Annotated in this window: 78 protein-coding genes and 1 pseudogene (1 of these 79 cut by a window edge); 43 read left to right on the top strand and 36 right to left on the bottom strand. The window is 69.8% G+C overall.

Translation table 11 applies throughout. From position 1 onward, the window contains the following. Positions 1-298: 298 nt before the first annotated feature. The 13 genes from PUT80_RS20655 to PUT80_RS20595 all read left to right on the top strand — a co-directional run bounded on the left by PUT80_RS20655 (position 299) and on the right by PUT80_RS20595 (position 11,923). Positions 299-1,159 carry a TetR/AcrR family transcriptional regulator gene (locus PUT80_RS20655; protein WP_134732304.1) on the top strand — a complete coding sequence of 287 codons (861 nt, stop codon included), beginning with the start codon at positions 299-301 and terminating at the stop codon, positions 1,157-1,159. Continuing rightward, on the top strand, positions 1,159-2,052 hold the full coding sequence (locus tag PUT80_RS20650) for a 3-keto-5-aminohexanoate cleavage protein (RefSeq protein WP_043833189.1): 894 nt from the start codon (positions 1,159-1,161) through the stop codon (positions 2,050-2,052). Before PUT80_RS20655 ends, PUT80_RS20650 begins: the two co-directional genes overlap by 1 nt. After that, positions 2,045-2,995, top strand: coding sequence for a 3-hydroxyacyl-CoA dehydrogenase NAD-binding domain-containing protein (locus tag PUT80_RS20645; protein WP_043833188.1), 951 nt, complete (start codon positions 2,045-2,047; stop codon positions 2,993-2,995). Before PUT80_RS20650 ends, PUT80_RS20645 begins: the two co-directional genes overlap by 8 nt. Continuing rightward, positions 2,988-3,413 (top strand): thioesterase family protein, encoded by a 426-nt coding sequence (locus PUT80_RS20640; protein WP_037805900.1) that lies wholly within the window; start codon positions 2,988-2,990, stop codon positions 3,411-3,413. The genes PUT80_RS20645 and PUT80_RS20640 overlap by 8 nt, the downstream gene beginning before the upstream one ends. An 81-nt stretch (positions 3,414-3,494) precedes the next feature. After that, positions 3,495-5,087 (top strand): ABC transporter substrate-binding protein, encoded by a 1,593-nt coding sequence (locus PUT80_RS20635; protein ID WP_275293159.1) that lies wholly within the window; start codon positions 3,495-3,497, stop codon positions 5,085-5,087. After that, positions 5,084-6,040, top strand: coding sequence for an ABC transporter permease (locus tag PUT80_RS20630; RefSeq protein ID WP_037805897.1), 957 nt, complete (start codon positions 5,084-5,086; stop codon positions 6,038-6,040). Before PUT80_RS20635 ends, PUT80_RS20630 begins: the two co-directional genes overlap by 4 nt. Beyond that, positions 6,037-6,933: an ABC transporter permease gene (locus PUT80_RS20625; RefSeq protein WP_078870144.1), complete on the top strand. Its 897-nt coding sequence runs from the start codon at positions 6,037-6,039 to the stop codon at positions 6,931-6,933. The genes PUT80_RS20630 and PUT80_RS20625 overlap by 4 nt, the downstream gene beginning before the upstream one ends. After that, positions 6,930-8,495 carry an ABC transporter ATP-binding protein gene (locus PUT80_RS20620; RefSeq protein WP_134661524.1) on the top strand — a complete coding sequence of 522 codons (1,566 nt, stop codon included), beginning with the start codon at positions 6,930-6,932 and terminating at the stop codon, positions 8,493-8,495. Before PUT80_RS20625 ends, PUT80_RS20620 begins: the two co-directional genes overlap by 4 nt. Before the next feature lie 8 nt (positions 8,496-8,503). Beyond that, positions 8,504-9,604, top strand: coding sequence for a serine hydrolase domain-containing protein (locus PUT80_RS20615; protein ID WP_037805893.1), 1,101 nt, complete (start codon positions 8,504-8,506; stop codon positions 9,602-9,604). A gap of 14 nt (positions 9,605-9,618) precedes the next feature. Then, entirely contained in the window at positions 9,619-10,524 is a 906-nt protein-coding gene (locus PUT80_RS20610; RefSeq protein ID WP_037805892.1) for a cobalamin-binding protein, read from the top strand. A gap of 94 nt (positions 10,525-10,618) precedes the next feature. Then, the gene (locus tag PUT80_RS20605; protein WP_037806596.1) at positions 10,619-11,209 is read left to right on the top strand and encodes a hypothetical protein; all 591 of its coding nucleotides are present in this window, start codon (positions 10,619-10,621) and stop codon (positions 11,207-11,209) included. Continuing rightward, positions 11,206-11,409, top strand: coding sequence for a DUF6186 family protein (locus PUT80_RS20600; protein WP_037805891.1), 204 nt, complete (start codon positions 11,206-11,208; stop codon positions 11,407-11,409). Before PUT80_RS20605 ends, PUT80_RS20600 begins: the two co-directional genes overlap by 4 nt. A gap of 43 nt (positions 11,410-11,452) precedes the next feature. Beyond that, positions 11,453-11,923: an SRPBCC family protein gene (locus tag PUT80_RS20595; RefSeq protein ID WP_037805889.1), complete on the top strand. Its 471-nt coding sequence runs from the start codon at positions 11,453-11,455 to the stop codon at positions 11,921-11,923. Here PUT80_RS20595 and PUT80_RS20590 read toward each other — a convergent pair. From PUT80_RS20590 to PUT80_RS20570, 5 genes are all read right to left on the bottom strand, one after another. Continuing rightward, positions 11,920-12,696, bottom strand: coding sequence for an NAD(P)H-binding protein (locus tag PUT80_RS20590; RefSeq protein WP_037805888.1), 777 nt, complete (start codon positions 12,694-12,696; stop codon positions 11,920-11,922). The two genes, PUT80_RS20595 and PUT80_RS20590, sit on opposite strands and share 4 nt — an antisense overlap. A gap of 78 nt (positions 12,697-12,774) precedes the next feature. Beyond that, positions 12,775-13,125, bottom strand: a complete 351-nt coding sequence (locus tag PUT80_RS20585) for a hypothetical protein (protein WP_238606003.1) — start codon at positions 13,123-13,125, stop codon at positions 12,775-12,777. Between the two features lie 77 nt (positions 13,126-13,202). Further along, positions 13,203-14,144 carry a non-homologous end-joining DNA ligase gene (gene ligD, locus PUT80_RS20580; RefSeq protein WP_134661532.1) on the bottom strand — a complete coding sequence of 314 codons (942 nt, stop codon included), beginning with the start codon at positions 14,142-14,144 and terminating at the stop codon, positions 13,203-13,205. 102 nt (positions 14,145-14,246) lie between these two features. Then, a complete protein-coding gene (locus PUT80_RS20575) occupies positions 14,247-16,349 on the bottom strand; it encodes a DUF6541 family protein (protein WP_275293158.1) in 2,103 nt (700 codons plus the stop codon). Positions 16,350-16,635: 286 nt separating this feature from the next. Then, positions 16,636-19,617: an arabinosyltransferase domain-containing protein gene (locus tag PUT80_RS20570; RefSeq protein WP_275293157.1), complete on the bottom strand. Its 2,982-nt coding sequence runs from the start codon at positions 19,615-19,617 to the stop codon at positions 16,636-16,638. A 391-nt stretch (positions 19,618-20,008) separates the two neighbouring features. Here PUT80_RS20570 and PUT80_RS20565 point away from each other — a divergent pair, with 391 nt between their 5' ends. Beyond that, positions 20,009-21,400, top strand: a complete 1,392-nt coding sequence (locus PUT80_RS20565; RefSeq protein ID WP_037805885.1) for an amino acid permease — start codon at positions 20,009-20,011, stop codon at positions 21,398-21,400. Positions 21,401-21,491: 91 nt separating this feature from the next. Here PUT80_RS20565 and PUT80_RS20560 read toward each other — a convergent pair whose 3' ends face one another. Together PUT80_RS20560 and PUT80_RS20555 are read right to left on the bottom strand one after the other, a co-directional pair. Then, positions 21,492-21,953 carry a nuclear transport factor 2 family protein gene (locus tag PUT80_RS20560; RefSeq protein WP_134732326.1) on the bottom strand — a complete coding sequence of 154 codons (462 nt, stop codon included), beginning with the start codon at positions 21,951-21,953 and terminating at the stop codon, positions 21,492-21,494. Between the two features lie 13 nt (positions 21,954-21,966). Beyond that, complete coding sequence (locus PUT80_RS20555) at positions 21,967-22,875, bottom strand: pyridoxamine 5'-phosphate oxidase family protein (RefSeq protein ID WP_275293156.1); 909 nt, start codon at positions 22,873-22,875, stop codon at positions 21,967-21,969. Positions 22,876-22,979: 104 nt separating this feature from the next. On the opposite strand from PUT80_RS20555, the gene PUT80_RS20550 reads away from it, so the two are divergent. Then, the gene (locus PUT80_RS20550) at positions 22,980-23,543 is read left to right on the top strand and encodes an ABATE domain-containing protein (protein WP_275293155.1); all 564 of its coding nucleotides are present in this window, start codon (positions 22,980-22,982) and stop codon (positions 23,541-23,543) included. Between the two features lie 4 nt (positions 23,544-23,547). Here PUT80_RS20550 and PUT80_RS20545 read toward each other — a convergent pair whose 3' ends face one another. Next, the gene (locus PUT80_RS20545; protein ID WP_275293154.1) at positions 23,548-24,108 is read right to left on the bottom strand and encodes a helix-turn-helix domain-containing protein; all 561 of its coding nucleotides are present in this window, start codon (positions 24,106-24,108) and stop codon (positions 23,548-23,550) included. Positions 24,109-24,144: 36 nt separating this feature from the next. Between PUT80_RS20545 and PUT80_RS20540 the strand changes: the two are divergent. Further along, positions 24,145-24,966: pseudogene (locus PUT80_RS20540) on the top strand (DMT family transporter); the annotation flags it as partial. A gap of 22 nt (positions 24,967-24,988) precedes the next feature. Here PUT80_RS20540 and PUT80_RS20535 read toward each other — a convergent pair. Next, positions 24,989-27,247 (bottom strand): glycoside hydrolase family 15 protein, encoded by a 2,259-nt coding sequence (locus PUT80_RS20535; protein ID WP_275293153.1) that lies wholly within the window; start codon positions 27,245-27,247, stop codon positions 24,989-24,991. A 397-nt stretch (positions 27,248-27,644) separates the two neighbouring features. On the opposite strand from PUT80_RS20535, the gene PUT80_RS20530 reads away from it, so the two are divergent. Together PUT80_RS20530 and PUT80_RS20525 are read left to right on the top strand one after the other, a co-directional pair. Continuing rightward, positions 27,645-28,103, top strand: a complete 459-nt coding sequence (locus PUT80_RS20530) for a single-stranded DNA-binding protein (protein WP_037805878.1) — start codon at positions 27,645-27,647, stop codon at positions 28,101-28,103. A 797-nt stretch (positions 28,104-28,900) separates the two neighbouring features. Continuing rightward, on the top strand, positions 28,901-29,572 hold the full coding sequence (locus PUT80_RS20525; RefSeq protein WP_275293152.1) for a hypothetical protein: 672 nt from the start codon (positions 28,901-28,903) through the stop codon (positions 29,570-29,572). A 4-nt stretch (positions 29,573-29,576) separates the two neighbouring features. Here the strand turns inward: PUT80_RS20525 and PUT80_RS20520 are convergent, their stop codons facing one another. The 3 genes from PUT80_RS20520 to PUT80_RS20510 form a co-directional block, all read right to left on the bottom strand. Continuing rightward, positions 29,577-30,317 (bottom strand): SDR family oxidoreductase, encoded by a 741-nt coding sequence (locus tag PUT80_RS20520; protein ID WP_037805876.1) that lies wholly within the window; start codon positions 30,315-30,317, stop codon positions 29,577-29,579. Positions 30,318-30,601: 284 nt separating this feature from the next. Beyond that, positions 30,602-31,273, bottom strand: coding sequence for a cation transporter (locus PUT80_RS20515; protein ID WP_078870142.1), 672 nt, complete (start codon positions 31,271-31,273; stop codon positions 30,602-30,604). Further along, the gene (locus PUT80_RS20510) at positions 31,270-31,602 is read right to left on the bottom strand and encodes a metalloregulator ArsR/SmtB family transcription factor (RefSeq protein ID WP_037805875.1); all 333 of its coding nucleotides are present in this window, start codon (positions 31,600-31,602) and stop codon (positions 31,270-31,272) included. The genes PUT80_RS20515 and PUT80_RS20510 overlap by 4 nt, the downstream gene beginning before the upstream one ends. Before the next feature lie 44 nt (positions 31,603-31,646). Here PUT80_RS20510 and PUT80_RS20505 point away from each other — a divergent pair, with 44 nt between their 5' ends. Then, on the top strand, positions 31,647-32,453 hold the full coding sequence (locus PUT80_RS20505; protein ID WP_037805874.1) for a helix-turn-helix transcriptional regulator: 807 nt from the start codon (positions 31,647-31,649) through the stop codon (positions 32,451-32,453). Positions 32,454-32,499: 46 nt separating this feature from the next. On the opposite strand, the gene gcl is transcribed toward PUT80_RS20505, so the two are convergent. The 7 genes from gcl to PUT80_RS20470 all read right to left on the bottom strand — a co-directional run bounded on the left by gcl (position 32,500) and on the right by PUT80_RS20470 (position 41,550). Then, positions 32,500-34,194 (bottom strand): glyoxylate carboligase, encoded by a 1,695-nt coding sequence (gene gcl, locus PUT80_RS20500; RefSeq protein WP_134727537.1) that lies wholly within the window; start codon positions 34,192-34,194, stop codon positions 32,500-32,502. Between the two features lie 2 nt (positions 34,195-34,196). After that, the gene (locus PUT80_RS20495; protein ID WP_275293151.1) at positions 34,197-35,087 is read right to left on the bottom strand and encodes a 2-hydroxy-3-oxopropionate reductase; all 891 of its coding nucleotides are present in this window, start codon (positions 35,085-35,087) and stop codon (positions 34,197-34,199) included. Further along, positions 35,087-35,911, bottom strand: coding sequence for a TIM barrel protein (locus PUT80_RS20490; protein ID WP_275293150.1), 825 nt, complete (start codon positions 35,909-35,911; stop codon positions 35,087-35,089). Before PUT80_RS20490 ends, PUT80_RS20495 begins: the two co-directional genes overlap by 1 nt. 255 nt (positions 35,912-36,166) lie before the next feature. Then, positions 36,167-37,147, bottom strand: coding sequence for a 2-dehydropantoate 2-reductase (locus PUT80_RS20485; protein ID WP_037805871.1), 981 nt, complete (start codon positions 37,145-37,147; stop codon positions 36,167-36,169). Between the two features lie 572 nt (positions 37,148-37,719). Next, positions 37,720-38,667 (bottom strand): sucrase ferredoxin, encoded by a 948-nt coding sequence (locus tag PUT80_RS20480; protein WP_051728490.1) that lies wholly within the window; start codon positions 38,665-38,667, stop codon positions 37,720-37,722. A gap of 420 nt (positions 38,668-39,087) precedes the next feature. Then, positions 39,088-40,275 carry a cupin domain-containing protein gene (locus tag PUT80_RS20475; RefSeq protein WP_037805869.1) on the bottom strand — a complete coding sequence of 396 codons (1,188 nt, stop codon included), beginning with the start codon at positions 40,273-40,275 and terminating at the stop codon, positions 39,088-39,090. A gap of 270 nt (positions 40,276-40,545) precedes the next feature. Beyond that, positions 40,546-41,550: a pyridoxamine 5'-phosphate oxidase family protein gene (locus tag PUT80_RS20470; protein ID WP_037805867.1), complete on the bottom strand. Its 1,005-nt coding sequence runs from the start codon at positions 41,548-41,550 to the stop codon at positions 40,546-40,548. A gap of 329 nt (positions 41,551-41,879) precedes the next feature. Between PUT80_RS20470 and PUT80_RS20465 the strand changes: the two genes are divergently transcribed. Further along, entirely contained in the window at positions 41,880-42,614 is a 735-nt protein-coding gene (locus tag PUT80_RS20465; RefSeq protein ID WP_037805865.1) for a GntR family transcriptional regulator, read from the top strand. Between the two features lie 115 nt (positions 42,615-42,729). On the opposite strand, the gene PUT80_RS20460 is transcribed toward PUT80_RS20465, so the two are convergent. The 4 genes from PUT80_RS20460 to PUT80_RS20445 form a co-directional block, all read right to left on the bottom strand. Then, entirely contained in the window at positions 42,730-44,124 is a 1,395-nt protein-coding gene (locus PUT80_RS20460; RefSeq protein ID WP_275293149.1) for an OFA family MFS transporter, read from the bottom strand. Positions 44,125-44,283: 159 nt separating this feature from the next. Then, the gene (locus PUT80_RS20455; RefSeq protein ID WP_037805861.1) at positions 44,284-46,422 is read right to left on the bottom strand and encodes an acetate--CoA ligase family protein; all 2,139 of its coding nucleotides are present in this window, start codon (positions 46,420-46,422) and stop codon (positions 44,284-44,286) included. Between the two features lie 2 nt (positions 46,423-46,424). Then, positions 46,425-47,654, bottom strand: a complete 1,230-nt coding sequence (gene frc / locus PUT80_RS20450) for a formyl-CoA transferase (RefSeq protein WP_037805860.1) — start codon at positions 47,652-47,654, stop codon at positions 46,425-46,427. Between the two features lie 16 nt (positions 47,655-47,670). Then, positions 47,671-49,701 carry a thiamine pyrophosphate-binding protein gene (locus tag PUT80_RS20445; RefSeq protein ID WP_275293148.1) on the bottom strand — a complete coding sequence of 677 codons (2,031 nt, stop codon included), beginning with the start codon at positions 49,699-49,701 and terminating at the stop codon, positions 47,671-47,673. A 737-nt stretch (positions 49,702-50,438) separates the two neighbouring features. On the opposite strand from PUT80_RS20445, the gene sucC reads away from it, so the two are divergent. From sucC to PUT80_RS20430, 3 genes are read left to right on the top strand one after another with little or no spacing between them, the layout of a single operon-like run. Next, entirely contained in the window at positions 50,439-51,599 is a 1,161-nt protein-coding gene (sucC, locus tag PUT80_RS20440; protein WP_134661551.1) for an ADP-forming succinate--CoA ligase subunit beta, read from the top strand. 3 nt (positions 51,600-51,602) lie between these two features. Next, on the top strand, positions 51,603-52,490 hold the full coding sequence (gene sucD, locus PUT80_RS20435) for a succinate--CoA ligase subunit alpha (protein WP_134661552.1): 888 nt from the start codon (positions 51,603-51,605) through the stop codon (positions 52,488-52,490). A 51-nt stretch (positions 52,491-52,541) separates the two neighbouring features. Further along, positions 52,542-53,396, top strand: a complete 855-nt coding sequence (locus PUT80_RS20430; RefSeq protein WP_275293147.1) for a LysR family transcriptional regulator — start codon at positions 52,542-52,544, stop codon at positions 53,394-53,396. Positions 53,397-53,412: 16 nt separating this feature from the next. Here PUT80_RS20430 and PUT80_RS20425 read toward each other — a convergent pair whose 3' ends face one another. Beyond that, entirely contained in the window at positions 53,413-54,054 is a 642-nt protein-coding gene (locus PUT80_RS20425; protein WP_275293146.1) for a GntR family transcriptional regulator, read from the bottom strand. Positions 54,055-54,147: 93 nt separating this feature from the next. Between PUT80_RS20425 and PUT80_RS20420 the strand changes: the two genes are divergently transcribed. The 6 genes from PUT80_RS20420 to PUT80_RS20395 all read left to right on the top strand — a co-directional run bounded on the left by PUT80_RS20420 (position 54,148) and on the right by PUT80_RS20395 (position 61,970). After that, positions 54,148-57,483, top strand: coding sequence for a molybdopterin-dependent oxidoreductase (locus tag PUT80_RS20420; protein ID WP_275293145.1), 3,336 nt, complete (start codon positions 54,148-54,150; stop codon positions 57,481-57,483). A gap of 72 nt (positions 57,484-57,555) precedes the next feature. Then, entirely contained in the window at positions 57,556-58,899 is a 1,344-nt protein-coding gene (gene gdhA, locus PUT80_RS20415; RefSeq protein WP_275293144.1) for an NADP-specific glutamate dehydrogenase, read from the top strand. Between the two features lie 562 nt (positions 58,900-59,461). After that, positions 59,462-60,295, top strand: coding sequence for an AraC family transcriptional regulator (locus tag PUT80_RS20410; protein ID WP_275293143.1), 834 nt, complete (start codon positions 59,462-59,464; stop codon positions 60,293-60,295). 511 nt (positions 60,296-60,806) lie between these two features. Then, the gene (locus PUT80_RS20405) at positions 60,807-61,316 is read left to right on the top strand and encodes a GAF domain-containing protein (protein WP_275293142.1); all 510 of its coding nucleotides are present in this window, start codon (positions 60,807-60,809) and stop codon (positions 61,314-61,316) included. 361 nt (positions 61,317-61,677) lie between these two features. Next, complete coding sequence (locus PUT80_RS20400) at positions 61,678-61,806, top strand: hypothetical protein (RefSeq protein WP_275293141.1); 129 nt, start codon at positions 61,678-61,680, stop codon at positions 61,804-61,806. After that, entirely contained in the window at positions 61,803-61,970 is a 168-nt protein-coding gene (locus PUT80_RS20395) for an oxidoreductase C-terminal domain-containing protein (RefSeq protein ID WP_343076892.1), read from the top strand. Before PUT80_RS20400 ends, PUT80_RS20395 begins: the two co-directional genes overlap by 4 nt. Here the strand turns inward: PUT80_RS20395 and PUT80_RS20390 are convergent. The 7 genes from PUT80_RS20390 to PUT80_RS20360 all read right to left on the bottom strand — a co-directional run bounded on the left by PUT80_RS20390 (position 61,967) and on the right by PUT80_RS20360 (position 67,815). Next, positions 61,967-62,305 carry a P-II family nitrogen regulator gene (locus PUT80_RS20390; RefSeq protein WP_037805822.1) on the bottom strand — a complete coding sequence of 113 codons (339 nt, stop codon included), beginning with the start codon at positions 62,303-62,305 and terminating at the stop codon, positions 61,967-61,969. The genes PUT80_RS20395 and PUT80_RS20390 overlap by 4 nt on opposite strands. Beyond that, positions 62,302-63,612 (bottom strand): ammonium transporter, encoded by a 1,311-nt coding sequence (locus PUT80_RS20385; RefSeq protein ID WP_134661567.1) that lies wholly within the window; start codon positions 63,610-63,612, stop codon positions 62,302-62,304. Before PUT80_RS20385 ends, PUT80_RS20390 begins: the two co-directional genes overlap by 4 nt. A gap of 216 nt (positions 63,613-63,828) precedes the next feature. Next, positions 63,829-64,632: an alpha/beta hydrolase gene (locus PUT80_RS20380; protein WP_275293140.1), complete on the bottom strand. Its 804-nt coding sequence runs from the start codon at positions 64,630-64,632 to the stop codon at positions 63,829-63,831. Next, entirely contained in the window at positions 64,629-65,900 is a 1,272-nt protein-coding gene (locus PUT80_RS20375) for an LLM class flavin-dependent oxidoreductase (RefSeq protein ID WP_275293139.1), read from the bottom strand. Before PUT80_RS20375 ends, PUT80_RS20380 begins: the two co-directional genes overlap by 4 nt. A 24-nt stretch (positions 65,901-65,924) precedes the next feature. Next, positions 65,925-66,530 carry a flavin reductase family protein gene (locus PUT80_RS20370; protein ID WP_238605964.1) on the bottom strand — a complete coding sequence of 202 codons (606 nt, stop codon included), beginning with the start codon at positions 66,528-66,530 and terminating at the stop codon, positions 65,925-65,927. Between the two features lie 13 nt (positions 66,531-66,543). Further along, positions 66,544-67,458 (bottom strand): catechol 2,3-dioxygenase, encoded by a 915-nt coding sequence (locus PUT80_RS20365; RefSeq protein WP_037805816.1) that lies wholly within the window; start codon positions 67,456-67,458, stop codon positions 66,544-66,546. Positions 67,459-67,473: 15 nt separating this feature from the next. Then, positions 67,474-67,815, bottom strand: coding sequence for a 2Fe-2S iron-sulfur cluster-binding protein (locus PUT80_RS20360; RefSeq protein WP_275293138.1), 342 nt, complete (start codon positions 67,813-67,815; stop codon positions 67,474-67,476). 213 nt (positions 67,816-68,028) lie between these two features. Here PUT80_RS20360 and PUT80_RS20355 point away from each other — a divergent pair, with 213 nt between their 5' ends. From PUT80_RS20355 to PUT80_RS20335, 5 genes are read left to right on the top strand one after another with little or no spacing between them, the layout of a single operon-like run. After that, a complete protein-coding gene (locus PUT80_RS20355) occupies positions 68,029-68,859 on the top strand; it encodes an alpha/beta hydrolase (RefSeq protein WP_275293137.1) in 831 nt (276 codons plus the stop codon). Between the two features lie 50 nt (positions 68,860-68,909). Next, positions 68,910-69,905: an AraC family transcriptional regulator gene (locus tag PUT80_RS20350; RefSeq protein ID WP_275293136.1), complete on the top strand. Its 996-nt coding sequence runs from the start codon at positions 68,910-68,912 to the stop codon at positions 69,903-69,905. Between the two features lie 58 nt (positions 69,906-69,963). After that, positions 69,964-71,145: an FAD-dependent oxidoreductase gene (locus tag PUT80_RS20345; protein ID WP_275293135.1), complete on the top strand. Its 1,182-nt coding sequence runs from the start codon at positions 69,964-69,966 to the stop codon at positions 71,143-71,145. A gap of 19 nt (positions 71,146-71,164) precedes the next feature. Then, on the top strand, positions 71,165-71,767 hold the full coding sequence (locus tag PUT80_RS20340) for a dihydrofolate reductase family protein (RefSeq protein WP_275293134.1): 603 nt from the start codon (positions 71,165-71,167) through the stop codon (positions 71,765-71,767). 11 nt (positions 71,768-71,778) lie between these two features. Further along, a complete protein-coding gene (locus PUT80_RS20335) occupies positions 71,779-72,159 on the top strand; it encodes a PPOX class F420-dependent oxidoreductase (protein WP_037805805.1) in 381 nt (126 codons plus the stop codon). Here PUT80_RS20335 and PUT80_RS20330 read toward each other — a convergent pair whose 3' ends face one another. Further along, a complete protein-coding gene (locus PUT80_RS20330) occupies positions 72,160-72,972 on the bottom strand; it encodes an SDR family NAD(P)-dependent oxidoreductase (protein ID WP_275293133.1) in 813 nt (270 codons plus the stop codon). It abuts the gene before it with no gap. A 90-nt stretch (positions 72,973-73,062) separates the two neighbouring features. Here PUT80_RS20330 and PUT80_RS20325 point away from each other — a divergent pair, with 90 nt between their 5' ends. Then, complete coding sequence (locus tag PUT80_RS20325) at positions 73,063-73,623, top strand: TetR/AcrR family transcriptional regulator (protein ID WP_275293132.1); 561 nt, start codon at positions 73,063-73,065, stop codon at positions 73,621-73,623. Here the strand turns inward: PUT80_RS20325 and PUT80_RS20320 are convergent, their stop codons facing one another. Then, complete coding sequence (locus PUT80_RS20320; protein ID WP_037806565.1) at positions 73,624-74,547, bottom strand: LysR substrate-binding domain-containing protein; 924 nt, start codon at positions 74,545-74,547, stop codon at positions 73,624-73,626. An 83-nt stretch (positions 74,548-74,630) separates the two neighbouring features. Between PUT80_RS20320 and PUT80_RS20315 the strand changes: the two genes are divergently transcribed. From PUT80_RS20315 to PUT80_RS20305, 3 genes are read left to right on the top strand one after another with little or no spacing between them, the layout of a single operon-like run. After that, positions 74,631-75,338 (top strand): succinate dehydrogenase cytochrome b subunit, encoded by a 708-nt coding sequence (locus tag PUT80_RS20315; protein ID WP_107050837.1) that lies wholly within the window; start codon positions 74,631-74,633, stop codon positions 75,336-75,338. Position 75,339: 1 nt separating this feature from the next. Next, complete coding sequence (locus PUT80_RS20310) at positions 75,340-77,268, top strand: fumarate reductase/succinate dehydrogenase flavoprotein subunit (protein WP_275293131.1); 1,929 nt, start codon at positions 75,340-75,342, stop codon at positions 77,266-77,268. After that, on the top strand, positions 77,265-78,008 hold the full coding sequence (locus tag PUT80_RS20305) for a succinate dehydrogenase/fumarate reductase iron-sulfur subunit (protein ID WP_037805796.1): 744 nt from the start codon (positions 77,265-77,267) through the stop codon (positions 78,006-78,008). The genes PUT80_RS20310 and PUT80_RS20305 overlap by 4 nt, the downstream gene beginning before the upstream one ends. 66 nt (positions 78,009-78,074) lie before the next feature. Here the strand turns inward: PUT80_RS20305 and PUT80_RS20300 are convergent, their stop codons facing one another. Beyond that, complete coding sequence (locus tag PUT80_RS20300; RefSeq protein ID WP_037805795.1) at positions 78,075-78,944, bottom strand: PRC and DUF2382 domain-containing protein; 870 nt, start codon at positions 78,942-78,944, stop codon at positions 78,075-78,077. Between the two features lie 462 nt (positions 78,945-79,406). Between PUT80_RS20300 and erm the strand changes: the two genes are divergently transcribed. The 3 genes from erm (at position 79,407) to PUT80_RS20285 (ending at position 81,731) form a co-directional block, all read left to right on the top strand. Next, the gene (gene erm / locus PUT80_RS20295; RefSeq protein WP_275293130.1) at positions 79,407-80,168 is read left to right on the top strand and encodes a 23S ribosomal RNA methyltransferase Erm; all 762 of its coding nucleotides are present in this window, start codon (positions 79,407-79,409) and stop codon (positions 80,166-80,168) included. A 103-nt stretch (positions 80,169-80,271) separates the two neighbouring features. After that, on the top strand, positions 80,272-80,526 hold the full coding sequence (locus PUT80_RS20290) for an aldehyde dehydrogenase family protein (RefSeq protein WP_275293129.1): 255 nt from the start codon (positions 80,272-80,274) through the stop codon (positions 80,524-80,526). A gap of 20 nt (positions 80,527-80,546) precedes the next feature. Continuing rightward, a complete protein-coding gene (locus tag PUT80_RS20285) occupies positions 80,547-81,731 on the top strand; it encodes an aldehyde dehydrogenase family protein (RefSeq protein ID WP_275293128.1) in 1,185 nt (394 codons plus the stop codon). On the opposite strand, the gene PUT80_RS20280 is transcribed toward PUT80_RS20285, so the two are convergent. Next, the gene (locus PUT80_RS20280) at positions 81,722-82,330 is read right to left on the bottom strand and encodes a TetR/AcrR family transcriptional regulator (protein ID WP_037805792.1); all 609 of its coding nucleotides are present in this window, start codon (positions 82,328-82,330) and stop codon (positions 81,722-81,724) included. The two genes, PUT80_RS20285 and PUT80_RS20280, sit on opposite strands and share 10 nt — an antisense overlap. 99 nt (positions 82,331-82,429) lie before the next feature. Here PUT80_RS20280 and PUT80_RS20275 point away from each other — a divergent pair, with 99 nt between their 5' ends. Continuing rightward, the gene (locus PUT80_RS20275; RefSeq protein WP_275293127.1) at positions 82,430-84,364 is read left to right on the top strand and encodes a primary-amine oxidase; all 1,935 of its coding nucleotides are present in this window, start codon (positions 82,430-82,432) and stop codon (positions 84,362-84,364) included. Positions 84,365-84,378: 14 nt separating this feature from the next. Then, a complete protein-coding gene (locus PUT80_RS20270; protein WP_275293126.1) occupies positions 84,379-85,290 on the top strand; it encodes a LysR substrate-binding domain-containing protein in 912 nt (303 codons plus the stop codon). A 13-nt stretch (positions 85,291-85,303) separates the two neighbouring features. Here PUT80_RS20270 and PUT80_RS20265 read toward each other — a convergent pair whose 3' ends face one another. Continuing rightward, on the bottom strand, positions 85,304-85,483 hold the end of the coding sequence (locus PUT80_RS20265; RefSeq protein ID WP_037805789.1) for a TetR/AcrR family transcriptional regulator. The gene runs 414 nt beyond the window's last position; only the last 180 of its 594 coding nucleotides appear in the window; the start codon falls outside the window, past its right edge — the gene reads right to left on this strand; it ends in the stop codon at positions 85,304-85,306.

The following is an 85,483-nucleotide window of genomic DNA, read 5'->3' as shown; positions in this document are numbered from 1 at the left end:
GGCACCCAGCCCCTCCCCCGCACCCCGATACGAAGCCTCCCTGCGGTTCGGGGGTGCTTGTCAAGGCATCTTTCCCGCCTTGACAAGCACCCCCGAACCGTCAGCACAATCAAGCTTCGGGGTGCCCCACGCACGCCAGGGCTAAAGTCGCCGCCAGGCGACGAGCCCAGGACACCAACTGATCCGCCAGTCAACTCAAGATCGCAACTCCTTGGCACACAAGCAATAATTCAAACTGTTACGGCAACAACCCCCCAAGAGTTGCGATTTTCGCAACCCCCCATTACCGTCACGGCCCATGGACGAAACAGACCAGCTGAGAGAACGGGTCCGCCAGCTGATCCAGTCCACACCCGTCCCCCAGCGCGAATTCGCCGCCGCCATCGGCCTGGACCAGACCAAACTCTCCAAAGCCCTCAACGGCACCCGCCGCTTCTCCCCGCACGAGCTGGTCCGCGTCGCCGAATACTCCGGCGTCACGGTGAACTGGCTGCTCAACGGCAGCGACGACGCCAAAACCGTCACCGCCGTCCCGGCCCCGGCGGCGGGAACAGCGAGCGAGCCCGACGACCCAGCACACTCCGAACCAAGACGGCGAATCCTGGAAACCGCCTGGCAGCTCATCGCCGAACGCGGCTACCACCGCGTCCGCATCGCCGACATCGCGCAGGCATGCGGCACCAGCACCGCCGCCATCCACTACCACTTCCCCACCAAAACCGAAGTCCTCGACGAAGCTTTGCGGCGCAACGTAAAGCTCGCCTTCGACCGCCAGGTCGCCGAGCTGCACGCCGTGCCCGGCGCGCACGACCGGCTGCTCAAGCTCGTCGAACTGCAGCTGCCGACCGAAGGCCTGCTGCGCGCCGAATGGTCGGTGTGGCTGCAGGTCTGGAACGAGGTCGCGCTCGACCCGCGGCTGCGTTCGCTCTACACCGATTCCTACGACCGCTGGTACCAGACCATTCTCATGACCATCCGCACCGGCCAGGAGCAGGGCGTGTTCCGCCTGGCCGACCCCGAGGCCGCCACCGCCCAGCTCACCGCGCTGATCGACGGCCTCGGCATCCAGGTGCTGACCGGGCGTCCCGGCAGCACGGTGGGCGCGATGCGCGCGCACCTGAACGACTTCATCGACCGCTCGATCGTCCAAGGAGCCTGATGAACCACGAGGTCATCGTCACCTGCGCGCTCACCGGCGCGGGGGACACCACCCGCCGGAGCCCGCACGTCCCGGTCAGCCCGGCGCAGATCGCCGAGAGCGCCATCGAGGCCGCCAACGCCGGCGCAGCCGTGGTGCACATCCACGTGCGCGAGCCCGAAACCGGGGCGCCGTCGCGGGATGTCGCGCTGTATCGCGAGGCGGTCCGGCTGGTCAAAGAGTCCGGAGTGGACGTCGTCGTCAACCTCACCGCGGGCATGGGCGGCGACCTGGTCATCGACGCCGAGGACCCGCTCAAGCCGGTCGACGGCACCGACCTGGTCAACGCGCACGACCGCCTCCCGCACGTCGAAGAGCTGCTGCCGGACATCTGCACGCTCGACTGCGGTTCGCTGAACTTCGGCGAGGGCAACCAGCTCTACGTGTCCACTCCGGACATGCTGCGCACCGGCGCGAAGCGCATCCAGGAGCTCGGTGTGAAGCCCGAACTGGAGATCTTCGACACCGGAAACCTGTGGTTCGCCACGAAAATGGTCGAAGAAGGCCTCATCGACCCGCCGCCGCTGTTCCAGCTCTGCATGGGCATCCCGTACGGCGCCCCGCCGGACCCCGGGCTGCTGCAGGCGATGGTGCACCTGCTGCCGGAAGGCGCGCAGTGGGCGTCGTTCGCCATCGGCCGCGACCAGATGCCGTGGGTCGCGCAGTCGGTGCTGCTGGGCGGGCACGTCCGCGTCGGGCTGGAGGACAACCTCTACCTGGCGCGCGGCGTCAAGGCCACCAACGGCCAGCTCGTCGAACGCGCGGTGGACATCGTGCAGAAGCTCGGCGCGGACATCGCCACCCCGGACCGGGCGCGCGAAATCCTGGGGCTGAAGGAGCGCGTGCATGCCTGAGACCACCGAGACCACTGTGGACACTGTCGCGTGCATCGGAGCCGGAGTCATCGGCGGCGGCTGGGTCGCGCATTTCCTCGCCCAGGGATTCGACGTCCGAGCCTGGGACCCCGCGCCGGACGCCGCGGAGAAGCTCGAACGGCTCGTCAACGCGGCGTGGCCCGCGCTCACCGAACTGGGCCTCAAGCCCGGCGCGAGCCGAGACCGGCTCACCGTCACCGCGACGCTCGCGGAGGCCGTCGACGGCGTGGGCTTCGTGCAGGAAAGCGCGCCGGAAGACCTTGCGCTGAAACAGAAACTGCTCGCCGACATCGACGCCGTCACCGCGCCGGACGTCGTGATCGCCTCCTCCACTTCCGGCTACGGCATGACCGAAATGCAGGTCGCCGCGAAGACGCCGGAACGGCTGGTGGTCGGGCATCCGTTCAACCCGCCGTACCTGATCCCGCTGGTCGAGGTGGCGGGCGGGAAGCTCAGCGCGCCGTGGGCGGTCGAGCAGGCCGCCGCGTTCTACCGGCGCGTCGGCAAGTCCGTGATCACGATGGACCGCGAGGTGCCCGGCTTCATCGCGAACCGGCTCCAGGAAGCGCTGTGGCGCGAGGCCCTGCACATGGTCGCGAACGGCGAGGCGACGGTCGAGCAGATCGACCTCGCGATCACCGACGGACCAGGCCTGCGCTGGCCGATCCAGGGCCCGATGCTGACGTTCCACCTGGCGGGCGGCGAGGGCGGTATGGCGCACATGCTGGACCACTTCGGACCGTCGCTGAAGTCGCCGTGGACCCGGCTCGAAGCGCCCGAACTCACCAAGGACCTGCGCGACGCCGTGGTCGCCGGTTGCGACGACGAAGCGGACGGGCGGACCATCGCCGACCTGATCGCCGAACGCGACCGGGCGGTCATCGCGATCCAGCGCGCGGTCGGGCAGGCCCGTCGTGGCTGAGTACCGCGACCGGGTCCGTCCAGAGTGGATCGACTACAACGGCCACCTGTCCGAGCCCTACTACGTGCTCGTCTTCGGCGACGCGACCACCGCGCTGATGGACATCGTCGGCCTCGGCCCCGGCTACCGCGAGAGAACCGGGGCGTCGCTGTACACCGTGGAGGCGCACGTCCGGTACCTGCGCGAAGTCGGCGCGGACGCCGAACTCGAGGTGAGCACCTCCGTGCTGTCAGTCGGCGCGAAAAAGGTGCGGCTGTGCCACGAGATGCGGGTCGGCGGCGAACTCGTCGCGACCGAAGAGCTGTTGTGCCTGCACGTTTCCGGGGGCCGCGCGACGCCGTTCCCCGCCGAAATCGCCACCGCGCTCGACACGCATCTCGCCCCGGTCCCGGACTACGCGGGACGCGCCATCGCCTGATCCCCTCCCCCGCCGTGTCGTGCGCGGCGACGCCGATGAGAACCGGCGTCGCCGTGCACGGCACCCGCTCGAAAGTCACCCATGGAAGCCCGATGTAAACCGACCAACGTTTCCCGCCGCCGATTCCTCACGACCGCGCTCGCCGGCGCCGCGCTCGCCGGCACCGCACCCCTGCTGGCCGCCTGCGGCTCCACCGTCGCCGCGGCCGTGCCTTCCGGACCGCCGAAACGAGGCGGCACCCTCCGCGTCGGAGTCACCGGCGGAGGCGCGTCGGACACCCTCGACCCGCACATCCCCGCCACGAACCCGGACATCGCCCGGGTGCTCAACCTCTACGAACCGCTCCTGCTGCGCGATCACGACTACCGGCTCCAGATGCTGGTCGCCGAATCGCTGAAGCCCTCGCCGGACGCGCGCACCTGGACCGCCGTGCTGCGGTCGGGCATCCGCTTCCACGACGGCCGCCCGGTGACCCCGGCCGACGTCGTCGCGACCTTCCGCCGGATCACCGACCCGAAGGACCCGAAGAGCGGCGCGGCCGGGCTGACCATGCTCGGCGAGGTCGCCGCCGTCGGCGACCGGACCGTCGAATTCCGCCTCACGTCCCCGAATTCCGGCTTCGACGACCTGCTCGGGCAGTACAGCCTCGGCATCGTCCCGGCCGATTTCGACGTCAAACGCCCGATCGGCACCGGCCCGTTCAAGGCCGACACGTTCACCGCCGGGCTGCAGAGCACCTTCGTGCGCAACGAGCACTACTGGCGGCCGGGCCAGCCGTACCTGGACCGGTTGTCGCTCATCAACTTCGCCGACGACGACGCCCGGATCAACGCGCTCCTCTCGTCCCAGGTGGACGCGATCGACCAGGTCCCGGTCGCGCTCGTGGACGTGCTCCGCAGCGATCCGCGGATCCAGGTGCTGCGCTCGGAAACCGGGACCTGGCTGCCGTTCACCATGCGCGTCGACCGGCCGCCGTTCGACGACGTCCGGGTGCGCCAGGCACTGCGCCTGGTGGTCGACCGCGAGCAGATGATCAACCAGGTGCTCAGCGGGCAGGGCCGGGTCGGCAACGACCTGTACGCGCCCTTCGACCCGGCGTACAACCGGCAGCTGCCGCAGCGGAAGCAGAACATCGCCGAGGCGAAACGGCTGCTCGCCGAGGCGGGCAAGCCGAATCTCGACATCGAACTGGTCACCGCGCCGATCCAGGCCGGCGCGGTCGAGGCCGCGCAGGTGTTCCAGCAGCAGGCCAAGGCGGCCGGCGTGAACGTGCGGATCCGGAAGATCGACACCACCACGTTCTACGGCGAGAACTACCTGTCCTGGGATTTCGCGCAGGACTTCTGGTACACGCGCAACTACCTGCCGCAGGTCGCGTCCGGCGCACTGCCGAAAGCGCCGTACAACGAAACCCATTGGAACGACCCGGAATTCACCGATCTCGTCACGCGGGCGAGCGCCACGGTGGACCCGAAGGCGCGCACGGAGCTGCTGCACCGGGCGCAGCGGATCGAGTACGAACGCGGCGGGCTGATCGTGTGGGGGTTCGTCGACCAGGTCGACGCCTACCAGTCCTATGTGGCCGGATTCGTGCCGGACCGGACCGGGATCTCGCTGTCGGGCTACCAGTTCCGCCAGGTCTGGCTCGGCACGGCGGAAGGAGGCGCGGCATGACCCGGCTGATCCTCAAACGGCTGCTCGTGAGCCTCGTGGTGCTGTGGCTGGTCACCCTGCTCGTGTTCGTCGCGACGCTGCTGCTGCCGGGCGACCCGGCGCGGGCCATCCTCGGCCAGCAGGCGACCCCGGAGCGGATCGCCGCGCTGCAGCACCAGCTGCACCTCGACGAACCGGTCTGGCAGCGCTATCTCTCGTGGCTGGGCGGCCTGTTCACCGGCGACCTCGGCACGTCGACCTCGACCCAGGGCCCGGTCACGACGCTGCTGGCGGACCGGGTGTCGGCCTCGCTCGTGCTGCTCGTGCTCGCCGCGGTGATCGCCACCCCGCTCGGGCTCGCGTTCGGCACCTGGACCGCGATGCGCCGCGGCCGCGCCAGCGACCAGGTCGTGTCCGGCATCAGCCTGGTGATCGCCGCGCTGCCGGAGTTCGTGATCGGCGTGGCGCTCATCGTCCTGTTCGCGACGACGGTGTTCCGCGTCCTGCCTTCCGTCACCCTCACGCCACCAGGCGAAGCGGTATGGGCGCAACCGAGTCAGCTCGTGTTGCCGGTGCTCACGCTCGTGCTCGTCGTGACGCCGTACATCACGCGGATGATGCGCGCGACGATGAGCGAAGTGCTCGATTCCGGTTACGTGGAAATGGCGCGGCTCAAGGGAATGCGCGAGCGGACGGTGTTGCTGCGGCACGCCCTGCCGCACGCGGTCGGGCCGGTCGCGCAGGTCGTCGCGATCCAGCTCGCGTGGCTGGCCGGCGGCGTCGTGGTGGTCGAATTCCTCTTCCGCTACCCCGGCATCGGCCAGGCGCTGATCGACGCGGTCGGCAAGCGCGACGTCGCCGTCGTCCAGGCGGTGACGCTGCTGATCGCGGCCGTCTACATCGTGGTGAACCTGCTGGCCGACGTGATCGGCATCCTCGCCGATCCCAAGCTCCGGACGGAGGCAGTGCGATGACCGCGGTCGAAGAAGAACAGGTGGTGCCCGCCGTTCCGGAGACGCCGCCGCGCGCGGCCGGGCTGATCCGCACCGCTTGGGCGTTCCCGCAAGCCAAGGTCGGCACCGTACTGGCCGGAGTCGTCATTCTCGTGGCGCTGCTCGGCCCGTGGCTCGGGCCGGTCATCACCGGGCACAGCACCACGGACTTCGCCGGAAAACCGTTCAAACCAGACGGGCTGATGGGCACCGACGGTCTCGGCCGCGACGTCCTCACCCGCTTCCTGGCGGGCGGCACCACCCTGCTGCTGTACGCGGTGCTCGCCACGGCGCTCGGCATCGTCCTCGGCGCGCTGCTCGGCATGATCGCCGGGTACGGCGGCGGCTGGCTGGACAGCCTGCTAATGCGCGGCAACGACGTGCTGCTGTCGTTCCCGCAGCTGGTCATCGCGCTGCTGGCGATCGCGGTGATCGGCCCGAAGGGCTGGCTGCTGGTGCTGGTCATCGGGTTGACGCACGCGCCGCGGACCGCGCGGGTCGCCCGGCAGGCCACGGTTTCGGTGCGCAACCACGACTACATCCGCGCGGCCGAGATGTACGCCGTGCCGCGCAGCCGGATCCTGCTGCGCGAAATCCTGCCGAACATCACCGGCCCGCTCATGGTGGAGCTGGGGCTGCGGCTGACGTATTCGATCGGGTACATCGCCTCGCTGTCGTTCCTCGGGCTCGGCATCCAGCCGCCCGCCGCGGACTGGGGCCTGATGATCAACGAGAACCGGATCGCGCTCGTCGTGCAGCCGTGGGGCGTGCTGCTCCCGGTCGCCGCGATCGCGGTGCTGGCCGTCGGCACGAACCTCGTCGCCGACTCGCTCGCCTCGGCCGCGGCCGGGCGGACCCGGGAGGCACGAGCATGACGACCGCTCTGGAAGTGACCGGACTGGCCGTGCGCACGACGGCGGGCCGCCCGGTGCTGCATTCGGTGTCCTACGAGATCGCGCCCGGCGAGGTCCTCGCGCTCGTCGGGGAATCCGGCTCCGGCAAGACGACCGCCGGATTGGCCGCGCTCGGCCATTTCCGCCGCGGGCTGATGGCCGGCGGCGGCCAGGTGCTGCTGCACCCGCGCGACGGCGAACCGGTCGACGTCCTGACGCTCGACGACGCCGCGCGCCGCCAGTTGCGGGGCAGCGCGGTCGCGTACATCCCGCAGGACCCGGCGCTGTCGCTCAACCCGGCGCTGCGCGTCGGCCGGCAGATCGCTGAGGTGCTGGAAACGCACGGCTACGCCGGGTCCGTCGACGAGCGCGTGGCCGAGGTGCTCGCCGAGGTCGGGTTGCCGTCCGACGAGGCCTACCAGCGGCGATACCCGCATCAGCTGTCCGGCGGCCAGCAGCAGCGGGTCGGCATCGCGATGGCGTTCGCGTGCCGCCCGAGCGTCGTGGTGCTGGACGAGCCCACCACCGGCCTGGATGTGAAGACGCAGGCGCTGGTGCTGGAAACGGTCCGGCAGCTGACGTCCGAGCACGGCGTCGCGGCGCTCTACATCACGCACGACCTCGCCGTCGTGGCGCAGCTCGCGGACCGGGTCGCCGTGATGTACCAAGGAGATCTCGTCGAATGCGGCGTCGCTGACGACGTGTTGCGACGGCCGAAGCACGCGTACACGAAGCGGCTTCTCGCTGCGGTGCCCGACCTTGACGCGGAGCCCGCCACCGCTCCCCCGCCGGACGACGCGGTGCTGGCCGCGCGCGACATCCAGGTGTCCTATGGGCAGCAGAAGGTGTTGCGCGGCATCGATCTCGCCGTGACGCGCGGAGAAAGCGTGATGCTGCTCGGCGAGTCCGGTTCCGGGAAAACCACGTTGTCGCAGTGCATCGCCGGGCTCAATCGCGGCTTCACCGGCACCGTCGCGCTCGAAGGCACTCCGCTGGCTCCGGCGGCCCGGCAGCGCAGCACCGACGAACTGCGGCGCATTCAGTACGTCTTCCAGAGCCCGTTCTCGTCGCTGAACCCGCGCAAGACGATCGCGCAGTCGATCGAGGTTCCGTTGGTGCGCTTGACGTCTCTCTCGCGCACCGAGCGCCGGAAACGCGTCGCCGAGACGCTGGACCGGGTCCGCCTGCGGCAAGACCTCGCGAACCGGTTGCCGGACCAGCTCAGCGGCGGCGAACGGCAACGCGCCGCGATCGCCCGCGCGCTGGTGACCACGCCGGACGTCCTGGTGTGCGACGAGGTCACCTCCGCGCTGGACGTCTCCGTGCAGGCCACCATCGTCGAACTGCTCGGCGAACTGCGCCGGGAACTCGGCATGGCGATGCTGTTCGTGACGCACAACATCGCCCTCGCCCCGGAGGTGGCGGACCGGATCGCGGTCCTGCGCGGGGGCGAGATCGTCGAGGAAGGCACCGTCGAGACGGTGCTGAACTCCCCGTCGCACGAGTACACCAGCGAACTTCTCGCTACGACGCCGAGGCTGTGAGGAGCCGAATGACTGTCAACGGTGCGGTAAAACCCGGGTACGAGGGCGTGCGGGAAGCGTTCGGCGACCTCATCGAGGCCACCACTGGCGGAGCCGCGTTCAGCGTCTTCCGCGACGGCGCCCCGGTGGTGGAACTGTGGGGCGGCTCGGCCGCGGACGGCGTGCCGTGGACCGAGGACACCCGCGCCGTGTTGTTCAGCGGCACCAAGGGCGTGGTCGCGACCGTCCTGGCGATCCTGACCGCGCAGGGGAAACTCGACCCGGACGAACGCGTCGCCCGCTACTGGCCGGAGTTCGCCGCGGCAGGCAAGGAGGACGTGCCGGTCTCGCAGGTCCTCTCGCACACGGTCGGCCTGCCTTACGTCGAGCCCGACCTGCCGATGCTGGACAACGCGGCAAACGCCGAGGCCCTCTCCAGCCAGCGTCCATTGTGGACTCCCGGGACGAAGGTCGCGTACCACGCGCTCACCTACGGCTACCTCGCCACCGAACTGGCCCGGCGCGTCACCGGAGCGGACCTGGGTGTCCTCGTCCGCGACCTCCTCGCCGAGCCGCACGGCCTCGACCTGCGGCTCGGCACCCCGCCGACCGTCCCGGTCGCCACGCTGCGGCGCGCGCCCGGGTACCGGATCAGCACCTTCCTCCAGGACGAGGAACGCCGCCGGATCGTCGAACGGATGTACCGCGGCCTGCTCGATTCGGGCGACTCGATGAACTCGCCGGAGTACCGCGGCGCGACGCTGGCGGCGGGCGGCGCGGTCGGCACCGCGACCGCGATGGCCCGCCTCTACGACCTGCTGCGCTCGGGCGGACTCGTCCCCGCCGACGTACTCGGCCGAGCCACCCGCACCTGGTCCGAGGGCATCGACGCGATCAACGACCGCCCGCTGCGCTTCGGCCTCGGCTTCGAACTGGCCGACCCGATCGGCACCTACGGCCCCGCCGACGCCGACCCCGCCGCTTTCGGCCACTCCGGGGCCGGTGGCGGCCGCCACGGCGCGTGGCCGGCCCGGGGTCTGTCGTTCTCGTTCGTGACGAACGAACTCCAGGCCGAGGACGTCGACCACCGGGCGTCGTCGCTTCTGGCGGCGCTGCACGAGGCCGCCTGACCTACCGTGGGGAGATGCGGATCGTCTCCCTGCTGCCCGCCGCCACCGACCTCGTCGCCACGCTCGGCAAGGCGAGCGACCTCGTCGGCCGCACCCACGAATGCGACTGGCCCGCCGAGGTCGCGTCGGTGCCGGTGGTGACCGCCGCGGACCTCGACTCCGACACTCTGACCAGCCGCGAAATCTCCACCGCCGTCGGAGCGTCCCACCAGGGTTCGTCGCTCTACTCGGTCGACGTCCGCCAGTTGGCCGCCCTCGCGCCCGACCTCGTGCTCACGCAAGACCTGTGCGAGGTCTGCGCGGTGTCCTACACCCGCGTCGCCGCGGCAGTGCGGATGCTCGACGCCGGACCGCGCGTGCTCAGCCTGGAACCGCGCACCCTGGACGAGGTCCTTGGCTGCCTGACCACCCTCGGCGACGCACTGGACGTCCCGGAGGTGGCCGCCGCCCGAGTCGCCGAACTCCGCTCACGACTCGCCACTGTCCGCCGCCGCGTCGCGGGACTTCCCCGGCCGCGCGTGGTCGCTCTGGAATGGCTCGACCCGCTCTGGCCAGCCGGACATTGGGTGCCCGAACAAATCTCCGCCGCGGGCGGCACCCCGCTGCTCGCGGAACCGGGCGAGCACACGAAACCGATGCCGTGGGACGCCGTGGTCGCAGCCCGTCCGGACGTCCTGCTCGTCCTCCCCTGCGGGTTCTCCCCGGACCGGACCGAGTCGGAGCTGGACGTCCTCGCCTCGCTGCCCGGCTGGACCGACCTGCCCGCAGTCCGGAACGACCGGGTCTGGCTCCTCGACGGCCCGTCCTATTTCAACCGCCCCGGCCCGCGGGTGGTGCGCGGAGCGGAGATCCTCGCGACTGTCCTGCACGACATTCCCGCCGATCCCCCGGTCAGCCGTGCGGAGGCCCGGCGGATCTGACTCAGCCGCTCGAAAAAATCCCCCGACCGGGAAGCCGCGGACCCACTTTCGCGTTGTCTCTCAAGCAGAACCGGCACGGAATGGGGTGGGTCGCTTGAGCTCTCCCGAACGGCACGCGGCGGATTACCCGGCACCCCGCCTGGCCGTCGATCTCCCGATCGCAGCCCTCCTCATCGCCTCCCTCGCCCACTGGATCCGCGGCGCCCCCGCCGACGGCGTGATCTTCTTCGCTGCCGCGATCCTGCTGCTCTTCACCGAACGCCACAGCACCCCCGCCGACGCCCTGCTCCCCGCCACCCGCCTGCCCGGCGCCTCGCTGATCGTCGCCGCCGCCCTCGTCGCGCTGGCCTTCGGCCGCCACACCGTGCCGATGTTCCTGGCCGTCACCGCGATCGGCATCGGCGCTCTCGTCGTGGAGTGGCGGGACCCCTCGCTCCCCGCGCAACCGGTCCCGCGCCGCGGCTGGCTGTGGGTCGCGCTGGCGATCTCCTGGTGCCTGTGGGAACTCGTTTCCTTCATCTACGAGCAAGCGGCGGGCGGGCTCTCCCTCACGCATCCCACGATGAGCGACCTCGTCGACCCGATGCTTGACAACCGCGTCGTCCAGGCGCTCGCGATCGGCGTCTGGGTCGCCGCCGGGCTGGCGATGCTGCGCGCCGCCGCCACCGCGAGGAGGGCGGCATGAGCAGCAGGCTGATCACCGAAATCGGCTTCGGCGCGATCGTGGCCGCCGCCCTTCTGCTGTGGCTGGGCAGCCACCTGCTCCCGAAGAAAATCCCGCCGCTGACCCGCGTCCTCGCCGCCCTGATGCGCAAGCGGTCCACCCGGATCGCGCTCGTGCTGGCGTGGTGGTGGGTCGGCTGGCACTTCTTCGTCCAGAGCTGACCCCTCGACGTAATCATCGATTATTTCTGCTATGGTCGATGATATGAACGAACGTCTCGAGGTCTCCCGGCTCATTCCCGCCCCCGCCAGCGCCGTCTTCGCGGTCCTCACGGATCCGCAGGGCCACGTCGACATCGACGCGTCCGGGATGCTCATGGACGCCGAAGGCGAACCGGTGACCCAGGCCGGCGACCGGTTCGTCGTCCACATGGACCGGGAAGCGCTCGGCGACCGGCCGCTGGGCAAGTACGACGTCGAGGTCGTCATCACGAAACTGGTCCTGGACCAGGAGATCGCGTGGACCGTCGAAGGCAGCCTGCGCCCGCACGTCCGGCACATCTACGGCTACCGGCTGGAGCCCGCCGAGGACGGCACCCGCGTCACGTCCTACTACGACTGGTCCGAACTCAGCGAGGAGTGGAAGGAGCGCCTGACCTTCCCGGTCGTCCCCGAATCCGCTCTGAAGGCGACCCTCGGCATCCTGGAGCGCACCGTCCGCCGCCGAGCCGCCTAGCGGTACCGGAACGCGGTCGGCTTGCCCTGCTCCGCCAGATACTGCTCGAAGGTGACCACGCCGTCCGCGTGCTCCGGCGCCAGGTTCGCGCCGTCCGCGTAACCCCGGGCGACCCGGCCCGGCGCCGGCACCGAAACGAGCCGTTTGTCCTTCCCGGACGCGGCGAGCAGGGCACGCGCCAGATCGGCCGTCGTCCGCACCTCCGGTCCGCCGAAGTCCGCGACCCGCCCCCGCGGTTCGCCCTGCGCCAGTTCCAGCAGCCGGGCCGCGACGTCGCGCACGTCGACGGGCTGGAAACGGAACTTCGGCACCGGCACCACCGGCAGCCGCGCGGCGCCGGCGAGGATCGTCCGCACCAGCGAGTGGAACTGCGTCGCCCGCAGGATCGTGTGCGGCATCCCGGAACCCGCGATCAGCTTCTCGGCGGCCAGTTTCGCCTGGTAGTAGCCGAGCGGGATCTTGTCGACGCCGACGATCGAGACGTACACCAGATGCGGCGTCTGCCCGCTCCACCGCGCGGCTTCGACGAGCGTGCGGACCGTCTCGACTTCCCGGCGGTAGTCCGTCGCGCAATGAATCACCGTGCCGACCCCAGCGACCGCGACGTCGATCCCCCGCCCGGTGCGCAGGTCGCCGGCCGTCCACTGGACCCCTTCGCCGGACCGCCGCCGCCGGCTCAACGCCCGCACCGGAACCTCCGCGGCCCGGAGCCGTTCCACGACCACCCGGCCCAGTTGTCCGCTTCCGCCGGTGACGAGGATCTGCTCGGCCACGTGGTTCCTCCCGCTGCCGCACCGCCCGGGCTCAGCCGGCTTACGCCCGCCATCCTGGCATGCCTCACGCCACCCGGGTCAAAACCTCGAACGCCACCGCACCGTCGGCTCATCCGCCGCATCCCGCCGCGGCGCATCCTTCCGCAACAACACCGACAACCGCCCATACGCCGTGATCAGCTCCGACGTCGCCTCATTCCCCCGCCCGGCCCGGGCATGCTCGAACCCCTGCCGCAACGCGGCCAGCGCGCCCGGTTCTGCGGTCGCGAGCAGGCCAGCGGCCTCGGAAACCGTCTCCGCGAGCCCGTCGAGCATGGCGTTCGTTTCCGGCCGTCCGGGCGCGACAGTGAGCACCGGTGACAGCACGCGCAGCTGGTGGTGCAGCCGGTAAAGCACGGCAAGCGGATCGTTCTGCTCAGCACCGTCCATCGTGCTCTCCTCCGCTCCGTCCCCGGGGAGACGAGGCGGAGGCTCCCCCATGACGCCAGGCGCCCGATTGACTTCGCTCAGGAGTCCTCTGCCTCCAACCCGTCCCGGTCGGCCCACTCCAGCAACGGCTCGAGCGAGTACGCCACGTCGTCGATCCCCGCGTGCAGGTCGCCGAGTTCGGCGAACCGCGCGGGCACGGTCGCGATCGTGCAGTCGTGCGGGTCGACGTCGTCGACCTCGTCCCAGCGGATCGGCGTCGACACCAGCGCCTCGGGCACCCCGCGCACCGAATAGGCGCTGGCGATCGTGTGGTCCCGCGCGTTCTGGTTGTAGTCCACGAACAGCTTCTTCGGGTCGCGGTCCTTGCGCCACCAGGTGGTGGTGACCTCGTCCGGAGCCCGCCGCTCGACCTCGCGCGCGAACGCCAGCGCGGCCCGGCGGACGTCGGCGAACCCCCAGCGCGGTTCGATCCGCACGTAGATGTGCATCCCGCTGCCGCCGGACGTCTTCGGCCAGCCGCGGATGTCCAGTTCGGCGAGGATCTCCTCGGCGACGTGCGCGACCCGGCGCACGGTGTCGAATCCGCAGTCCGGCATCGGGTCGAGGTCGATCCGCCATTCGTCGGGCCGCTCGGTGTCCGCGCGGCGCGAATTCCAGGGATGGAACTCCACAGTGGACATCTGCACCGCCCACGCGACGTGCGCCAGCTCGGTCACGCACAGCTCGTCGGCGTGCCGATGGTAGCGCGGGAACTGCACCCGCACCGTCTCCAGCCACGGCGGCGCACCGTTCGGCACCCGCTTCTGGTGCACCTTCTCGCCGGCCACCCCGGACGGGAACCGGTGCAGCATGCACGGCCGTTCCCGCAGCGCGCGCACGATCCCGTCGCCGACCGACAGGTAGTAGCGGACGAGATCGAGCTTCGTCTCGCCGCGCGCCGGGAAGTAGACCCGGTCCGGGTTGGACACCCGGACCGTCCGGTCCCCCACCTCGAGCTCGACGGCCTCGCCCTTAGCCATGCCACCGACCGTATCCGGAAACGGCCCGGCGCGTCAGCGGCCGAACGGCACGAGGGTGAAACGCCTGCCCGCCGCGGCACCGGCCGCTCGCCGCCGGATCGGTCAATTCGGCAACGCAGCCAGCACGGAGCGATCCAGTTTGTACACCGTGACCGTGCCCGACCGGAACGCCACCGAGAGGCCGGGAAGGCCGTCCAGGTTCTGCAGTCCCGGAGCCAGCTCGAACGTCGGCGCGGTGTACCAGCTGTTCGGCGAACCGGGTCCCGCGCCCATGGTCGGCGCTGTGCTGTCCACGTAGACGTAGCCGATGTTCAGCGACAACACGGTTTTCCGGATGTTCGGGTCGGTCGGATAGTCGCGGAACGAGCGCAGCAGCTCATAGGTCACCGGCTCGAGGGCCGAGCCGAGCGTGACCACGTTGACCACCGGCACCCGGTCCTCGACGTACGCGTAGGTCGAGCCGTCGTTGGCGCTGTTCATCAGCCGTTCGCCGGGCTTGATGTGCTCCTCGACGAACTTCGCCGCCCGCTTGTCGTCGTCGTTGACCCGGGTGAACTCCGGCTTCGCGTAGCGGCTGGCGATCACCTCGGCGTTGCGGTGTTCGTAGGGCACCGCAGCGTAGACGACATATCCGGCCATCATGACCGCGAGCAACGCGGCGGAAACCGGACCGGCGAACCGGCGGACGCGACTGAACACCGCCGCGTTCTTCGGCATCCCCGCCAAGCGAATGATTCCGACCGCCACGAATACGACCGCGATAGCCGCCAGCACCGGAATGAACAGGGAAATGTGCGACTGAATGCGCACATACGATTTGTAGAACGGCGATCCGACCATCGAGCCGATGCCCGACCACGGGTGCACCTTGAAATCGACGACGATCGCCAGCCAGGCCAGCCACATCGCGGCGACGCCCCACGCGCGGCGGAGCACCACGACGACCAGCACCCCTACCAGCGCGAGCACACCCGCGCTGAGCTGCGAGAAGATGCCGTGCGGATCGAAATAGCCGCCGTAGGTGAGCTTGAGGTTGGTCGACAGCGCGTCGCCGAACCGGCCGGGCGGGATGTCCGGCGACCAGGTCCCGGTGCGCGTGGCCTGGCTCGCCGAGCCGAGCAGCGTGGTCGCCGAGGCGAGCGCGGCCACCAGCCCCGCCGCCAGCAGCACCGGCCACTGCCCGCGCAGGATTTCCCGGCCCCGCTTCGTGAACGCCTCGACGATCCAGAACACCACGACGCTGAGGCCGACGGTGGCGGCCACGCTCGGGTGGACCGAGAACACCCCGGCCACCCCGAGGCCCAGCACGAACGCCCGCAGCCAGCGCGAGCCCGGTCCCCATCCGCGGAGCCCGCCCACCGAGATCAGCGCCGCGATCACGCCGGGAGCCATGCTCATCGCGGCCGCGTTCGGCGCGATCCCGCCGTCGTGCAGGAGCTGCACGCCCGGCCGGTACAGCCCGGCCGCGACCAGCGCGGCGACCCCGCCGGCGAGGGCGGTCCAGCCCGATCCGGCGCGCAGCCTGCGGAACGCCGCGGCCGCGAGCGCCGCCGAGCCGAGCACGAACACCGGCCCGGTGATCAGGGCGTTCATCACGTTGAAGCCGGTGATCGGCCCGCCGGTCAGCTGGCCGGACAGCGCCGCGGGCAGCGGCAGCCCGGACGGGTAGAACGACACCGGCTGCCCGGTGAGCACGTCGATCGGCAGGAGGTCCCACGGCGCGGCCCGGCCGGTGTCGCTGATGTAGGCCACCAGCACCATGTGGATGATCGTGTCGTGTTCCTGCGGGTACGTGTCCCAGGAGCCGAGGCCGCCGTGCCATTGCTGCAGGGCGAGCGCGATGCCGCCCAGCACCAGCACCGCGGCGCCGAGCTTGGCCGCCAGCAGCCAGCGGCCGGTCAGCGCGGGCAGCAGCGAGGTGTCCGGCTCCTCGACCGGCGCGGGCTCGGTGCGGCCGCGGCGCAGCCACGCGATGCCGAAGACGATCGCGGACAGCAGCAGGGTCACCGCGAGCGCGAGCGGAATCCCGAAGGACAACCCGGGAATGCCGGACGCCAGCCCGGCCAGGCCGTAGACGCCGACGCTGACCGGCGCGGTCAGCGCGGCGAGCCACAATTTGTCCCGGACGCCGGCGGCGAGTTGCACCAGAAGCCCCGGCACGGCGAGAACGGCCAGCCCCGCCAGCGGGTACAAAAGCAGACTCACGGCGAAGACCACCCAATCTCGTGAAGAACTCGTTGGATTCCACTGGGAACTGCATCTGTACTGAAGACTGGGGCCGCCGGTCGCGCATCGAAGACGGAACTTCCGATATGCCTTCGATTTCGACGTGCTGCCTTCCCGCCGCCGCCGAGAATACGACACCGACCCCGGGATCCCGGGACCGGCCCGGCAGAAGTCGATCGACGGCGGGGCGGGCCCGCGGGCGCCCGCGGCCCGGCCCTCCCCGGCTCCGGAATCGCGGTGCTCCGGCCGTCTTCAGGCCGCGGGCCTACCCGCTTCCGCCGCGCGTCGCGTCGAGCACGGCAGTCTGCTTCGCCAGCCCGGATGTCGAGCGGGTGCCGTGTTCGACGGACAGCCCCCGCATCGGTACCGGGTAGTCGTACCGGAACACCGCGACCGGCTCCCGCACTTTGTCGCCGCGAAGGTACGTCGGCACTTCGGTCGCCTTGGCGTCGGCGTACAGCGGCACGTACGGGCCCCCGGCGTCCGCGGCGTAGGAAACGCCGACCAGCGACTGCGCGTCCTGGCCGGGCGCGAACCGGTAGCGGACCGGCTGCACGATGCCGTCCGCCAGCGAGGCCGGGGTGCGGCACGGCAGGACGAACGCGTTGGTCCAGTCCAATGTCACCGGCTCGCCGACGGGGATGACGTTCGTCAGCGGCGTCAGGCGCGGAATCCGGGGCGCGGTGACCGCGACCCAGCCCGCCGCACTCGGATCCTCGTCCCGCGCGACGACCCGGACCCGTTGCGCCCCCGGCGCCTGCCAGCGGGGATCGAAGCGCGCGTCGAGCCACTTTCCGCTGTTGTCCTCTTTGGCCTTCATCGTCGCCAGCACGGTCCCGTCCGCCTTCGCGAACTCCACCGAAACCTGCGCTTTCCCGTGCGCGGCGCGGGAAATCACCACCGGCGGCGAATCCGGCGACCCGACGTCGGCAGGCAGGTCATACCACCCGCTGACGAGCGTGCCGGTCCGCGACGGCGACCCGTGCGAACTCCATGCCAGATGCTCCGGGTCGCTGCCGAACGGGGCCGGCGGCGCGGTGTCCGGCGGGAACCCGGTGTTCGTCGCGAACCCTTCCGCCGAGGCCGGAGAGGACGCTTTGAGCACGCCCGCGCCGATGTCCGGCTCGACGTCCAGCCAATCCTCGACCCCGCAGGAGTTCCCGGCCTTGCCGGCACTGGCGGCGAGGCCCAGCGAAGCCAGATTCGACCGGCCGACGGAGTAAGTGCCCCAGCGCACCTTCACCGCTTGCGCCTGCCCGACCACTTCGACCGCCACCGTCGCGGCCGCCACCGCGACGATCACCCAGCTCGACCTCGGCAGCCAACGCGGTGCCCGGCTCGCTCCGTCCCGGCGTTTCGCGGTCTGCCAAGCACCGGCGACCACACCGGCGAGCGCGACCGCCAGCCCAACCCAGAGGGCCAGATCCGCCAGCCGCACTCCCTTCACAGTGGGGACAGTGTCGCCCCACCGGACGTCGTAGTCGGACTGCATCCACCACCAGTTCGGCGCGGACCAGGCCAGCCAGGTCGTCACCGCGACCAGGCCCAGGGCCGCCGCCCGTGTCCACACCGAGGACAGCGCTCCGCGTGCGACGGTGTGCACCAGCATCGCGATCATCACCGTGCCGAATCCGGCCAGCGCACCGAAATGGTGCGTCCACTTAGTCGGCGTGAACGCGAGCACGACCAGGCACAGGACACTGATGACGACCATGCGGCGGGCAGGCCCGACAGCCAGTCCGGGGGCGCGGCGCCAGATCAGCAGCACCGCCAGCAGCGCCATCGCCAGAAGCATCAGCAGCACCGGCACCCGGCGGTTCAGCGCACCCTCGACCACCGACGGGTCGAGCAGCGTGACGTACCGGTTGATTTCGCTCTGCCACGGCAGATCCGGCCCGATCTTCTGCCGGACAGCGGTCGACTCCAGCACGGCAGTCAGCGGCTGGTCGTAGAACGCGGTCAGGAGCGCGCTGGCACCGGCGCCGACGACCACCGCGATCGCACCGAGCACGCGCAGGTCGCCGCGCCTGCGCACCAAGCGGAAAAGAGGACGCACCCCGGCGATGAACGGCAGGAACGCCGCGATCCCGAGCGGGTTCGTCGTCGCGGTGGCGCCGGCGACCACCAGCCCGATCGCGACCGGCGTCACCGCACTGGTCGCCACGGCGCGCTCGACCAGCGCGAACACCGCCAGCGAGCCGAACACGATCCACGGCTCCGGCCGCAGCCCGACGTCGAAGGCCACGTACCAGGCCAGGAAAAGGGCCGCGGTCGCCCAGCGGGTCCACCGTGTCGGCCGGTTCGCCAGCCGCGGCAGCACCACGCGATCGATGAGGAACCAGGACGCCAGCCCCAGCAGCACCGACGGCAGCCGCATCCACACCATGGCCGGCGTGACGCGGCCGAGCAGCGCGTACAGCTCGTAGTACCAGCCCCACGGCGCTTCCGGCGCGTTGAACCAGCGGAAGTAATTGCCGGTGAACCCGCTCGTCTCGCGAGCGCGCAGCATCGTCGAGATGTATCCGTCGTCCACGGTGAGCGCGCCGACGACGGACCAGACTCCGAGCACGCCGGTCACGACGAGGTCCGCCGGCCGCGGCACCCACGCCCGCCGGGGAAGCAGCCGGACCCGCCGGGCGGCGCTCCGGTCGCGCCGGATCAGCAGCACGATCATGCCGAGCAGCGCGAGCAGCGACACCACGCCGAGCGCGATCTTCGCCGCGCTTGGCGTGCTGACCCACCGGGTGTCGGGTTCGATCTGCGCGGACACCGAGCCGGGGTGCTCGGTGTACAGCCCGGTGACGTTCGGACGGCCCGCCGTCTTGGCGGTGCCGACAGTGGTGCCTTCGCCGTCGGCGTGCACCGTCAACTGGCAATCGGCACCGACGGGTCGGTGAAACAGTTCTGTGCCACCGAGTTCTGCTCGGACCGTGCCGTCGACCGCCCGGATCTCCAGCCCGCCCGCGAGAGGCTCCGCGCCCTGCTTGCCTTTCGGCGGAGTGGTCGCGAACAGCAGCCCGTTCGGCTCGGCGCATCGGACAGTCGCGTCGAGTCTGGCCGGGTGGTACGGGTACAACGGCAGCGCGGTGTCCTGCGCGCCGTCCCAGCGGTATGTCGTTGTCTCAGTGTTCACCGGCGCGACGGTGAACAGCACCGCGGTCAGCGCGCAGACGAGCCCGAGCCCGATGATGAGCCAACGATGGCCGGCTTGCCCGCTCGCGGCGGCGTCGGAATCTGGGGTCGGCACGGCGCGGAGTTTAGTGTTCCGGCGTATCTCCGCCGTGAAGCGGCCCGGCGCCGCCGCGTCGTCGCATGTGAGGCCGGTCTCGGGGCTCCCGGGCCCGGGAGCAACCGGGGCTTCTGTCCACAGTGGAGCAGCCGCCGCGCTCCGTCGTCGCCCGTTCGAGCGACTGCCGCGCGCTTTCCGGCCCGAATACCCTCGAGGACGCCCCGGATTACCCGAAAGTCTCCCGCCGGACCGTCCACCGTGGACATCCGCGCAGCTCCAGCGGGATTTCCGGAAGTCAAACGGGTCCTGCCCGGTTTGCCCGGTTCCTCCACGGTGATCTGGAGCACACCTTAAGTCCAGCCTAGGTGTGCTGCGTCACGCGGTCCGCTACCGCTAGCGTCACGCAACCATGGAATCCACAGTGGTCGCCAAAGAGGGCGACAACTACACGAAAGCACTGGGCAACCGCCAGGTGCAGATGATCGCGATCGGCGGGGCGATCGGGGTCGGGCTCTTCCTCGGCGCGGGCGGGCGGCTCCACGAAGCGGGTCCGTCGCTGGTCCTTTCCTACGCGCTGTGCGGCATCGCGGCCTACTTCGTGATGCGGGCGCTCGGCGAACTCGTCATGCACCGGCCCAGCTCCGGCAGTTTCGTGACCTACGCCCGCGAGTTCATCGGCCCGTGGGCCGGGTTCGTCTCCGGCTGGATGTACTGGCTGAACTGGGCGATGACCGGGATCGCGGAGATCACCGCGGTCGCGATCTACGTGCACAAGTGGCTGCCGGACGTCCCGCAGTGGATCACCGCGCTCGTCGCGCTCGGCGTGCTCATGGCGGTCAACCTGCTGAGCGTGAAGCTGTTCGGGGAACTGGAGTTCTGGTTCTCCGTCGTCAAGGTCCTCGCGATCATCGTGTTCCTGGTGACCGCGCTCGGGCTCGTGTTCACCGGCGCGAACATCGGCGGCACCACCGCCGGCGTGCACAACCTGACCGACCACGGCGGGTTCTTCCCGGCGGGCGTCGGCATCGCGCTGATGACGCTGCAGGCGGTCGTGTTCGCCTACTCCGCGATCGAGGTCGTCGGCATCGCGGCCGGCGAGACCAAGGACGCGCGCAAGGTGCTGCCCAAGGCGATCAACGGCGTCGTGTGGCGGATCGGCGTCTTCTACGTCGGTTCGGTGCTGCTGCTGGCGATGCTGATGCCGTGGCCGTTCTACAACGGCGGCGAAAGCCCGTTCGTCACGGTGTTCTCGCGCCTGGGCATCGGCGGCATCGGCGACGTGATGAACGCGGTCGTCCTCACCGCCGCGCTCTCCTCGTGCAACTCGGGCCTGTACTCCACCGGCCGCATCCTCCGCGCGCTCGCCGATGAGGGCGAAGCACCGAAGTTCGTCGGCAAGATGAACTCGCGGCACGTGCCCTACGGCGGGATTCTCTTCACGTCGGTGGCCTACGTGCTCGGCGTGGTGCTGAACTACATCGTGCCCTCGGAGGCGTTCGACATCGCCACCGCGATCGCATCGCTCGGCGTCGTCGCGACCTGGGCGACGCTGGTGTTCTCGCAGATGCGGATGCGTCAGGCGGCGTTGCGCGGCGAACTGGAACGGCCGAGCTACCGCATGCCCGGCGCGCCCTACACCGGCTGGGCCACGCTCGGATTCCTCGTGCTGGTCGTGGTGCTGATGGGATTCTCCGACGGAGCCGAGAAGATCGCGTTCTACTCGATCCCGGCGATCGTCGTGGTGCTCGCCGTCGGCTGGCGGCTCGTGTCCCGCAAACGGCAGGCGCGCACCGGCGCCTGAGCGGAGCCCGCGTTCCCCCATCCCCGCGAACGCGGCACCGGCCCGGCCGTCCTTCCGATACCCACCGGAGGGACGGCCGGGTTCTTTTCGTTCACCACAACGGGAAGTCGACCCCGCGCTCGGCTTCCGGCCGCGGCCCGAAGATCCGCCGCTCGGACTCCTCGATCCGCCGGTCGTTGATCGACGCCTCGCGCCTGTTCATCAGGCCGTTCTCGGCGAACTCCCACAACTCGTTGCCGTAGCTGCGCCACCATTGCCCGTCCGCGTCCCGGCTCTCGTACTGGAACCGGACCGCGATGCGGTTCTCGCGGAAGCCCCACAGTCCCTTGCGCAGCGCGTAATCCCGCTCGCGCTCCCACTTCGCGGTCAGGAACTCGACGATCGCGGCGCGGCCGACCACGTGCGTGTCGCGGTTGCGCCACACGGAATCCGGCGTGTACGCGAGCGAGACCTTCTCCGGGTCCCGCGTGTTCCACGCGTCCTCGGCGGCCTGGACCTTCTGCAGGGCGGCAGCGAGGTCGAACGGCGGGAACGGGGGCCGCGATTCGGTCATGACAGGGGTCCTTTCACTTGATGAGCTGAGGATTGCGCGGGTACGGCGTGTGCGCGACCTGTCGGGCGACGGGACGGCCGCCAACCACGCGCTGCACCGCGAACCGGACGATCCGGCCGGTGTAGCCGTCGTCGCCCGAGCGGCCCGCTTCGCCCCATGCGGTCTCGGCGGTGCCGGAGACCTGGAGGATGCGGCCGGTGGCGAAGTCGAAGAAGAGCAGCGCGGCTTCCGGGTTCGCGGCGATGTTGCCGAGGCTGTTGAAGAGGTTGTTTCCCGGATAATCGGGCCACCGCACGGCATTTCCCTCGACGCGGACGAATCCGGGCGCGCCGCCGCGATGGGACGCGTCCGCGCCGTGGGCGGGGTTGACGGTGCCGAGGAAGAACGTGTCCGCTTCCTGGATCAGCTGGGTGTCGTCAGCACTCAGCTCGGCACGTTCTTCTGCCGGTGCCGGCTCGACGTCGTGCGTGAGGGCCCGCTGCTGGATGTACTGCGGGCAATTGCCGTACGCCTGCTCGACCTCCACGATCAGGTGGTCTTTCGCGGCGGTCGAGAGAGTGCCGTTGATCCGGACCCGGCGGCGGGTCGCGAACTCTACGCTGGTCATGCCGAGCAGCTGCCCCGCCGGAAGCCCGTGCAGCGGATCGCCTTCCGGCAGCACGCGGTGGATCGCGAGGGTCGTTGCCGATCTGGTTTCCAAGAACCCGGGCGGGCCGGTGACCGGCGACGTCCACAACCGTCCGTCCACTGCGCGTCCGGCCAGGACCAGAAACGTCCGCTCGGCCAGAAAACCCGCCATTCCCGCGGAAAGCCCGGCCGGTTCAGCCATCCGGGACAGCCGCGCGGCCTGGCGTTCGACTCCTGCCTCCCGCTGGACGGCGAGCTCGCCGGAGTGGAACGCCCGCTGGATCGCGTGGCTCATCGCACCCTCCCTTTCTCACGGGTTGCTCCGTGAGGTTCCGTGAGAAGTTCTAGCAGCCGCTTCTCACGGATGCAACCCATTCCATCCGTGATACCGTCTCGGCCATGGGCATGCTGCCGGACGAGGTCGTGCCGGTCCGCCTGATGGCGACCGTCTGGGCCGACACGAGCGGGCTCCACGACGACCTCCGCACCCGCGAAGACCTCGACGCGTGGCTCGACGACGTCGGCCTCGAGCGCGGTTCGCGGCAGTCGTCCGCCGCCGAACTCGCGCTGGCACGCCGGCTGCGCGATGCCGTCCGCCGCCTCGCCGCGCAGGTGACCGCCGACGACCGGCAGGCCCCCACTGTCGACCTGGACACCGCACTCGGCGACCTGAACGACCTCGTGACCCACTTGCCAGTCCCCCAACTGACCTTCACGGCCGGGAAACTGCAGGAAAGCTCCTTGCGCGGCACTTCGCCGGTCGTCACCGGATTAGCCCGCGTGGCACGAGAATCGATCGCGCTGCTCGGCGGACCGGATGCCGCCAAGCTGCGCGCCTGTTACGCGCCGGGTTGCGTGCTCTACTTCATGAAGACGCATCCGCGCCGCGAATGGTGCTCCGTCGCCTGCGGCAACCGAGCGCGCGCCGCACGGCATTACGAAAAGATCCGATCGACGCGCTGACGGCTCAGCCCAGCAGCACCACCGCCGTTTCCGCGGCGCGCGCGAAGACGTTCTCGCCAACCTGCATTCCCGCCATCACGATCGCGCCTTCGTGCAGCAGCATGATCTGCTCGGCCACCTTGCGCGGCTCCGGAACACGCGCCGATTCGGCCACTTCGACGAGGACGCCGAGCAGCCACCGTTTGCTCTCGGTCATCACCGCGTACGCCGGGTGCGCCGGATCGCTGATCTCCGCGTGCGCGTTGATCATGCTGCAGCCTTTGCCGCCGTATTTCTTCGCCCACGCCTCGGACGCGTCGAACACCGCGACCAGCCGGTCCCGCGGCGTCGCCCCGGCCTTCTCCAGCCACTCGCCGAGGAACTCCCGCCAGCGCGCGTCCCGGGCGGACAAGTACTCCACGACCAGCCGCTCCTTCGAGCCGAACCGGTCGTAGAGCGTCTTCTTCGTGACGCCCGCCTTCGCCGCGATGACGTCGACGCCGACCGCGTGGATGCCGCGCTCGTAGAACAGCTCCGACGCGGCGGTCAGCACCGCCTGTGCTTTCGGGGTCCAGTCGATGGCCATGGCCCCAGTGTATACCGATCTGTATAGTCCGGCGGCATGGGTAAACAGATCGGTATAGTCGGAGCGGCGGTCCTGTTCGTGGCGTGCTGGTCGTCCGGGTTCATCGGCGCGAAGCTCGGCGCGGCCGACGCGTCCGTGCCGACCGTGCTGATGTGGCGGTTCCTGCCGCTGGCGCTGCTGCTCGCGCCTTTCCTGCGCCCCGGTTCGATTCGCGAACTGGGCAGGCACGTCCTGATCGGCTTGCTGTCCCAGTCGGGTTATCTGCTCACCGTCTACTGGGCGATCGGCGAAGGAGTCAGCACCGGCACCACCGCACTCATCGACGGCGTGCAGCCGCTCGTCGCCGCCGCGCTCGCCGGTCCGCTTCTCGGCGTCGCGGCGACCGGACGGCAATGGATCGGGCTCGCACTGGGTCTCGTCGGGGTGGTCCTGGTCAGCTGGTCGGACGCCGCTTCGCACGCCCCGGCCTGGGCGTACCTGATCCCGTTCGCCGGGATGCTCGGGCTAGTCGCCTCCACCGTGCTCGAACGCCGGGCGCGCGTTCCCGCTCCCCCGTTGCGCGCGCTGGCCGTCCATTGCGCCACTTCGGCCGTCGTGTTCACCGTCCTCGCGCTGGCGACCGGGAACGCGACGCCGCCCGCGTCCGGACACTTCTGGTTCGCCCTCGCGTGGTTGATCGTGCTGGCGACTTTCGGCGGGTACGGGTTGTACTGGCTGCTCGTCGGCCGGATCGGCATGACCGCGGTCAACAGCCTGATGTTCCTGATCGCGCCGGTCACGTCGGTGTGGGGCACGCTGTTGTTCGGCGAACCGTTCACCGTGCTGACCGGTGTCGGCCTCGGCTTGGCCCTGGTCGCCGCCGTCGTCGCGAACGGCCGGGTCAGCCGCCGTAGCGTTGCCGGACCACCTCCGGAGTCTCCAGGTTCTTCCCCGCGTCGATGTTCTGCGCGAGCCGGAGGTACTGGCCTTCCGCCCACATCAACGGCGCCGCGCTCCCGGTCGGCCGGCCCAGCCCGAAGCACGCGACGTCGGCGCGATCCCACACCTGCTCGGGAATGAAGTACCCGTCGTTGGCCGCGTCCGCCATCGACTTCAGGTACACCGCCGCCGAACGCCCGTTGGCGAGCTCGTACTCGCCGCGCTCGCCGGACAGGACCGGCCAGAGCCGCCCGAACCGCTGCGGCCCGTTCGCCGGCCAGCCGGTGCACGCCGTGGTGCTCTCGCCGTAGTTGTCGTGCGGGTAGCGGTGGAAGTAGATGTCGCCGTTCGGGGTCGTGACCTGCATGGGCGCGTTGCCGTCGCGGGCCGCCGCCGTCGGGGCCAGCGACTCGGCGACCTCGGGATCGGCCGGTCCGCGAAGCCCGAGCCGGACGAGGTCGAGGAACCCGAAGTCGACCACGTCGTGCTCGTAGAAGCAGCCTTCGTCGAAACAGATCTGCCCGGTGTCATTCGGGTCGGTTCCCTTGTCGATCCGCTCGTAATACGTGTGGCCGCCCCAGTACCCGGCGGTCGTGCGAGTCCAGCCGTCGAGCTGCGCGCGCCACGAGTCCGCAGTGGACTCCCACTGCTGCGCCGCCGCGGTGTCGCCGTTCGCCCGCGCGATCGCCCCGGCCGTCACGAGCCCGGCCACCTCAGCCGCGATCGACGACGGCGACCGGCCGTGCTGCTCCTCCCACCGTTCGGTCGTCGCGGGCCCGCTCGTGCGGATGTGCTCCGCCGTGACCTTGACCCGTGCGTACGTGGCCGCGTCGGTGAGCCCGGTCATCCAGGCGAGGACGATCGCGTCGGAATCCTGGTCGAGCTGCTCGCAACAGCCGAGCTGCTGCGGCGTGGCCCCCTGGACCCCGCTCACCGGGCTGTACCGCGGAAACGCGCCGGCCGGGTACGTCGTCCCGTCGCCCTGGGTGGGCGCGGAAATCCACTGCGAGGACCACAGGAACTGCGCCATCCGCTTCGCCTGCGCCGCGTCGCCCGCCGCGAGCAGCCCGGTCGCCTGCTGGTACAGGTCCCGGCCCCACACGCGGTGGTACCCGTCGTTGAGCACGTCGCCGTTCACGACGTCGCCCCACGGCGTGGCCAGCCCCGCGACGCTCGCGCCGCGATGCGCCTTGTCCTCCGCCGCGTGCAACGCCATCAGCGCGACGGAATACGCCCTGCGCTGCCGCTCGTCGCCCGCCACACTGCCCGGTGCCGCCTTCAGGCTGCCGACATACTCCTCCCACCCGCGCCGATACGCCTGTTCCAGATTGCCGAATCCACTCGCCAGCGACCCGTCCGCGGCCGCCGCCGCGCCCTGGGCGTCGCTCCCGTAGCCGAGCGCGACCGAGAACGTCGTGTCCGACCCGACCGGGATCTGTCCACATTGGACTACATTGCCGTGATCAGTGGAATCGAAGCGATTCGCAAGAGTTCGATGTGCCCGCAAGTCTACCAGGCAATCACTCGCGGCGCCGGAATATCCGTTGTCGTGCGCGATGAATCCGGTCGATGCCCGCAACGCCGACGCCACCGTCGTCGTAGCCCCGAACAACTCCTCTGTCCCGCTAGCCGTCAGCCCAGTGCCGTCCCACGCCGCCGTGTCATTCGCCGCACCGCCCGCCATCGAGGGATTCGCGAGCAGGTAAACCTGATACTGACCACCGTCAAGCGACTGAAACCGCGTGCGGGTAAGAAGAGTCGGCCGCCCAGCGTCGGTGACGTACGTCGTGGTGATGCGATAACGCCCGCTCTTCGCGGTGTTCGTGACTGTGTATTCGAGCGCCTTCTCGTCCGGCATCGAAACGACATGCTCCGTCGCGTCGCGCTCAAGGTCCACAAAGGACTTCCCGTCGGTGACGACGTACTGCATGTCCTGCATGTTGGCGACGTCCGCACGCGGATAGAACACCTCCGACGTGACCCCTCCCGCGACGGTGAACCACAACGGGCTGGCCGTCCCCGCCGCCGTCCCGAGGGCCGCTTTGTCCCCAGTTGTCCACGATGACGGCCCACCACAGCAATCCCCCGGCGGCTGCGCACTGTTCTGCACCGCCGCACCGGGCTTCGCCCCGGCTCCCGCAGGCGCGATCCCCTGCCCCACCACCGAAATCCCCACGACCGCGACCACCGCCGCCGCCCGTCCCCACTTCCCACCGACCATGCCGCTCATGCTGCCCCGGTGCCCCGCCCTTGAACAACAGCCGAACGGTGGGAACCCTCCCGCTCTCTCCCCGCCGCCAAGAGTCCCACCCGATGGAGTGACCGGGAAGCCCCGAAAACTGTCGTACCCGGATGGTCTCCTAGTTCCCGAAGCGGCGCCCAGGTCCGGGTCCGCACCGACCTGAGGAGCCGTCACCATGACCGGAGCCACCCTTCGCCCAGCCCGTTTCCGCAGCTTCGCCCCGCAGTGCCGCGTTTCCCCGTCAAGACCAAGACAGACGCGCGCGAGACACGCATTTATTCAGCACTGAACGGTTGTTCCCGGCAGACGATGGACGGGAACCGATCCTCAGACCTGTCGCCATGGACTTGGCGACCCGAAACCAAGGAGTGTGATCATGGCTGGAGAAACCGTCATCACAGTGGTCGGAAACCTGACCTCAGACCCGGAACTGCGTTTCACCCCGTCCGGAGCAGCAGTCGCGAATTTCACGGTCGCGTCGACCCCGCGCACCCTCGACCGACAATCCGGCGAATGGAAGGACGGCGAGGCCCTGTTCCTCAGGTGCAGCATATGGCGGCAAGCAGCGGAAAATGTCGCGGAAAGCCTCGTCCGAGGAGCAAGGGTCGTAGTCACCGGACGTTTGGTTCAGCGATCCTTCGAAACAAAGGAAGGCGAGAAACGCACCGTAGTCGAACTGCAGGTGGACGAGATCGGCCCGTCGCTGCGGTACGCGACCGCCAGAGTCACCAAGGTCAGCCGGAACAACAACGAGACGGGAGGACCAGGCGGGGATGCCTGGGGCGCTGCGCCAGTGTCCGCCGGGGTCGGAGTGACTGAGGAGCCGCCCTTCTGACCTCCCGCGTGCCCGCTGGCCAGCGAGATAGGCGACGCGGCAGCCCGCAATCTCGGCGACTGCTCCCCCGTAACCGGAGCTTGGCCGGAATGCCCAAGAGCCGAGCATTCCGGCCAGCCCGGCCCGCGCATGCCGTCGCCCTCACCGACGTTGCCGTCCGTGCCGCTCGCCCGCGGCGAACCGAAGGATGCTCAGCTGCACACCGACCGTTGACGCCGGAACCCCCACGCACACCTCGGGCGGCAGCCACGCCGCCCGAGGGGCACCCAGAGGGGCGCCGACCGCCGTTCGACAGCTGGGTGCCAGCCATCGGTAGCCGAAGGGTGCCCAGCCGCGATTCGGCAGCCGTGCGCCAGCCACCGGCGGACTAAGAGCCTCGGCCGCTACTCGGCAGCCAGGTGCCAGCTACCGGCAGCCGATGGGTGCCCGGCCACCCTTCGGCAACCGAGCCCCAGTCAGCGGCAGCCGACGGGCACCCAACCGCCGTTCGGCGGCTGGGTGCCTGCCAGCGGTAGCCGAAGGGTGCCCAGCTGTTATTCGGCGGCCCGGCGCGAGCTACTGGCAGCCCAAGGGCCCCAGCCGCTACTCGGCAACCAGATGCCAGCTACCGGCAGCCGATGGGAGCCCGGCCGCAATTCGGCAGCCGAGCCCCAGCCACCGGCCGCAGCATGCTGACCGCTCGCACGCACCGCAACGCAACAGTGGTCTGGTCCTTTCCCCAAAAGGTCCATACCATTTGCCCAGAAGCCGACTATCGGCCCTGACCGGCCGGGAATCCCGCTGGTAGCTTCCCGGCCATGCCCGCACTTCGCCGGACCAAGGCCGGAACCACAGTCCTCGCCGCGATTTCCGTACTGCTGCTGGCCCCGCTCTCCGCACCAGCCGCCCACGCCGCACAGGCCACACCCGGCGCGCCAGCCTCGCGCACGGCGCACACCGCGCACCGCGGCGGCCACGTGCACGACGAATGCAGCACCCCCTCGATCAACCGCCTGCAGAAATGGCTAGCCAGCGGCGAAGGCACGACCGTCCCGCCCACCGGAAGCCTCCTCGTCCCCGAAGGCGACGGCTACGCGGCGAAAATCGTCTTCCAGAACAACGAATGGCACGTCGCCGTGGTCTGGCTGGGCAACCAGTTCGACGCGCAGGCCGACCTCAGCCATTCCACCGGATTCTGGCTGACTTACAGCGCCGACGACGACTTCTACGTCCAGCTGCGTCCCGCCTCCCACTGGAGCGGCGGCGACAAATGGCTCACCCGCATCCCCTCGACCGGCGGCCAGCTGGTCCGCAAGTTCTTCCCGTTCGACCCCGATTCCTGGACCTGGCTTCCCGAACTCGGCCAGCCGCAGTACTCGTTCGCCTCCGCGCTGACCGAAGCCCGCGGCCTGGTCTTCGTCGGCAAAACCCCCAACTCGCTCGACTTCCGCGAACTCCTCATCGACGGCTACCAGCCGCCATGCCTCTGAGCCCTCAGTTCTGCACCGCGGGCCGGACGGTGATGTCGCCGATCTCCACATCGTCCGGCTGCTCCACCGCGAACGCGATCGCCCGCGCCACCGCGGCCGGATCCAGCGCGAATTCCTCGACCCGTCGCCGGATCTGCTCGCGCTCCCCCGGATCGTCGATCGAATCCGCCAGCTCCGTCCGGACGAATCCGGGCAACACCGACGTCGTCCGGAGCACGCCGTCCGTCGATTCCTGCCGCAGCGCCTCCAGAATCGTCCGCACCGCGTTCTTCGTCCCGGCGTAAACCGCCTGCCCGGGCACGATCTTCAACCCGGACGTCGACACCGTCGTCACCAGATGGCCCCGCCCCTGCCGCCGGAACACCGGCATCGCCGCCACGATCCCGTTCAGCACCCCGCGCACGTTGACGTCGATCATCGCCGACCATCCGTCGACGTCCGCGTCCGCGACCGGCCCCAGCTTGGCGATCCCGGCATTCCCGACCAGCACGTCGAGCTGGCCGAACTCCTCGACCGCCCGCTGCACCAGCCGGTCCAGGTCCGCGCGCTGGGTCACGTCGGTCACGCACGCGACCGCGCGACCGCCTTCGCCGCGGATTTCCTTCGCCAGCGCGTCCAGCCGATCCTCGCGACGCGCCCCCAGGACCACCGCCGCGCCCCGTTCGGCGAGCAGCCGGGCGGTCGCCTCGCCGATTCCGCTGCTCGCCCCGGTGATCGCGACGACTTTCCCTGCCACACCTGACATTTCCTACCCCTGACACCGATACGGACACGTGTCCGGATAGCTTACCGGACACGTGTCCGCATAACGCAAGGGCAGTGCCGCATCAACATCGGCCGGAGTGCAGTCAAGGAAGCGTGAGCGGCGGCGAAATCCGGGCCCGCACCAGGTCATGCTCTCGATCCGAGACGACCAACCGGAGAAAGGCCAACCGAGGTGAGCGATCTAGTCCCCGCGCTGCTCCTGATCGGCGTATTCGTCGCGCTGGCGATGACCTTGCGCGCCATCCAGCAACGCCTGACCCGCGATCAGCAGCAGTGCTCGCCCCGCCAGGCCTCGAGCCCCTCGCGGACCGCGACCGCCGCGATCACCAATGCCACGACCGGATCCGCCCAGTACCAGCCGAACAGCGCGTTCACGAGCAGCCCGACCAACAGCACACCAGAGAGGTAAGTGCAGAGAAGCGTCTGCTTCGAGTCGGCGACCGCACTCGCCGAACCGAGTTCCCGCCCGGCCCGGCGTTGCGCGCCGGAAAGCACCGGCATCACGACCAAGGACACCGCCGCGAGCACGATCCCGACCGTCGAATGCGAAGCCTCCTCGCCGAACAGCGACCGCACCGAATCGACCGCGACATAGGCCGCCAGCAGGAAGAACGACGCCGCGATCACCCGCAGCGCAGCCCGCTCCCGACGTTCCGGATCCGCGCTGGCGAACTGCCACGCCACTGCCACCGCGGACAGCACCTCGGCCACCGAATCGAGCCCGAACGCGATGAGCGCCGACGACGACGCGATCGTCCCGGCCGACACCGCGACGATCGCCTCGACCACGTTGTACGTGATGGTCCCGGCGACCAGCCACCGCACTCGCCGCCGCAAGACCGCCCGCCGCGCGGCATCCACCACCGGAGGGCCAGCCAGCGACACGGTCTCGCCGCCCGCTGATTCCGCGCAACAGTCCCGATCGGGCTCGCTCATCGCGCCGCCTGCGGCTCGTCGGCACACGCGTCCGTCGGCGCGACCGCCAAAACCACCTTCGTCAGCTCCGCCAACGCGTGCGCGAGATGCGGATCCGCGATCGCGTACCGGACCTGCCGGCCCTCGTACGTCGCGAGCACCAGCCCGCACCCACGCAGGCACGCGAGATGGTTCGAGACGTTCGACCTGCTCAGCTCCAGTTCCGCGGCCAGCTGCGCCGGGTACGCCACCCCGTCCAGCAGCGCCACGAGAATCCGGCAGCGGGTCGGATCCGCCAGCGCGCGGCCGAGCCGGGCGAGCGCCAGTTCGCGAGTCTCAGAGGTCAGCACAGCCGCAACAGTACAGCACTCGCTGAATCAAATACACTGACGCGGTGGACAACCTCCTCGGCGACTTCCTCCGCGCCCGGCGAGAGCGGATCTCGCCTGCCGACGTCGGGCTGCCGGACAACGGACGACGCCGCGTGCGAGGCCTGCGCCGCGAGGAACTCGCGCTCCTGGCGGGAATCAGCAGCGACTACTACATCCGGCTGGAACAGGGCCGCGACCAGAACCCGTCAGCGCAGGTGCTCGACGCGCTGGCCCGGGCACTCGGCCTCGACGAAGCCTCCCGCCAGCACCTGCATCAGCTCGCGAGCCCGAATCAACCCGGTCAGCCCGAGCCGCAGGTGCCCGCGAGCATCGCCGAACTGATCTCCACCTGGGCGACTAACCCCGCGTACGTCCAGGACCGGCTCACCAACGTGCTCGCCGCGAACCCCGTCGCCGCAGCGGTTTCGCCGAACTACGCGGTCGGCCGGAACCTGCTCCGCGCGGTCTTCCTCGACCCGGCCGAACGAGAACTCCGCCGCGACTGGGAGCAAATGGCCGCAGACGGCGTCGCGGGCCTGCGCGCCGCGCTCGGTCCCAGCATCGCCGACCCCGCGGCGGCCGAACTCATCGGGGACCTCGCCGCCAGCAGCGACGAGTTCCGGGACCTCTGGGCCCGGCACGACGTGAAACCCCGCACCGGCCACCTCGTCCGTTTCCGCCACCCAGCGGTCGGGAATCTGGATCTGCACAGCGACAAACTCGACATCCCCGGACCGGTCAGCCTGCAACTGGTGGTCTTCCACGCGACGCCGGGAACCCGCAACGCCGAGGCCCTCGCTTCCCTCGCCGAACTGATTCCCGCGCCGTAGCGCCGAAAACCGGGCCGGAGCAAGCCCGCTCCGGCCCGGTTCCCGGTCAGTCGGCCGCTTCGAACTCGCGCACCGCGTCCAGTGCGGCGCCCATCGCGGCGTTGCCCTCGCGTTCGATCATGATCTCGACCAGCACCGGCCGCCGGGTGCGCTCGGCTTCCTTCCGCGCCCATTCGAGCGACGACCGGATCTCGCCCGGGTCCTCGACGCGGGTGCCCGAGCAGCCGTAGGCCTCCATGATCTTCACGTTGTCCGTGCCGTGGTCGTCGTAGTGGATGTCGACCTGGTAGTTCATCTCGTACGGCAGCTCGGACTGGCGGATCAGGCCCAGGTACTCGTTGTTGAGCATGACGAGCACGAACCCGACGTCGTACTGCGCGGCGACCGCCAGCTCCTCCACCAGGAACTGGAACGAGTAGTCGCCGACCACGCCGACGACCTCCGCGTCCGGCCGGGCCTTCTTGACGCCGATCGCCGCCGGGATCTCCCATCCGAGCGGGCCGGCCTGGCCGCACACCTGGTAGTGCCGCGGCAGGTGCGCGCGCTGGAACTGCCCGGACCAGATCTGGTACAGCCCGATCGCCGTCACGAAGTACGTCTCGGGGCCGTAGAACTCGTTGAGCTCCTTGAACACCCGCGGCGCCTTGATCGGCGTGCAGTCGAAGTCCTCCTTGCGCGGCAGCTCCGCCTTGAGGTCGCCGAGCCGCTTGACCCACGCGCGGTCCCGCGCCGGGGCGGTGCGCGCGTCGAGCGCCGCCAGCAGCGCTTCCAGGAACTCCCGCGTGTGCGAGACGACGCCTAGGTCCGGTCCGAACACCTTGCCCAGCTGCGTGGGCTCGATGTCGACGTGGATGAACTTCCGGTCGCCGCGGTACACGGACAGCTCGCCGGTGTGCCGGTCGCCGAACCGCGCGCCCAGCGCCAGGACCAGGTCGGACTCCAGGAACGCGGCATTGGCCCAGCGCTGCGACGTCTGGATGCCCGCCATGCCGGCGAACAGCTCGTGGTCCTCCGGGAAACTGCCCTTGCCCATCAGCGTGACGCCGACCGGGACGCCGAGCCGCTCCGCCAGCTGCCGCAACGGTTCGCTCGCCTCGCCGAGCACGACACCGCCGCCGGCCAGGATCAACGGGCGTTCGGCGGCGAGCAGCATGTCCAGGGCTCGCTCGACCCGCGCCGGAGCCGGTTTGACCGTGCTGACCGGCAATGCCGAGTCGATTGACGAATCCCACTCGATCATCTGCTTCTGCACGTCGATCGGGAGGTCGATGAGGACCGGGCCAGGCCGTCCGGACCGCGCGATCCGGAACGCCTCGCGGAAGATCCACGGCAGCTGCGCGGCTTCCTTCACCTGGACCGCCCACTTCGTGACCGGCCGCGCGATCTCGACGATGTCGACCGCCTGGAACGCTTCCTGGTGCAGCTTCGTCGTCGCGGCCTGCCCGGTGATGCACAGGATCGGGACGGAATCCGCGTGCGCGGTGTAGAGGCCGGTGATCATGTTGGTGCCGGCCGGACCGGACGTGCCGATCGCGACGCCGACGTTGCCGGTGGTGCGCGCCCAGCCGTCGGCCATGTGCGTCGCGCCCTCTTCGTGGCGGACCACCAGATGGTCGATGCCGCGGCCTTGCATCGCGTCGTACAGCGGCAGGATCGCCGCTCCTGGGCAGCCGAAGGCGACGTCGATCCCTTCGTCGACCAGCACGTCGACGACTGCCTGCATAGCGGGGACCCGGGCCATGGTCAAACCTCCTCGGACGAGCGGCCGGACAGTTCTTCGACGACCTTCAGCAGCGCGGAGTGGTCCAGCGAGCCGTAGCCCATCGCCCGCCCGGCCGCGACCAGCTGCGCGACCAGGCCGGTCAGCGGGAGCGCCACGTCGGACTGCCGGCCCGCGGCCAGCGCGATGCCCATGTCCTTGTGGTGCAGGTCGATCCGGAAGCCCGGCTCGAACTGCCGCGCGACCATCGACTTCCGTTTCAGTTCCAGGATCCGGCTGCCGGCGAGACCGCCCGCGAGGACGTCGAGCCCGGTGCCCGCGTCCACTCCGGACGCTTCCAGCAGCACGATCGCCTCGGCGACCAGCCCGTAGATCCCGCCGACCACCAGCTGGTTGGCCGCCTTCACGACCTGGCCCGCGCCGTGCGGGCCGACGTGCACCACGGTCTTGCCGAGCGTGTCGAAAACCGGCTTCGCCGCGGCGAAATCGGCCTCGTCGCCACCGACCATAATGGACAGAGCGGCCTGCTCGGCCCCGGCCTGACCGCCGGACACCGGCGCGTCCAGCACCCGGATTCCCTTGGCCGCTCCGGCTTTCGCGACCTCGATCGACGTCTCCGGCCGGATGGTGCTCATGTCGGCCAGCAGCGTGCCGGGCGCGATCGTGTCGAGCACGCCGCCCGGGGCGAGCACGACCTGCTCGACCTGCGGGTGGTTCGGCAGCATGGTGATCACGACCTCGGCCCCGGACACCGCGTCGGCGACGTCCTTCGCCGCGCGGCCGCCCGCCGCTTCCAGCTTCGCCAGCGCGTCGGCGTTGAGGTCGAACCCGCTCACCTCGTGGCCGGCGGCGGCCAGGTGCGCGGCCATCGGCGTGCCCATCACGCCCAGTCCGATGAACCCGATCCTGCTCATCAGTTTCCCCTTCGCTCGTACGGCAGCCAGGCCAGCGAGTCCACAGTGGAACCGTCCGGTTTGTACTCGATGCCCACCGGTCCGGCGTAGCCCGCCGCCTGCAGCTTTTCCAGATATCCTTCGAGATCCAGCTCCCCCGTGCCCGGCTGGTGCCGGCCCGGCGCGTCGGCGATCTGCACGTGCCCGGTGCGCGGGGTGTAGCGGGCGATCACGGTGTCGAGGTCGTCGCCGTTGACCGCCAGGTGGTAGAGGTCCGCGAGCAGCCGGACGTTGTCCAGGCCGAGCTCGTCGAGCACCGCGACCGCGTCGGCCGCGGTCTTCAGCGGGTACGCCGGGGTGCCGGAGAGCGGTTCGAGCACCAGCTGTGCGCCGATGCCCTCGGCCGCCTTCGCCGCGGTCGCGAGGTGCGTGCGGGCCAGATCGTCCTGTTCGGACGGTGCGGTCCCGTCGATCCGGTTGCCGTACAGCGCGTTGAAGCTGCGGCAGCCGAGCCGTTCGGCGAGCCCGAGCGCGACCGTCAGGCTCGTCGCGAACTCCGCCTCGCGGCCGACCCACGACACGAGCCCGCGCTCGCCCGCGGCCATGTCGCCCGCGTAGAAGTTCAGCCCGGTCAGCTGGACGCCCGCCTGCTCGATCGACCGCGCGAACCGGTCGACGTCGGCTCCCGACGGGTCGGCGCTGTCGAACGGCCACCAGTACTCCACCTTGGTGAAGCCCGCTGCCCGAGCGGCCTGCGCGCGCTCGAGCAGCGGGAGTTCGGTGAACAGGATCGACAGGTTGGCGGTGTAGGGCAGCGAGTGCCGCTCCCCGGCGGGACCGGTCATGAGTACCTCGGCTCCTCACATCTCGATCAGCTAATTTCGCTTCGTGGAAGTTTTCTTCCGTAGTTCGAGAATAGCTGGATGCGGAGGCTCCGGTCAACGGGAAGCGGGCAGGTTTCCTCGAGACGCCGGGCGCGCCACGGCGTCGCTCGATCCGGGCGCAGCACCCTTGCCGACCTCTTCGGCGAGCGGCTCTAGCCGCGACCGTCCACAGTGGTCACGCTCTATTCCACAGTGGACGGTCGTGCGGTTTCCTTTTCAGCCGACCGGAATCGCCGTCCGATTGAGCAATCCGATCGCGGCGTGCACATGCCGCAACGCGGGCGCCTCGACGCCAGTGAGATCCGCGAGCTCCACGACCGCACCGATGATCGCGTCGATCTCCAGCGGTTTGCCCGCTTCCAGGTCCTGCAGCATGGACGTCTTGTGGTGCCCGACGCGCCACGCGCCGTCGATCCGCTTCTCGACCGAGACCTGCGGATCCGCACCCGCCGCCCGCGCGATCGCCAGGGTTTCGGTCATCATCGCCGCGACGAGCGCGCGGGTTTCGTCGTGCTCGCACATCTGCACCATGGTCGCCCGGGTGAGCGCGGACAGCGGGTTGAACGCGACGTTGCCCATCAGCTTGACCCAGATGTCGTCGCGCAGCCTCGGCTCGACCGGGGCTTTGAGCCCGCCCGCGACCATCGCGTCGGCGAGCTTCCGGCAGCGGACAGAACTCTCCCCGGACGGTTCCCCCAGGGAAAACCGCGTCCCCTCGAGATGCCGGATGACGCCCGGTTCCTCAATGACGGTCGAGCTGTAGACGACACACCCGATCGCCCGCTCGACGTCCAGCACCCGGCTGGTAGCCCCGCCCGGATCGACCGCTTCGACGCGCCGGCCGGCCAGCGGATGACCGGCCAGCCCGTGGAAATACCACCACGGAATACCGTTCTGCGCGGCGACGAGCGCAGTGTTCTCCCGCAGCAACGGGGCGAGGAGGGCACCGCAGTCCGGATACGAATGTGCTTTGAGGCCAAGGAAAACATAGTCGACCGGCCCGATCTCGCTCGGATCCGACGTGACATGCGGATGCGCCGTGAAGTCCCCGCGCAGACTCCGGACGCGCACCCCGTCCGCCGCCATCGCCGCGAGATGCGCGCCGCGCGCGATGAGGTGGACTTCGGTGCCACCGCGATGCAGCGCCGCGCCGACGTACGCGCCGATCGCTCCTGCCCCCAGAACCGCCACCCGCATGGTCGCCTCCCGGTCGGTATCCCGCCGATGATAGATTGCATACAGTATCCCGTCTGATGATTACTGGCCAGGTTTTGGTGATCGGAAGCGCCGATGACGAACGATCGGGTCGGTGCGCCGGGCATGTCCCCCGCTCCCGCGGCGGACGGTGAAAGGTCCTTCGGGGGAATCTAATTCGTCTCGCCGAGCGCTCCCCTTGCCAAGCACCACAACGTTCCCCGCGCTGAACTCCGCAAGATCCCTCCCGCCAAGCAACACAACGTTCCCCTCGAGGAACTACGCAAGCCCCCTCGCAGAGCACCTAACCGGCCCCCTCGCGGCACTCCGCGAGGCCGACCGCGCCCATCAGCGGGGCGAACCCTGCGCACCGCTGCGGAGAAGCCCTGTGGGGCTCGTGAGTGGCGATGCCGGTTAGTACCGGCATCGCCACTCACGAGCGCGAACTGCCGGGTGCCGTGGTGTCTTGCGATGCGCCCGCTTGAAGTCCGGCAGACCAGCCGCCGCTCACGGACCGCCAGTCGGTGACGTGGCCAGCCTTCGGAGTCCCTCGCCGAGCGCCCCAACCACCGAGGTCAGACTTCGCGCACCGACTCCGCCACGAACCCCGACAAGACCAGCCGCGCGGTGCATCGGCTGTGCACGGAGGACGTCGGCGCCATCCGCCGGACCACCACCTCGTACCGCCGCTCTCCCGCCTCGACCAGGACACTCCGGGCGTCGCCCCGGGGTTCCTCGGTCACGGCCAGCACCGCGTCGAGACCGCGCAAGCCAGTGCGTCCGCGGACCTCGATCTCGGCGAACTGCGACCACGCGCTCTCCGCCGACGTCCGGCCACGCAGGTTCTCCAGCCGGACGTTGCCGCTGAGTGCTTCCTTCGCCGCCAGTTCGGCGTCGGGCACCGCGAGGCTGCCGTGGAGGAAACCGTCCGGCACGGTCAGGAGGTTTCCGGCCCAGCGGTCCCCGCCGACGTGGCTGACCTCCCACACCCGCCCGGGATGGTTCTGCGCGAGGCTCGTCGCCAGCGGACGGCCGAAAACGGCGCAGCACATGTCCTTGCTGCCGTGCGTGCAGACCAGAAAAAGCGGACCGGACACCGGTTCCCCGTGCCCGCGACGTCCGGCCGCGACTGCTTCGAGATCAAGATGGGCGAGATCAGCCAGATCAGCGAGGTCGAGCCGCTCCGTCCAACGGTCGCCGGGATGTCCGCTCGCGACGTAGACCGCGCGGGGGGCGCCTGGCGTCCGTGCGTGCCGTCCCGGCTTCCGGATCAGCAGGGGGCGCAGGCCAGCGGCGCGGGCGGCGTCGAGGCGTTCGGCGGGGAACACGGTGGACAGCACGTCTTCGAGCGCGTCCGGGCCCCACGAACCCGGCTGCTCGACCAGCAGCCAGGACGTCATGCGCGCGGCGGTCCCGGCAGGCTCGCCGCCGAGCTCCCGGGTGAGCGCGGCGCATCCGGGCGCAGCATTCCGGCCCGGGAAGCAGATCCCCGGGCCCGAGTGCGGCACGTCGGGCTTAGGCATGCCTAAGTATAGCTGACGGCACGCCAGGTCTTTTCGAAGCGACCGTCACTGTCGCGCGACGTCACTCGATCGGGCAATGCGCCGGGAGTCCGAGACCGCGGGCGACCAGCGCTCGCACCGTCATGGCCGCCAGGTCGCGGCGGCAATGTCGCCGGGCCGCGTGACGCCCTCCTTCAAGCCCGTGCAGCCCGGCCTCTCACCACCAGCCACCCGGGCAGCACCCGCACGCCCGACGACGGCGGTGACCGGGACCGAGCGTCGAGGCCTCACGCGATCGCGCCTGGCGAAACTCCGCAGCCCCAGACCGGAAGCCAGCCTCGCACCCCGACGAACCCTGCGACCAGGGGCCGAGCATCGAGGCCTCACAGCATCCAACTCACGCCGCCCCGCACCACCAAGGCACCCCGACAAAGCCCGCAGTCAGGCCCGAGCAACAAGCCCCTGAACCACCAGCTCCTTCAACAGCGCCCGCACAGTCTCCGGTGGCACCCCTGGCGCGGCGTCGACCAGAACCTTGAACGGCTGCGGACCGCACCCGAGCAACGCAGCGAGCACCGGTCGCGCGGCCTCCGCGAAGACCAGCCGCTTCCCCGCACCGACCAGCGCAACCGTCCCGTCGTCGTCCACCAGTGCGGCACGTGGGACGAGCAGCCGGACCTCGAAGTCGTCGTCCGGCGGCAGCAGGTCCGCCGTCGCCGCCCACGGCAGGCCGATGCGGGTCTGGGCCGGGGCCTGGGCGTCCCGGTCGGCGAGGAAACGATCGACGACATCGCCCGCGGTCACCTCAGCGAGCCGCCGGCGGAGCGCTTCGGCCCGTTCGGCCCGCGCGTCCGGACCGGCGAACCGGGGCAGGTCCGCGCGGAACAGTTCGTCGGAGCGCAGCTGGTCAGCCAGCCACGCCACGAGGTCCACGCCGGTGGCGGCGTTGAACCCGATCGTCAGGTGCAGCGACTCCTCGCCGACGGCCGACACGTCGTGCCAGTGCCCGCGCGGCAGGTAGAGGACGTCGCCGTCCTCGAGCAGGAAGTCGTCGTGCGGTTCGCCTTCGGGGCGTTCCGGAAGTTCGACGTCGCGTTGTAGCGGCGAACGCCGGGTGACCCCGTGCAGGCGCCACCGTTTCCGCCCGGAAAGCTGGACGATGAACGCGTCGTGGTCGTCCCAGTGGACGTCGAAGCCGTGCGTGGTGCCCCAGCCCGCGTACAGGTTGACCTGGATCCGCTCGCGCAGGTCGTGTTCGAGTTTGCTCGCCAGTTCGCCGACTTCGCCGACCAGTTCGTTGACCGAGTCGAGCACGAGCGTCGCGCCGGCGCGCAGGTGTTCGGCGAACGGGGCCGGCAGCACGCGCGGGACCAGGCCGTTGCGCCGCGTCGACACCATTTCGGTGTAGGTGTGCGCGGGGACGACGTCGCCGTCGAGCGCGAGCCGCAGCCGGGGGAACTCCAGGCGGTGCTGGCGCAGCACGCGGTCCAGCTCCGGCCACGGCAGCAGCGACGCGAACCGGCCTTTCTCCCCCGGGAACCGCCGCGGCTCCTTGCCCAGGACCTCTGCGAAGAACTGGCCGGCCTCGAGCGGTGCCACGAGGCCGGCCAGTCCGGGAATCTCCGTCATGGAGCGCGACAACGGCTAGTCGTTGCCGTCGTTGTCGGCCACGGCGCCGTTGGCCTTGCCGCGGTCCACCGCGGCGGTCAGCGGTTCCACGCTCAGCAGCAGACCGCTGGCGGCCGTGTCGGTGTCGGTTGTCATGCGTTCTTGAGCCATCCGGACCTCGCAACGTCGACGACTGGGCGCGCCTCACGCTACGGGAGATCGCCGGGACGGACATCGGTCATTTGAGTAATCTTCGCCGGGCCGATGATCACCCTCAGCCCACCCGGCGGCTCACAGATTCTGCCGGTAATCCTCGTCGAGACCCGCTCGGAGCAGCGGTTCGTTCACCCCGGCCCGCACCAGTTCCGCAGCCGCGCCCGCGGTCTCGTTCAGCTTGAGGTGATCAGTCCAGATGGTCGACGACCGCGGCAGGTCGGCGAGATCGACGTGCCGGGCGGAGTCCCACAACCCGGACTCGCGCAGTGCGTCGTTCCGCGCGAGCCGGACGGTCTCGACCTCCACCTTGAGCACCGCTTTCGGGGTGCGGTTGCGCTCGGTCATCGACTCGCGCAGCCCGTCCTCCGTGCTGACAACCGCCTTCCCGGTGATCTCCAACGTGCGAACGTCGCCGGGAACGACGGCCAAGACAGCCACCTCCGGACGCTCGACGACATTGTGGAACGTGTCGGTACGCCGGTTGCCAGGCCGATCAGCGAGCGCGACCGTCGTCGGCCCGATCATCCGGGCCACGCCGGGCGGATCGCCCTTCGGACTGGCGTCGGCGCACCCGGAGCCGTCCCGCGACGTCACCACCGCGAACGGTGCGGCAGCAAGGAAAGCAGCCGCCGCGGGACCGAGCGCAGTCCCTTCTTCGACGGCGTCCTCCGGCGCTGACCCCGGTCCCCACAGGTTCGAGCGGAGGACTGCTTTGCCGCAGTGCAGGAATGCTTCCTCGACGAGAAGGCCGTCTTCGGCGAGGGTTCCATTGATCCGCAAGGTCTCGCGCCACCCCGGGACGAGCACCAGCAGCGCGGCACCGGTGCCCGGCGCGGCCGACGACGGGACCGGCAGCCGCAGCCATGACCTAGACTCCGCGACGGCGAATCCTGGTGTCCCGCCGACCAGTTCGGCCCGCTGTCGTCCCCCGGCGTCGACATAACCGAGCACGGCGGCCGGGCTGTGCGCGAGCAGGGCGAGGCAATGCGGGTCGAGATGGTCGATCGACTTCATCATGACCGGCAGCGGCCGCTCGCCCACGACGCGTTCCAGGTCCGGCACCGCACGGATGATCCCCATGGAGTTAGGTTAGCCTAAGCATCAGATCCCGGCGGACGAGCTTCGCGCATCAGGATCCGTGCCGATGCCCAGCGTGCACGACGCGCCGACCGCCACGGATCCACCTCCCCGTCGGGAACGGCCGACCGCCCGCGGATCCACTTCCCTGCCGGACACAGACCGGCAACCGCTCCCCACCAGCGTCTGGCTCCCTCGCCCGGCCCGGCTCGCCACCCGCGCGAGGGAAGATCGCCCACGTGATCCAGAATCCTGGGATTTTGCATACTAAAACCTGTATCCTGAAAACTGAGTTCCTCGAATCCCGCCGCTGATCCCACCCGAGGTGCACCGTGACCGAGTCCGTTTCTCCCCTGCCCGAACGCGGGCCCACCGGCCGCCGGACGGCCAAGGGGTCGCTCTCCGGAAAGAGCGCCAACCGGGTGGAGCGGCCCGCGCCGCTGCGGCAGGTCGTGTACGACGCGCTCGCCGAGCTGATCATCAACCGCACCCTCGAACCCGGGCAGCACCTCGTCGAGGCCGACCTCGCCGAGTACCTGGGCGTCAGCCGCCAGCCGGTGCGCGAGGCGTTGCAGCGCCTGCAAAGCGAGGGCTGGGTCGACCTGCGTCCCGCGCAGGGCGCGTTCGTGCACCTGCCCACCGACGAAGAAGCCGACCAGCTCCTCGGCGTCCGGGCGGTGCTGGAGACCCACTCCGCGCGTCTCGCCGCGGCGTGTGCGACGGACGACGACATCAAGCGGCTCTGGGAGCTGCAGGACGTCGGCATGAAGGCCCTCGCCGCGGACGACAGCGAGCGGCTCGTCGCGGCGAACGCCGACCTGCACGCGTACATCACCGAGCTGACCGGCAACGCCGTCCTGACCGAGCTCATCGGCCTGGTCGACCGCCGCGTGCGCTGGTACTACACGCCGATCGCCCGGCCTCGCGGGCGCGACGCGTGGCAGGAGCACGCCGCGCTGATCGAGGCGATCGCGGCGCACAACGTCGAAAAAGCCGAGAAAATCATGGCTCAGCACACCGAACGCACGCGCCAGGCATTCCACGAACGGCCCGACGCGGCGGAGTGATCACCGCGCGCGCCGGGTCGGCCAGCTGAACGGTCCCGCTAGGAAAAACAAAGCAACCCGGGAGCGACGGGGCGGGTGCCAGCCGTCCCGTCGCTCCCGGGCCCGCAAGGGAAATTCAGTTGCCTGCCGCCGGAGCGGTGCGCGCGATCCGCTCGCCCGCCTTTTCCGGCGAGCCGCGGCCGGAACGTCCCGGCTGCCGCAGGAACAACGTCATCACCGCGGACAGCAGGGCGATGCACCCGGCCAGCACATACGCGCCGGTGTAGCCCCACGCGGCGATCACTCCGGCCGCCAAACCGCCGCCGCCGACACCGCCGACCAGTTTCGCGCTGTAGACGATGCCGTAGTTCGTCGCGTTGTGGTTCTCGCCGAAGTAATCCGGCACCAACGCGGCGAACAGCGGGTAAAACGCGCCGCTGCCGAATCCGGTCAGCACCGCGAATACCATGAACCAGAACAAACTGTGCGTCTTGCCCGACCACAGCACGCCGAATTGCGCCAATGCCGCGATCACCAGCACCCAGAACAACGTCGCCTTCCGGCCGATCCGGTCGGAAGCCCAGCCGACGATCCCCCGGCCGACGCCGTTCACGATGGCCAGGATTCCCGCCGACGAAGCCGCCACGAAGGCGCCGAACTGGCTTTCCTTGGCGAAATCGACCTGGAAATTGATCCCGAACAGCGAAACCCCGCCGATCACCACGAGGGTGACCCACATCAGCGGCAGCATTCCGGTGCGGATCGCCTCCATCGGCGTGAACTGCCGTACCGCGGGCGGGTTCTTTTCCAGGCTCCGGGCCTTCCCCGCCGCGCTGCCTTTCAGCCAGGCGATCGGGTCGACCTCGGCGGGCCACCAGTTCTTCGGCGGGTCCTTGAAGACGAACCCGCACAGCCCGACCACCACGAGCATGTACAGGCCGATCGCGTCGAGCGTGATCGTCACGTTCTCATGGCTGAGGAAAGCGCTGAACAGGTAAATGAACGGCACCGAACCGTACGCGAACCCGCCGTTCACGAATCCGGTGCGGGCGCCGCGTTTCTCCGGATACCATTTCCCGACCATGTTGATGCAGGTCGCGTACACGAGTCCGGCGCCGATCCCGCCCAGCACCGAATACCCGATGAACGCCACCACCAGATTTCCGCTGTGCGCGATCGAGAAGTAGCCGATCCCGGAACACACCGCCCCGGCCAGCATCGCCGTTTTCGCCGAAACGATGTTCTTCTCCCGGAGCCGGCCGGCCGGGAAAGCGACCCCGGCCTGGAACACGGCCCAGATGCTGGCCAGCCAGAACGCGTCCGACAACGACCAGCCGTATTTTTCCTCCAGCGTCCCCTCGACGGCTCCCCAGCCGTATTCGAAAACGCTCACCGCCATCATGGCCACCCACGGCAGCCAGACCATCCAGCTGCGGGACCGGCCCATCAGGTCCCGGGGGCTCTCCCCGATCCGGTACGTCCGCCCGTTGTCGTCGACGATCTCCTGGTATGTCGGTTGGGCTGCGGTCATGAGAATTCTCTTTCGTCACCGTTGACTTCGGTTCCCGTGCCGGGCTGTCTCCGTTCCCCCGAGCCGGGACGCGACCCCGCGTCCCGGCGTCCCTTCCTCGCCGCACTCCGCTGACCAGCGGTTAGGTGTCGGGCAACGTACGCCTCCCTCCGGACTTGATCAAGGCAGCAGACCCGCCGAACGCGCCCACCGGTACTTCGCGCCGAGCACCGCGACCGGCTTTTCGGTCGTGTAGGGATAGGCCACGACGCCGTGCGCGTACAGGTGCTCGCTGGCCTGCTCGACCTCGACATCTCCGGACAGCGACGCCACCACCGGCTTGTGGACGCCCTTCCGCCGGAACTCCTCCACGACGTCCACGACCAGCTCGGCGAACACCATCGGCGGCGTGACGATCGTGTGCCAGTAACCGAGAACCAACGAGTGAATACGATCGTCGGACAGTCCTAACGCGATGGTGTTCCGATAGGTCGACGGCGGCTCGCCGCCGGTGATGTCGACCGGGTTTCCGGCCGCGCCGAACGGCGGGATGTACTCGCGGAACGCGGCGTCCAGGTCGTCCGGGATCCGCATCAGCGTGAGCCCGTTGTCCACACAGGCGTCCGAAAGCAGCACTCCGGAACCACCCGCGCCGGTGATGATCACGACGTTTTCGCCCTTCGGCGTGGGCAGTTTCGGCACGCCTCGCGCGTATTCGAGCAGGTCGTTGAGGCCTGGTGCGCGAATGACACCGCTTTGGCGCAGGATGTCGTCGTACACGCGGTCGTTGCCAGCCAGTGCGCCGGTGTGGGACCCGGCCGCTTTCGCGCCTTCCGACGTCCGTCCCGCCTTCAGCACCACCACTGGTTTCTTCGCGGACACCCGCTTCGCGGTCTCGGCGAACGCGCGCCCGTCCTTGAGGTCTTCCAGGTGCATGGCGACGAGTTCGGTGTTGTCGTCGTGCTCGAAGAAGGTGAGGAGATCGTCTTCGTCGATGTCGGCCTTGTTCCCGACGCCGACGATCGCGGACACGCCCATCCCGGCCGACCGGCTGAAGCCGAGGATCGCCATCCCGATCCCGCCGCTCTGCGAGGACAGCGCGACGCCGCCTTTGACGTCATAGGGGGTGCAAAACGTCGCGGACAGATTCTCCGGCGTGTAGTAATAGCCGTAGATGTTCGGACCCAGAATCCGCACGCCGTGCTTGCGCGCGATGGTCAGAACCTCGTTCTGCAGCTCGATGTTCCCCGTCTCGCCGAAGCCGGACGGGATCAGGATCGCCCCGGCGACGCCCTTCTCGCCCGCCTCTTCCAGCGCCGCCGGCACGAACTTGGCCGGGATCGCGAAGACGGCCACGTCCACGTCGCCGGGCACGTCCGCGATGCTCGGATACGCCTTGCGATCGAGGATTTCCGCGGCCTTCGGATTGATCGGGTAGATCTCGCCCGCATAGCCGCCGTTGACGAGATTCTTCATCACCGAATTGCCGATCTTCCCGTCCTCAGCGGACGCGCCGATCACCGCGACCGCGGCCGGTTTCATGATCCGGTTCATCGCCGCGAGGATCTCGTCCTGGCTGAACCGCACCGGTTCCGCGGCCGCCGCCGGGTCGACGAGGATCCGCACGTCCACCGCGGTCGCCCCGTCGCCGGTGGCGAGCACCGGGTTGAGGTCGACCTCGGCCAACTGCGGAAATTCGCTGACCAGCTGCGACAGCCGATGCACGACGTCGGCCAGCGCCGCCTTGTCGACCGCCTCGCTGCCGCGCACTCCATTGAGGATCTCCGCGGCCGCGATACCGTCCACCATGGACATAGCTTCGTCGGTGCTGGTGGGCGCCAGCCTGAAGGTGACGTCCTTCAGCACCTCGACCAGGACTCCGCCGAGTCCAAACGCGACGATCTTGCCGAAACTCGGATCGGTGACCGCGCCGATGATCACCTCCTGCCCGCTGGTCAGCATCTGCTGCACCTGCACGCCGGTGATCCGGGCCGAGGCGTCGTAAGCCTTGGCGTTAGCCAGAATCTTGGCGTAGCCGTCAGCGACTTCCTGTTCGCTGCCGAGGCCGACGAGCACGCCGCCAGCTTCGGTCTTGTGCAGGATGTCCGGCGACACGATCTTCAGCACCACCGGAAGGCCGATTTCCCCGGCCTGTGCCACCGCTTCCTCCGCGGAAGTGGCGAGCCGTTCCTGCGGTGTCGGAATGCCGTATGCCTCGCAAACCGCGCGACCCTCCGGTGCGGTCAACGCGGAGCGGCCTTCCTCGGCTACTCGCTTGAGAATTTCTTCGACCGCCGCGCGGCCCGTTTCCGTCGTCATCGTCAGATCACGCCCGCCGTGCGCAGCTGCTCGACATCCGCCGCGCTGTAGCCGAGTTCGCTGAGCACCTCGTCGTTGTGCTCGCCCAGCAAGGGAGAACGCTCGACCTCCACCGGCGAATCGGACAGCTTCAACGGGCAGCCGACGGTCTTGAACGCGCCGCGCTCCGGATGCGGCACCTCGACCACCGACCCCAGTTCGGCCAGCGTCTCGTCCTCGATCAGCTCCTTAGTGGACAGAATCGGTCCACAAGGGATGTTTCGGGCGTTGAGCAGCTCCATGACCTCCCATTTGGTGCGCTGTTCGGTCCATTCCTCGACCATCGCGAACACCTTGTCCAGTTTGGACAGCCGGGCCTCCGGGGTCGCCCAGTCCGGGTCCTCGGCGAGTTCCGGGCGCCCGATCAGCTCGGTCAGCGGAGCCCAGCCGACCGGCTGGACGATGACGTAGATGTAGTCGTTGGGCCCGCCCGGCGCGCACCGCACCGCCCAGCCCGGCTGGCCGCCGCCGGACGCGTTGCCCGACCGCGGCACCTCGTCGCCGAACCGTTCGTTGGGGTACTCGCCCAGCGGCCCGTGCGCCAGCCGCTGCTGGTCGCGCAGCTTGACCCGGCACAGGTTGAGCACGGCGTCCTGCATCGCGACCTGCACCCGCTGCCCGCGCCCCGTGCTCGTACGCTGGTACAACGCCGCCAGAATCGCCGCGACGAGGTGGATGCCGGTGCCCGAATCGCCGATCTGCGCGCCGGTTGCGGTGGGCGGTCCCTGTTCGAAGCCGGTCGTGCTCATCGAGCCGCCCATCGCCTGCGCGATCACCTCGTAGGCCTTGAAATTCGCGTACCGGCCCGGGCCGAAACCCTTGATGGACGCGTAGATCAGGCGCTCGTTGATCTCGCGGAGCCGATCCCAGGAGAACCCGAAACGGTCCACGACGCCGGGTCCGAAGTTCTCCACCAGCACGTCCACTGAGGACACCAGCTTGGTGAAGACTTCCTTGCCCTGCTCGCTTTTCATGTTGAGCGTGATGCTGCGCTTGTTGGCGTTCAGCATCGTGAAGTAGAGACTGTCCACTCCGGGCAGATCGCGCAGCTGGCCGCGCGTGATGTCGCCGCGTCCGGGGGTTTCGAGCTTCACGACGTCCGCGCCGAGCCAGGCGAGGATCTGCGTCGACGACGGTCCGGATTGGACGTGGGTCATGTCGAGGACGCGGACGCCCTCCAGTGCCTTTCCCATCTTCGGCTCCTCCCGACTACTTGTACATCGTCTGGTTCATGGTTCCGGGGGCGTAGGCGTCCGGGTCGACCCAGACGTTGATCAGCGACGGCTTGCCGGATTCCCGGGCGCGGCGCAGTGCCGGGGCGATGTCCGCCGGGTCGCGGACCTCCTCGCCGTAGCCGCCGAGCATCCGGGCGAACTGGTCGTAGGGGACGTCGCCGAGGGTGTTGCCGATGCGTTCGCGGGCCAGGCCGTATTTCTGCGCCTGGCCGTAGCGGATCTGGTTCATCGACGAGTTGTTGCCGACGATCCCGACGAATGGCAAGTCGAACCGCACGAGCGTCTCGAAATCCCACCCGGTAAGGGAAAACGCCCCGTCGCCGAAGAGCGCGACGACCTCTTGGTCCGGCCGCGCGTGTTTCGCGGCCAGCACGAACGGAATCCCGACGCCGAGTGTCCCGAGTGGACCGGGATCCATCCAGTGCCCCGGCGCTTTCGGCTGCACAACTTGGCCGGAGAACGTGACGATGTCGCCGCCGTCGCCGATGTAGATCGAATCCTCGGTCAGGAACTCGTTGATCTCGTGCACCAGCCGGTACGGATGGATCGGATTCGCGTCGGAATGCTGCTGCGGCAACCGCTTCTGCTTGGCCTTTTCTTCGACCGCCCGCAATTCCTCCAGCCACGGCTTGCGCCCCACCGCCCCGTTGTCCACCCGGCCGGACGCAGCGTCCGCGACCGCGGCGAGGATCTGGCCCGCGTCGCCGACAATGCCAAGGTCGATGTCGCGGTTCTTCCCGACGGTCCGGTAGTCGAGGTCGATCTGCACCACTTTCGCGTCCGGGGAAAGCCTTTTGCCGTAACCCATCCGAAAGTCGAACGGTGTGCCGACGATGACGATCACGTCCGCGTTGTCGAACGCATAACGGCGGGAAAGCTGGAAATGGTGCGGATCGCCCGGCGGCAGAGTTCCGCGGCCGGCGCCGTTCATGTAGGCCGGGATGTTCAGCGCGCGGACGAGTTCCGTCGCGGGCTCGGTGGCGCGGGTCGTCCAGACTTGGCTGCCGAGCAGAATCGCCGGTTTCTTGGCGTGTACCAGCAAATCCGCGAGCTTTTCCACATCTGCCGGATCGCCCGCGTTGCGCGTGGAGGCCCGATAGCGGCCGGACTGCGGGATGCGCGCGTTCTCCGTCGGCACGCGCGCGTCGAGGACGTCGCGGGGAATCTCCAAAAAGGACGGTCCGGGCGCACCCGCGAAAGCTTCCCGGAACGCCATCGACACCAGGTCAGCGGCCCGCGCGGTGTGAGGGACGGTTGCGGCGAACTTGGTGATCGGGGTCATCATGTCCACGTGCGGGAGGTCCTGCAGCGAGCCCATTTTGTGCTGGCTCAACGCGCCCTGGCCGCCGATCAGCAGCATTGGACTCTCCGCGCGCAACGCGTTCGCGACACCCGTGACCGCGTCCGTCGTCCCCGGCCCCGCCGTGACCACCGCACACCCCGGGCGGCCGGTGATCCGCGCGTACCCGTCGGCCGCGTGCGCCGCGACCTGCTCGTGGCGGACGTCGATGACGCTGATGCCCTCGTCGACGCAGCCGTCGTAGATGTCGATGATGTGGCCGCCGCAGAGGGTGAAGATGGTGTCCACGCCTTCGGCTTTCAGGGCTTTCGCGACCAGGTGGCCGCCGGAGATCGTGTCCGGCGCTGCCCCGGTGGTGGCCGGGTGCTGACCTGCAGTCTCGCTGGCTTTGCCCGGGTTGCTCCGGCTGGTTTGCCCGTTCTCGCTGGCCTTGTGTCCGGCGCTTTGGCGGGTTTCGTTGCTGGCCTTGCTTCCGGCGCTCGGGCTGGTTTGCTGGTCCTTGTCCCCGGCGCTAGGGCTGGCTTGCCGATTCTCGTCTCCGGCGCTCTGGCTAGTTTGCCGATTCTCGTCTCCGGCCCTCTGGCTGGCTTGCGGGTTCTCGCTGGCTTCGCCGACGGGGTTCGCTTCGGCCTTGTCCCCGGTCTGCCCGCTGGCGTTCTCGCCGGTGTGCTGGCCTGCTTGCCGGCCGGTCGTGGTGGGCGACATGCGCAACTCCTCCTGTCCCGCGCCGGACCTCTCTGACCCGCGCGCTCGTCCCGGTCTGCTCGTGCCTCTCCGCGGCCCGCCGGATCTGTCGCCGCAGGTCAGCGGCTCGTCGCCGGAAGACTGTAGATTGCATACCGTATGAGGTAGGCATTAGACTTACTCTTCGAGCCGCCCGCTGTCCAGGGGCATCCGCAGGTTTGTCCGGCCGACCGACCGGACGATCCGCCACCGGCTTCGACGGGCGGCTCCCCGGCTGATTCGCGGGGTCGGCCTGCTGTGCGGCACGCGCGGCGGGGCGGCTCATCGGCCGGGGTTTGGTGACAAGGCGGGCGTCGTTGCTCGGCCGAGGTGCTCGGTGGCACTGCGGCTAGCCGTCGGGGCGCTCAGCCGAGCGGGCTGCGGCACGGCAGGAAGCCCGTCGGGCCGCTCGGCCGAGGTGCTCCGTGGCACGGCGGCAAGCCCGCCGGGGCGCTCAGCCGAGCGGGCCGCGGCAAGGCTGCAAGCCCGTCGGATCGCTCAGCTGAACTGGCTGCGGCGCGGCGGCCGGTTCGAAGGTCGGTCGCTCGCGCGGCACCCGGCGGCCGAGTCGTTCGCCGCGAGGCCATCCACAGCCCAGCTATCCAGACCAGCCACCCACGGCCCGGCCAGAAACCGCAGCCGAACCAGCAAGCGCTCCGCTTCCGCAGAACCACCAACCCCGAAGAATCCGCTCCCCCGCCCGCAAGGAAGGAATTCCGATGGACCTCTTGGAACACCAAGCGCGCGACCTCTTCGCCGCGCACGGCGTGCCGGTTCCCCGTGGCCGCGTGGCCGCGACGCCGGACGAAGCGCGCGCCGCGGCCGTCGAGATCGGCGGGCCGGTTGTCGTCAAGGCGCAAGTCAAGACCGGCGGGCGGGGCAAGGCGGGCGGGGTCAAGCTCGCGGCCCGGCCCGAGGACGCGGCGGCGGTTGCCGACGAGATCCTCGGGATGGACATCAAAGGGCACCGCGTGCATCGCGTCCTCGTGACCGAGGCCAGCGATATCGCCGAGGAGTACTACGTTTCCTATCTCCTCGACCGCGCCGACCGGAGTTTCCTCGCGATGGCGTCGGCGGCGGGCGGGATGGACATCGAGGAGGTCGCCGCGACCCGGCCGGAGGCGCTGGTCAAGGTGCCGATCGACATCCGGGTCGGGGTCGACCTCGTCAAAGCGCGCCGGATCGCGGCGGCGGCACGGCTTCCGGTCGAAGCGGCGGGGGTGCTGGTCCGGTTGTGGGACGTGTTCACCGCCGAGGACGCGACGCTCGTCGAGGTCAATCCGCTCGCCCGCACGCGCGGCGGGGAGATCGTCGCGCTCGACGGGAAGGTCACGCTGGACGGCAACGCCGCGTTCCGGCATCCCGGGCATCGGGCGTTCGCGGAAGCGGACACCGGGGATCCGCTCGAGCAGCAGGCCGCCGAGCAGGGGCTCAACTACGTGAAGCTCGACGGCGACATCGGCGTGATCGGCAACGGCGCCGGGCTCGTGATGTCCACTCTGGATGTAGTGGCTGCCGCGGCGCGCGACGCGGGCGCGGTCGGGCCGGCGAATTTCCTCGACATCGGCGGCGGGGCGTCCGCGGAGATCATGTCGGCCGGGCTCGGCGTGATCCTCGGGGATCCGGATGTGCGCAGTGTGTTCGTGAACGTCTTCGGCGGCATCACAGCGTGCGACGCGGTCGCGGACGGCATCGTGAAAGCGCTGGCGCTGCTGGGCGATCGCGCGACGAAACCGCTGGTGGTCCGGCTCGACGGGAACAACGTCGCGGAAGGAAGGCGGATCCTCGACGAGGCTGCGCATCCGCTGGTGACAGTCGTCGCGACGATGGACGACGCCGCACGCGAAGCGGCCAAGCTCGCGGCCGGGACGGAGGGCTGAACGATGGCGATTTTCCTCGACAGCACGAGCCGGGTCCTCGTTTCCGGCATCACCGGCGCGGAAGGGACGAAGCACACCCGCCGGATGCTGGCCGCGGGCACGAATGTCGTGGGCGGGGTGAATCCGCGCAAGGCCGGGCAGACGGTTTCCCTTGACGGACACGAACTGCCGGTCTTCGGTGGCGTCGCTGAGGCCATGACGGAGACCGGTGCGGATGTAGTGGTCTTGTTCGTGCCGCCGCCGTTCGTGAAGGACGCGGTCCTCGAAGCGGTCGACGCGGGCATCGGGCTCGCAGTGGTGATCACCGAGGGCGTGCCGGTGCACGACTCCGCCGCGTTCTGGGCGCACGCGCGCGACAGCCGCACCCGGATCATCGGGCCCAACTGTCCCGGGCTCATCTCCCCCGGGCTGTCGAACGCCGGGATCATTCCCGCCGACATCACCGGCCCGGGGCGGATCGGGCTGGTGTCGAAGTCCGGAACGCTCACCTATCAGCTCATGCACGAACTCCGCGACATCGGCTTCTCCAGCTGCATCGGCATCGGCGGCGACCCGGTCATCGGCACCACGCACATCGACGCGGTCGAGGCGTTCGAAAAGGACCCGGACACCGACGTGATCGTGCTGATCGGCGAGATCGGCGGCGACGCGGAGGAGCGCGCGGCGGCGTACGTGCGGGAGAACGTCCGGAAGCCGGTCGTCGGGTACGTCGCGGGATTCACCGCTCCCGAAGGCAAAACCATGGGACACGCGGGCGCGATCGTGTCCGGGTCCTCCGGGACGGCGGCGGCCAAGAAGGAAGCACTCGAGGCGGCCGGGATCCGGGTGGGGCGCACGCCGAGCGAAACCGCGCGGCTGGTGCGCGAGGTGCTCGCCGGGACCAGCGCGTAACACGCGTAGTACTACGACCGGAGTGGTTCAAAGACGAACCCAGGAGGACGGATGGACCTGCGGCAGCTGGAAACCGTCGTGGCGGTGGCCGAGGAGGGCGGGTTCACCGCTGCCGCGCGTCGGCTGCATACCGTGCAGTCGACAGTGTCCACTGTGGTCCGTGCGCTCGAACGCGATCTGGGCACCGAACTGTTCGAGCGCAACACCCACCGGGTCGCGCTGACGCCTGCGGGCAAAGCGTTTCTCCCGGCGGCGCGAGCGGCGCTCGAGGCGGCCAGCCACGCTCGGGCCACCGTCGACCGGGCGCGCTGGGAGATCACCGGCGAGGTCCGGATCGGGGTCATGCCCGGGGCGTGGCCGGAACCGCACCGGGCGCTGAGCGCGTTGCGCCGGGACCATCCCGGCGTGCGAGTGCTGGTGCGGACCGCGCCGCCGCATCAGCTCCGCGAGGCGGTCGTGACGTCCACTGTGGACATCATGGTCGCCGTCGCGGGGTGCGCCCCGAGCGACGGATTGGTCAGCCGACCGGTCCGGCGGGAGGAGATGGTGCTGGTCACCGCGGCCGGCGACGGAGCAGCGGACCGGCCGGTGTCGGCCGCCGAAGCCGCCGGTACCGCGGTGGTCGATTTCGCGCCGGGCTGGGCGATCCGGGAGGCCACCGACCGGACGTTCCAGTCGGCTCGGGTGCGCCGGACCGTCGTGCACGAGGTCACCGACGCGTCCGCCGCGGCGGAACTGGTCCGGCACGATCTCGGCGGCTGCGTGCTCCCGGTGTCCGTCGCCGCGCAGTTTCCCGACCTCACCGGCCGCCGGTTCACGCGCGGCGGCCCGACGTGGAACATCACCGCGACCCACCCGGGCGATCCGCGGCCCGCGGTGGCGGCGGTGTTGCGGCACCTGACCTGATCCAGCGCACCCTCGTTCAGTCAGCCGCCCATTCGGCCCTGACGTGTTTCAAGTGCGCCCGGACCTGGTCCTCCAGCCGAGTCCAATCCCGCTCCGCGATCGTCGCCAGCATCTCCCGGTGTTCCCGCGCCGAATCCGCCAGCCGGCCGCGCTCGGCGAGCTTTTCCAAGCCGTACAACCGCGTCTGGTCGCGCAACGTCGCGATGGCGTCGATCAGCCGCCCGTTTCCGGCGAGGGCCAGCAAATCGAGGTGGAACCGGCGGTCCGCCTCCAGGAACCGCGCGACATCACCTGCGTCGGCTGCGGACTCGATCTCACCGGCCAGCGCGTCCAGCCGGGCGAGGTCGTCCGGACCGGCGGCCGCCCCGGCGGACAGCGTCGCCGGGACCTCCAGCAGCACCCGCATCTCGTAGATCTCGTCCAGGTCGCGTTCGGTGATCGCGACGACCCGGTAGCCCCGGTTGCGGACGGGTTCCAGCAGACCCTGGTTGACCAGCGTCAGCAACGCCTCGCGCACCGGGCTGCTCGACACGCCCAGCCGCGTCGCGAGGGCGGCGGCCGAATAGATGTCGCCGGGACGCAGTTCGCCGGTCACCATCGCCTGCCGCACCACTTCGAGCACTTGTTCGCGCAGGTTAGTGCGCTGCAGCTGCGTCACGGGACGCACCTCCGCTTCCCCGGGCTTGACTTCGCCCGCCTAGGTCCAGCAGGGTACAGGAGTAACCGGTAGCCGGTTACTAAGGAGTAACTAATGCCTGAGATCCGGGGTTACTGCACGTTGTGCCGGTCGCGTTGCGGCGCGGTCTACACGGTCGAGAACGGCGCGCTGCGCGGCGTCCGGCCGGATCCGGCACACCCGACGGGTGCCGCGTTGTGCCCGAAGGGCCGTGCCGCGCCGGAACTGGTGCACTCCCCCGAGCGGCTGCGCCGGCCGTTGCGCCGCACGACGCCGAAGTCCGATCCGGATCCGCGCTGGCGCGAGATCAGCTGGGACGAAGCGCTGTCCGAGATCGCCGAACGGCTCGGCGGCATCCGCGCGACCAGCGGGGCCGAGGCTGTCGCGTTCTCGGTCACCTCCCCCAGCGGCACGCCGATGTCCGACTCGATCGACTGGGTCGAGCGGTTCATCCGGCTTTTCGGCAGCCCCAATACGCTGTACGCAACCGAAATCTGCAACTGGCACAAGGATTACGCGCACGCGTTCACGTTCGGCTCGGCGTTGCCCGCCCCGGATTACGCGGGTACGGAATTCGCGGTGCTGTGGGGACACAATCCGGCCAAGGCGTGGCTCGCTCAGTCCGCCGCGTTGGCTGAGGCTCGCACGCCGAAGCTGGCCGTCGTCGATCCGCGGCAGACGGCCAGCGCGGTGCGGGCTGAGCATTGGCTCCGGGTCCGGCCGGGCACGGACGGCGCGCTCGCGCTCGGCGTCGCGCGGGAGTTGCTCGAACGTCGCGGACACGACGAGGCTTTCGTGCGGTCGTGGACGAACGCTCCGTTGCTGGTCCGCACCGACACGGGCCGGTTTCTCCGGGCAGCGGAAATCGATCCCGGCGCGGCCGGGTTCGTGGTGTGGGACGAGGTCGCCGGGCAAGCAGAGCCGTACGACACGAATTATCCAGCAAGCGGGCCGGAAAGGTTTGCCCTGCACGGAAAACATCGGGTGCGCACGCTGGCCGGCCCGGTCGATTGCGTGCCCGCGCTCGAGCATTACGCGCACGCCTGTGCCGCGTGGCCGCTCGATCGGACCGAAGCCGTGACGACCGTCGAAGCCCCGGCGATCGAAGCCTTCGCGGCCGACCTTGCCGAGGCGAAGTCCGTGACGTATGCGGCTTGGTCGGGCGTCGGGCAGCACGCGAACGCGACGCAGACCGAGCGCGCGATTGCCACGCTCTACGCGCTCACCGGCAGCTACGACTCCCCCGGCGGCAACGTCGTGCTTCCGAAGCTCGCGGTCGCGCCGGTCACGTCGGCGGACCAGCTCGCGCCTGAGCAGCGAGCGAAAGCGCTTGGCCTGCAAGAGTTCCCGCTCGGTCCGCCGGACCAGGGCTGGGTGACTGCACGGAACTTCTGCCGCGCGGTCCTCGAAGAAAAGCCTTATCCGGTAAGGGCCCTGGTTTCCTTCGGCGGGAATCTTCTGCTGTCGCAACCGGACCCGAACCGTACCGCGGAAGCATTGCGGCGCTTGGAATTCGCGGTGCATCTCGATCTGTTCGAGAATCCGACCGCGCGCTTCGCCGACCTGCTGCTGCCGGTTCAGACGCCGTGGGAGCACGAGGCGGTCAAGGCCGGTTTCGAGATCAGCCAGGCGGCGCAGGAACACGTGCAGCTGCGGCCGAGGATGACCGATCCGATCGGTGAGTCGCGTTCGGACACTGAGGTCGTGTTCGAACTGGCCGGACGGCTCGGGATGGGCGCGGACTTCTTCGACGGCCGCATCGAGGACGGCTGGGATCACCAACTGGCCCCGCTCGGCCTCACTGCCGCGCAGTTGCGCGAACAGCCCGGCGGCGTCGATCTGCCGTTGCAAACTGAATATCGCAAATACGCCGATCTTGCGGAAAATGGCGCGGTGACTGGGTTTGCGACGCCGACTCGCCGGGTCGAGCTGTATTCCGAACGGCTCGCCGAGCACGGCTACCCGGCGGTTCCGACTGCCGAGCCGCCGGTCCCGGATGCTCGGCATCCTCTGGTGCTGACCTGTGCAAAGAACGGATACTTCTGTCACAGCCAGCATCGCGGGATTTCGTCGCTGCGCAAGCGTTCTCCCGAACCGGCCGTCAACCTGAGCGCGGAAATCGCCGCGGAGCGCGGGATTGAGGACGGGCAGTGGGTCCGCATCACGACGGCCTCAGCAGACGTCCGGATGCGCGCGCGAATCGATCCCGCACTGCACCGCGACGTGGTCGTGGCGGAGTACGGCTGGTGGCAGCCGGCTCCTGACCTCGCGCTGCCCGGTTCGCACCCGCTCGAGGACGGCGGGACCAACTACAACCTGCTCGTCGGCGACGACGCCCATGATCCGGTGAGCGGGTCGGTGCCGTTGCGGTCGACGTTCTGCGACGTCCGGCCGGACGAGCCCGAGCCGTGGACCGGGCAGCGGGAGTTCGCGGTCGAGCGGGCGGAGCTGGAGACCGAGGACATCCGGTCGGTGCGGCTCAAGCCGGTGGACGGCGGCGCGGTGCCGGAGTTCCGGGCCGGGCAGCACATCACCGTCGCGTGGCCGGACGCGCCGGGGCTGACCCGCAGTTACTCACTGACCGGGTCGGCGAAAGCCGCCGACGGCGGGTACGCGATCGCGGTGCGGCGGGTGCCGGGCGGGCAGTTCTCGCCCGCTGTGCATGACCGGCTTGAGCCCGGAACCCGGTTGCTGGTCACGGCTCCTTCCGGCGGGTTCGCGCTGCCGACTGTCCATTCGCGGCCGATCGTGCTGCTGGCGGCCGGGATCGGGATCACGCCGTTTCTGAGCTACTTGGAATCCCTCGAACCCGCGTCCGCGCCGGAGATCGTGCTGCACCACGGCAGTCGCGACCGCTCCCGGCACGCGTTCCGCGAGCGCATCGCCGGGTTCGCGGCTCGGCTGCCCTCTGTCCAGATCGTGGACCACTACAGCCGTCCTGGTCCGGAGGAGTCCTGCGATTTCACCGGCCGGATCACCGCCGACCGCGTCGACGCCGAGCTGATCCGGCGGCGGGCCCGGTTCTACCTGTGCGGTCCGGAAAGCATGCTGGACGAGCTGACCGCCGGGCTGGTGGAGCGGGGCGTGCCGCGCTTCGACATCTTCACCGAGAAGTTCCACGCCGCGCCCGCGCCGGTCCACATCCCGGACGACGCGACAGCCACCGTGCGGTTCGCGCGGTCCGGCCGCGAGGCCACCTGGCGGGCGGGCGACGGGGACCTGCTGCGGTTCGCCGAGGCTTCCGGGGTCGCGCTGCCCAGCGGATGCCGGCTCGGGCAGTGCGAGAGCTGCGCCGTGACGGTGCTGGGCGGAACGGTCGCGCACCTGGTCGCGATCGCCGACGATCTGCCCGCTGACCAGTGCCTTTCCTGTCAGGCGATACCCACTGCGGATGTAGTGCTCGATGCGTGAGTCTGGTCACCCCTAACCTCGCAAACCCCGTCTGGGGTGCGAAATCCGGCATTCGGACGGCATCATCGGCGGATGGCTCTCGACCAGACATCGCGCGCAGTGTACGAGGAGATCGTCCGGAAGAACCCGGCCGAGCCGGAGTTCCACCAGGCCGTCTTCGAAGTGCTGGAAGCGATCCGGCCCGCGCTGCAGCGGGATCCGGCCCTGCGCGACGCGGCGATGCTGGAGCGGCTGTGCGAGCCGGAGCGGCAGGTGATGTTCCGGGTGGTCTGGACCGACGACGCGGGCGCGGTGCACGTCAACCGCGGGTTCCGGGTCGGGTTCAGCTCGGCGCTCGGGCCGTACAAGGGCGGGCTGCGCTTCCGCGGCGACGTCACGCTCGGCACGGTCAAGTTCCTCGCCTTCGAGCAGATCTTCAAGAACGCGCTCACCGGCCTCGGCATCGGCGCGGGCAAGGGCGGGTCCGACTTCGACCCGGCCGGCCGCAGCGACGGCGAGATCATGCGGTTCTGCCAGGCGTTCATGACCGAACTGGTCCGGCACATCGGCCCGGAGACCGACGTCCCGGCGGGCGACATCGGCGTTGGCGGACGCGAGATCGGGTACCTGTTCGGCCAGTACAAGCGGCTCACCAACCGGTACGACGCGGGCACGATCACCGGCAAGAACCCGTTGCTGGGCGGCATTCCGGCGCGGCCGGAGGCCACCGGATACGGGACGGTGTACTTCCTCGAGGCGATGCTCGGCGCGCGCGACGACTCGTTCTCCGGCCGCACCGCGGTGGTGTCCGGGTCGGGCAATGTCGCCTACCACGCGATCGCGAAGCTTCAGGAGCTCGGCGCGAAGCCGGTTGTGTGCTCGGATTCGGGCGGGTACATCCATGATCCGCGCGGGATCGACCTGGAGCTGTTGCACGAGCTGAAGGTCGCGCGGCGCGGGCGGCTTTCCGAGTACGTCGACCATGTGCCGTCGGCGAAGTACGTCACCGACGGCACGCCGTGGGATGTGCCGTGTGACCTGGCGTTGCCGTGCGCGACGCAGAACGAGCTGGACGAGCAGTCCGCATTGCGGCTGGTGAAGAACAACGTCCGGGCTGTCGCGGAGGGCGCGAACATGCCGTGCACGCCCGGTTCGCTGCAGATCTTCCGCGAGGCCGGGGTGGCGGTCGGGCCGGGGAAGGCCGCGAATGCCGGCGGGGTCGCGGTGTCCGCGCTGGAGATGCAGCAGAACGCGGCGCGGGAGCGGTGGACGTTCGAGCGCACTGACCGGACGTTGCGGGACATCATGACCGACATTCACCGGACGTGCCTCGAGACGGCCGACGAGCACGGGGTGGCCGGGGATTACGTGAGCGGGGCGAATATCGCGGGGTTCCGGAAGGTGGTCGCGGCGATGGACATGTGCGGGTACATCTGAGCCGGATCCTGCGGACGGTCTTTGTTCGGCAGGATTTTGTATGCAGTATTTCGTCGGGGGTCTGCCGGTCGACGGTGGGCGGTCTTCGGTCTTCGGTCTTCGGTCTGGGATCTGCGGTCTGCGGTCTGCCGGTCGACAGTCCGCCGGTCGCCTGTCTTCGGTCGTCAGTCCACTGGTCGGCTGTCTTCGGTCGCGTGTCTTCGGTCGACAGTCCACTGGTCGCCTGGCTCCGGTCGCCTGCCTTCGGTCGACAGTCCGCCGGTCGGCTGTCGTCCGTTGGCGGTCTCCTAGTCGGCAGCCTTTGGCCGCCAGTCCGCCGGGCGGCAGTTGGCGATCTTCGGTCTTCCGGTCGGCAGTCGCCGCGTCGGCGAGGATCGGATGCGCTGTGGGCGGACTCCCCGCGATGCGGATGCCGAGCCGGTGTTGTCGTGCCGCGGAGGAGCGAACCGCCAGCCGGGGAATGCTTGCCGCACTAGGTGACTATCTGGAAAAACTGCGCCAGACATAGGGGCACAGTGTGTCCGTGCTTGACGCGCGGCTGGTGGGGCGCTTCGGTACGAGGGTGACTGCGTATGTGGAGCGTCCGCCGGTGCCGGGTCTGAGTGCGGTGGTGCGCACGGTGTGGATCCAGCGCACCGGCGACGTCCCGTATGTGCAGCGGCATTTGCCTGCGGGCGGGGTCGAGATTCACTTCCCGGTCGGTGGGCGTCCGCAGTTGCTCGGGCCGTTGACCGGGCCGCAGGTCGAGGTTATTCCGGCGCATACGACGGTCGTCGGGGTGCGGTTCCGGCCGGGGGCGGCTCCTCCCCTGCCCGCGGGGCTCGACGAACTCGCTGACCAGTGCGTCGGGCTGGCTGACGTGTGGGGGCGGGTCGTGGATCGGCTGGTGGAGGCCGTGGCGGTCGCTCCGACGCCCGAGGCGGGGCTTGCCGCGTTGCAGGCGCATCTGCTGCGGGAGTACCGCAGGGCAGGCGGGCTGGATCCGCTCATCCGGGAAGCGGTGCGGGTGCTGATGCCGTGGGAACCGGTCGGCGTGGACGCGGTTGCCGCGCACTTGGCGTTGTCGGCGAGCCAGTTGCGGCGGAGGTGTCTGCACACGGTCGGGACGAGTCCGAAGGTGCTTCAGCGGACGTTGCGGTTCCAAGGGTTTCTGGCGCTGGCCCAGTCCGGGGCGGTCGCGAGCGGGCGGCGGGGTGCGGACGGGACGGCGGGGCTGGCCGTCGACGCGGGGTATGCCGACCAGGCGCATCTCAGCCGGGAATGTCTCCGGCTGACCGGGGTCACGCCGAGGCAGCTCCTCGGGGGCGATCTCGACCGGTGTGCGTGCGGGCACGATCATTCCGCTTCTTACACGCCGTTTCTCGAGGGCCGCGGGCGGTCGCCGTTGCGCGGGTGAGCGGAGCATGGGCTGCGGGCAATCGCTGCTGGGTGGGATCTCGAAGGACCACCTTCGCCCAGGCCCGCCCGCTCCGGACATCGGCCGACCCGCCGCTCGCACATCCGAACCCGCTGAGCGCAGCCACCCGCTCCCGATGCCGGGCCGACCCCGCCCGCACATCCGACCCCCGCCGAGCCCAACCACCCGTTCCCGACGGCAGGCCGACCCCACCCGCACATCCGACCCCCGCCGAGCCCAGCCACGCACTCCCGACGACGGGCCGACTCGCCCGCGACCCGCCGCCCGCACATCCGGCGCCGCCGAGCCCAGCCATCCGCCCCGACGGCGGGCCGACCCGCCCCCAGCCTGCCGTGCCACGGGCCCGGCGGCCCGGCCAAGCACCCATTCCACCCGCCACGACCAGGCGATTCCCTCCTACGAGGGATGCCCGGGATGGTTCACTGTGGCCCCGTTCGCAGGCCGCAACCCCACCGCGCGGGCGGGAAGAACGATCCGGAGGAGGTCTTGGATGACCGGACCAGCTCGCCCCGGTGTGGCGTCCCCGGCGCTCGTCGCGGTCGTCGACTCGCTGGCCGCCGCGGCGAACGTCGCCGAGTTGCAGGACTGCTACATGCGCGCGGTGCCGCAGCTGCTGTCCTCGCGTTCGTTCGCCATCTACGTACGCGATCCGCGTAACCGCGCGCCGGTCAGCCGGGCTACCGAAGGGGCCAGCGACGTCTTTCTGTCCCGGTACGAGGAGCTCGGCCGCGAGCGCGACCCGGTCCTGCGGCAATGTCTCACCGCGAACCAGGCGGCGCACAGTTCGCGCCTGATGAGCCAGGACCGCTGGACCGAGCATCCGGTGTACCGCGAAGTCATGTCGCTGCACGGCTGGCGGATGGTGCTGGAGACGCCGATCGTCGCGGGGGCCGAGATCGTCGGCACGCTCAACTTCGCCGATCGCGACGCGGGGGCGCTCTCCTCCGACGAGGACCTGGCCGTCGCGACGGCGCTGGGGCGGGTCGTGGGGTGGTGCTGAGCGGGCTCCTCCGGCAGGAAACCCTTCTCCGGGAACGCGATCACCTCGAAACGGCAGTCGACGTGCGCGACGACGCACTGGTCCTGACCGACCATCGTGGCGGGCAGCGGCGGTTCAACGCTGCGGCGCGGGCCGCGCTGCGCCGGGTGGCTCCGGACGGGCCGACCGAATGGCTGGAGAACGTGATGGCGGCGAATCCCGACGCCAGCACGCAGGTCGCCGAGTCCGGCGGGGTGCGAGCGACGCTGCGCACGGTGCGGGTGCCCAGCCAGCCCGCGCTGGCGGTGACCACACTGGACAGCCAGGACGGCCCGGGCGGCGAGATCGCGCTGAGTCCTTCGTGCCGGTTGGCATCGACGGCATGGACGCGCCCGACCGGACCAAGCTGGCCGAGCTTTTCCATGCCCAGCACGACATTCTGTCCGGCTACCGGGCCGAGGACGAACCGGTCGAGGTGCTCAACCTCCGGCAGGCGGCGACGGCGGACTGACCGTCCTGTACTACCGCGCCGGGTCGCTCATCGCGGCCGACGCGGTCAACCGGCCGGGCGACTTCATGGCGGTGAAACGCGCGCTGGCCGCCGGGAAGACCATCGCGCCGGAGAACGCGGCGGACCTGGCGCGGCCGCTGAAAACCCTGGTAGCGGAGGCCTAGAGCGCGTCGCGACCACGCTCCCCGGTGCGGACGCGCACGACCGTCTCCACCGGGGTCACCCAGATCTTGCCGTCGCCGATCTTGCCGGTGTGCGCGGTGTCCAGCACGGTCCGCAGCGCGGCGTCGACCTGGTCGTCGTCGAGCAGGATCTCCAGCCGGTACTTGGTGATGAAGTCGACCTCGTACTCCGCGCCCCGGTAGATCTCGGTGTGGCCCTTCTGCCTGCCGTAGCCGCGGACCTCGCTCACCGTCATCCCGGCGATGCCCAGCTCCTGCAGGGCGATCCGGACGTCGTCCAGCACGAACGGCTTGACCACGGCGGTCAGCAGCTTCATCGGGTCTCCTCGCGCGCGGGCCGGTGCGATCCCGGTCCGCCGGCGAGCGCGCTGCCCCGGCGTCCGGACTGGACTGCCAGCTCGTACGCCCCTTCGGCGTGCTCGGCCTCGTCGACGCCGTCGATCTCGGCTTCGCGGTCGATCCGGAATCCCATGAACTTGTGCATGACCCAGCCGAGCAGGAGGGTCACTGCCAGCGAATACCCTAGTACCGCCAGAGTTCCGACCGCTTGGCGCCACAGCTGGTCGAGGCCGCCGCCGTAGAACAGGCCGTTCACGCCGCCGGGAGCCACGCCTGCGGTCGCGAAAAGACCGATCAGCAATGTCCCGGCGAAGCCGCCGAGCCCGTGCACCGCGACCACGTCCAGGGAGTCGTCGAAGCCGAACTTGTACTTGAGGCTCACCGCGAACGAGCACACGACCCCGGCCACGATCCCGATCGCGGCCGCGCCGAGCGGTTCGACGTAAGCACAGCCGGGCGTGATCCCGACCAGCCCGGCCACCGCACCGGACGCGGCGCCGAGGGTGGTCGGCTTCCCGTCGCGGAACTGCTCGACCAGCAGCCAGCCCAGCACCGCGGCCGCCCCCGCGACGGTGGTGTTCAGGAACGACGTCGCCGCCGACCCCTTCGCGACCAGCGCGGACCCGGCGTTGAACCCGAACCAGCCGAACCACAGCAACCCGGCCCCGAACATCACGAACGGGAGGTTGTGCGGCCGGACCGCCTGTTTCGGCCAGCCGTGCCGCCTGCCGAGCACGAGCGCCAGCGCCAGCGCGGCCGCACCGGAGTTCACCTCGACGACGGTGCCGCCGGCGAAGTCCAGCACGTGCAGCTTGGCCGCGATCCAGCCGTCGGGAGCGAAAACCCAGTGCGCCACCGGGATGTACACGAGGGTGGTCCAGACGACGGAAAACACCGTCCACGTCCAGAACCGGGCCCGCTCGGCGATCGCGCCGGCCAGCAGCGCGACCGTGATGACCGCGAACATCATCTGGAAGGCCACGAACGCGTACAGCGGCACCTGGTTCCCCGCGGGCCCGACCGTCTGCTCGGCGAGCCCGTGCAGCCCGGCCAGCCGCAGAGTGCCGAGCAGCCCGCCGAACCAATCGGGTCCGAACGCGAGCGAATACCCGTAGAACACCCAGATCAGGCCGACGGTGGCGAGACAGACGAACGTCATCGCCATCACGTTCAGCACGCTCCGGGCGCGCACCATCCCGCCGTAGAACAACGCGAGGCCGGGCGTCATCAGCATCACCAGTGCCGCACTGCCCAGCAACCACGCCGTGCTTCCGGTATCGACCACGCCTCAGACACTCCTCGTCTCATCGCCCGGCCGCTGGAAGTTAACCGGGCGGTGTTACCGGAATGTTTCCGTCGTGCTTCCGCTAGCGACCCGCGGTCCGGCGAATCGGGCGTATCGGAGCGAAAGGACGGCGAGGAGACGGAATTAGTGCGCATTGCGGCGTAAAACGGATCCGGGGTGGCGCCGGCTCGGAGGCCCGCACCACCCCGTGGCGAATCAGCGCAGGAATCCGTCCACCAAGGCGAAGGTCGCGTCCGTGGCTTCGACCTGCGGAATGTGTCCCGCGCCGGGCACGATCGCGACCTTGCTGCCGGTGATCCGGGCGGCGAACTCGTCGGCGTAGACCGCCGGGATCAGCTTGTCCTGCTCGCCCCAGACGATCTGGGTCGGCGCGCTGATCCGGTGCAGGCGCCGTTCGAGGCCTTTGTCCGGGATCGGCCAGACGAACTTGCCGGTGCAGCCCAGCGCCCACACCAGGCCCGCACCCGCCGCGATCGCCTCCTCGGGATCTTCGGGCGGGGTCAGCATCGCCTTCGCCGCGTCGCCTTCGGGATCCGCGAACAGCAGCTCCGGCAGCGCGGCGGGCGGGGCGGCGATCCAGTTCGCGACCGGATGCTCGTCGCGCCAGAGGCCGATCGGGTCGAGCAGGACCAGTTTCGCGAACCGGTCGGGGTAGGCGGCGGCCAGTTCCGCGGCGAGCATCCCGCCGAACGACTGTCCCATGAGGACTGGCGTGCCGATTTCCAGTTTCCGGATCGCCTCCTCGTACATGAGCACGAGCTGCCACAGATCGTCGACCTTGTGGACGGCGTACGGATCGGCGGGCGAGGTGCCGGGGAATTCGGGAGCGTAGACGGTGAAGTCCTGCGCGAGGCGCTCCAGGAACGGATCCCACGCGAGCCCGGCGGCCGGGTGCAGGTAGACCAGGCCGGGGCCCTGGCCCGTTACCTTGACCCGGAGCTGGATCTCGCCGCCCCAGACGTCGACGGTCTTTTCGGTGAGGTCGAGGGTGCTGGTCATGCGAGGGCTCCTGTCAGGCGGGCGGAATCGGCCAGCGGCGTGCCGCCGAGTCGTTCGGGCCACCAGTGGTGCCGGTAGCCCTCTTCGGTCCACAGCTCCTGCAACCGCGGCATGACCGCGCTGGCGAACAGGTCGATGTTGTCCTTCGCCAGTTCGTGCGGCATGGAGCCGAACTGCAGCATCGCGTGCAGGTTGCCGATGCGGTATTCCCGCGCGTAGGCGAGCAGCTGTTCGGCGACGGTGTCCGGCGAACCGCAGATCACCGAGCCCGCGTCGACCAGTTCGGCGAAAGTGGCGGTGCGCATCTTGCTGTAGATGCCGAAGTCGCCGGGGTCGCGCATGATCGCTTCGACGCCGCGGATGTCGATGCCGCCGGGCAGCGCGAGCCGCTCCATCGGGATCGAGCCGATGCCTTTGCGGAAGAAGTACTCCGCGTGCTTCGCATACAGCGCTTCGGCCTTCGCGTCGGTGTCGGCGACGCACACGGTCTGCATGAAGCCGAGGCGGTACGGGTTGGCGTCCTTGCCGAGCCGGTCGGCGATTTCCCAGAACCGGTCGAAGATCCGGCGGCCGGTGACTTTCAGGCCGAACCAGCCGAAGTAGTTGAACCCGAATTCCCGTTCCAGAGTCATCTGCATGGTGCGCGGGTTGCCGATGCCGGTGATCCACACCGGCGGATGCGGGGCCTGCTGCAGCGGGCGCGGCCAGAGGTTGACGCCGGGGTACTGCCCGAACCTGCCGTTCCACGGGAAGGGGCCGCCCTGGTGCGTCCACGCCTTCAGCACCAGTTCGAGGTTCTCGTCGAACCGCTGCCGGGTCTGCGCGGGAGCGACGCCGTTGTTGAGGTTGGCGTCATAGGCGAGGCCGACCGGGAACCCGGTGACCAGGCGGCCGTTCGACATGCAGTCGAGCATCGCCAGCTCCTCGGCCGCCCGCAGCGGTTCCCGGCTCTTGCCGAGCGACCGGCCGACCGGGTAGATCGCCGTCTCGATGTTCTCGGCCTCGGTGGCGTAGGCGAGGGCGGCCTCGATGATGTCGGGGTTCGGTGCCATGTCGTAGGAACTTTGGCCGTGCTCGGTGACGGCGAGACCGTCGAATCCCGCGCGGGCGGCGTGCATCAGCTCGTCCATCGCTTCGCGGAACGCGGCGGCTACGTGCTGCGGTTCGGTGACTTCGTGGTACGGCGTCGTGATGACGGATTCGAACCGCTGCTCGAAGTCCTCGGCCAGGTGCCGGTACGGAACCTGTTGGAAGTACGTGACTTTCACGGTGTTCTCCAGTTCGTTCGAAGGTCAGATGTCGAGCGGTTCGCCGCAGTTCCCTGCGTCGGACAGGGCATGCAGTTCGTGCACGCGGCCGACCCACGCGCAGGCGGGCCGCCCGGCGAAGGCCGCCGTGCGCGGCAGCTGCGGCAGTTTCAGGCCGGAGCGGCGGAATTCGCCGCGGTGGAACGTCAACGGTTCGAGCCGGCGGGCGTCGTGGCAGGCGACCTCACCGAGCACCAGCACGTGGTCGCCGCCGTCGTACGTGCGCCACGGCCGGCATTGCAGCCACGCCGCCGCACCGGTCAGCCGCGGCGGGCCGGTTTCCGGTTCGTGCCAGGAAACCGCGCCGTTCCGCGGTTTTCCCGCGAAGTGCAGGGCGACGTCGAGCTGGTTGGCGGCGAGGATGTTGACCGTGAACTCGTTGCCGGTCAAGCCTTCGCACGCCCGCGCCTGCCGTGCCACGGACACGAGGACCAGCGGCGGATCCATCGACACCGACGTGAACGAGTTCATCGTCGCGCCGCGCGGTTGCCCGTCGGCATCGCGATAGGTGACGACGGTGACGCCGGTCGAGAACTCGCCCAGAACCGTGCGGAGCCGTTTCGCGTTGCCCGGTGCGCGCATAGTGGTCATGTCGTTTCTCCGGTCAGGTCACGACGTTGAGGAAGTCGGGGTCGAGTTCGCGGTGGGTGTAGTTGATGCCCTGCGCGGCCTTGTCCATCGTCCAGGTGATCGTGCGGAAATCCGGGCCGGTGCGGTAGCCGCCCGCGAAGACCTCGTTGCGGTTGCCCGCCGGGTCGAAGAAATAGATCGTCTCGCCGCGGGTGATGCCGTGCCGCGCCGGCCCGAAGTCGATGGGCACGTCGTGCATCGAGAACAGGTCGCCCGCGCGCAGCAGGGTGTTCCAGTCGTCGACGTGGTAGGCGAAGTGGTGCAGTTTTCCCTGCTCCCCCTTCACGAACGCGATGTCGTGCGGCTGTTCGCCGCAGAACATCCACGAGCCGACCAGTTCGTCGTTGTCCGCGCCGCCGACCAGCCGTTCCGCCGCCCGGAAGCCAAGGACCTCGGAGAAGAACCGTTCCAGCAGCGCCGGGTCCTCGGTGGTGATCAGCGTGTGGTCCAGACGCGGCACGCCGATGCCGCGCAGTCCCGAACGCGGCCAGGGGTCGGGATTCCAGTTCCCGGTCGCGTTGCCGAGGTACTCGACGTCGCTGTACAGCTCAAGCGTGTGCTCGGACGGCAAGGTGAGCCGCAATCCGTCGCCGACGCCTTCGTTGTCACCCTTGCCCATCCGCTCGACCCGGACGCCGAACGACGCCGCCCGGCGCTCGAACTCGTCGAGATCGCCGGACTTCTCGACCTTGTAGCCCAGTTTGACCAGGCCGACGCCGCCCTCCTCGAGCACGACCGAATGATGGTCGTGCTCGTCCCAGGACTTGAGGTAGAGCCGCCCGTCCCGCTCGGCGACCTGGTCCATGCCGAGCGTTTCGCGGTAGTGCTCGGCCGAGCCCGGCAAATCGGTGACTCGCACGTGGACGTACCCGAGTCTGATCACACCCATGTTCGCTCCCGGTTTTCAGCTGGCGGGCCGGAAAGCTCCGAAGACCCGCGTCAAAGCGTCCTTTTCGGACAGCCGGACGACGACCTCGCCCTCGGGCCGTGCCCGGCAGGGAAGGCATTTGCCCGCGGCGCGCTCCTCCGCGCTGAGCGCGGATTCGGCGACCGGGACGGGATAGCGGACCTGGCCCTCGACCAGATCGGCCTTGCAGGCGCGGCATCCGCCCCGGCGGCAGCAGTAGCGCGTCCGGTAGCCGTGCCTGCGGACCGCGTCCACGATCGACTCTCCGTTGTGGACAGTCAGGCGCACGCCGGCGGGAAGGATCCGCACCGCGCCGGAGACTTCCGGTTGGTCGCTCATCGGCACCGCCGCCTCGTCGTCGAGTCGATTCGTTCGCGCTGTCCGACGGACTGTAGGCGGGCTCCCGGGCCCGGTTCGATCCGTTGCGCGCGAGCCTGATCCGGTTCGCGCAAGCATTTGTGCGCTACCGCACGCAAGCCGTTGCCCAGCGGTTCTCGCGCGTGTCAGATTCGCGACAGCCGACCACTGACGCAATGGAAAAAGGAGTTCGCGATGACCGAAGAATCACCCGAGATCGGACTGAGGGTCGACGTGCACGGCGTCGCGACGAACTATCACGACCAAGGCTCCGGCGATCCGGTGCTGCTGATCCACGGCTCTGGCCCCGGCGTGTCCGCGTGGGCGAACTGGCGTCTCGTCCTGCCCGAGCTCGCGAAGCGGCATCGGGTCCTCGCGCCGGACATCCTCGGCTTCGGCTACACCGAACGCCCGGAAGACGCCTCCTACGACGCCGAGAGCTGGCTGGACCACCTCGTCGGCTTCCTCGACGCGCTCGGCCTCGACCGGGTGTCGGTGGTCGGCAACAGCTTCGGCGGCTCGCTGGCGCTGCGGCTCGCCGCCCGGCATCCGGACCGGGTCGACCGGCTCGTGCTGATGGGCAGCGTCGGCGTGCACTTCCCGATCACCCCGGGGCTGGAGGCGGTCTGGGGCTTCGAACCGTCGGTGGAGAACATGCGCCGCCTGCTCGACGTGTTCGCCCACGACCCCCGGTACGCCACCGACGAACTCGCCGAACTCCGCTACCGCGCCGCGACCCGGCCGGGCGTGCACGAGGCGTACGCGGCCATGTTCCCGGCCCCGCGGCAGGAGAAGGTCGCGGCCATGGCCGTCCCCGAGGAAGCCATCGCCGCGCTGCCGCACGAAACGCTGCTCGTGCACGGCCGCGACGACCAGGTCATCCCGCCGTCGACCAGCTATCGACTGCTCGACCTCATCCCGAACAGCCAGCTGCACGTGTTCGCCCGCTGCGGGCACTGGGTCCAGATCGAACACGCCGCCGCCTTCGCCGCGCTTGCGGGCGCCTTCCTCTCCGGGGCACTCTGAACCGCGCCCCGTCACCACGTGGACAACGACGACTGCGTCAGGTGATCACCATGACCGCGACACCGAACCGGCCGCTCCCCCGGACTTCGCCGAGGTGGGCCACCGACGTCGTGCGCACCGCCGACCGGGACGAGGCCCAGCGGGAGATCTCCGAGGTGTTCAGCACGCACACCCTCGAGGTGGCCGGCCCCGGGGCGGACCTCGACGTCGCGCTCCGGGCCCGGCGCACCGACGGCCTCACCATCGCCGACATCCGGCACGGCACCGAGGTCGTGGTCCGCCCCGGCCGGCTGCACTCCTACTACGAGATCAACGTCCCGCTCCGCGGGCACACCCTCTCGCAGTGCGGACCCGACGAGATCGAATCCGGCCCGGGGCGGGCGGCAGTGCTCACCCCGACCGAGGAATCGGGCATGCGCTGGAGCGCCGACTGCGCCCAGCTCGCGGTCAAAGTGAGCAGGCAGGTGGTCGAGCGGACCGTCGAGGGCGTGCTCGGCTGCCCGCCGGACGAGGCGGTGCACTTCTCCATCGGGTTCGACCTCGCCGACGGGCCCGGCCGCAACTGGCTCCGCGCCGTCATGCTGCTGCGCGACGCCGTCGACTCCGACGCCCCCGACCTGGTCCTGCGCCCGCTCGAAGAACTCGTCGTCGGGCAGCTCCTCGCCGCCCAGCCCAACAATTTCTCCGACCGCCTCCTCCGCGGCGCCGCCCGCCCGGCGCGGCCCCGCCTGCTGTCGCGCGTTGTCGACGTGATCGACGCCGACCCCGCCGCCGCGCACACGGTCTCCGACCTCGCCCGGGTCGCCGGGACCAGCGTCCGGTCCCTGCAAGCCGCTTTCGCCGAGCACCTCGGGCTCACGCCGATGGAGTACCTGCGCCGCGTGCGGCTTTCCCGAGCGCACGAAGACCTGCGGAACGCCGAGCCGGGCGACGGGCTGTCGGTCGCCGATATCGCGTTCCGCTGGGGGTTCGGGCACGTGCCCCGCTTCGCGGCGGCCTACCGGGAGCGGTACGGGCAGTTGCCGTCTCAGACCCTCCGCGACTGAGCCGCGCGTGCGCGTTTTGTTCAAGAACGGCACTCCCCCGGCCCGTAGCGTCAGCTCCGTGATCGACCAGACCTCGCGAGACGTCCTCCGGTGCCATTCGGTCGCCGACGTCGTCCAAGCCTTGGATTACGCGGCCGCCACCGGCCGTCGCGTGGTGCCGCGCGGTGGCGGGCATTGCTTCGTGGACCGGTGCCCGGCCGACGGGATCGTGGCGGATCTGTCCGGAATGGACCGGATCGCGGTCGACAACCTTGGCATCGCGACGATCGGGGCGGGCGCTCAGCTTGGACCGGTGTACGCGGCGCTGCACGAGCGCGGCCGGACGCTCCCAGCCGGGTGCGGCGACACTGTCGGCATCGCTGGGCTGACGCTCGGCGGCGGCATCGGGCTGCTCGGCCGCCAGTACGGGCTGACCTGCGACCGGCTCGTCGGCGCGCAGGTGGTGCTCGCCGACCGGAGCGTCGTGGAGTGTTCGGAGCACCGGGAAACCGACTTGTTCTGGGCGTTGCGCGGCGCGGGCGGCGGGCAGTTCGGGATCGTCACGGAGTTGCGGTTCGCGACGGTGCCGGAGCCGTCGGTCTGCCGGATCGAAGGGAACTGGACGGACGGAAACCTCGTCCAGACCTGGCAGGACTGGGCACCCGACGCCCCGGACGGGCTGACCGTGAACCTCGCCGTCCAAGCGGGACGCGTGACGCTCTTCGGCATCTCCACCTTGCCGCCCGCGGAGACGGAGGGGCTGCTCCGGGAGTTCACCGCGCGGGCTGGTGTTCTGTATGCAATAGACATCCGACTGGATGTTCCCTACAGCATGGTGAAGCCGACATTCAGCGTGGTGGATCCCGCCCCGGAAACCCGCCGCGTCCGGTCGGAGTTCTTCGCGCGCACGATGTCCGAGCGGACCGCGGGCGAGCTCCTACAGGGTCTCGGCGGGAACCGGCGGCTGGCGTTCACCGCGATGGGCGGGGCGTACAACCGGGTCGCGGAGGAGGACACCGCGTTCGCCCACCGGGGCGAGCGGTACTTGCTGGAGCAGGCCGGCGACCCGGGCGATCCGTGGGTGGACGAGGCGTGGACTGCCGCGCACGCGGAGGGGTCCGGCCGGGTTTATCCGAACTTTCCCGATCTCGCGCTGGATGATCCGAGCCGCGCGTATCACGCGGGCAACCGCGCCAGGCTCGCCGCGGTCAAGAAAAGCGTCGACCCGCAGCGCCTTTTCGACTTTCCCCAGGCTCTCTGAGCGACTACTAAGGAGCGTCATGAACAAAGTGTTCAGTGCCCTGTCCGTTTCGGTGGACGGGTACATCAGCGGCCGCCGCGAGGAAGGGGCCGACGAGGTCGGGAGCGGGCTCGGCGACGCCGGTGCGCTGTTCGACTGGTACTTCACCGGCGACACGCCCAGCAAGGTCCTCGACGGGTTCAAGCTTTCCGAGCCCAGCGCCCAGGTTTTCGACTCGCTCGCGGCGCGCGTCGGGGCGACCGTGGTCGGGCACGCGACGTACGACCACTCAAGCCACTTCGGCGGTAGTGGTCCGCATCCGACCGCTCCCCTGTTCGTGGTCAGCCACCAGCCGGTGCCGGAACTGAGCGAGGCGCAGACCCAGACGACCAGCGTCGAAGAAGCCGTCAAAGGCGCGCGGGCGGCGGCCGGCGACAAGGACGTCGCGCTCATGGGCGGCGTTCTGGTCACCGAGGCGATCAAGGCCGGGCTGGTCGACGAAGTCGTGCTCCACCAGGTGCCGATCCTGCTGGGCGGCGGGCGGAGCTTCTTCGGCGAGCTGCCGGAACACGTGCGGCTGCGGCTGGTCGAGGCCGTCCCGGCGCCCGGCGTCACCCACCTTCACTACGAAATCCTCCGCTGAAAGGAATCCCCATGCTGAACCCCGAAGTCCGCCGCGTCCTCGACGGCACCCCGATCGCCCACCTCGCGACCGTGCTCCCGGACGGGTCGCCGCACGTCGTCCCGGTGTGGATCGGCACGCGCGGCGACCGGATCGTCTTCCTCACCGGCCCGGACAGCCGCAAGGCCCGCAACCTCCGCCGCGACCCCCGCGTGGCGATTTCCCTTACCCCGCCGGACAACCCGTTCGAGCCGATCATCATCCGCGGCCGGGTGGCCGAATGGATCGAGGGCGATCCGGCGTGGGAGATCGTCGACGAGGTGGCGAAGAAGTACATCGGACAGCCCTACACGCGCGAGCAGGTGCGCGTCGTGGGCCTGATCGAGCCGGAGACGCAGTCGGTGGGGATGTAGTCAGAAGGCGACCGACGCGGCCGTTTCCCGTTGCGACTCAAGGACGTTCAGCCGTTCAGTCAGTGCATTGTGGACGGCTTCGTAGGTGTCCGAGCCGAGGGAGAGGCGCAGCGGCGGGTCCGGCCGGAGGGTGGTCTCGTAGAGCAGCGCGGCGATCTTGGCCGGGTCGCCGGGGAGGTCGCTGTCGTCGAGGGATTCGAGGTATCGGCGGGTCCGGCCGACCGCGCTGTCGCGATAGGGAGCCGTTTCGGCGGTGTAGCGCAACGCGGACGCGAAGCCGGTCCGGGTCCCGCCGAGCTGTGCCAGCGTCAGGTGGACGCCGAACTCAGCCACCTCCCGGCTGACACTCTCGGTGTACCCCTCCAGACCCCACTTCCCCGCGTGGTACGCGCTGTGCGTCGGCGAGCCGATCTGCCCGCCCATGCTGGAGATCTGGAGGATCCGGCCGCCGCCCCGCTCGCGCATCGGGCCGAGGAACGCGCGGGTGATCAGGATCGGGGCGAGCAGCAGCACCTCGATCTGGTCCCGGATCTGCTCGGGCGCCATCTCCTCGGCCGCGCCCACGACGGCATAGCCCGCGTTGTTCACGACCACGTCCACCGGCCGCCGCCGCACCGTCCGCTCGACCGCAGCGGCGACGTCGGCCGGACGGGTCAGGTCGAGCTGCTCCACGGTGAGCCGCGGCGACTCCGGCAACGCGTCGGGCCGCCGGACCGTCGCGGTGACGTGCTCGCCGCGCCGGAGCGCCTCCTCGACCAGGTGGCGGCCCAGACCGCCGGAAGCGCCGGTGACGAACCAATGCCGTGCGGGCATGACGGGATCCTCCAGGGGTAAGGTCAACCGGAATGCGTTCCGGTTCACGCTATCCGGAATGCATTCCGGATAGCAACCCCGGAGGAACCGATGCCCGACGCCCCGCGCCGCCCCCGGCGAGACGCGCTCGAGAACCGCGCCCGACTCTTGGAAGTCGCCGCGAAGGCCTTCGCCGCAGAAGGCCTCGACGCGGCGCCGGCAGCGATCGCCAAACAGGCCGGGGTCGGCGTCGGCACGCTCTACCGGCACTTCCCGACCCGCGAAGCCCTGATCGACGCCGCCTACCGGCATCAGCTCGCGGTGGTCTGCGAACAGGCATCGACGCTCCTCGCGCAGCACCCGGCCGCGGAAGCGCTGCGGGAGTGGCTGACGCACTTCCTCGCCTACGTCAGCGCGAAGCACGGGATGTCCGAGGCGCTCAACGCGGTGATCGCGTCCGGCGTCGATCCTTACTCGGACAGCCGGAAGCTGCTCGTCGACGCTGTCAGCGAACTCCTCTCCGCAGGCGCCCAGGACGGCACGCTCCGGGACGACGTGCGCGCTGAGGATGTGCTGGTGCTGATCGGCGGGATCGCGTATTCCGCGCAGCACTGCGAAAAACCGCAAACGCAGCGGTTGATCGGCCTGGTGCTGGACTCGCTCGCCCGCTGATCACCGGCCAACGAGCGGACGCGTGCCAGGCGGCAACTGCGCCACCCCGCCGCCCAGGTACTGCACCACCGCCTCCTGCAGCGCCCGCACCGCGCGCGGCTGCTCGACATCCCGCCGATACGCCAGCCGCACCACCCGGCTGAGGCCGGGCGAGGTGAATTGCGTGCGGCGGAACCGGTCCCCGACCACGGTGCTCGGCACGACCGCCAAGCCCAGTCCGGCCTGGACCAGCTCCAGCACCGCGTCCATCTCGCCGCCTTCGATGGCGAACAGCGGGTCGAAACCCTCCGCGCGGCAGGCGGCCACGGTCGCCTCGCGCAGGTCGTAGCCCTGCCGGAACATCACCAGCGGCCGGTCCCGCAGCGCCGTGATCGGCATCCGGCCGCGCACCGGTGCGGGCGCGTCCTTCGGCGAGATCACCACCAGGTCCTCGACGAACAGCGCGCGGCTCTCCAGCCGGGAATCGTCATGCACGCGGCTGTCCACGATCATCGCCAGGTCCAGGCCGCCTTCCGACAGCGCGGTCTGCAGGTCCCGCGAGCCGCTTTCGTGCAGCACCAGCTCGATCCCGGGATAGTCCCGGCGGAACGCGGCGAGCATCGCGGGCAGCAGGCCGGTGCACAGGCTCGGCGTCGCGCCCAGCCGCACCCGGCCGCGGCCCAGTTCGTCCAGTTCCCGGATGGCCCGGTACGCCGTCTCGGTCTCGGCGAGGATCCGGCGCGCGATCGGCAGCAGCGTCTCCCCCGCCTCGGTGAGCGTGACGTTCCCGCGGATCCGGTGGAACAGTCCCGCGCCGACATCCCGCTCCAGCGCGCGAATCTGCTGCGACAGTGAGGGCTGCGCCACACGCATCTGTTCCGCGGCGCGCGTGAAATGCCGCGTCTCGGCCACTGCCAGGAAATACGCCAGCTGCTGGAACTGCATGACCGCCATCATAGGTGCTGCCTATCCTGTCGAGAGAAATCATGTGTTTGCCCTCTCGTCAGCGCCGACTTACCGTCGGTTCCGTGGCACTCGCACCCGCTCCGCCCCGCCGTCGCCCGGCGCTCGTGACGTTCTGGCGTTCGACGATCGGCAAGAAAGTCGTCATGGCCGTCACCGGCCTGATCTTCGTCGCGTTCCTGTTCGTGCACATGGCCGGGAACCTCAAGGTTTTCCTGGGACCGCAGCATTTCGACGACTACGCCGCCTGGCTGCGCACCATCGGCGAACCGGTGCTGCAGAACGCCTGGTACCTCTCGATCCAGCGGGTCGTGCTGCTGATCGCGTTGGTGCTGCACGTGGTCGCGGCGGTGCAACTGTCCAAACGGGACCGGCAAGCGCGTCCGGTCAAGTACGCGCACGGACAGCGGCGCAAGGCCAGTTTCGCGACGCACACCATGCGCTGGGGCGGCGCGACGCTCGCGCTCTACATCGTGTGGCACATCCTGGACCTCACCGTCGGCGTGGCCAACCAGGACTTCCGCGACGGCCAGCCTTACCACAACATCGTCGCGGACTTCCAGGTCTGGTGGGTCAACCTGATCTACATCGTCGCGCTGCTGATGCTCGGCCTGCACATCAACCACGGCTTCTGGAGCGCGGCGCAAACGCTGGGCATCACCAGCAAAACCCGCGACCGGGCGCTCAAAACCGTCGGGTCCGTCCTCGCCGTCGTGATCACCGGCGGCTTCCTGATCGTGCCGATCGCCGTGATGGCGGGATGGGTGGCCTGACATGAGCGACTACACGCTCGGCGAGCCGATCGCCGACACGCAAGCACCGGACGGCCCGATCGAGGACCGCTGGGACAGCCGCCGCTTCGGCGCGAAGCTGGTCAACCCGGCCAACCGGCGGCGGCACCGGGTGATCGTGGTGGGCACCGGTCTCGCGGGCGCGTCCGCGGGAGCGACACTCGCCGAACAGGGCTACCACGTGGTCCAGTTCTGCTTCCAGGACTCGCCGCGGCGCGCGCACTCGGTGGCCGCGCAGGGCGGGATCAACGCGGCGAAGAACTACCGCAACGACGGCGATTCGGTCTACCGGCTCTTCTACGACACGGTGAAGGGCGGCGACTTCCGGTCCCGGGAGTCCAATGTGTACCGGCTGGCGCAGGTGTCCACGCAGATCATCGACCAGGCGGTGGCCCAGGGCGTGCCGTTCGCCCGGGAGTACGGCGGGCTGCTCGACACCCGCTCGTTCGGCGGCGTCCAGGTGCAGCGCACGTTCTACGCCCGCGGCCAGACCGGGCAGCAACTGCTGCTCGGCGCGTACCAGGCGCTGGCGCGGCAGATCGACGCCGGCGGCGTGGAGATGCACCCGCGGACGGAGATGCTGGACCTCGTCGTGTCCGAGGGGAAGGCACGCGGGATCGTCGCGCGCGACCTGGTCACCGGTGAGGTGACCACGCATCTCGCGGACGCCGTCGTGCTCGCGACCGGCGGCTACGGCAACGTCTTCTACTTGTCCACCAACGCGAAAGGCTCCAACGCCACCGCGATCTGGCGGGCGCACAAGCGCGGCGCGTACTTCGCGAACCCGTGCTTCACGCAGATTCACCCGACCTGCATCCCGCGTTCGGGCGAACATCAGTCGAAGCTGACGCTGATGAGCGAGTCGCTGCGCAACGACGGCCGGATCTGGGTGCCGAAGCAGCCGCAGGACCCGCGTCCGCCGCAGGAGATCCAGGAGTCCGAACGGGACTACTACCTGGAGCGGATGTACCCGAGCTTCGGCAACCTGGTGCCGCGCGACATCGCCTCGCGGGCCGCGAAGAACGTCTGCGACGCCGGGTTCGGCGTCGGTCCCGGCGGGCTCGGCGTGTACCTGGACTTCGCGGACGCGATCGAGCGGATGGGCCGCCCGGCGGTGGAAGCCAAGTACGGCAACCTGTTCGACATGTACGAGCGGATCACCGCGGAGAACCCGTACGAGGTCCCGATGCGGATCTACCCGGCGATCCACTACACGATGGGCGGGCTGTGGGTCGACTACGACCTGCAGAGCACGGTGCCCGGCCTGTTCGTGATCGGCGAGGCCAACTTCTCCGACCACGGCGCGAACCGGCTCGGCGCGTCCGCGCTGATGCAGGGTCTCGCCGACGGCTACTTCGTGCTCCCGGCCACGCTCAACGACTACATCGCCCGCGGCAGCTTCCCCGCGCTCGACCCTGCCGATCCGGCAGTCGCGCAAGCGGAAACCGCGGTGCGCGACCGGCTGGAACGGCTGCTGTCGGTGCGCGGCACCCGGAGCGTCGACTCGTTCCACCGCGAACTGGGCCACCTGATGTGGGACCACTGCGGGATGTCCCGGTCCGCCGAAGGGTTGCGGAAAGCGCTCGACCGCATTCCGGAGCTGCGCGCCGAATTCTGGCGGGACGTCCGCGTCCCGGGCACCGGAGCGGAACTGAACCAGGAACTCGAGAAGGCCGGCCGCGTCGCCGATTTCCTCGAACTCGCCGAATTGCTGCTGCTCGACGCACTGGTGCGCGAGGAATCGTGCGGCGGCCATTTCCGCGAGGAACACCAGACCGAAGACGGCGAGGCGCAACGCGACGACGAGCGGTTCTCGTACGTCTCGGCCTGGGAGCACGGCGAAAAGCCGGTGCTGCACCAGGAAATCCTGAACTTCGAGCACGTCCACCCCACCCAGCGGAGCTACACGTGAAACTCACCCTGCGGGTCTGGCGCCAGTCCGGCCCGGACGACGACGGCAGGCTGGTCGACTACCCGGTCGACGACGCCAGCCCGGACATGTCGTTCCTGGAACTTCTCGACGTCCTCAACCAGCACCTCATCGAGGACGGCGCCGAGCCGATCGCGTTCGACCACGACTGCCGCGAGGGCATCTGCGGCTCGTGCGGCGTCGTGATCAACGGCCGGGCGCACGGCCCGGAACGCACCACGACCTGCCAGCTGCACCTGCGCTCGTTCCGCGACGGCGACGTGCTGGACGTGGAACCGTGGCGCGCCAAGGGTTTCCCGGTGATCAAGGACCTGGTGGTCGACCGGTCGGCATTCGACCGGATCATCGAGGCGGGCGGCTACGTCACCGCCCCGACCGGCAGCGCACCGGAAGCGCACGCGACGCCGGTGCCGAAGCCGGACGCGGACCTCGCCTTCGACAACGCCACCTGCATCGGCTGCGGCGCGTGCGTCGCGGCCTGCCCGAACGGGTCGGCGATGCTGTTCACCTCAGCGAAGGTGGCGCACCTGAACTCGCTGCCGCAGGGCCAGCCGGAACGCGCTCAGCGCGTGCTCGACATGGTGGAAACCATGGACGCGGCGGACTTCGGCGGGTGCACGAACACCGGCGAATGCGTCGCCTCCTGCCCCAAAGGCATCCCGCTGACCAGCATCGCGAACCTCAACCGCGAATTCCTGAAAGCCAGCCGCTCACGACGGTAGCCGGACGCGCGCGGCCGTCTCCCGTCCGGAACGGCTCCGGCGGGAGACAGCCGCGGCGCGGGCAGGTCAGGACTTCCTGCCCCGCTTGGTGTCGTCGTCGATGTCGATCCGCTCCTTGCGGACCTTGCCCTGGACGGTCTGCTCCTCGGTGACCTGCTCGGTGCCCAGGCGCACCCGCTCCACCGGCACGGTTTCCTTCTGCACCACCGGTTTCTCGGCGTGCAGCACGACGTCCTGCTCAGCCTCGCCGATCTCGGTCCGGCCCGCCGCCTTGGCGTCGGTGATCGGCTCGCGCTCGACGCGGACCTCCTCGTGCGTGACTGGCACGGTCACCTGCTCGTCCTCGGTCACCACGTACTTGCGCAGCCGGACGTGGCCGGTTTCGACCTGTTCGGTGCCGACCCGCAGGTGTTCCTCGGACCGCACCACGTCGCCGGCGCCGGACGCGTCGTGCCGTCCGCCCTTGGCTGCGTGCTCAGCGGTCGGGCGTCCCTTGGCCTGGGCGGTGTCCCGGCCGGTCGGCCGCGTCGTGCCTGCGACGCCGCCTGCCGCACCGCCAGCCGCGCCACCGGCTGCCGCGTCGCGGCCGCGGTCACGCATGTTCTCGCCGTTCCCGGCGCGCGGAGCGGGCAGGCCGTAGTACTTGTACAGCTCGACGCTTTCCTTTTCGGAGAGATGGCCCTCGGCGTCGATGCGCGGCGCGTCGGACACCTGGTCCTTCGCGACCTGGACGTGCAGGCCGTCGCTCTCCATGTCCGCGCCCGAGAGCGGCACGAAGCTCTCCTTCTGGCCGAACAGCCCGGTTTTCACCGTCACCCACTCCGGCCGCCTGGTGTCGTCGGCGAGATAAACCGTGCCCACCTTGCCGATCTTGCTGCCGGAATTGTCCATCACGGTGCTGTCGACGAGGTCCTGCGGCTGCATTGCGCGTACCATGGATCCACTCCATTTCCCGAATCGGAATTTCTCCTCCGCGTCCCACTCTCCGGCTGGTCACAGCCCCGCGCAAGCGTCATACCCCTCAGCCGAGCGACCCCGTTTCGTGTCAGTTTGCGGACCGGAATCAGCGGGTACTTCCGTCGTAAGAGGACCGTTCTCACGGGCGCGGCGGAATGGGCGCGAATTGTTCGCCCACCAGGGAAATAATAGCCGCCGCCGAATTCCGGAAGAGGCACGCGGCCCGCGGGGATTCGCCTGCGCGAAAACCGGATGCGACCCGCCGGGCCGGTCGGCTAGGCTTCCGACCCATGGGTGCCTTTTTCTCCGCCTGCGCGTTGACTCGCCTGCGCAACGCCTGAGCGCCGGACGCACACCGCTCCGTCGCGCTCTCCCGTTGTCCGTCCGGGCTGCCTGTCTTGGCGCCCGGGTCGCTTCCTCATGCGCGGAGTACACACCCCGATGTCTGCCCGACCCTTCGGCGGACGGCACGAGCTCGGCCAGAACTTCCTGGCCGACCCCGCCGTCATCGCCGCTGTCTGCACTGCCGCCGCCCGCACCACCGGCCCCCTCGTGGAACTCGCCGCGGGCGACGGCGCGCTGACCGTCCCGCTCAGCCGCACCGGCCGTCCGCTGACCGCGGTCGAACTCGATCCTCGCCGTGCCCGCCGCCTCGCCCGGCGCACCGGCGACCACGTCGAGGTCGTCCACGGCGACCTGCTCCGGCACCGGTTGCCCGACGTTCCGCACACCGTCGTCGGCAACCTTCCCTTCCACCTCACCACCGCGGCCCTGCGCCGGCTGTTCCGGCAGCCGCACTGGGAACTCGCGGTGCTGCTGGTGCAATGGGAAGTCGCCCGCCGCCGGGCCGGGATCGGCGGCGCCTCCCAGATGACCGCCGCCTGGTGGCCGTGGTTCGAGTTCGCCGTCCCCGCCCGGGTCCCGGCGCACGCGTTCCGTCCTCGCCCGGCCGTGGACGGCGGGATCCTCGTGATCACCCGCCGCCCGGAACCGCTCGTCACCGGCCAGGCGGAGTACCAGGAGTTCGTCCGCGAAGTCTTCACCGGACGCGGCCGCGGGCTCGGCGGGATCCTGCCCCGCACCGGCCGCCTCAGCGTCCGGGCGGCACGGACTTGGCTTGCGCGGCAACGGCTGTCGCCGCAAACACTCCCTCGCGACCTGACCGCCGGGCAATGGGCGTCGCTGTGGGAGCTGGCGCGGTGAGCCTGCATCGATTGACCCGATGCAGGGCAGCGAAAAGCTCTGCTTTCCCGCACCCCGGGGAGCTGGCGATAGTGAACGGAAGCGACGAAAGGCGGTTCCGGGAATGAACCACGGCGACTGGGTGCACGAGGCCGCGCGACTGCGGCCCCGCACAGCGGCCTTTGTGGACGGTGACTGGCTCGAAGCCAAGTCCGGCAAGACTTTCGCCGACGTCAACCCCGCCACCGGGCACCCAGTCGCGCACGTGGCCGAATGCGGCCGGAACGAGATCGACGCCGCGGTCGCCGCCGCGCGACGCGCGTTCGAGGACGGCCGCTGGTCCGGCTCGCGGCGGCCGAGCGCAAGAAACGGCTGCTGAGGCTGGCCGAGCTGATCACGGTGCACGGACCGGAACTGGCGCTCTGCGACGCCCTGGACGTCGGCCGTCCGATTTCGGACACGTTCGGCCAGGACGTGCCCGCGACCGCCGAATGCTTCGCCTGGTACGCCGAAGCGCTCGACAAGCGCTACGACGAGGTCGCGCCCACCCCTCCGGGCAATTTCGCGGCGATCCGGCGGGTGCCGCTCGGAGTGGTGGGCGCGGTCGTGCCGTGGAACTTCCCGCTCGACATCGCCGGGTGGAAGCTCGCCCCAGCGCTGGCAGCGGGCAACAGCGTCGTCCTCAAGCCCGCTGAACAGTCGCCGCTGTCCGCGCTGCGGCTGGGAGAATTGGCCGCGGAGGCGGGAATTCCGGACGGGGTGCTCAACGTCGTGCCCGGCTTCGGCGAGACCGCGGGGCAGGCGCTGGGACGGCATCCGGACGTCGACGTCCTCGCCTTCACCGGATCGACGCCGGTCGGCGGGCTGTTCCTGCGCTACGCCGGGGAGTCGAACCTCAAACAGGTCTGGCTCGAATGCGGCGGCAAGAGCCCGGTCGTGGTGTTCGCCGACGCCGACCTCGACGCCGCGGCGGACCTGGTCGCATTCGGGTTCTGCGCGAACTCCGGCCAGGTCTGTTCGGCCACGACCCGCCTGCTCGTCGAGGCATCGGCGGCGGACGAATTCCTCGCCCGTCTGCGGGAAAAGGTCGGCGAGTGGGTGCCCGGGGATCCGCTGGACCCGGCCACGAAACTGGGTCCGATGATCGACGAGAACGCCGCGGCGCGGGTGCTGGCTGCCGTCGAGGCAAGCAGCGGAACCGTCCTCGCGGGCGGCACGCGTCGCGGCGCGTTCCTGGACCCGACCGTCGTCACCGGCCTGGCCGCCGACGATCCGCTGGTCACCGACGAGTTGTTCGGGCCGGTGCTCGCCACGCTCCCGTTCGAGACCGAAGCCGAAGCGATCCGCCTCGCCAACGACACCCCGTACGGCCTCGCCGCGTCCGTCTGGACCCGCGACCTCGCCCGCGCGCACCGCGTCTCCGACGGAATCCACGCCGGGACCGTCTCGGTGAACACAGTGGACGCGCTCAGCACCGCGACCCCGTTCGGCGGCTTCAAGCAGTCCGGCTTCGGCCGCGACCTCTCCCTGCGCTCATTCGACAAGTACACCGGCCTCAAGACGGTCTGGACGGCCTACGCCTGACCGAGGTCGCGTCCGGTTTCCGCAGCCAGGTACCCGAGCAGCAACTCGCGTGTCCTGGCTGCGGACAGGCTGGTGTTGCGCCCGGCGAGATGCAGGCCGTAAGCGTCTTCCAGTGCCACCGCATTCGCCGCGATGTCCGCCGCGGGCGACCGCAACTGGAACGCCCCGGTGTCCTGACCATGGGCGAGCGCGGCCGAGTACAGCGACACCTCGCGGTCCCACAACGCTGTCATCAACACCGCGTGCGCCGGGTTGCGCGCCGCGTGGACGTGCATTTCGTACAGCACTCGGCTCAGCGGATCGCCCTCCCCCGCCGGGAGCCCCGCGTCGACCAGCCGCACCAGCCGCCGGACGGGATCGTCCTCGGCTTCCGCGGCGCGCGCTCGCGCCCAGTAGAACCGGTCGACCGCGTCGCGGTGCAGTTCGAACAGCAGGTCGTCGAGGTCCGGGTAGTAGTAGCTGACCGAGCCTGCCGACAGCCCGGCCTCCTCGGCGACGTCGCGCACGCGGAGCCCGGCCAGCCCCCGCGTCCGGATCGCGCGGGCGGCCGCCGCCACCAGCTCGTCGCGCCGCTTCGCCTGGTCCTTGGGTCGTGCCACGTCCAGGATTATTGATGACGTGCATCGAAAAACCCAGTACCGGTTCCGGAGAACCCACCCGGTAAGGGCCTTGCCTCCCGGACCGGCAGCGCGCATTCTTTGCGACAGACCGCAAAGAATGAGGAGACGCGCATGGCCCACCCCCTCTCGCGCCTGACCGAAGACGAGGTCGCCCGCAACCGCGCGCTGCTGGCCGGAGCCGGGATCGCGACCGAGAGCACCCGGTTCGCGCTCGTCTCGCTGCTGGAACCGGCGAAAGCGGCCGTGCTGGCCTGGCAGCCGGGCGACCCGGTCGACCGCCGCGTCCGTTCGCTGCTGCTCGACCGGCGGACCGGCGCGGTGCGCGAAACGGTCGTGTCGCTGACCAGCGGCGAGGTCGTGGCCGACCGGGCGGTGGACGTCGTCGCCGAGGGGCAGCCGCCGATCCTGCACGAGGAGTTCGACCTGGTCGAGGAGATCCTCTGGAAGGACGAGGCGTGGAACGCGGCGATGCGCCGCCGCGGCATCGACGAACCCCGTTCGGTCCGGATCTCCGCCCTGAGCGCCGGATGCTTCGACATCCCCGGCGAGACCGGGCTGCGGCTCGTGCGCTGCCTGGCGTTCCTGCAGCTCAACAAGGACGACAACCTCTGGGCCCACCCGATCGACGGCGTCGTCGCCTACGGCGACCTGATCGCCGGCCGCGTGCACGACCTCATCGACGACGGCCCGGCCGACATCCCGCGCACCGCCTACGACTACCACCTCGACGGACCGGTCCGCGACACGCAGAAACCCATCGTGATCACCCAGCCCGAGGGGCCGAGCTTCACTGTCGACGGCGACGTCGTCACGTGGGAGAAGTGGCAGTTCCGGATCGGCTTCAACGCGGTCGAAGGCCTTACCCTGCACCAAATCGGCTTCCAGGACGGCGACCGGCTGCGTCCGGTCGTCTACCGCGCTTCGGTCGCCGAGATGGTCGTGCCGTACGGGGATCCGAGCCCGGTCCGGTTCTGGCAGAACTACTTCGACGCAGGCGAGTACTCGCTGGGCAAGGAAGCCAACTCGCTGACGCTTGGCTGCGATTGCCTCGGCGAGATCCGCTACTTCGACGCCGTCCTGCACGACGACGACGGCCATCCGCACACCATCGCGAACGCGATCTGCATGCACGAGGAAGACGCGGGCGTGCTGTGGAAGCACACTGACCACTACAACGGCAGTGTTTCCACCCGCCGGCAGCGTCGGCTCGTCATCTCGTTCTTCGTGACGGTCGGCAATTACGACTACGGCTTCTACTGGTACCTCTACCTCGACGGCACGATCGAACTCGAGTGCAAGGCCACCGGGATCGTCTTCACCTCAGCCTTCCCCGCCGACGACGACTACCCGTGGGCCTCCGAAATCGCCCCCGGCATCGGCGCGCCGTTCCACCAGCACCTGTTCTCCGCGCGGCTGGACATGATGGTCGACGGCCTCACGAACGCCGTCGACGAAATCGACGCGCAACGCGTCCCGATCGGCCCGGGCAATCCGCACGGCAACGCTTTCACCCGGAAGATCACCAGGCTGGCCAAGGAATCCGAGGCCGCCCGGCTCGCCGACGGCAACCTCGGCCGCACCTGGCGAATCAGCAATCCCGAGTCTCGCAACGCCCTCGGCAAGCCCGTCGGGTACACGCTGCATCCCGAAGGCCAGCCGCCGTTGCTGGCCGACGACGCATCCTCGATCGCCCGCCGCGCCGCCTTCACCCGCAAGCACCTCTGGGTCACCGCGTATGCCGAGGACGAACGCTTCCCGGCGGGCGAGTACGTCAACCAGAACGACGGCAACACCGGCATCGACACCTGGATCCAGGCCGACCGCGACCTCGACGGCGCCGACCTCGTCGTGTGGCACACCTTCGGGCTCACCCACTACCCGCGCACCGAGGACTGGCCGATCATGCCTGTCGACCACACCGGGTTCACGCTCAAGCCCAGCGGATTCTTCGACGTCAACCCCGCGCTGGACACGCCCGCGCCGAAACCGCAGCATCCCGGCTGCTGCCACTGAGGCAGGATGTCGGCATGAGCGAGCCTTCCTTCACCCTCGTGCAGCTGCGCTATTTCGAGGCGGCGGCGCGGCACCTGAGCATGACTGCCGCATCGAAGGAGCTGATGGTTTCGCAGTCGGCCGTTTCGACGGCGATCGCGCAGCTGGAGAAGGAAATGGGCGTGCAGTTCCTGCTGCGACACCACGCCCGCGGGCTCAGCCTGACCACCGCCGGCGAGGAGTTCTACAAGCGGGTGCTGGATTTCCTGGCGCACGGCGCGGAGCTGGTCGAAACCGCGCGGCAGTCCGGCACCGACCTGGTCGGCACGCTCACCGTAGGCTGCTTCACCACGCTCGCACCGTTCCGCCTGCCGAGCCTGCTGGCCGAGTTCGAAACCCGGCATCCGCGCGTGCACGTGTCCCTGCGCGAGGGCGAGCACAAGGCGCTCAAGGCCGCGTTGCGAGCGGGCGAGACCGAGCTGGCGATGCTGTACGGCTACGACCTCGACGACGACATCGACCGCGAGGTGGTCGGCACCGCCGCGCCGTACGCGCTCGTCTCCGAGGACCACCGGCTCGCCCGGCGGAAGAACCGCAAGGTGTCGCTGCACGAGCTGGCGGAGGAGCCGATGGTGCTGCTCGACCTGCCGCACAGCCGGGAGTACCTGCAGTCGATCCTGAGCAACGCCGGGGTGGCGCCGCGGGTTCGGCACCGGACGAGCGGATACGAGACAGTGCGGGCGCTGGTGGCTTCCGGGCACGGCTTCGCGTTGCTCAACCAGCGCCCACCTGCTGACACGACTTACGCGGGGGCGAGCGTGGTGCCGCTCGCGCTGACGGACGATGTTCCGTCGCTGGAGATCGTGCTCGCGACGATGCGCGGGGTTCGGCTGACCCGGCGGGCGCAGGAATTCCGGGAGCTGTGCCGCGCGCAGTACTCCTCCTGAGCGAACATCCGCGTCAAAGCAGCCGCTCCAACGCCCGACGCGCGCGAGCCGCAGCCTGCACATCGCCGTGCAGCTGCCGGAAATGGTTCAGCGCCAGCATGATCGCGACGATCTCGTAGAGCAGCTGGTCGATGTCCGTGTCCGGCGGCAATTCCCCGAGGCTCACCGCGCGCCAGATGTTGACCCGCAGCTC

Origin of the sequence: Amycolatopsis sp. La24 (assembly GCF_029087445.1) — a bacterium.
Lineage (GTDB): Bacteria > Actinomycetota > Actinomycetes > Mycobacteriales > Pseudonocardiaceae > Amycolatopsis > Amycolatopsis nivea.
This window is presented reverse-complemented; position numbering and strand designations above follow the sequence as displayed.

Coding starts and splice junctions, on each gene's coding strand:
- PUT80_RS20420 (WP_275293145.1), top strand. CDS start 54,148: ATGCCTGAGATCCGGGGTTACTGCACGTTGTGCCGGTCGCGTTGCGGC.
- PUT80_RS20350 (WP_275293136.1), top strand. CDS start 68,910: ATGACCGCGACACCGAACCGGCCGCTCCCCCGGACTTCGCCGAGGTGG.
- PUT80_RS20340 (WP_275293134.1), top strand. CDS start 71,165: ATGAACAAAGTGTTCAGTGCCCTGTCCGTTTCGGTGGACGGGTACATC.
- ligD (WP_134661532.1), bottom strand. CDS start 14,144: ATGGCTAAGGGCGAGGCCGTCGAGCTCGAGGTGGGGGACCGGACGGTC.
- PUT80_RS20335 (WP_037805805.1), top strand. CDS start 71,779: ATGCTGAACCCCGAAGTCCGCCGCGTCCTCGACGGCACCCCGATCGCC.
- PUT80_RS20615 (WP_037805893.1), top strand. CDS start 8,504: ATGACTGTCAACGGTGCGGTAAAACCCGGGTACGAGGGCGTGCGGGAA.
- PUT80_RS20530 (WP_037805878.1), top strand. CDS start 27,645: ATGGCTGGAGAAACCGTCATCACAGTGGTCGGAAACCTGACCTCAGAC.
- PUT80_RS20320 (WP_037806565.1), bottom strand. CDS start 74,547: ATGCAGTTCCAGCAGCTGGCGTATTTCCTGGCAGTGGCCGAGACGCGG.
- PUT80_RS20625 (WP_078870144.1), top strand. CDS start 6,037: ATGACCGCGGTCGAAGAAGAACAGGTGGTGCCCGCCGTTCCGGAGACG.
- PUT80_RS20520 (WP_037805876.1), bottom strand. CDS start 30,317: ATGTCAGGTGTGGCAGGGAAAGTCGTCGCGATCACCGGGGCGAGCAGC.
- PUT80_RS20545 (WP_275293154.1), bottom strand. CDS start 24,108: ATGGCCATCGACTGGACCCCGAAAGCACAGGCGGTGCTGACCGCCGCG.
- PUT80_RS20535 (WP_275293153.1), bottom strand. CDS start 27,247: ATGGTCGGTGGGAAGTGGGGACGGGCGGCGGCGGTGGTCGCGGTCGTG.
- PUT80_RS20405 (WP_275293142.1), top strand. CDS start 60,807: ATGACCGGACCAGCTCGCCCCGGTGTGGCGTCCCCGGCGCTCGTCGCG.
- PUT80_RS20480 (WP_051728490.1), bottom strand. CDS start 38,667: ATGCCTAAGCCCGACGTGCCGCACTCGGGCCCGGGGATCTGCTTCCCG.
- PUT80_RS20620 (WP_134661524.1), top strand. CDS start 6,930: ATGACGACCGCTCTGGAAGTGACCGGACTGGCCGTGCGCACGACGGCG.
- PUT80_RS20290 (WP_275293129.1), top strand. CDS start 80,272: ATGAACCACGGCGACTGGGTGCACGAGGCCGCGCGACTGCGGCCCCGC.
- PUT80_RS20380 (WP_275293140.1), bottom strand. CDS start 64,632: ATGACCAGCACCCTCGACCTCACCGAAAAGACCGTCGACGTCTGGGGC.
- gcl (WP_134727537.1), bottom strand. CDS start 34,194: ATGGCCCGGGTCCCCGCTATGCAGGCAGTCGTCGACGTGCTGGTCGAC.
- PUT80_RS20635 (WP_275293159.1), top strand. CDS start 3,495: ATGGAAGCCCGATGTAAACCGACCAACGTTTCCCGCCGCCGATTCCTC.
- PUT80_RS20460 (WP_275293149.1), bottom strand. CDS start 44,124: ATGACCGCAGCCCAACCGACATACCAGGAGATCGTCGACGACAACGGG.
- PUT80_RS20650 (WP_043833189.1), top strand. CDS start 1,159: ATGAACCACGAGGTCATCGTCACCTGCGCGCTCACCGGCGCGGGGGAC.
- PUT80_RS20630 (WP_037805897.1), top strand. CDS start 5,084: ATGACCCGGCTGATCCTCAAACGGCTGCTCGTGAGCCTCGTGGTGCTG.
- PUT80_RS20600 (WP_037805891.1), top strand. CDS start 11,206: ATGAGCAGCAGGCTGATCACCGAAATCGGCTTCGGCGCGATCGTGGCC.
- PUT80_RS20365 (WP_037805816.1), bottom strand. CDS start 67,458: ATGGGTGTGATCAGACTCGGGTACGTCCACGTGCGAGTCACCGATTTG.
- PUT80_RS20470 (WP_037805867.1), bottom strand. CDS start 41,550: ATGGGGATCATCCGTGCGGTGCCGGACCTGGAACGCGTCGTGGGCGAG.
- PUT80_RS20310 (WP_275293131.1), top strand. CDS start 75,340: ATGAGCGACTACACGCTCGGCGAGCCGATCGCCGACACGCAAGCACCG.
- PUT80_RS20610 (WP_037805892.1), top strand. CDS start 9,619: ATGCGGATCGTCTCCCTGCTGCCCGCCGCCACCGACCTCGTCGCCACG.
- PUT80_RS20525 (WP_275293152.1), top strand. CDS start 28,901: ATGCCCGCACTTCGCCGGACCAAGGCCGGAACCACAGTCCTCGCCGCG.
- PUT80_RS20555 (WP_275293156.1), bottom strand. CDS start 22,875: ATGAGCCACGCGATCCAGCGGGCGTTCCACTCCGGCGAGCTCGCCGTC.
- frc (WP_037805860.1), bottom strand. CDS start 47,654: ATGGGAAAGGCACTGGAGGGCGTCCGCGTCCTCGACATGACCCACGTC.
- PUT80_RS20645 (WP_043833188.1), top strand. CDS start 2,045: ATGCCTGAGACCACCGAGACCACTGTGGACACTGTCGCGTGCATCGGA.
- sucC (WP_134661551.1), top strand. CDS start 50,439: ATGGACCTCTTGGAACACCAAGCGCGCGACCTCTTCGCCGCGCACGGC.
- PUT80_RS20400 (WP_275293141.1), top strand. CDS start 61,678: ATGGACGCGCCCGACCGGACCAAGCTGGCCGAGCTTTTCCATGCCCAG.
- PUT80_RS20330 (WP_275293133.1), bottom strand. CDS start 72,972: ATGCCCGCACGGCATTGGTTCGTCACCGGCGCTTCCGGCGGTCTGGGC.
- PUT80_RS20490 (WP_275293150.1), bottom strand. CDS start 35,911: ATGACCGGTCCCGCCGGGGAGCGGCACTCGCTGCCCTACACCGCCAAC.
- PUT80_RS20430 (WP_275293147.1), top strand. CDS start 52,542: ATGGACCTGCGGCAGCTGGAAACCGTCGTGGCGGTGGCCGAGGAGGGC.
- sucD (WP_134661552.1), top strand. CDS start 51,603: ATGGCGATTTTCCTCGACAGCACGAGCCGGGTCCTCGTTTCCGGCATC.
- PUT80_RS20560 (WP_134732326.1), bottom strand. CDS start 21,953: ATGACCGAATCGCGGCCCCCGTTCCCGCCGTTCGACCTCGCTGCCGCC.
- PUT80_RS20370 (WP_238605964.1), bottom strand. CDS start 66,530: ATGACCACTATGCGCGCACCGGGCAACGCGAAACGGCTCCGCACGGTT.
- PUT80_RS20655 (WP_134732304.1), top strand. CDS start 299: ATGGACGAAACAGACCAGCTGAGAGAACGGGTCCGCCAGCTGATCCAG.
- PUT80_RS20565 (WP_037805885.1), top strand. CDS start 20,009: ATGGAATCCACAGTGGTCGCCAAAGAGGGCGACAACTACACGAAAGCA.
- gdhA (WP_275293144.1), top strand. CDS start 57,556: ATGGCTCTCGACCAGACATCGCGCGCAGTGTACGAGGAGATCGTCCGG.
- PUT80_RS20475 (WP_037805869.1), bottom strand. CDS start 40,275: ATGACGGAGATTCCCGGACTGGCCGGCCTCGTGGCACCGCTCGAGGCC.
- PUT80_RS20360 (WP_275293138.1), bottom strand. CDS start 67,815: ATGAGCGACCAACCGGAAGTCTCCGGCGCGGTGCGGATCCTTCCCGCC.
- PUT80_RS20585 (WP_238606003.1), bottom strand. CDS start 13,125: ATGGACGGTGCTGAGCAGAACGATCCGCTTGCCGTGCTTTACCGGCTG.
- PUT80_RS20445 (WP_275293148.1), bottom strand. CDS start 49,701: ATGTCGCCCACCACGACCGGCCGGCAAGCAGGCCAGCACACCGGCGAG.
- PUT80_RS20355 (WP_275293137.1), top strand. CDS start 68,029: ATGACCGAAGAATCACCCGAGATCGGACTGAGGGTCGACGTGCACGGC.
- PUT80_RS20325 (WP_275293132.1), top strand. CDS start 73,063: ATGCCCGACGCCCCGCGCCGCCCCCGGCGAGACGCGCTCGAGAACCGC.
- PUT80_RS20550 (WP_275293155.1), top strand. CDS start 22,980: ATGGGCATGCTGCCGGACGAGGTCGTGCCGGTCCGCCTGATGGCGACC.
- PUT80_RS20485 (WP_037805871.1), bottom strand. CDS start 37,147: ATGCGGGTGGCGGTTCTGGGGGCAGGAGCGATCGGCGCGTACGTCGGC.
- PUT80_RS20300 (WP_037805795.1), bottom strand. CDS start 78,944: ATGGTACGCGCAATGCAGCCGCAGGACCTCGTCGACAGCACCGTGATG.
- erm (WP_275293130.1), top strand. CDS start 79,407: ATGTCTGCCCGACCCTTCGGCGGACGGCACGAGCTCGGCCAGAACTTC.
- PUT80_RS20495 (WP_275293151.1), bottom strand. CDS start 35,087: ATGAGCAGGATCGGGTTCATCGGACTGGGCGTGATGGGCACGCCGATG.
- PUT80_RS20270 (WP_275293126.1), top strand. CDS start 84,379: ATGAGCGAGCCTTCCTTCACCCTCGTGCAGCTGCGCTATTTCGAGGCG.
- PUT80_RS20595 (WP_037805889.1), top strand. CDS start 11,453: ATGAACGAACGTCTCGAGGTCTCCCGGCTCATTCCCGCCCCCGCCAGC.
- PUT80_RS20515 (WP_078870142.1), bottom strand. CDS start 31,273: ATGAGCGAGCCCGATCGGGACTGTTGCGCGGAATCAGCGGGCGGCGAG.
- PUT80_RS20390 (WP_037805822.1), bottom strand. CDS start 62,305: ATGAAGCTGCTGACCGCCGTGGTCAAGCCGTTCGTGCTGGACGACGTC.
- PUT80_RS20455 (WP_037805861.1), bottom strand. CDS start 46,422: ATGACGACGGAAACGGGCCGCGCGGCGGTCGAAGAAATTCTCAAGCGA.